The organism is Xanthomonas sp. AC360 (genome assembly GCF_979258225.1).
Map to the genome: position 1 here is coordinate 2752905 of NZ_OZ409846.1, position 115343 is coordinate 2868247.

General features: G+C 64.0%; 81 protein-coding genes, 4 other RNA genes, 3 pseudogenes and 1 riboswitch (2 of these 89 cut by a window edge). Of the genes and pseudogenes, 60 read left to right on the top strand and 28 right to left on the bottom strand.

Annotated features, from left to right (window positions below):
- From ACZZ0O_RS11930 to pbpC, 9 genes are all read left to right on the top strand, one after another.
- A protein-coding gene (locus ACZZ0O_RS11930; protein ID WP_323537949.1) for a TonB-dependent receptor crosses the window boundary here: on the top strand, window positions 1-1382 show its 3' portion. 835 nt of this gene lie to the left of the window's left edge; the window shows 1382 of its 2217 coding nt (coding positions 836-2217); its start codon lies beyond the left edge, outside the window; its stop codon occupies window positions 1380-1382.
- Window positions 1383-1457: 75 nt separating this feature from the next.
- Window positions 1458-2456, top strand: coding sequence for a nucleoside hydrolase (locus ACZZ0O_RS11935; RefSeq protein ID WP_463590847.1), 999 nt, complete (start codon window positions 1458-1460; stop codon window positions 2454-2456).
- A 60-nt stretch (window positions 2457-2516) separates the two neighbouring features.
- Window positions 2517-2593: non-coding RNA, sX9 sRNA (locus ACZZ0O_RS11940), on the top strand.
- 677 nt (window positions 2594-3270) lie between these two features.
- A complete protein-coding gene (locus ACZZ0O_RS11945) occupies window positions 3271-8208 on the top strand; it encodes an alpha-2-macroglobulin family protein (protein ID WP_463590848.1) in 4938 nt (1645 codons plus the stop codon).
- Between the two features lie 152 nt (window positions 8209-8360).
- Complete coding sequence (locus ACZZ0O_RS11950) at window positions 8361-8828, top strand: REP-associated tyrosine transposase (RefSeq protein WP_055846305.1); 468 nt, start codon at window positions 8361-8363, stop codon at window positions 8826-8828.
- A gap of 301 nt (window positions 8829-9129) precedes the next feature.
- A complete protein-coding gene (locus tag ACZZ0O_RS11955; RefSeq protein ID WP_463590849.1) occupies window positions 9130-12093 on the top strand; it encodes a TonB-dependent receptor in 2964 nt (987 codons plus the stop codon).
- Window positions 12094-12244: 151 nt separating this feature from the next.
- Window positions 12245-13192 (top strand): glycerophosphodiester phosphodiesterase family protein, encoded by a 948-nt coding sequence (locus tag ACZZ0O_RS11960; protein WP_311240591.1) that lies wholly within the window; start codon window positions 12245-12247, stop codon window positions 13190-13192.
- A gap of 278 nt (window positions 13193-13470) precedes the next feature.
- The gene (locus ACZZ0O_RS11965; protein ID WP_463590850.1) at window positions 13471-14268 is read left to right on the top strand and encodes a CPBP family glutamic-type intramembrane protease; all 798 of its coding nucleotides are present in this window, start codon (window positions 13471-13473) and stop codon (window positions 14266-14268) included.
- 89 nt (window positions 14269-14357) lie between these two features.
- Window positions 14358-16778 (top strand): penicillin-binding protein 1C, encoded by a 2421-nt coding sequence (gene pbpC, locus ACZZ0O_RS11970; RefSeq protein WP_463590851.1) that lies wholly within the window; start codon window positions 14358-14360, stop codon window positions 16776-16778.
- A 478-nt stretch (window positions 16779-17256) separates the two neighbouring features.
- Here the strand turns inward: pbpC and ACZZ0O_RS11975 are convergent, their stop codons facing one another.
- Both ACZZ0O_RS11975 and ACZZ0O_RS11980 read right to left on the bottom strand, forming a co-directional pair.
- Window positions 17257-17817 (bottom strand): ferritin-like domain-containing protein, encoded by a 561-nt coding sequence (locus tag ACZZ0O_RS11975; RefSeq protein WP_055845761.1) that lies wholly within the window; start codon window positions 17815-17817, stop codon window positions 17257-17259.
- A gap of 42 nt (window positions 17818-17859) precedes the next feature.
- Window positions 17860-18342: a peroxiredoxin gene (locus tag ACZZ0O_RS11980; protein ID WP_115527263.1), complete on the bottom strand. Its 483-nt coding sequence runs from the start codon at window positions 18340-18342 to the stop codon at window positions 17860-17862.
- Between the two features lie 163 nt (window positions 18343-18505).
- Between ACZZ0O_RS11980 and ACZZ0O_RS11985 the strand changes: the two genes are divergently transcribed.
- The 5 genes from ACZZ0O_RS11985 to hflC all read left to right on the top strand — a co-directional run bounded on the left by ACZZ0O_RS11985 (window position 18506) and on the right by hflC (window position 24084).
- Entirely contained in the window at window positions 18506-18982 is a 477-nt protein-coding gene (locus ACZZ0O_RS11985; RefSeq protein ID WP_323515338.1) for an Hsp20/alpha crystallin family protein, read from the top strand.
- A 405-nt stretch (window positions 18983-19387) separates the two neighbouring features.
- On the top strand, window positions 19388-20284 hold the full coding sequence (locus ACZZ0O_RS11990) for a DnaJ C-terminal domain-containing protein (RefSeq protein WP_115512318.1): 897 nt from the start codon (window positions 19388-19390) through the stop codon (window positions 20282-20284).
- A gap of 446 nt (window positions 20285-20730) precedes the next feature.
- Window positions 20731-21117 carry a twitching motility response regulator PilH gene (gene pilH, locus ACZZ0O_RS11995; RefSeq protein ID WP_008578169.1) on the top strand — a complete coding sequence of 129 codons (387 nt, stop codon included), beginning with the start codon at window positions 20731-20733 and terminating at the stop codon, window positions 21115-21117.
- Between the two features lie 970 nt (window positions 21118-22087).
- Window positions 22088-23224, top strand: coding sequence for an FtsH protease activity modulator HflK (hflK, locus tag ACZZ0O_RS12000; RefSeq protein ID WP_055845750.1), 1137 nt, complete (start codon window positions 22088-22090; stop codon window positions 23222-23224).
- Window positions 23221-24084, top strand: coding sequence for a protease modulator HflC (gene hflC, locus ACZZ0O_RS12005; RefSeq protein WP_055845747.1), 864 nt, complete (start codon window positions 23221-23223; stop codon window positions 24082-24084). Before hflK ends, hflC begins: the two co-directional genes overlap by 4 nt.
- A 126-nt stretch (window positions 24085-24210) precedes the next feature.
- Here hflC and ACZZ0O_RS12010 read toward each other — a convergent pair whose 3' ends face one another.
- Window positions 24211-25317: an acyltransferase family protein gene (locus ACZZ0O_RS12010; RefSeq protein ID WP_463590852.1), complete on the bottom strand. Its 1107-nt coding sequence runs from the start codon at window positions 25315-25317 to the stop codon at window positions 24211-24213.
- Between the two features lie 166 nt (window positions 25318-25483).
- Here ACZZ0O_RS12010 and ACZZ0O_RS12015 point away from each other — a divergent pair, with 166 nt between their 5' ends.
- From ACZZ0O_RS12015 to ACZZ0O_RS12025, 3 genes are all read left to right on the top strand, one after another.
- Entirely contained in the window at window positions 25484-25669 is a 186-nt protein-coding gene (locus tag ACZZ0O_RS12015) for a DUF2065 domain-containing protein (RefSeq protein ID WP_115561552.1), read from the top strand.
- A 465-nt stretch (window positions 25670-26134) separates the two neighbouring features.
- Window positions 26135-27427 carry an adenylosuccinate synthase gene (locus ACZZ0O_RS12020; RefSeq protein ID WP_055845741.1) on the top strand — a complete coding sequence of 431 codons (1293 nt, stop codon included), beginning with the start codon at window positions 26135-26137 and terminating at the stop codon, window positions 27425-27427.
- A gap of 489 nt (window positions 27428-27916) precedes the next feature.
- Window positions 27917-30583 carry a M1 family metallopeptidase gene (locus ACZZ0O_RS12025; RefSeq protein WP_463590853.1) on the top strand — a complete coding sequence of 889 codons (2667 nt, stop codon included), beginning with the start codon at window positions 27917-27919 and terminating at the stop codon, window positions 30581-30583.
- Between the two features lie 295 nt (window positions 30584-30878).
- On the opposite strand, the gene ACZZ0O_RS12030 is transcribed toward ACZZ0O_RS12025, so the two are convergent.
- Window positions 30879-32204 (bottom strand): Smlt3024 family type IV secretion system effector, encoded by a 1326-nt coding sequence (locus ACZZ0O_RS12030; RefSeq protein WP_463590854.1) that lies wholly within the window; start codon window positions 32202-32204, stop codon window positions 30879-30881.
- Window positions 32205-32229: 25 nt separating this feature from the next.
- Window positions 32230-33093, bottom strand: a complete 864-nt coding sequence (locus tag ACZZ0O_RS12035; protein ID WP_463590855.1) for a Smlt3025 familytype IV secretion system inhibitor — start codon at window positions 33091-33093, stop codon at window positions 32230-32232.
- Between the two features lie 473 nt (window positions 33094-33566).
- Here ACZZ0O_RS12035 and ACZZ0O_RS12040 point away from each other — a divergent pair, with 473 nt between their 5' ends.
- From ACZZ0O_RS12040 to ACZZ0O_RS12105, 14 genes and pseudogenes are all read left to right on the top strand, one after another.
- Window positions 33567-34484, top strand: coding sequence for a hypothetical protein (locus ACZZ0O_RS12040; protein ID WP_463590856.1), 918 nt, complete (start codon window positions 33567-33569; stop codon window positions 34482-34484).
- 156 nt (window positions 34485-34640) lie between these two features.
- Window positions 34641-35558 carry a hypothetical protein gene (locus ACZZ0O_RS12045; RefSeq protein WP_463590857.1) on the top strand — a complete coding sequence of 306 codons (918 nt, stop codon included), beginning with the start codon at window positions 34641-34643 and terminating at the stop codon, window positions 35556-35558.
- A 20-nt stretch (window positions 35559-35578) separates the two neighbouring features.
- Complete coding sequence (locus tag ACZZ0O_RS12050) at window positions 35579-37243, top strand: XVIPCD domain-containing protein (RefSeq protein WP_463590858.1); 1665 nt, start codon at window positions 35579-35581, stop codon at window positions 37241-37243.
- 129 nt (window positions 37244-37372) lie between these two features.
- On the top strand, window positions 37373-37903 hold the full coding sequence (locus ACZZ0O_RS12055) for a MarR family transcriptional regulator (protein ID WP_463602948.1): 531 nt from the start codon (window positions 37373-37375) through the stop codon (window positions 37901-37903).
- Between the two features lie 147 nt (window positions 37904-38050).
- Window positions 38051-38458, top strand: a pseudogene (locus ACZZ0O_RS12060) (hypothetical protein); the annotation flags it as partial.
- Between the two features lie 215 nt (window positions 38459-38673).
- The gene (locus tag ACZZ0O_RS12065) at window positions 38674-38937 is read left to right on the top strand and encodes a YlcI/YnfO family protein (protein ID WP_463590859.1); all 264 of its coding nucleotides are present in this window, start codon (window positions 38674-38676) and stop codon (window positions 38935-38937) included.
- Window positions 38938-38943: 6 nt separating this feature from the next.
- Window positions 38944-39252 carry a type II toxin-antitoxin system RelE/ParE family toxin gene (locus ACZZ0O_RS12070; RefSeq protein WP_463590860.1) on the top strand — a complete coding sequence of 103 codons (309 nt, stop codon included), beginning with the start codon at window positions 38944-38946 and terminating at the stop codon, window positions 39250-39252.
- A 40-nt stretch (window positions 39253-39292) separates the two neighbouring features.
- Window positions 39293-40187: pseudogene (locus tag ACZZ0O_RS12075) on the top strand (restriction endonuclease).
- A 144-nt stretch (window positions 40188-40331) separates the two neighbouring features.
- The gene (locus ACZZ0O_RS12080) at window positions 40332-42827 is read left to right on the top strand and encodes a type I restriction-modification system subunit M (protein ID WP_463590861.1); all 2496 of its coding nucleotides are present in this window, start codon (window positions 40332-40334) and stop codon (window positions 42825-42827) included.
- Complete coding sequence (locus ACZZ0O_RS12085) at window positions 42820-44118, top strand: restriction endonuclease subunit S (protein WP_463590862.1); 1299 nt, start codon at window positions 42820-42822, stop codon at window positions 44116-44118. The genes ACZZ0O_RS12080 and ACZZ0O_RS12085 overlap by 8 nt, the downstream gene beginning before the upstream one ends.
- Window positions 44115-45776 carry an ATP-binding protein gene (locus tag ACZZ0O_RS12090; RefSeq protein WP_463590863.1) on the top strand — a complete coding sequence of 554 codons (1662 nt, stop codon included), beginning with the start codon at window positions 44115-44117 and terminating at the stop codon, window positions 45774-45776. The genes ACZZ0O_RS12085 and ACZZ0O_RS12090 overlap by 4 nt, the downstream gene beginning before the upstream one ends.
- Before the next feature lie 121 nt (window positions 45777-45897).
- Entirely contained in the window at window positions 45898-49239 is a 3342-nt protein-coding gene (locus ACZZ0O_RS12095) for a type I restriction endonuclease subunit R (protein WP_463590864.1), read from the top strand.
- 16 nt (window positions 49240-49255) lie between these two features.
- Window positions 49256-49957 carry a M48 family metallopeptidase gene (locus ACZZ0O_RS12100; protein WP_323523216.1) on the top strand — a complete coding sequence of 234 codons (702 nt, stop codon included), beginning with the start codon at window positions 49256-49258 and terminating at the stop codon, window positions 49955-49957.
- Window positions 49958-50348: 391 nt separating this feature from the next.
- Window positions 50349-50603, top strand: a complete 255-nt coding sequence (locus ACZZ0O_RS12105; RefSeq protein ID WP_323515313.1) for an XAC0095 family protein — start codon at window positions 50349-50351, stop codon at window positions 50601-50603.
- Between the two features lie 270 nt (window positions 50604-50873).
- On the opposite strand, the gene ACZZ0O_RS12110 is transcribed toward ACZZ0O_RS12105, so the two are convergent.
- The 3 genes from ACZZ0O_RS12110 to ACZZ0O_RS12120 form a co-directional block, all read right to left on the bottom strand.
- The gene (locus tag ACZZ0O_RS12110; protein ID WP_323515311.1) at window positions 50874-51272 is read right to left on the bottom strand and encodes a hypothetical protein; all 399 of its coding nucleotides are present in this window, start codon (window positions 51270-51272) and stop codon (window positions 50874-50876) included.
- Window positions 51269-51721, bottom strand: a complete 453-nt coding sequence (locus tag ACZZ0O_RS12115) for a hypothetical protein (RefSeq protein WP_323523218.1) — start codon at window positions 51719-51721, stop codon at window positions 51269-51271. The genes ACZZ0O_RS12110 and ACZZ0O_RS12115 overlap by 4 nt, the downstream gene beginning before the upstream one ends.
- Before the next feature lie 99 nt (window positions 51722-51820).
- The gene (locus ACZZ0O_RS12120; RefSeq protein WP_055845724.1) at window positions 51821-52450 is read right to left on the bottom strand and encodes a TetR/AcrR family transcriptional regulator; all 630 of its coding nucleotides are present in this window, start codon (window positions 52448-52450) and stop codon (window positions 51821-51823) included.
- A gap of 179 nt (window positions 52451-52629) precedes the next feature.
- Between ACZZ0O_RS12120 and ACZZ0O_RS12125 the strand changes: the two genes are divergently transcribed.
- The 4 genes from ACZZ0O_RS12125 (at window position 52630) to ACZZ0O_RS12140 (ending at window position 57232) form a co-directional block, all read left to right on the top strand.
- Complete coding sequence (locus tag ACZZ0O_RS12125; RefSeq protein WP_055846294.1) at window positions 52630-53409, top strand: histidine phosphatase family protein; 780 nt, start codon at window positions 52630-52632, stop codon at window positions 53407-53409.
- Window position 53410: 1 nt separating this feature from the next.
- Window positions 53411-54286: an NAD(P)H-hydrate dehydratase gene (locus ACZZ0O_RS12130; protein ID WP_463590865.1), complete on the top strand. Its 876-nt coding sequence runs from the start codon at window positions 53411-53413 to the stop codon at window positions 54284-54286.
- Between the two features lie 537 nt (window positions 54287-54823).
- Window positions 54824-56284, top strand: a complete 1461-nt coding sequence (locus ACZZ0O_RS12135; RefSeq protein ID WP_463590866.1) for a glycoside hydrolase family 30 protein — start codon at window positions 54824-54826, stop codon at window positions 56282-56284.
- Window positions 56285-56515: 231 nt separating this feature from the next.
- Window positions 56516-57232, top strand: coding sequence for a DUF429 domain-containing protein (locus ACZZ0O_RS12140; protein ID WP_463590867.1), 717 nt, complete (start codon window positions 56516-56518; stop codon window positions 57230-57232).
- Here the strand turns inward: ACZZ0O_RS12140 and ACZZ0O_RS12145 are convergent.
- Entirely contained in the window at window positions 57226-59586 is a 2361-nt protein-coding gene (locus ACZZ0O_RS12145; protein WP_463590868.1) for a GH92 family glycosyl hydrolase, read from the bottom strand. The genes ACZZ0O_RS12140 and ACZZ0O_RS12145 overlap by 7 nt on opposite strands.
- A gap of 322 nt (window positions 59587-59908) precedes the next feature.
- Window positions 59909-60211, bottom strand: a complete 303-nt coding sequence (locus ACZZ0O_RS12150; protein ID WP_463590869.1) for a hypothetical protein — start codon at window positions 60209-60211, stop codon at window positions 59909-59911.
- Between the two features lie 130 nt (window positions 60212-60341).
- On the opposite strand from ACZZ0O_RS12150, the gene ACZZ0O_RS12155 reads away from it, so the two are divergent.
- The 3 genes from ACZZ0O_RS12155 to ACZZ0O_RS12165 all read left to right on the top strand — a co-directional run bounded on the left by ACZZ0O_RS12155 (window position 60342) and on the right by ACZZ0O_RS12165 (window position 63198).
- Window positions 60342-60971 (top strand): alpha-ketoglutarate-dependent dioxygenase AlkB, encoded by a 630-nt coding sequence (locus tag ACZZ0O_RS12155; RefSeq protein ID WP_463592444.1) that lies wholly within the window; start codon window positions 60342-60344, stop codon window positions 60969-60971.
- Between the two features lie 215 nt (window positions 60972-61186).
- Window positions 61187-62896 carry an FAD-dependent oxidoreductase gene (locus ACZZ0O_RS12160; protein ID WP_463590870.1) on the top strand — a complete coding sequence of 570 codons (1710 nt, stop codon included), beginning with the start codon at window positions 61187-61189 and terminating at the stop codon, window positions 62894-62896.
- Window positions 62893-63198, top strand: coding sequence for a UBP-type zinc finger domain-containing protein (locus ACZZ0O_RS12165; protein ID WP_463590871.1), 306 nt, complete (start codon window positions 62893-62895; stop codon window positions 63196-63198). The genes ACZZ0O_RS12160 and ACZZ0O_RS12165 overlap by 4 nt, the downstream gene beginning before the upstream one ends.
- A 196-nt stretch (window positions 63199-63394) precedes the next feature.
- Here ACZZ0O_RS12165 and ACZZ0O_RS12170 read toward each other — a convergent pair whose 3' ends face one another.
- Window positions 63395-64141: an EAL domain-containing protein gene (locus ACZZ0O_RS12170; RefSeq protein ID WP_463590872.1), complete on the bottom strand. Its 747-nt coding sequence runs from the start codon at window positions 64139-64141 to the stop codon at window positions 63395-63397.
- 40 nt (window positions 64142-64181) lie between these two features.
- Window positions 64182-64257, bottom strand: a non-coding RNA gene (locus tag ACZZ0O_RS12175) — sX9 sRNA.
- A gap of 170 nt (window positions 64258-64427) precedes the next feature.
- On the opposite strand from ACZZ0O_RS12175, the gene ACZZ0O_RS12180 reads away from it, so the two are divergent.
- Both ACZZ0O_RS12180 and ACZZ0O_RS12185 read left to right on the top strand, forming a co-directional pair.
- Entirely contained in the window at window positions 64428-65066 is a 639-nt protein-coding gene (locus ACZZ0O_RS12180; RefSeq protein WP_463590873.1) for an HD domain-containing protein, read from the top strand.
- A 633-nt stretch (window positions 65067-65699) separates the two neighbouring features.
- A complete protein-coding gene (locus ACZZ0O_RS12185; RefSeq protein ID WP_463590874.1) occupies window positions 65700-68234 on the top strand; it encodes an excinuclease ABC subunit UvrA in 2535 nt (844 codons plus the stop codon).
- 224 nt (window positions 68235-68458) lie between these two features.
- On the opposite strand, the gene ACZZ0O_RS12190 is transcribed toward ACZZ0O_RS12185, so the two are convergent.
- Both ACZZ0O_RS12190 and ACZZ0O_RS12195 read right to left on the bottom strand, forming a co-directional pair.
- Complete coding sequence (locus ACZZ0O_RS12190) at window positions 68459-69103, bottom strand: fibronectin type III-like domain-contianing protein (RefSeq protein ID WP_463590875.1); 645 nt, start codon at window positions 69101-69103, stop codon at window positions 68459-68461.
- Window positions 69104-69635: 532 nt separating this feature from the next.
- The gene (locus ACZZ0O_RS12195) at window positions 69636-70709 is read right to left on the bottom strand and encodes an NAD(P)-dependent alcohol dehydrogenase (RefSeq protein WP_463590876.1); all 1074 of its coding nucleotides are present in this window, start codon (window positions 70707-70709) and stop codon (window positions 69636-69638) included.
- Between the two features lie 132 nt (window positions 70710-70841).
- Between ACZZ0O_RS12195 and ACZZ0O_RS12200 the strand changes: the two genes are divergently transcribed.
- Window positions 70842-71417, top strand: a complete 576-nt coding sequence (locus ACZZ0O_RS12200; protein WP_463590877.1) for a TetR/AcrR family transcriptional regulator — start codon at window positions 70842-70844, stop codon at window positions 71415-71417.
- Between the two features lie 303 nt (window positions 71418-71720).
- Here the strand turns inward: ACZZ0O_RS12200 and ACZZ0O_RS12205 are convergent, their stop codons facing one another.
- From ACZZ0O_RS12205 to ACZZ0O_RS12215, 3 genes are read right to left on the bottom strand one after another with little or no spacing between them, the layout of a single operon-like run.
- Window positions 71721-74018 carry a xanthine dehydrogenase family protein molybdopterin-binding subunit gene (locus tag ACZZ0O_RS12205; protein WP_463590878.1) on the bottom strand — a complete coding sequence of 766 codons (2298 nt, stop codon included), beginning with the start codon at window positions 74016-74018 and terminating at the stop codon, window positions 71721-71723.
- On the bottom strand, window positions 74015-75103 hold the full coding sequence (locus ACZZ0O_RS12210) for an FAD binding domain-containing protein (RefSeq protein WP_463590879.1): 1089 nt from the start codon (window positions 75101-75103) through the stop codon (window positions 74015-74017). Before ACZZ0O_RS12210 ends, ACZZ0O_RS12205 begins: the two co-directional genes overlap by 4 nt.
- On the bottom strand, window positions 75076-75651 hold the full coding sequence (locus ACZZ0O_RS12215; RefSeq protein WP_311240569.1) for a (2Fe-2S)-binding protein: 576 nt from the start codon (window positions 75649-75651) through the stop codon (window positions 75076-75078). Before ACZZ0O_RS12215 ends, ACZZ0O_RS12210 begins: the two co-directional genes overlap by 28 nt.
- A 280-nt stretch (window positions 75652-75931) precedes the next feature.
- Here ACZZ0O_RS12215 and ACZZ0O_RS12220 point away from each other — a divergent pair, with 280 nt between their 5' ends.
- The 5 genes from ACZZ0O_RS12220 (at window position 75932) to ACZZ0O_RS12240 (ending at window position 83801) form a co-directional block, all read left to right on the top strand.
- Window positions 75932-76456: an RNA polymerase sigma factor gene (locus tag ACZZ0O_RS12220; protein WP_463590880.1), complete on the top strand. Its 525-nt coding sequence runs from the start codon at window positions 75932-75934 to the stop codon at window positions 76454-76456.
- Complete coding sequence (locus ACZZ0O_RS12225) at window positions 76453-77556, top strand: FecR family protein (protein ID WP_463590881.1); 1104 nt, start codon at window positions 76453-76455, stop codon at window positions 77554-77556. Before ACZZ0O_RS12220 ends, ACZZ0O_RS12225 begins: the two co-directional genes overlap by 4 nt.
- Before the next feature lie 330 nt (window positions 77557-77886).
- A complete protein-coding gene (locus ACZZ0O_RS12230; protein WP_463590882.1) occupies window positions 77887-80787 on the top strand; it encodes a TonB-dependent receptor in 2901 nt (966 codons plus the stop codon).
- Between the two features lie 275 nt (window positions 80788-81062).
- Window positions 81063-82388, top strand: a complete 1326-nt coding sequence (locus ACZZ0O_RS12235) for a histidine-type phosphatase (RefSeq protein WP_463590883.1) — start codon at window positions 81063-81065, stop codon at window positions 82386-82388.
- A 108-nt stretch (window positions 82389-82496) separates the two neighbouring features.
- Window positions 82497-83801, top strand: coding sequence for a jacalin-like lectin (locus ACZZ0O_RS12240; RefSeq protein ID WP_463590884.1), 1305 nt, complete (start codon window positions 82497-82499; stop codon window positions 83799-83801).
- A gap of 107 nt (window positions 83802-83908) precedes the next feature.
- On the opposite strand, the gene ACZZ0O_RS12245 is transcribed toward ACZZ0O_RS12240, so the two are convergent.
- Both ACZZ0O_RS12245 and ACZZ0O_RS12250 read right to left on the bottom strand, forming a co-directional pair.
- Window positions 83909-84334 carry a type II toxin-antitoxin system death-on-curing family toxin gene (locus tag ACZZ0O_RS12245; RefSeq protein ID WP_463590885.1) on the bottom strand — a complete coding sequence of 142 codons (426 nt, stop codon included), beginning with the start codon at window positions 84332-84334 and terminating at the stop codon, window positions 83909-83911.
- A gap of 9 nt (window positions 84335-84343) precedes the next feature.
- The gene (locus tag ACZZ0O_RS12250) at window positions 84344-84565 is read right to left on the bottom strand and encodes an AbrB/MazE/SpoVT family DNA-binding domain-containing protein (protein ID WP_463590886.1); all 222 of its coding nucleotides are present in this window, start codon (window positions 84563-84565) and stop codon (window positions 84344-84346) included.
- 158 nt (window positions 84566-84723) lie between these two features.
- On the opposite strand from ACZZ0O_RS12250, the gene lexA reads away from it, so the two are divergent.
- From lexA to ACZZ0O_RS12275, 5 genes are all read left to right on the top strand, one after another.
- Window positions 84724-85329 (top strand): transcriptional repressor LexA, encoded by a 606-nt coding sequence (gene lexA, locus ACZZ0O_RS12255; protein WP_115527288.1) that lies wholly within the window; start codon window positions 84724-84726, stop codon window positions 85327-85329.
- A gap of 1 nt (window position 85330) precedes the next feature.
- Entirely contained in the window at window positions 85331-85981 is a 651-nt protein-coding gene (gene imuA, locus ACZZ0O_RS12260) for a translesion DNA synthesis-associated protein ImuA (protein ID WP_161964637.1), read from the top strand.
- A 9-nt stretch (window positions 85982-85990) separates the two neighbouring features.
- The gene (locus ACZZ0O_RS12265) at window positions 85991-87409 is read left to right on the top strand and encodes a Y-family DNA polymerase (RefSeq protein WP_463590887.1); all 1419 of its coding nucleotides are present in this window, start codon (window positions 85991-85993) and stop codon (window positions 87407-87409) included.
- Window positions 87410-87577: 168 nt separating this feature from the next.
- Window positions 87578-90829 (top strand): error-prone DNA polymerase, encoded by a 3252-nt coding sequence (locus ACZZ0O_RS12270; RefSeq protein WP_463590888.1) that lies wholly within the window; start codon window positions 87578-87580, stop codon window positions 90827-90829.
- Window positions 90830-91176: 347 nt separating this feature from the next.
- Window positions 91177-91995 carry an HDOD domain-containing protein gene (locus ACZZ0O_RS12275; RefSeq protein ID WP_055846276.1) on the top strand — a complete coding sequence of 273 codons (819 nt, stop codon included), beginning with the start codon at window positions 91177-91179 and terminating at the stop codon, window positions 91993-91995.
- Between the two features lie 24 nt (window positions 91996-92019).
- Here the strand turns inward: ACZZ0O_RS12275 and ACZZ0O_RS12280 are convergent, their stop codons facing one another.
- On the bottom strand, window positions 92020-92520 hold the full coding sequence (locus ACZZ0O_RS12280; protein WP_463590889.1) for a DUF3757 domain-containing protein: 501 nt from the start codon (window positions 92518-92520) through the stop codon (window positions 92020-92022).
- A gap of 91 nt (window positions 92521-92611) precedes the next feature.
- On the opposite strand from ACZZ0O_RS12280, the gene ACZZ0O_RS12285 reads away from it, so the two are divergent.
- The 7 genes from ACZZ0O_RS12285 (at window position 92612) to ACZZ0O_RS12315 (ending at window position 101248) form a co-directional block, all read left to right on the top strand.
- A non-coding RNA gene (locus tag ACZZ0O_RS12285) (sX9 sRNA) lies at window positions 92612-92687 on the top strand.
- Between the two features lie 298 nt (window positions 92688-92985).
- Window positions 92986-94956: an OPT family oligopeptide transporter gene (locus ACZZ0O_RS12290; protein WP_055845653.1), complete on the top strand. Its 1971-nt coding sequence runs from the start codon at window positions 92986-92988 to the stop codon at window positions 94954-94956.
- Between the two features lie 598 nt (window positions 94957-95554).
- Window positions 95555-96337 carry a transporter gene (locus ACZZ0O_RS12295; RefSeq protein WP_238155952.1) on the top strand — a complete coding sequence of 261 codons (783 nt, stop codon included), beginning with the start codon at window positions 95555-95557 and terminating at the stop codon, window positions 96335-96337.
- A gap of 481 nt (window positions 96338-96818) precedes the next feature.
- Window positions 96819-98939: a dipeptidyl-peptidase 5 gene (locus ACZZ0O_RS12300; RefSeq protein ID WP_463590890.1), complete on the top strand. Its 2121-nt coding sequence runs from the start codon at window positions 96819-96821 to the stop codon at window positions 98937-98939.
- Window positions 98940-99302: 363 nt separating this feature from the next.
- Window positions 99303-99788, top strand: coding sequence for a hypothetical protein (locus ACZZ0O_RS12305; protein ID WP_115527293.1), 486 nt, complete (start codon window positions 99303-99305; stop codon window positions 99786-99788).
- Window positions 99789-99922: 134 nt separating this feature from the next.
- Complete coding sequence (locus ACZZ0O_RS12310) at window positions 99923-100654, top strand: AraC family transcriptional regulator (protein WP_115512290.1); 732 nt, start codon at window positions 99923-99925, stop codon at window positions 100652-100654.
- Between the two features lie 60 nt (window positions 100655-100714).
- Window positions 100715-101248 carry an Imm21 family immunity protein gene (locus tag ACZZ0O_RS12315; protein ID WP_115512289.1) on the top strand — a complete coding sequence of 178 codons (534 nt, stop codon included), beginning with the start codon at window positions 100715-100717 and terminating at the stop codon, window positions 101246-101248.
- Between the two features lie 283 nt (window positions 101249-101531).
- On the opposite strand, the gene ACZZ0O_RS12320 is transcribed toward ACZZ0O_RS12315, so the two are convergent.
- The 4 genes and pseudogenes from ACZZ0O_RS12320 to gcvP all read right to left on the bottom strand — a co-directional run bounded on the left by ACZZ0O_RS12320 (window position 101532) and on the right by gcvP (window position 109754).
- A complete protein-coding gene (locus tag ACZZ0O_RS12320) occupies window positions 101532-103637 on the bottom strand; it encodes a catalase (RefSeq protein ID WP_463590891.1) in 2106 nt (701 codons plus the stop codon).
- Between the two features lie 221 nt (window positions 103638-103858).
- Window positions 103859-104713, bottom strand: coding sequence for an aldo/keto reductase (locus tag ACZZ0O_RS12325; protein WP_463590892.1), 855 nt, complete (start codon window positions 104711-104713; stop codon window positions 103859-103861).
- A 115-nt stretch (window positions 104714-104828) separates the two neighbouring features.
- Window positions 104829-106499, bottom strand: a complete 1671-nt coding sequence (locus ACZZ0O_RS12330) for a carboxylesterase/lipase family protein (protein WP_463590893.1) — start codon at window positions 106497-106499, stop codon at window positions 104829-104831.
- Window positions 106500-106872: 373 nt separating this feature from the next.
- A pseudogene (gene gcvP, locus ACZZ0O_RS12335) lies at window positions 106873-109754 on the bottom strand (aminomethyl-transferring glycine dehydrogenase).
- A gap of 99 nt (window positions 109755-109853) precedes the next feature.
- Window positions 109854-109968, bottom strand: a riboswitch (glycine riboswitch).
- A gap of 269 nt (window positions 109969-110237) precedes the next feature.
- On the opposite strand from gcvP, the gene ACZZ0O_RS12340 reads away from it, so the two are divergent.
- Together ACZZ0O_RS12340 and ACZZ0O_RS12345 are read left to right on the top strand one after the other, a co-directional pair.
- Entirely contained in the window at window positions 110238-111491 is a 1254-nt protein-coding gene (locus ACZZ0O_RS12340) for a multidrug effflux MFS transporter (protein WP_463590894.1), read from the top strand.
- Window positions 111492-111507: 16 nt separating this feature from the next.
- On the top strand, window positions 111508-111912 hold the full coding sequence (locus ACZZ0O_RS12345; RefSeq protein ID WP_055845632.1) for a hypothetical protein: 405 nt from the start codon (window positions 111508-111510) through the stop codon (window positions 111910-111912).
- 112 nt (window positions 111913-112024) lie between these two features.
- Here ACZZ0O_RS12345 and ACZZ0O_RS12350 read toward each other — a convergent pair.
- The 4 genes from ACZZ0O_RS12350 to ACZZ0O_RS12365 all read right to left on the bottom strand — a co-directional run.
- A non-coding RNA gene (locus ACZZ0O_RS12350) (sX9 sRNA) lies at window positions 112025-112101 on the bottom strand.
- 42 nt (window positions 112102-112143) lie between these two features.
- Entirely contained in the window at window positions 112144-112449 is a 306-nt protein-coding gene (locus ACZZ0O_RS12355; protein ID WP_463590895.1) for a hypothetical protein, read from the bottom strand.
- 158 nt (window positions 112450-112607) lie between these two features.
- On the bottom strand, window positions 112608-114566 hold the full coding sequence (locus tag ACZZ0O_RS12360; protein WP_463590896.1) for an XVIPCD domain-containing protein: 1959 nt from the start codon (window positions 114564-114566) through the stop codon (window positions 112608-112610).
- 132 nt (window positions 114567-114698) lie between these two features.
- On the bottom strand, window positions 114699-115343 hold the 3' end of the coding sequence (locus ACZZ0O_RS12365; RefSeq protein ID WP_463590897.1) for a M2 family metallopeptidase. It continues 1374 nt past the right edge of the window; only the last 645 of its 2019 coding nucleotides appear in the window; its start codon lies off the right edge, out of view; it ends in the stop codon at window positions 114699-114701.

The window sequence follows — 115343 nt, forward strand, 5'->3', positions numbered from 1 at the left end:
GCTTCGACGCAGAAAAATCCTTCATCGACGGCGCCAACACTCAGGAACTGCAGACCTACGGCGGCAGCGCCAATCTGACCTGGGACCTGGGCGACATTGCGCTGCACTCGATCACCGCCTATGAAGGCATCGGCAAGTACTACAGCCGTGGCGACATCGACGGCGGCTTCGGCGCGGTGTTCGCACCGCCGTCCGGCCCGGGCGCGATTCCGTTCCCGGTGGAAACCGCCGGCGGCATCAAGAGCCTGGACCAGTACAGCCAGGAGCTGCGTGCCGAATCGCAGTACGAAGGCCCGCTCAACTGGCAGGCCGGCCTGTACTACTTCCACGACGATGTGGAAGGCGAAAACTACACCTACAACACCTTCAGCGGCGGCGATCTGGCCAGCTACCAGCTGACCCGCCAGCGCAATACCTCGTGGGCAGCGTTCGGCTCGTTGAACTACGCGGCCACCGACCGTTTGAACCTGCGCGCCGGTATCCGCTACACCTACGACAAGAAGACCTTCGACGTGCTGGCGCTGGACCGCGTCACGCTGGTCGAACCGTCCAGCGGCGAAACCGACAACTCCAAGGTCACCGGCGATCTGGCCGCGACGTTCTCCATCAACGACGACGTCAACGTGTATGCACGTGCCGCACGCGGCTTCCGCGGCGCCAGCTTCGGTGTGCCCTCGGGCACCGCGCCGCTGACCGTGGCCGAGCCGGAGACGGTGGATTCGTTCGAGATCGGCATCAAGTCGGATCTGTTCGACAACCGCGCGCGCCTGAGCTTTGACATCTACGATTTCCGGGTCAAGAACCAGCAGCTCACCGCAGTAGGCGGCGCCTCCAACGATGTGCGTCTGCTCAACGCCGACAAGACCAAGGCACGCGGCGCCGAGTTCGATTTCGAAGCGTTGATCACCCAGAACCTGCGCGTCACCGCCGGTGGCGCCTACAACTGGACCCGCATCGATGACCCGAACCTGTCGGTGGGCGTGTGCCGCACCTGCACCGTGACCGACCCGCTCAATGCGGCCGGCCGCGCGCTGATCGACGGTAATGACCTGCCGCAGGCGTCCAAGTGGATGGCCAACGCCACGCTGCGTTACGGCATCCCGATGGGCAACGACGGCGAGCTGTTCTTCTACACCGACTGGTCCTACCGCAGCGAAGTGAATTTCTTCCTGTACGACTCCAAGGAATTCACCGGCCAGCCGCTGGTCGAAGGCGGCGCCAAGATCGGTTACAACTGGGGCGCCGGTGCGTACGAGGTGTCGGTGTTCTGCCGCAACTGCACCAACCAGATCCGCGTGACCGGTGCGATCGATTTCAACAACCTCACCGGCTTCATCAACGACCCGCGCATCGTTGGCGCGCAGTTCCGCGCCAACTTCTGATCGGCATCGTTGTACGGTAGAACGCGAACCGCCGGCCAGCATGCCGGCGGTTTTTTTTTGCAGCAGGAGAAACAGATGCAACACAGATGGCAACGCACCTGGAGCATGCTGGCGATGTGGTGCCTCTGCGCCGCCGCGTGGGCGCAGGCGCCCGCCGCGGCGGTGCAGGGCACAGCTGTGCCTGCGCCTGCCGACATGGTGGTGGTCTCCACCGATATCGGCGACGACATCGACGATGCGTTCGCACTGGCACTGCTGTTGCGTGGCCCAAAGGTGCAGGTGCTGGGCATTGCATCGGCGTGGGGGGATACCACGCTGCGTGTACAGCTGTTGCAGCGTTTGTTGCAGCAGGCCGGGCGCAGCGACATCCCGCTGGCGGTGGGCAAGCGCACCACCAGCACGATTGCCTTCAGCCAGGCGAACTGGGCCGCGAAAGGGCAGCTGCCGAGCGGCTTGCCCGATGCAGCGACGATGATCCTGCAGCAGGCGCAGCGCCATCCGGGTGAGGTGACCTTGCTGGTGCTGGGCCCGATGACCGATGCCGCACTGGCGCAGCAACGCGACCCGGCGGGCTTTGCCAAGCTCAAGCGCATCGTGGCGATGGGCGGGTCGGTGCGGGTGGGCTACGGTAAGTCCGCGTATCGCCCGGCCAGCGCGCCGGCCGCCGAGTACAACATCGTGTCCGATGTGGCGGCCGCGCAGCGCGTGTTCGCGGCCGGTGTGCCAATCGTCCTGCTGCCGCTGGATGCCACTCAGATCACCCTGGAAGAACCCGAGCGTATCGCGCTGTTTGCGCACGGCGACGGCCTGACCGACGCGCTCACCCAGCTCTACTACCAATGGCGCAACACCGACCAGCCCTGGGCCAGCGCAACGCCGACCTTGTTCGATGCCGTGCCGGTGGCCTGGTTGCTGCGCCCCGAACTGTGCCCGACCACGCCGCTGCGTTTGGACGTCGATGCGCAAGGCTATACGCGTGAAGGGCGGGGCACGCCGAACGTGCAGGCCTGCCTGCGCGCGGACAAGCCGGCGTTGATCGACCTGTACATGCGCACGATGTTGCAGTTGCACTAGGAGCAGCCAACAAAAGGACTGTGCAGCCGCCAGGCGGGCGCGGCGGGTGCTCGGTGCGGTATGTATCACTTGTGCATTCCGGTGCTGAGTGCGCCGTCCACACCTGCCTGACGACTGGTCGTTACGTTTTGCTCGCTGCTCTTAAGAGCAGCGAGCAAACGGAGTTAGCGCCTGCCTGGCGGTGAGCGCAGTGGTTTTGTTGGCTGCACTTTTGGGATGCAGTCAAACGCCTGGTTGGTCGAAGGCGCGATGCCCTCACCGCTTGCGGGACACGCCGTGAATCCGTCCGTGGGGCTCGGTGGCGGCATCCATGCCGCTACACGGTCCCGCAAGCGGCGAGGACACCGCACCCGGAAGTTGGTCGGTAGTTGAGTAAAAAGCTGGTGGTCTTGTGAATTGCGGCTTGCTGGTGAGGGGCGCAGAACTGCAGGTGAGCTAGCGAGTCAGAAGCACATCATGCATTGCCTGCAACCCTGCACAACGACCATCTCGACTGGTCCTTGGCCGCCCCACCGTCGTGGGACCTTACGCGGCATGGATGCCGCATAAGAGCTCACATCGAAGTGCTTGCTGCGTGTCCCGCGACGGTGGGCGGCCAAGGACTCTGCAGCCACAGCGCAGCTCAGCGGCCCTGCAATAGACCGGCGTCAAACCACTGGGCTCACCTCAGCTCCGGCGCGCCGGTGCCATCGCGGCATGCACACAGCCGCACACGATCACCGCCCATCGGCAAGTCCACGGCCGGCCACACATCCGACATCGGTGGCGTGAAGCACGTCGCTATACTGGCCGCCTCAGTCATGGGGTAGCGCGAATGGACAGGCAGCAATCAGGGATGAAGTGGTTTGGCGCGCGGCGCATGCTGCTATGGGTGGTGCTGCTGACCGTGGCGATCGGCGGGGTGGCGTGCAAACGCAACGAAAGCGGGCAGCTGCCCACCGCCAGCGGCGAGGCGATCAAGGCCGACAAGCAGGCGATTACCGGGTTTGCGCTCGCGCGCGCCTATCCCGACCAGACCGGCGACGGCCTGTCGCTGGCGCTGGAATTCTCGCGTCCGCTGGTGGGCACGCAGGATTTCGATGCGCTGGTGCGCTTCGAAGAAAAGGTCGGCACCGGCGACAGCAGCTGGTCGCTGTCCGACGACGGCAAGACGCTGCGCTACCCGTACGTGGAAGCCGCCAAGGACTACACGGTGCTGGTCGACGCCAATCTGCTGGCCGCCGATGGCAGCCGTCTGGGCAAGCCGCTCAAGCAGAAGGTCTATACCGGCGAACTCAAGCCGGTGGTCGGGTTCGCTTCGCAAGGCAGTGTGTTGCCAGCGCGCGAAAGCCGCGGCCTGCCGGTGGTGTCGGTCAACGTGCCGGAAGTGGACGTGGAATTTCTGCGCGTGCGCGAGAAGTCGCTGCCGGCGTTCTTCCAGCAGTTTCAGCGCGGCGGCCGTCGTGGCAGCTGGGAGCTTGAGAGCGAATACAACGACAAACAACCGCTGTCCAAGCTGGCCGACCCGGTGTACGTCAACCGGTTCATCCTGGGCGGCAAGCAGAACGAGCGCGTGCTGACCTACCTGCCGACGCAGGACATCAAGGAGCTGCAGGAGCCTGGCCTGTACTTTGCGGTGATGAAGCGCGCCGGTAGCTTCGAGAACGAACAAGAGACCGCGTTCTTCACCGTCAGCGACATCGGCCTACACACGCGCGCCTACAAGGACAAGTTGTTCGTGCACACCGCCTCGTTGCAGAGCGGCGAGCCGCTCAAGAATGTGGAAGTGCGCATCCTCGATGCCAAGGGCGAGCTGTTCCTCAAGGGCGCCACCGACGGTAACGGCAATGCGCTGCTCAACTACACGCTCGATGCCGGCCACGTGCTGGTGGCGCGCAGCAAGACCGATGTCTCGTTGCTGCCGTTCAACCAGCCGGCGCTGGATCTGAGCGAATTTGCCGTGGCTGGGCGCCAGAGTGCCTGGTTTGACGTGTTCGCCTGGGCCGGCCGCGATCTGTATCGCCCCGGCGAAACCATGCGTGTGTCGGCGATCCTGCGCGACAACGATGGCAAGCCCACGAACGGGCCTTCCAAGGGCGGGCAACCAGTTTTCCTGCGCCTCAAGCAGCCGGACGGCAAGACCTTCCGCGAAACCAAACTGCAGCCAGGCGAGCAGGGCTACTTCGAATTCACCCAGCAGATTCCTGCCGATGCCGCGACCGGCCGCTGGCAGGTGGAGTTCCGCACCGACCCGGCCAGCAAGGATGCCGTGCAGGGCATGACCGTGCGCGTGGAAGAGTTCCTGCCCGAGCGCATGAAGCTGGACCTGGATGCCGCGCAAAAGACCTTGAGTGCCGGTCAGCCGTTCAAGCTGGTCGCCACTGCCGCGTATCTGTATGGCGCGCCGGCCGATGGCAACCGTTTCACCGCCAAACTTGCGGTCAGCGTCGAGCAGCATCCGCTGGAGTCGTTGCCGGGCTGGTTCTTCGGCGACCCCACCCTGGAGCTGCCGCACGAAGCCAAGGACGTGATCGATACCGAGTTCGGTAGCGACGGCATCCTGCGCGAAGACATCGCGCTGCCCAGCGAAGCCAAGCCGGTCAGCACGATTGCTGCAGTGGTCTCCGGTAGCGTGTACGAAACCGGCGGACGCACGGTGACCCGCACGGTCAAGCGCGTGCTGTGGCCGGCCAAAGCGCTGGTTGGCGTGCGCCCGTTGTTCGACGACGAAGACGGCGCCGATGCCAACGGCAGCGCGCGCTTCGAACTCACCCGCGTGGATGCCGACGGCAAACCGCAGCCGGCCAAGGGCCTGAAAGCCACGCTGGTGCGCGAGCTGCGCGACTACCACTGGAACTACAACGACAACCACTGGGATTACGACTTCACCCGCCGCTTCGAGAACAAGGACACGCGCACGCTTGATGTGGGCAGCGCCAACGCCAAGCTCGATTTCCCGGTGGAGTGGGGCGAGTACCGCCTGGACGTGTTCGACCCGGCCACCGGGCTGACCACGCGTTACCCGTTCCGCGCCGGTTGGAGCTGGAACGACGAAAACCGCGGCCTGGATGCGCGTCCGGACAAGGTCAAGCTGGCGCTGGACAAGACCGGCTACCGCGCCGGCGACACTCTCAAGGTCACGCTGACCCCGCCGCACGCCGGCAAGGGCGTGCTGCTGGTGGAAAGCGACAAGCTGCTGTACGTGCAGGACATCGACGTCAAACCGGGCAGCACGTTCGAAATTCCGGTCACAGAAGCCTGGGAGCGCCACGACGTCTACGTAACCGCGCTGGTGTTCCGTGGCGGTACCGCGCCTAGCAAGATCACCCCCGCGCGTGCGGTGGGCGTGGCGCATGTGCCGATGGATCGCAAGGCGCGGCGAGTGGCGGTGGGATTGTCCGCGCCCAAGCAGATGCGTCCCGAACAATCGTTGCCGGTGACGGTGAGCGTGCCGGAACTGGCGGGCAAGGCGGCGCACGTCACCATCTCGGCGGTGGACGTGGGCATCCTCAACATCACCCGCTTCCCGGTGCCCGATGCCAACGCGCAGTTCTTCGCGCAACGTCGCCTGGGCACCGATGCATATGACATTTATGGCCGCGTGATCGAAAGTTTCGAAGGCGCCAGCGGCAAGCTCAAGTTCGGTGGCGACATGGCGTTGGAAGCGCTGCCGCAGGCCAAGCGCCCGACCGCCCGCGTGCAGACCGTGGACCTGTTTTCCGGGTCGGTGACGCTCGATGCCAAGGGCAATGCGCGCGTGCAGCTGCCGGTGCCGGATTTCAATGGCACCTTGCGGGTGTCGGCGCTGGTGTATTCGGACACGCGTTACGGCAATCGCGATATGGAAACGGTGGTGCGTGCGCCCATCCTGGCCGAAGCCAGCATGCCGCGCGTGATGGCACCGGGCGACCGCAGCACGGTGACGCTGGACGTGCAGAACTTCACCGGCAAGCCGGGCGAATTCAACGTGCGTGTGGACGGCATCGGCCCGCTGGCCATTGCCGAGGCGTCGCGCAGCATCAAGCTGGGTGTGGATGCCAAGCAGACCTTGAGCTTTCCGCTCACCGCCATCGAAGGCTATAGCGTGGCCAAGGTGCGCGTGCGCGTGGACGGCAATGGCTTCAAGGCCGACCGCAACTACGAGCTGCCGGTGCGTGCCGGGTGGCCGCAGGTGTTGCGCACGCAGACGCGCGTGCTCGACCCGCTGGCGCCGATCACCCTGGACAGCAGCTTTGCCGAGGGCCTGATGGCCGGCTCGGTGACTGCGCGCATGGTGGTCAGCCCGCTGCCGCCGATTCCGTTCGCCAGCGCCATGCAGGGCGCGCTGGATTACCCTTATGGCTGCGCCGAGCAGACCACCAGCAAGGGCTACGCAGCGCTGTTGCTCGACGAGGCCACCGCCAAGGCGCTGGGCACCAAGGGGCTGGATGCGGCCACGCGCCGCGAGCGCATGGAAGGCGCGTTCGGCCGCCTGGCGTCGATGCAGATCGCCAGCGGGCATTTTTCGATGTGGGGCGACGACGGCTACGTCAATCCGGGCCTGACCCCCTACATCGCCGAGTTCCTGCTCGACGCCAAGGACGCCGGCTTTGCGGTGCCCGATAACGTGCTGCAGAAGGCACTCAATCGCCTGAGCGAAGATCTGCTCTCCGGCGGCAACGAGTTCTATGGGCAGGACCGTCGCGACAACCTGAAGTTCGCCAACCAGGCGTGGTCGGGTTACGTGTTGGCACGCGTCAACCGCGCCCCGCTGGGCACGCTGCGCGCGCTGTACGACAACCAGCGCGACAAGGCGTTGACTGGCCTGTCGCTGGTGCATCTGGGCGCGGCGTTGTCGCTGCAGGGCGACACCAAGCGCGGTGACGCGGCGATCAAGGCCGGGTTTGCCAAGGACAGCGCCGAGCGTCCGCGCTATCTGAGCGATTACGGCAGTGTGGTGCGCGACGATGCCTTGATGATGGCGTTGCTGCACGAACGTGGCTTGTCCAAGCCCGAGTACGACACCCGTGTGGTGGCCCTGGGGCAGGCACTGGATGCACGCCGCGCTGGCGGAGTGTTGTGGCTCAGCACCCAGGAGCAGATTGCGCTGGCGCGGCTGGGCAAGGCGTTGATGGTGGGGCAGGGCAAGCAGGTCTCGGGCAGTTTGACCGTCGGCGATGAGGTGCAGCAGATCGCACCGGCCCGCGTGTTTGGACGCAGCTTCGACAGTGCGGCGCTGGCCCGCGGCGTGCAGTTCGCACCGCAGGGCGAAGCGCCGATGTATGCCAGTCTGGAAGTGGCCGGCATCCCGCGCACTGCACCGGAAGCAGACACGCGCCACCTCAGCGTGGAGCGCAGCTGGTACACCACCGACGGCAAGCCGTGGACGCCGCGTGCACTGAAGGAGGGCGAGGCGCTGATCGTGCGCGTCACCATCACCGCCAACGAATCGATGCCCGATGCGTTGCTCACCGATCTGTTGCCGGCCGGCCTGGAAATCGAGAATTTCAATCTCGGCGATGCCAAGCAATGGGCCGACGTGGTGGTGGACGGTATCGGCGTCAGCGAGCGTTCCAGCGCCGCCGACGTCAAGCACGAAGAGTTCCGCGACGACCGTTATGTGGCCGCGCTGGCGCTGTCGTCGGGCAGCAAGGCGCAGGTGTATTACCTGGTGCGTGCGGTGACGCCGGGCACCTACACCGTGCCGCCGTCGCTGGTGGAAGACATGTATCGCCCCGAGCTGCGTGGCGTGGGCCGCACCACCCCGGCGACGATCACGGTGGTGCAGCCCTAAAGGCAACAAGGTAGGAGCGCGCTTGCGCGCGATGGAGCTTTCCCGGCAATCCCCCATCGCGCGCAAGCGCGCTCCTACGGTCGGGGTTTCCTCACCGAAGCGAGCGCCCGACCCCGATGCAAGGATTTGCGTGGGCGGGCCAGCATGCATCGATGATCAGCCCCATCTCCGCAGGACATCGTGCACTACGTCGTGGCCGGTGCTCGCTCGCAAAGTGCTGCTATCTACTCACCGTGACAACTGTCCAGCGGCGACGTGTGTTCGACGATTTTCAGCTGGCCGCGTCAGCGTGCCGCGCGTTCATCGCCGCGCAGCCAGAAGATGCCACCTTACTTGCCTGGGTGCTGATGCCGGACCATGTTCACTGGCTGGTGCAGCTGGGGGACGTCACTCCGCTGGCGCGGACGGTGTCATGCATGAAGGCAGCAAGCACGCGTGCGGTCAATCAGCAGCGCGGGGTGCCCGCCGCGGTTTGGGCGCGGGCCTACCACGACCGCGGCTTGCGCAATGAAGACGATCTGCGCAGCGTGGCTCGCTACCTGATCGCCAATCCGCTACGCGCCGGATTGGTGGAGCGGGTCGGTGACTATCCATTCTGGGATGCAATCTGGCTGCCGTAGGAGCGCGCTTGTGCGCGATTGGACGTCAGCGGGAGAGCCACATCGCGCGCAAGCGCGCTCCTACGCGCGGTTGGACGTCAGCGGGAGAGCCACATCGCGCGCAAGCGCGCTCCTACGCGCGGTTGAACGTCAGCGGGAGAGCCCAATCCCGCGCAATGGCACCGCGGCTTCGCATGCGGCGACATCGCTGCGCATTGTCTTCTCGATGCGACGCAGGCGACACGCAAGGGTCATTTTTACTGGATAGGGTGGCGTGCTTTCTCACCGGCGCGGCGCCTTTGCTGCGCGATCTCGGGATTCCATGCAGCGCTCCGATTCGTACCGTTTGCACTTGTCCGTTCTCGCCGTCGCCATCGCGGCATATTCCCCAGCGTTGCAGGCGCAGACCAACGCGGCTTCTGTTAGTGCAGAGCGCACTGTTCCATCGTCGCCTGCAGTCTCTGCAAATCCCGCAGGCGCTATGGCGGCACCGGGCCACGCAGAAGGTGCCGAATCCGTCGCGTCCTCAGGTGAAATAGCCAACACCGACGCACCGCGCGCCGCCAACACCGGCGTGCAAACTCTCGATGCCATGCAGGTCACCGGCGTGCGTCGCGCCAATGCGGCAGCGGTGGAGAGCAAGCGCGCAGCGACCAACATCACCGATGTCATCAGTGCCACCGATGTGCGCGCGCTGCCGGACAGCACCATCGTCGAAGCGCTGCGTCGCGTGCCGGGTCTATCCGTGTTGCCGGCCACCGACAACGAACATCCGCGCGACGAAGCGGCTACGCCTGTGTTGCGCGGCTTGGGGCCGTCGTACAACAACGTCACCATCGATGGCTTGACCATCGCCTCGCCCGGCACGCCCAACGGTACGCTCGGCTCGATCACCCGCGGCGTGCGGTTGGATCTGTTGCCGGCCTCGATGGTCAGCGAGTTGCAGGTGATCAAGACGTTTACGCCGGATCTGGATCCCAATGCCACCGGGGGCGCGATCAATCTCAAGACGCGCAGTGCGTTCGAAAACGGCGGCAAGCCGTTCTTCAGTGCCGAAGCAGCGCTGGGCCACGCCAACGATGTCGGCAAGCCGCGCGATCAGGACGACCCGGGCTATCGCTTGAATGCCACCGGCAGCCGCACCTTCGGCAGCGAACAGCAATACGGCTTCACGCTGTCGGCCAACTACCAAACGCTGAGCAGCTACACCGAAACCCATATGACCACCGACACGGTGCATTACGGGTTCTACGACAATAACGGCGTACTGCAGACCGGCGCCAATCTCGGCAATGGCTGGGCGGTGCCGCAGCAGGATAAGTATTGGTACGTGCAGAATCAGCGCGACCGCTATGGCGTCACCGGCAAGTTCGAAGTGCATCCCAGTGCGGCGCTCGAAGCGTATGCCATGGCCGGTTACTACTATTTCAAGGACAACATGGAGCGCAACGAGGTCATCATCGACCCGCGCAACCGTAACCAGGTGTTCAACCAGACCGCCACCTCCGGCAGGTATCCCGGCGGCGATATCGAAGTGGGATATTCCAACCAGATCGTCACCACGCGCACCAAGGTTGCGCAGTTGGGCAGCATCTGGCGGCCGACCGATCGGCAGCAGTTTTCCGCGCGTGGGGCGTGGTCGGATGCGACCTACGACGAGCCGATCCGCATGATCAAATACGCCACCGGCATTACTCGGGCCGCGCCGGTGCCGGTGGGCCAGACCGGCAGTGGCGTGACCCTTAATGCCACGCCCAGCTATGCGTTCAACTACGACACCTCCGGGTTCGATCAGCGCTTCGGTGTGTCGCCGCAGGCTTATAACAACCTGGATAACTACAGCCTGTCGTACTGGCGTCCGGACTACAAACGTACCGCGGCCGACCGCATTCTCACCGGTCGGCTCGATTACGGCTTCAATCAGGGCGAAAGCGATCAGGGCATTGGCTTTGCGGCGGGCGTGTCGTACACCACCGACAAGCCGTCCTACGACATCTATCGTGTCGAGTATCAGCCCAACACCAGCGCGCCGGCCTTCGGCCTGGCCGACGTGGCCGGCACCGGAAGGGCGCCGATGCGTTACGCCGGCTTGAACCTGATCACCATCGATCCGGGCAAGGCCAACCGCGTGCTGGCGGCAACGCCGTTGAGCGCATTCAACAGCACCGACCAGCAGGCCTTCAGCAACCAGGACAACTTCACCCATACCGAAAAGACCTTCGGCAGCTATGGGCTGGTGAGCTATCGCAGCGATCGGCTCAACGTGCAGGCCGGTGTGCATTTGGATAGCACCAAGCTGGACACGGTGGGCCGCCAGCGTCAGCTGGATACCGCGACCAATCGCTACGTCTACGTCGACAATCCGACCAGTGCCGATTACGACTATCTGCTGCCGTCGGCCATCATGACCTACCATCTGACCGACGCGCTGGACCTGCGCGCTGGCGCCAGCCGCACGCTCGGCCGCCCGCCATACGATGCGTACGCGGCGCGTACCTCGATCGGCTTCGTCAACACGACCGACGCCGGCAACCCGAATGCGCAGGGCGTCACCGTCACCATCGGCAACCCGGACATCAAACCGCGCGTGTCCAATAACCTGGACCTGTCGCTGGAATGGCGCCTGCCCGGCGACTTCGATGCGTTCGCCTCCGCTGCCGTGTTCGACAAGCGCATCCAGGACGAGATCTTTACGCTCTCGCGCACCGACAGCTTCAGCTTCGACGGCACCACCTACGCCAATGCCTTGATCAGCACCCCGGCCAATGCCGCCAAGGCGCGCATTCGCGGCGTGGAATTCAACGGCATCGTCAACACCTTGGCGCCGATTGCGCCGTGGCTCAGCGGTGTGGGCTTCAGCGCAAACCTCGCCGTGCTCGATGGCAGCCTGGACGTGCCGTACAGCGTCGGCAGCGGCAGCAACGTGAGCCAGCGTGAGCGCAGCCTCGACAACCTGGTCGGCCAGCCCGACTACACCGCCAACGCCACGCTGTTCTACAACACCGGCGGCCTGGAGCTGCGCGCTGCCTACAACCGGCAAGGCAAGGCCTTGCGTGCCATCGTCAGCAATATCGATTGGCAGGATCTGTACTGGTCGCCGCGCTCGCAACTGGATTTCACTGCCACCTATGCCATCAGCAAGCAACTCAGCTTGATCAGCCAGGTCAGCAACATCACCCACAGCCGCATCACCAGCGTGACGGGCCCAGGGCAGAACCTGCTCAAGGACAGTTATTCGGTGCCCACCACCTACTGGTTTGGTCTGCGCTTTACGCCGACGTTTTGAGCGTGGCGCTTGGAATAAAGCCGTCATGGGCCGGATACCCATGGCGCTCTGGATCGGACGTGCGAGCAGTTGCTAACTGCATCCAGCTTGCATGTGCTTCGCCTGGCGCAGACGCCGTCGGGCGATCAGTCACCCACTTGAGAGTTGTTCGATGACACTACGTTCTGTTGCCACTGTCGCCGCCATGCTGTGCGCGACGCTCGCCAGCCCTGTGAATGCAGCGCCCACCGGCGTCGCGGCGATCCAGGCGCGCTTGACCAACCCGCAAGGCGGCATCGTGGTGGTGGCCCATCGCGGTTGCCACGCGGCCGCGCCGCAACATGGCTTCACCGACACCGCGCCGGAGAACTCGCTTGCGGCGCTGCAGCGGTGCATCGCCATCGGTGCCGATGTGATGGAAACCGACGTGCGCCGCGCTGCTGATGGCACGCTGGTGATGCTGCACGACGCCACCGTGGATCGCACCACCGATGGCACCGGCAAGCTGTCCGAGCTCACGCTGGCCGATCTGCAAAAGTTGCGTTTGCGCAGCGACGAAGGCGGCGCGCAGGCAGCGCTGACCGACCAACGCGTGGTCACGCTGGAGCAGATGCTGGCCGCCGCCAAGGGCCACATCCTGCTCAATCTGGACGTCAAGGATGCGATCTACGTGCAGGTAGTCGATGCGGTCACGCGTGCCGGCATGCAGCACCAGGTGATCGTCAAGGCCGAAGCCGGCATTGCGACCCCGCCGCTGGCGGCGATGCAGCCATTCGACCGCGTGTATTTCTTCCCGATCCTGATCAACGCACACGGCACGGCCGATCTGGCCGCGATCGCCACAGCACAAACCCGCAATGCGCGCCCGATGGCCTTTGAACTGCCCAAGATGGCCGCCTCGCAATTGCCGGCCTTGGCGGCAGTGAGCAAGGCCCACAACGTGCGGCTGATGGTCAACTCGCTGTGGGAAGGGTTTATCGCAGGCTACGGCGGCGACGCCGATGCCGAACGCGACCCGGACAAGGTGTGGGGGCGTCTGTACCGTGATGGTGTGTCGATCATCCAGACTGATGCGCCGGAAGCGTTATTGCGGTATCGCGCCACACTCGAAAAACGCTGAGCGCACTGCATCAGTGGTTGCAGGCAAGTGTGCTGGATCACGATTAGCACTGCTACGTTGGATCGCGCTCGCGATTGGCGAGAGAAGCGACTACTTGCCAGTTGGTGGGGAGGGTGAGTACGCGCCATCGCCTTGCTTGATACCTGCCGCTGTCAGCGATCGCGAGCAGCTGCCAGACGACAAGCGCGATAGCCCGCTGTCGTGCCCTCAAACCGTTGTGGGTGTTGGTGTGTAACGGGTACAGTGAATCTCTGACAGATGCGCTCAAGGATGTCGGCATGTCGCGCAGGTTTCGCCCTCAGCAGGTTGGCAGGCATTTCACGTGGCTGGCAGTGCTGCTGGTTGCTCTACAGATCCGCGATATCGCCAAGGCCATCGGGTGGCCGATTCCGAGGATCCCTGTGCCCTATGGCGGCGCAATCCTCGACAATTTGCTCAGCGTCATCCTTGTCGTGATCGCAGCCGCGCTGCTCTACCGCAGCACGCCTGGCGATCTGCGCGCGCGCCTGGGGCTGCGCTGGAATGGGGTACGTGGGCCGTTGTTGACGTTGCTCGCCACGTTACCGTGTTGGGTTGGGTTATGGACGCAGGCCAGCGCGATCCGTATCGACGATCTGCTCAGCCTGCTATGGCTGGCGTTATTGTTTCCGCTGGCCGAAGAGATCGTGTTTCGCGGGTTCGGCTTCGTGTTCGCCTGTCGCGCGCTGGCTTGGCGTCCCGCACTGGCCGCGCTGGTGCAGGCGCTGATCTTCGGTGGCGTGCATTGGCTCGGAGCCGGCGGCGGCAGCGGGGGCGAGGCACTGCTGATCTTTGCCATCACCGGGATCGGTGCACTGCTGTTTGCCATCGTCGATGCGCAGGACGGCTACACGATCTGGAGCGGCTGGGTGCTACATGCGTCGCTCAACGCGGCTTGGACTGTGTTCGCGGTGTCCGACTCTGCGGCCAGTGGTTGGCTTGGCATGGTCTTGCGCCTGTCTGCCGTGTTTCTGACGATGGCCTTGTTGCGGGTCTTCGTGACGCCGCGTGGCCCGGCCCCTCCCGCGGTCGCGGCGAGCGCGCGTCGAACTTCCTAGAGCACCGATGCGCAGGAACGTCGGGCGGTATCAGGTGATTCGATCTGTGCCAGTGGCCGAAACGCGTTTTGCCCTGCATGCTTGGCACGATGGATGAGCAATCGCAGGCGCAGACAGGGACAGAGCGGACGCAGCAGCGCCCGCAAGTGCCGAACCCACAGGTCCGAAACGGACGGCGCTGGCTGAGCTGGCTACGCTGGAGCGTGGCGGCGGTGCTGGCCACCTTGCTGGTGCTGGACCTGGCCTTCCCGCTGCCGCTGCCCAAATCGCGCGACACCTCCACCCTGGTGGTGGCGCGCGACGGCACGCCGTTGCGTGCGTTCGCCGATCGCAATGGCGTGTGGCGCTATCCGGCCAGCCCGGACACGGTATCGCCGCTGTATCTGCAGGCCTTGCTGAACTACGAAGACCGCTGGTTCTGGCGGCATCCCGGCGTCAACCCGTGGGGTTTGTTGCGTGCGGGCGGGCAGTGGCTGGGGCAGGGACGCATCGTCTCCGGCGGTTCGACCTTGACCATGCAGGTGGCGCGCATTCTGGACCCGCATACACGCACGCCATGGGGCAAGGCCAAGCAGTTGCTGCGCGCGCTGCAGCTGGAAGCGCATCTGAGCAAGCGCGAGATTCTCACCCTGTATCTGGAGCGCGCGCCCTACGGCGGCACCATCGAAGGCGTGGAAGCGGCCAGTTGGGCGTACCTGGGCAAGCCGGCCACCGCGTTGTCGCAGGCCGAAGCGGCGTTGCTGGCGGTGTTACCGCAATCGCCCAGCCGGCTGCGCCCGGACCGCCACCCGGAAGCGGCGCAGCGTGCACGCGACAAGGTGCTCGATCGCATGGTGGAGCTGGGCGTGTGGTCGCGCGCGCAGGTCGACGATGCCCGCATCGAACCGGTGGTGACGCGTGCGCTCAAGCCGCCCTTGCATGCCGCGCTGCTGGCGCAGCGGTTGCATAGCGCGCAACCGCGCGCTGCACGCATCGTCACCACGCTGGATGCGGAATTGCAGCGCACCCTGGAAGAGCGCGTGGCCACGTATTTTTCGCAATTGCCCGAGCGCACTTCGGCCGCCTTACTGGTGATCGACAACGCCACCATGGAAGCGCGTGCCTATGTCGGCTCGGCCAGCTTCGGCGATCGCAAACGGCTCGGCCATGTGGACATGGTGCAGGCCTGGCGCTCGCCCGGGTCTACGCTCAAACCGTTCTTGTACGGTATGGCGTTGGACGATGGCTTGATCCATTCGGAAAGTCTGCTGGTGGATGCGCCGCAGAGCTTCGGCGACTACCGGCCCGGCAACTTCGATGCCGCCTTCAACGGGCCGGTGAGTGCCGCCACTGCGTTGCGCTTGTCATTGAATGTGCCGGCGGTGGACCTGCTTGATCGCATCGGCCCGGCACGTTTTGCCGCACGGCTGTCCAATGCCGGCATTGCGCTGCACTTCCCGCGTGGCAGCACGCCATCGCTGGCGTTGATCCTGGGCGGCACCGGTGCGCAATTGCAGGAATTGGTCGGCGCGTTCGCAGCGCTCAATCGTGGCGGTATCGCCGGGCGCGTGCGCTACACGCCGGACGATGCGCGGATCGATCGACGGTTGATGTCGCCGGGCGCGGCCTGGATCGTGCGCGAGATTTTGCAGAGCAATCCGCGCCCCGGCTATGGCAGTGGCACCTTCGATACCGCCGCCCGCCCGGGGGTGGCCTGGAAGACCGGCACCAGTTACGGCTACCGCGATGCCTGGGCCATTGGCGGCACGCGGCGCTATACCGTGGGTGTGTGGGTTGGCCGCCCGGATGGCACGCCGTTGCCCGGCCAGTACGGAGCGGTGACCGCATTGCCGCTGATGTTCGAAGTCATCGATGCATTGCCGCGCAATGCTGGCGACAGTGCGCCGCTGCCGATGCCGGCCACGGTGCAGGCCAGGGAGATTTGCTGGCCGCTCGGCGGCGCGCTGGAGCAGACGCCGCCGGCACTGTGCGCGCGCCGTGCCGAGGCCTACGCACTGGATGGCGCGCTGCCGCCCACCTTTGGCGAACGCGACGCGCGGTTGTGGCAAAGCGGACGGTTGCAGTTCGAGGTGGACGCGCACAGCGGCCAGCGCCTGTCGCAGGAGTGCACACAGCCACATGCGCGCACGCCACGCGCATTGGCACGCTGGCCGGCACTGGTGTCGCCCTGGCTCAGCGCGGCAGAACGCACCGCCGCGCAGCTGCCGCCGTTGGCACCGGACTGCCTACCGGACGGGCGCATGACCGGCGGCGGCGTGCTGCGCATCGATGGATTGAGTGACCGCGCCACGTTGGCCCGCGCAAACGACACCGCACGCCCGGTACGCCTGCAGTTGCGCGCGCTGGGCAGCGAGGCGCGCATCGACTGGCTGCTGGACGGTCGTTGGATTGCACAGACCAACGGACGCCAGGGATTTCAGCGCGACTTTGCGGACGTGGGAGAGCACACGCTCACCGCCATGGCCAGCGATGGCGCCTGGACGCAAGTGCGGTTTCGCGTCTTGCGTTGAGTGGGCATCGACGTGCACGTAGGAGCGCACCTGGGCGCGATGAGGCGTTACCGGTAAGGCTTCATCGCGCCCAGGTGCGCTCCTACGCGGACCATGGTTTCTGCCACCGTTTGCACCAAGTCACAAACACAAACAAGGCGCCCAACGGCGCCCTGTTTGTGTTGCGTCTTCGATGCCGCAGTCGGATCGGCGTAATCAGCAAGGCCGGGCAAGCCAGCACCCGCTCATCGCAATGGCCGGCGACAATGCCTGGGCGAAGGTGTAGGCATGCCGACTTACCCGTAGGAGCGCACCCGGGCGCGATGGGGCGTTACCGGTAAGGCTTCATCGCGCCCAGGTGCGCTCCTACGCGGACCATGGTTTCTGCCAGCGTTTGCACCAGACCACACGCACAAACAAGGCGCCCAGCGGCGCCCTGTTTGTGTTGCGTTTTCGATGCTGCAGTCGCATCGGCGCCGTCAGCACCGACGTAACACAGTCACTCGCCGATCCAGCCTTCCAGCATGTCGGCAAACTCATCGGCGTGCTCTTCTTCCTGGGCCAGAATGCTTTCCAGGATGCGCTTGGTGGTGGTGTCCTTGTCGCCGATGAAATCGATCATCTCGCGATAGCTGTCGATGGCGATGCGCTCGGCGATCAGGTTCTCCTTGACCATGTCGCGCAGATCGGTGCCTTCCTTGTATTCGGCATGCGAGCGCTTGGTCAGCGTGTCCGGGTTGAGGTCCGGTTCGCCGCCCAGCTGCACGATACGCTCGGCCAGCTTGTGCGCGTGCGCCTGTTCCTGCTGCGCATGCTCCAGAAACTCGCCCTTGACCGCGTCGGCCAGCATGCCCTTGGCCATGAAGTAGTGGCGGTAGTAGCGCAGGGTGCACACGTACTCGGTCGCCAACGCGGTGTTGAGCAGCGCGATCACTGCCTCGCGGTCGGCGTGGTAACTCTCGGTAATGGCGCCGTCTTCGATGCTCTGGCGTGCGCGTGCGCGCAAGGTGGCGGTATCAGTGATACCGGCGGGGATGTTGGTGGCTGGCTGATCAGACATGGCTGGCCGTTTTCCTTCTGAGTGGACGGGGGAATCGCTTTTTCAATCGGGCAGATGCTGCAGCACGTAATCGGCCGCAGACACCTTGAACTCGCCGGGTTCTTCGACGAACAAGGCCTTGACCACGCCGTCGTCGGCATACAACGCATAGCGGCGCGAACGCAGGCCCATGCCCGAACCGCTCGCATCGATTTCAAGGCCTAGTGCGCGAACCAGTTCGGCGTTGCCGTCGGGCAACAAGTGCAGACCATCGGGAACCAACTGGGCGCGGCCCCAGGCCTGCATCACGAACGGGTCGTTGACGGCGGTGCACAACACGTCGATGCCGCGTTTGCGGAACTCTTCGAAGTGCTCCACATACCCCGGCAAGTGTTTGGCCGAGCAGGTCGGCGTGAATGCGCCCGGCACTGCAAACAGCAGCACCTTGCGGCCGGCGAACAAGCGATGCGTGTCGACCGCTTCGATGCCTTCGCGCATGCGCTTGAGCACTACTTCGGGAATGCTGTCACCAACGGCGATGGTCATGGGGCTGGGCTCTGTGTGGCTGAACGAAGTCTAGAAAAGGGCAGGGAAAAAGCGCGTCAACGCGCTTGAAATCCGCACGGCCACGCCTATCTGACGCACATGGCCGGCGCGGTGGTGCATGCCGCAACCGTCGGCCCTTCACCCAACCTTTTGGAGGCTTGCAATGAACATCGTTCGTTATCCCCAGTGGCCCACCCACGCCCTGCAAAACGAGATCAAGCACGTGTTCGATCGTTTCTTCGAACAGAACAGCGATACCGACGAATCGGCCGTGGTCACCGCCCAATGGGTGCCGCGTGTGGACATCACGGAAGAGCCCAACCACTTCGTGCTGTATGCCGATCTGCCGGGCATCGACCCCAGCCAGATCGAGGTGCAGATGGACAAGGGCATCCTGTCAATCAAGGGCGAGCGCAAGAGCGAGTCCAGCACCGACACCGAGCGCTTCTCGCGCATCGAGCGCCGCTACGGCAGTTTCCATCGGCGTTTCGCGCTGCCCGACAGTGCCGATGCCGATGGCATCACCGCCGCCGGTCACAACGGCGTGCTGGAAATCCGCATTCCCAAGCGGCCGGCAGCCACCCCGCGTCGCATTCAGGTGGGCAACGCGCAGGCCACCGGCGGTAGCACGGTGCAGTAAGCGCGATCGCAGCGTCTGCATGCGCGGCGGCGGCTGGTCAGGGCTGTGGCCGGGGTGTGCATGACACCCCGGCCCAGCTCGCCAGTTGCCGCCGACCGGCATCACGGCATGCTGCGAGGCACGTGCTGACAAGTCATGGACCTGGAGCGAAGTCACCGACTTCGCTCCCCGGCGACGGCCGCGCCGTAGAATAGGCACGGTCGCCCGCCCGGCTGCGAAGAGATCGGCCAGCAACCCTGTTGCGTGACCGCCACGTGGGCGCGGTTGGTGTCTGGAATCGGCAGGGACGGCATGTACCCACGATTCCCACCGCCCGCGCCATGCATGGCCGTCCCACCTGGTGTCTGCCTCTCGAACTGGCTCGTGGCCCTGGCTGCGGGCCGTTTTTTTTCCAGAGGTGAATAGATGGAATTCAAGGATTACTACGCAACGCTGGGCGTGGAGCCCAGCGCAGGCGATGCGGAGATCAAGACCGCGTATCGCCGATTGGCGCGCAAGTACCACCCCGACGTCAGCAAGGAAGCCGGCGCCGAAGACAAATTCAAGGCGATTAATGAAGCCTACGAAGCGCTGCGCGATCCGCAAAAGCGCAAGGCCTACGACCAGTTGAAGGCGCAGGGCTATCGCCCGGGCGACGAGTTCCAGGCGCCGCCCAGCCACGGGGGCGGGCAGGGCTTCGACTATGAAGAGGTGTTCGGCAACGGCGGTGCCGGTGGCGGCTTCAGCGACTTCTTCGAAAGCCTGTTCGCCGGCCAGCGCGGCGGCCGCCCGCGCGGCCCGGGTGCCGGTCCTGGCGCAGGGCCGGGGCCGCAGGCGCGTGGTGACACCCGCGCCAAGCTGGCGGTGCCGCTGGAAGCGGTGCATTCGGGCGACAGCGTCCGCATCACCATCAACGGCAAGCAGCTGGACGTGCGCGTGCCCAAGGGCGTGCAGCCCGGCCAGGTGATTCGCCTGAGCGGGCAGGGCAACGGCGGCGGCAATCTGCTGCTGGAGATCGAATACGCCGCGCACCCGCAGTTCGAGGTGGACGGGCGCAACATTCTCTATTTCCTGCAGGTCATGCCCTGGCAGGCGGCGCTGGGCACCACCATCAGCGTGCCGACCCTGGGCGGCTCGGTGGAATTGAAGGTGCCCGCCGACTCGGATGCCGGCCGCAAACTGCGCCTGCGCGGCCGCGGCCTGCCGGGTACGCCCCCAGGCGATCAAATCGTGGAGCTGGAAATCCTGGCCCCGGCCCCCACCGATGACGCGCAGAAAAAGGCCTACCGCAACCTGGCCAAGGCGTTCGGCGAGACGGTGTGAGGTCCACAGGCGCCTCTCTTCGGTAGAGGGGCGCTGAGGTCCAGACGTCTCGCCCGTCGCAACGCGCAAGCCTCCCAATATGAGGCGCGAAAGCCCCTCTCCTGCGGGAGAGGGGTTGGGGTGAGGGTACGGCCGCCCGGTGCGGCTGCCGGCGTCAGTCAACTTCGGCCGGGCGCCACTTCAATGATGGAGGTTGCGCGCAGCGAGCGAAGCTGGATCCAAGCACTCCTCTCGCAGTCCGCGCCAGCAGCTCCCGTCGCCGAAGCGCGGCCTCTTGCCTGCACCTCGCTTCCAACCCCTCACCGCCCACCAAGGTGCACAGGAGTGCGAAGGCGAGCGCCGCGTGCACCGCAGCGCAGCACAGCCTTCGACCATCGCGCTATTGCCCCCAGCTACCGAAAGCGCAGCTGGCGCACTACACTCGCCGCGCACACTAGGGGAAACACATGGCACGCATTTTGATCGTCGACGACTCGCCGTCGCAGCTGCTGGGGATTCAGCGCATCGTCGAGAAGTTGGGACACGAAACCATCACCGCCACCGATGGCGCCGCCGGCGTGGAAGCGGCCAAGGAGTCGCTGCCGGATCTGGTGTTGATGGACGTGGTCATGCCCAACCTCAACGGCTTCCAGGCCACGCGCACGCTCAAGCGCGAGCCCACCACCCAGCACATCCCGGTGATCCTGGTGACCACCAAGGATCAGGACACCGACCGCATGTGGGGTATGCGCCAAGGCGCGCGCGCCTACATCACCAAGCCGTTCTCCGAAGACGAACTGCTGGAAGTAATGGAGCGGGTGTTCAACCAGAAGGACGAGCCGCCGAAGGCGTGATCGCTGAGATCCACGGCAACTGCGCCGGGAGTCGCGCGCGAGCAGGCGATGACTTCCAGCGTCATCGCCGTAGCGAATGGCAAGCGCCTCACTGCGAACCGGCAATTGCCAACGGTCTGTGCGCATGCGCGCTTGCCATCGGGCGCGTCTGGTGCGGCAACGCCCGATGGGGCGGCTTCGTTGTCTCGCCGCTCCGCTGCATGGCAGCACCCAGTTCTCCGCCGCTGCCCACGATGTCGATGGCATCGCGCGACAGACCGCAGCTAATCATCGCTGCCGTGCCATCGCAGCATCGAGCCCGAAGCGCGCCTGCGCGATGGCACTCGCGACGCCTGGCTGCCGCGCGGGTCAGCGCGCCGGTTTAGTAGGCGCCGCCTGATCAGTCAGGTGGTCGATCGTCGGTCACATGCCTGCAAGCGTGACATTGCATGCGCTGTCAAAGCGCAGCGCAATGCGAGCGATGCGCCACGGCAGTGCTGTCCTCGATCAACAGCCGTCCATTCCAGCACCAGCCGTCCCTCCTGCCCGATGTGCCAGTGCGCGTGAGTGCACCAACCCCGTCCTCCTACCATTGATTGGCGCGGTACAGCCGCTGTCGTCATGGCGCGTGCTGGTGCCGGTCACGGTCTCGAAGTGCCCATGTCGAGCGCAGGAGCGCCGGGGCGCGTTGACCAGCTGGGTCGGCTCGGCCAAGCCTCCCGGTAGCGGAGCGGTCGGCTCCGCGCCTTCGTTCTCGGCACCCGTTTCGCGCATTGAGGGCTCCCGCCGACCTATAACCTGGCGCCGCTACCTCGTCTCCACGCCGCCAAGAACTGCCAACCCCTTGATTCATCCCGCCGGCTAAACCGCCGATGCACCAATCAGGGCCTTTCAAAACGGCGGGTCTGCCCCATCTAGTAGAATCGGCGAATCAAACAACACGGCGGCACTGCGGGACTGGCCCGCACAGCCCCTCGATCATGGAGCGTGCATGGCCTGGAACACACCCGGCAACAAGGGCGGAGACGGCCCGGATCCCAACCGTCGCAGGTCCTGGGGCCCGCGCGGTGGTGGCAACGGTGGTGGCTGGGGCAATCTGCCCGCCCCGTTGAAGGAGCTGTTCGACGGCGGCGTGGGGCGCTGGATTCTGGTCGCGGTGGTGCTGATGGTGCTGTTCTCCAGCTTCCAGCTCATCGGCGAACAGCAGCGTGGCGTGGTGCTGCGCTTCGGCCAGTTCTCGCGCATCCTGCAGCCCGGCCCGAGCTTCAAGCTGCCCTGGCCTATCGAGTCGGTACGCAAGGTCAATGCAACCGAGATCAAGACCTTCAGCAATCAGGTGCCGGTGCTGACGCGCGACGAGAACATCGTCAACGTCTCGCTCAACGTGCAGTACCAGATCAGCGACCCGCGCAAATACCTGTTCGGCTCGCGTAATGCCGATCTGGTGCTGGAGCAGGCCGCGCAGAGCGCGGTGCGTGAGCAGGTGGGGCGGTCCGACCTCAATACCGTGCTCAACAATCGCGGCCCGCTGGCGATCGCCTCCAAGGATCGTCTGCAGATGGCGCTGGATGCCTACAACACCGGCTTGGCCGTGACCGGCGTGACCCTGCCGGACGCGCGTCCGCCGGAAGAAGTGAAGCCTGCCTTCGACGAGGTCAACGGTGCCCAGCAGGTGCGCGAGCGCTTGATCAACGAAGCCCAGGCCTACGCCGCCAAGGTGGTGCCCGAGGCACGCGGCCAGGGCGCACGCACCCGTACCGGTGCCGAAGGTTACAAGGAAGCGGTGATCTCCAAGGCCGAGGGCGACGCCGACCGCTTCACCCTGCTGCAGGAGCAGTACGCCAATGCCCCGGAGGTCACGCGTAAGCGGCTGTGGCTGGAAACCGTGCAAAAGGTGTTGTCGGAGAACCGTAAGGTGATCGGCAGCGATGGTCGCCAGGTCATCTATGTGCCGCTGCCAGATGCTGGCAAGGCTGCCAACGCCGGCGGCAACGCGGGCAATGGCGGCATGCCGTCGATGGTGCCGCAAGACGTGCTGCTGAATCCGCCGCAAAGCGCCAGCAGCGAGGCCATCCGCAACCCGGAACGCGGCCCGCGCCCGACCGGCCGTGAGGGAACCGAACAATGAAGAATTCGCTAGTCATCGGCCTGATCGTCGCCGTGTTGCTGACCCTGATGGGCTCGGTGTTCGTGGTGCGCGAAGACCAGACCGCCATGGTGCTCAACCTGGGCCGCGTGGTGCGAGCCGACCTCAAGCCCGGCCTGCACTTCAAGATCCCCGTCGTTGAATCGGTGCGTGTGTTCGATCGCCGCTTCCAGGTGCTGGACACCGCCCCGGCGCGGTATTTCACTGCCGAGCAGAAAGACGTGAGCGTGGACTTCTTCGCCATCGGCTACATCTCCGATGTGCGTGCGTTCTATCGCGCCACCGGTGGTGAAGAGTCGGTGGCCAATTCGCGCCTGGCACCGATCATCACCGACTCGCTGCGCAACCAGATCAACTCGCGCACCTTGCAGCAGCTGGTCTCCGGCGACCGCAGCGAATTGATTGCCAGCCAGCTCAAGGGCATCAACGGCGCCATCAAGGGCTTAGGGATGCAGATCACCGACTTGCGCATCAAGCAGATCGACCTGCCGACCGACAGCCAGGTGATCACCGACGTCTACGAGCGCATGCGCGCCCAGCGCAAGCAGGAAGCCAGCAAGCTGCGTGCAGAAGGCGAAGAGCAGGCGCTGACCATCCGGGCGCAAGCCGACCGCGAAAGCACGGTCATCAGGGCCGACGCCGAGCGTGATGCGCAGAAGCTGCGTGGCGAAGGCGATGCCGACGCGGCCCGCATCTACGGCCAGGCCGGCGCAAAGGATCCTTCGTTTTACGCCTTCTACCGCAGTCTGGAGGCCTATCGCGAATCGATGGCCGACGGCAACGGCGTGATCGTGCTCGACAAGAACGACCCGTTCCTGCAGTACCTCAAGAGCGATCGTTGATTGCGGTAAAAACCTGAACGTAAAAACGCCCGCAGATGCGGGCGTTTTTACTTATGGCGATCAGCCTGATCTCTGTATCTGGCAGCAGGGCGTTTCTGCGGTCATTACGCGCTGATGGCGCCGATGTCAGGACGCGGCCGGTGGATTAGACCGCTGGATCTTTGGTCCTAGGCGTTTGCCCCAGCTAATTGCAGGTGCTTCGATAAAGCGATAAGTCAGCACCGCCAGCGGCAAAGTAACCAGCAGGGTGATCGAGGCACAGAGCAGATACGATACGGTCTGGTCGTGGCTCTTATGGCGAATAAAACCGAACACCGGTCCCATCAGTGCGATGACCACCGGATGCCCTAAGTAGATCGAGTAGCTGATCTTGCCAAGGTAGGCGGTGAATCGGTTGACGATCACGGTTGGCGGGACTTGGGACATGCCAACCAAGAGCATTGCGTAGATCAGGCCGCTGGAGATCCAGAACGCAACCGGACCGATCATGCTGTTTGCACTTGCTGCGATGCATGCGACCAGACTGGTCGCGCCGATTCCGATTAAAGATTTTCCCCAGCGGGTTGCCGTTGCGCTTGGACTTTTTTTCAGCTCGGTATAGGCAAAGAAGGTGCACAGCCCGATGGCGAACACCGGGAGGTGCCGAAGCAAGCCGTAATCACGTGTGGCCGCCATTGCGGCCTCACCGAGTAGCCCAGAGGCTGCCAGCCCCGATGCCAAGATGGTACATAGCGCGAACACTGCCGCGCTGGTCAAGTTCCTGATCAATAGAAACAGCAACGGAAACAAGGCGTAGAACAACATTTCCACGCCGATGGCCCAACTGGCCCACACGATGCCTGCTTCCCAGCCTGGCACTAGGTTGAACGTAAACGACAGGTTTGTGGCGATTTCGACCCAAGGATGGCCTGGGTGTGCACCACGGCCATCGCGGTACGCCGAAAAAGCCAACCAGACATAAAACAACGGCGCAATGCGAAAGAAACGATGCAGGTAGAAGCTGCGTAATGGCTGCCCCGTCGCCGCGTGACGCGGCATGGTGTAGCACAGCGAGAATGCGCTGATGACAAAGAACAGCGCGACCCCGGTCGCTCCGGCGGCCAGTACAGGTACTAGTAAGGGGCTGGGCCTCAGCGCCGGCGTGGGCATCGCCATGACGTGGAACAGCACCACATAAAGTGCTGCCAACCCACGTAGTGCATCGAGAAATACCAGGCGATCAGTCTTGATCATGCATCCCTGCCACAAATGATAAAGGCGCAACCATAGACGGTGCCGGTGTGCAGCTCAATGCGTGGAGGCAGGTGATGTCTGCCAAGAACTGTGCATCGCATCCTGTGCACTAGCGGCGTCAAGACAGGCACACTGCATGTCCTCCACCCGGACATGCTGTTCTCCCATGCAAGAGTTCTTGTCCGCGTTGTGCTTGATCGCCGTCATTGAAGGCTTGCTGCTATTTGCCGCGCCCACCGCCTGGAAGCGCATGGTCGAGCAACTGTTCAGCCTGCCCACCGCCCAACTGCGCGGTATCGGCGGCGTCACCCTGGTAATGGGGGCGATCGCGCTGTGGATCGTGCGGCACTGAGCGGGCCGTCCGTTCCGGCAGCGTAGGAGCGCACCTGGGCGCGACAGGCATCACACGCAGAGCGATTCGCACCCAGGAGCGCTCTTACGACCCGCGGTAGCGTGTGTGATTGCGTGTAACTAGGCACAGTGCAGCTTCCGGATTGCCGTGGTGCCACTGATACGACCAGGCTAGAGACCGGCAGCATTCGGCCGCACCCACCAACCGGCGGCCAGCCGCAATCTGACCAGCCCCCGATCCGGCGCCTCGCCAGGGGTAGTGCACGTCACCCGAAACCCGGATAATGCACAAAAGCCGGCCGGGCACGCTCCAACCAGAGCACTCCGTTCGGCTTTTTCCGTGTCCGGGTTGGTCGCTGCTGCAACGCTCCCCGATGGAGCTGCGCGCAAGGTGGCGCCGCCAGCCCCGAACCGGTCCCATCCCGCGGCCCCGATGGCCGCAGCAAAACTCAGGAGTCCACCCGTCATGGGTCAGTCAGTTGTCGTGCTCGGTGCCCAGTGGGGCGATGAAGGCAAAGGCAAGATCGTCGATCTGCTTACCGAAGAGATCGGTGCGGTCGTCCGCTTCCAGGGCGGCCACAACGCCGGCCATACCCTGGTCATCAACGGCAAGAAAACCGTCTTGCATCTGATTCCGTCCGGCATCCTGCGCGACGACGCGCTGTGCCTGATCGGCAATGGTGTGGTGATCTCCCCGGCCGCGCTGATCAAGGAAATCAGCGAGCTGGAAGGCGCCGGTGTGGAGGTGCGTTCGCGCCTGAAGATTTCCCCGGCTGCCCCGCTGATCATGCCGTACCACATCGCCCTGGATCAGGCGCGCGAGAAGGCCGCCGGCGGCAAGGCCATCGGCACCACCGGTCGCGGTATCGGCCCGGCGTATGAAGACAAGGTGGCGCGTCGCGGTATCCGCATCGCCGACCTGCATTACCCGCCGCAGCTGGAAGAACTGCTGCGCACCGCGCTGGATTACCACAACTTCGTGCTGACCAAGTACCTGGGCGTGGAAGCGGTCGATTTCCAGAAGACTTACGACGAAGCGCTGGCGTTCGGCGACTACGTGCAGCCGATGAAGTACGACGTGGCCGGCATCCTGCACGACCTGCGCAAGCAGGGTAAGCGGGTGCTGTTCGAAGGCGCGCAGGGCGCGTTGCTGGACATCGACCACGGCACCTATCCGTACGTCACCAGCTCCAACACCACGGTGGGCGGCGCACTGGCCGGCACCGGTGTTGGCGCCGATGCGATCGACTACGTGCTGGGCATTGCCAAGGCCTACGCCACGCGCGTGGGTGGCGGCCCGTTCCCGACCGAACTGGACGACGAAGTGGGCCAGGGCATCCGCGACCGCGGTGCCGAGTACGGTGCCTCCACCGGCCGCCCGCGTCGTTGCGGCTGGATGGACATCGTTGCGCTCAAGCGCGCGGTGGCCATCAACGGGATCTCCGGCCTGTGCATCACCAAGCTCGACGTGCTGGACGGCATGGAAAAGCTCAAGGTCTGCATCGCGTACGAATACCGCGGCAAGCGCACCGAATACGCGCCGCTGGATGCACAGGGCTGGGAAGAGTGCACGCCGGTGTACCTGGAGTTCCCGGGTTGGAGCGAGAACACCCACGGCATCACCGTGTGGGACGAGTTGCCGCCTGCTGCACGCGCCTACCTGCGCGCGCTGGAAGAACTGGCCGGCTGCCCGATCAGCATCGTCTCCACCGGCCCGGACCGCGACCACACCATGGTGCTGCAGGACCCGTTCGCCTGATCGGCTGATGCAGTATTGAAACAAGAGAGCCCTGCGAAAGCGGGGCTTTTCTTTGTCACGCTATCGCGCGTCGCCTTGGGTAGCGGAGTAATGGTGTACGTGCCCGCGGCCTGATTGCAGCCCAAGGCCCGCTTGCGCACGCGGCGCAGCCGATCAGGCAGGCCGACTGCGACTACGGCGGATGTGTAGCGTCGGCATCATGCCGAGTGGTGCCGGAGGTATTGGGCGCGCGACGCATCACCGTCATTGCCAACCGCGCGTCAGCCTCCTTGATATGAGTCGTGTTCACCGCTGGCCTGTAGCATCGCCCCCGCCATCCGGTGTCCGTTCGCGCCGGCTTGCTTTGATTATCATCGGCAGCACCAACGCTTCTTTTCCACGTCTACGTTTTCGTGCTCGCAAGGCGTGGACGTGACTTTCGGCTGTGTTGGGATATCTGCGTTGACGCGATGATTCTGCACGGACAACTTCCATCACGTTAGGAACCACATGCGCCATATTTTGGTGACTGCAATTGCACTGGCGCTGGCCAGCACGTCCGCCGCTACCGTGGCCCATGCTGCCGCTGATCCCGACACGGGGGCTCCATCGGCCTCGCAGGTCACTACCCAGCTGCCGCGAACCGCCAGGCCGACGCATTACGCGGTGGAGATCACCCCGCATGCCGACAAGATGACCTTCGATGGCAAGGTGCGCATCGATGTCCAGGTGCTCACCGCCACCGATGCCATCGTGTTGCAGGCGGCCAATCTGCGCTTTTCCAAGGCCACGCTCGCAGCAACGGGCGGCAAGCCGGTAGCGACCAAGATCGCCACCGACGCCGATGCGCAGACCGCGCGCTTCGATACCGGCACACCGCTGGCACCGGGCAACTACGTGTTATCCATCGACTACAGTGGCGTCATCAACACGCAGGCCAATGGCTTGTTTGCGCTGGATTACACCACGCCGCAGGGCCAGCGCCGCGCGCTGTTCACCCAGTTCGAAAATTCCGATGCGCGTCGCTTCATTCCGTCCTGGGATGAGCCTAATTTCAAGGCTACGTTCGACCTGGCGGTGAATGCGCCGGCCAAGCAGATGGCGGTGAGCAACATGCCGGTGGCGCGTTCCAGCGCAGCGGCGGGCGGGATGAAGAAGGTCGTTTTCCAGACCACGCCCAAGATGTCCACCTACCTGCTGTTCATGAGCCTGGGCGACTTCGAGCGCGCCACGGTCAAGACGGATAACGGCACCGAGATCGGTGTGATCGCGCAGGCCGGCAAGGTCGATCAAGCCAAGTTCGCACTGGAATCCAGCCGCGATGTGCTGCACGCGTACAACGATTATTTTGGCGTGCCGTATCCGCTGCCCAAGCTGGACAACATCGCTGCGCCTGGGCAGAGCCAGTTTTTCGGCGCCATGGAAAACTGGGGCGCGATCTTTAGTTTCGAATTCGTGTTGCTGCTCGACCCGGTGGTGGCCGACATCAAGAGCAAGCAGGCCGTGTTCACGACCGCTGCGCATGAAATTGCCCACCAGTGGTTCGGCAATCTGGTCACCATGGCGTGGTGGGACGACCTGTGGCTCAACGAAGGTTTTGCCAACTGGATGGAATCGCGGACGACCACGATGCTTCACCCGGAATGGGATATCGACAAGACCAAGGCAGCCTTCAAGAGCCGCGCGGCGATGCGGCGCGATGCCTACGTCACCACCCATCCTGTGGTACAGCACGTGGACACCGTGGAGCAGGCCAGCCAGGCATTCGATGTGATCACCTACGACAAGGGCGAAGCGGTCATCGGCATGCTCGAAGACTACGTCGGCGCCGAGCAATGGCGCGCCGGCGTGCGCAATTACATCAAGCAACATCAGTACGGCAACGCGGTGACCGATGCGCTGTGGCAACAGGTCGATGCGATGGCACCGGGCAAGCAATTCACCCAGGTCGCACACGACTTCACCAACCAGCCCGGCGTGCCGTTGATCAATGTCGCCTCCACGTGTGTGGACGGGCAGACCAACCTCACCCTGCAGCAGGGCGAATACACGCTCGATCGCCCCGACAAGCAGCCGCTGCGCTGGCATGTGCCGGTCGCCGTGCGTGCCGGCAACGGCGCGCCGGTACGCGTGCTGGTGGATGGCAGCGCACAGCTGCAATTGCCCGGCTGCGATGCACCGGTGCTGGTCAACGCCGGGCAGAAAGGCTACTTCCGCACCCGCTATGCACCTGCGCAGTTCAAGGCGCTCAGCACTACATTTTCCAGCCTGCCGGTGGTGGACCAGCTTGGCTTGATGATGGATACCAGTGCGCTTGCCATGGTTGGCCTGCAACCGCAGGCAGATGCGCTGGAGTTGACCACCAAGGTGGCGGTGGGCGCTTCGCCGGACCTGTGGGGAACGGTGGCCGGCACTGTGGACAGCGTCGACGACATGCTCAAGCAATACCCGGCCACCCGTGCCGCATGGCGGTCGTATGCCACCTCGCGGCTGGCACCGCAGTTTGCCACCCTGGGCTGGGACGACCGCGCTGGCGATTCGGCGCAGATCAAGCAACTGCGCACGCGGCTGATTGGCAGCCTCAGCGACATGGGCGACGCGCAGCTCATTGCCGAAGCGCGCCGCCGTTTTGCCGCCTTCCAGGCCGACCCGGCGTCGCTGTCGCCGGAGCTGCGCACCAGTGTGCTGAGCATCGTCGCGCGCAATGCCGATGCCGCCACCTGGGACACGCTGCATGCGATGGCGAAGAAGGAAACCTCTTCGATGATCCGCGACCAGTACTACGGCCTGCTGGCGGCACCAGCAGACCAGGCCTTGGCCAAGCGTGCACTGGAGCTGGCCTTGACCGCCGAGCCAGGCGCCACCACCGGTGCCAGCATGATCGACATGGTGGCGAGCGAACATCCGGACCTGGGCTTCGACTTCGCCGTGGCGCATCGGCAGCAGGTGGATGGCCTGATCGACTCCACCTCGCGTGCCCGCTATTACCCGAGTCTGGGTTCCGGCTCGGTCGACCCGAAGATGGCCGACAAGATCAAGGCCTACGCAGACCAGTACCTGGCTCCCACCTCACGCCGCGATGCAGAAACCGCCATCACCGGCATCCAGACCCGGATCAAGCTGCGCGCGGCATTGGTGCCGCAGATCGAGGCGTGGTTGAAGGCGCGTAAGGGCTGAGCTTTGCCGGATGTGAGTTAACGAAAAAGTCCGGCAACCGCCGGGCTTTTTTGTGTCGCGTACTGGAGGTGAGTGCCTGTTTGCAGTCTGCCGATTCGCGCAAGGGCGTACTGCACTGGATGGGCAAGCAGTTGTGCGTTTGAGCTTAGTACGACTTCTGGGGTTGTGCGGCATGCAGCGTTTTTTGAGCGTTTCAACATGGCCACTTGCATCACGAAGCGGCGCTGGTCGTCTACGCGCAATCCGTATTACACGGCGGAGATGCCTCGCAACTCTGCGTTATGCAAGATTGCACTCAAGCCATCCGCATTGCCGGAGCCTCGCGTGAGCGGTTGTCCATCTCCTGCTGTTGGCTCTGCAGCGCTGCCTGCTGACGATCCACCGTCGCAATTTCCAGCTGCTGCAGCGATTGTCCCACCGGTGTGCGCACCGCCTCATCGGTGGGCATCGATGCACGCAGGTGTGCAGGGTCGTTCAATGCACCTTGCACCACAAACACCGTGTATCCGGCCGGGTGTTGCGCGGTCTGCGTGCTCAGCGCCACATGATCTACACGGTCCAGATTGTTCTGGCGGGCCAGGTTCATGGCACTGGCCACCAGGCGTTCGCTGCTTTCGTCCGGTGTGCGCCCGGCTTGCGCATCGATCGCGCTCACGCCAGCGCTCACCTGTTGCAGCAACGCGTAGTCGCGGTGGCCCGGGCCGATATCGGCTAGCTTGGTAGGTGCCTGCGTCCGATCTGGCAGGCCATCGACCGATGCCGTGAACGGGCTGCGGGTGATGGAGCGGTGCTGATCGTCCTCATGAAATTGCGTCGCTTTCTGCTGGCGCTCCATGCGCACTTGGCGTGTATCGTTGAGTTCCGCCAGGCGCGCAGGATTGGTTTCTTCGCGCATGGAAGGATGCCCGCCACCGACGCTGACATTCATCCACTTCTGTTCTTTTTCGAAGTACATCGCATAGAAACTGTTGCTGCCGATGACGTTCGGATCGATCGCAGAACGGCCCTCCAGCATCTGGATCGCTTCGGTCGCCCCCAACTTGGCCAGGTACTGGCTACCGTCCACCAAGCCCATCTGCGCAAAGGTCTCGTAGCCGGTATTGCTGATGCGAGCGGCGCCGACGTACTCGTTGTCGAGCATGTTGGTCCAGATCTGTTCCAGCTTCTGGGGGCCGCTTTTTTCTAGGGCCGCTTGCAGGAGCACGCGTGGTGTCCAGCAGTTGGGGTCGAGCTCATGGTCCAGGAAGGCTTGATCGTGTGCACGCATGACGTCCTTGCCGGGAAGGTTCAGCGCCATATCCGGACGCTCTTTGTCGAACCAAGATTGCCGAAGCTCAAGATCTTTCTTGAGCAGCGTTTGTCCAAACTCTTCCCACTCGCGTTCGCTCAATTCAGCATTGGCAAAGCGCGAGCCATTATCGTGCTGCGTTTTGGCGTAATTTTGTGCGTAACTGTTAGCCACTTGCCCTGGCAAGCTGTCGTTGCGCACTACGCCTAACGCCAATGTCCCATAGCCGTCTGCGCCATCAAGCTGCGAAAGATAGTTCCAATACAGCGCTCGGTTGCCTTTATTTGCGTAGTCGGAAAGGATTTCCAGGTCTTGCTCAGTCAGTCCGCTCATCGGTTACTCCCTGTAAAAACACTAATCACTGGACTTTAGTGCGGGCTAATACCTTCCTCACCGCATCTTCCATGCGCTTCCAGTCCTTTAAAAAAGCACGCTTGTAATTGAGACTGATGGAAAGCTTGTTTTCGATGTCAGAGAAATAGTGGACGCAACTTGCTGCAGTAGCTCCTTTTTCATGAATCACTTCAGATCCTTCCAGACGAACACCATCTCCTCGAAATTTGGTGCTGTCGCATTTGATAAAAGTAGTTAAGTTGCCGCCCGAGTCGCGCGCGACATACCAATCGTCCTCAAACGCAGGGTTGCGTGTCGGAGGCTCGCCGTGGTGGGCTTGATACGCTTTGACGTATGCCGCCATCTTCTCCTCACCAATGGCATAGGGCGTTAATCCTAGTGTTTCAGGCTGTGCAATGCGAAGGTCGAGCCTGTCGACAGGATTGCCCCGTTCAACCGAGCCGGTCTCGGTACGCCTATCGTTTGACGAGAAACGCCCCAGCAATGTCTCGACGGGGACACGGTCGACATAGTCGATCGACATAGAAATTTCCTTCCGAAAATCGTTAGTTCGCGGGTTCGCGCGCGCACCGGGCGGGGTGGGGGTCATGTCCGGCCACTCGATGACAAGCGTCACACCTTCGCCCGGCCACGGCGCGATCTGGCTGTCCAGGTAATTGGCGGGAATGCGGAACGTGTTTGGCCCTAGCTTCACATCCACAGGAGCATCCGAATAGGTATGCCCGTTGATGGTGCGGCCTGTTGTGACGGTGTCAGACATGGGGGAAGTCCTTTTTTGTTCGGTTGATGGCGTCCGTGCACAGGCACTACCGGTCACAGCGACGGCAAGTGCAAGAGCCAGGCACCGGCCGGTTGACATCATGTGCATTGGTCAATCCATTGCAGGGTTTGTCGCGAACTATAGGCAAATAAGTGCCGGCGGGACAGGTTGACCACATTGATGACCGGCGTTCGACTCTCTTTAGGTATCAACAAGATCGATGCCAATTTCGGCTGGCGCTCGCAGTCACTTCTGGATCGAGGCACAAGCACTGATCAGCTGTGCGTATCAAGAAAATGCAATGAGCGCAGAAGGGTGGCGGTGACTTTCGCGAGTGGATATGCAGACCTGCAGCATTGGGCGCGCCTTGATGTACGACCGGGAGGAACTGACCTCCGGTACTCAATAGAGCCGCGAGATGTCGCACTGCCCCCATATGCTGCACAGGTTGTTACAGGCCTTCTGTTACAGGCGTTGCCAATCTATGGGCCAGATCAATCAATGCCATGCCGATGCTTGACCTCACCCCCGTTACGCGGCCACAGTCCGGAGCGTCTGTTTTCTCTGCTCAGGGGATGCTCGTGAAGAAGCTGATGCGTTGCCTGGTAGTCACGGCGCTAATGCCCATCATGACGCTTGGGTGTGCACGACTTTCGACAGAAGATGCTGCAGCAAAGCCCTTGCGCGATGCCCAGGAAGTGTCCTCCTTTCCTCAGGCACCCGCTGCTTCGCCCGCACCCTGGATTCCCTTCAAGCTGGAGCGGCAGATGGGGGCCACCTGCGTGGATCGTATGCAATCGCAGGGCACTGCGCCTGCACCGCTGTTGAGGGACGCGTTTTGCCGAGGCCCGGCACCCGCGCACATGGCGCGCGCACTGCTGGCTCTGCGTACAGACGCCGTCGATACTTCGCAGCAGGCGCGCGAAGCCAGTCTGCGCAATGCGGTCTACGTGGCCGCACCTGGGTTGGGACGACGTGCGGATTTCACTGTGGCCGCGGGTGAGCTCACGATTCGTTCGTTCGAAAGTGCCGATCCCGACAAGACGGTGTATCTGGTCTGGCCAGTGAAATGCAGTGCGGGTGACGCAGGCCTTGCATGCCAATCAGGCCAAGGTCGCAAAGCCTATCGCCTCGATAAGGACGGCAATGCATCCGACGTCAGCGTATCGATCTTCCCGCCAGCGCCCAGCCTGACTGCTGAAGATATTGCCAGGCAGAACGAACACGGCGGCTCGGAGCTTTTTCTGTTCGACGACAAGTTACCTATGGCGCCAACCATGCGATGGCTAATGGAGTTTGACCCCGACCAGCCGCTTGCCGCCGATGACCCAAGGCGGGTCGGCGCTTATGCGCATTTTGGCTTTCTCCGATGGACGGGCGAACGCTTCGAGCGCGTCGAACGGGTTACAAGAGCGCATTGGCCGTGTCGTCAACAACGCACGGGCGAACCAGTATGTTCTGATTATCCAGATGGTGAGGACCGATTCGTTTCCCATTAATTCAAAGGTTGCCAACCCATGGCGTGCGGCATAGGGTGAGCGCAAGCGCACAGGTGAAACCAGGCCAAAGCAGTAACCAGCATGACAAGGCGTGATTGATGTCGTCCTGATACAACAAGCCGATCTTAAGCTTAGGCAACCCACACGGAGCAGAGCATGCATCATCGCCGTTTGATCGGATTGCTTGTGGGTGTCGTGCTCATCGCTGCAGCTGGATGCGCCCAAGACAGCGCTCGCTCGGCAACCAGCCCTTCAGCGACGATAGCTGCCGCCAAGAACGTCTATCCGGAAGTGCCCTTGTCCTCTCCAAAGCCATGGAAGCGGTTCGCGCTGGAGCAAGACATGGGGGCCACCTGTACAACCCGATTACAGCGAAGCGCTTCTGGCCGCATTGTTCTTCTACCTGCCGACGAATGCATCGGCCCTGCGCCGCGCCCTTTAGCTCAAGTTATCTTGGCGCTTTCGTCATCTGATCTGGCAATTACTCCCGACGCGCGCGCAGATGCCTTGAAAAATTCTGTTTACGTTGCATCTGCTGGTTTGGGTAAGCGTGCCGATTTCATGCTGGCGACCGATGCATTCTGGGTGCGCTCTTTCGAATCACCCGATCCTCTTGACGTCGTATACCTGGTTGGTGGGGTGCGGTGTACCGATCAGGCAGTGGACTGCAAGGATTCGGGTGGCGTACGCGCGTTCCGTTTCGATGCGAAAGGACAGCTGGCCGATGTCAGTAGAGAGGTATTGCCGCCTGCACCCGCATTGACCGAGGACGAGATCCGTCGTTACCAGCCTTACGCGGAACCTGTCCCGTTTCTTGATGTGTCGCGTCTGTGGGCGGTTCCCGTGCTGCGCTGGGTGATCGAGTTCGACCCGGACGCACCGCTTGCCAGTGATCCGCGCTACTACAACGATTGGGCGTACCTGCATTTCGGATTTCTGGTCTGGAACGGGGAGCGCTTTGACTTGATGAACACGGTTGATCGCTCGCGATGGCCGTGCAGGCCCGGCGCTGAAGGAAAGGCTGCCTGTTCTGGTCCGCTGGACAACAAGGGCGACCGTTTCGTCACTCATTAATCGATGCAGGGAGAGCAAAGATGGCGCGTGTCATAGAGCTCAATATCAAAGAGCGTGCAGACGAGGTTGTGGTGTTGTTCAATGCCAACCGTCCCGCAGATGCAGTGGCATTGCTGGAACGGCATCGGCAAGGACAGCCAGAAATCTTGCAAGAAAGCATGGATCGCTACGTCGGCATCCAGGCAGAGCGTGATATCGCTGCCAATGCAGGCCGCGCGCAGATGCCAGGCGTTACCGCAGCGCTACAACGCCTGCAAAGCATTCACACGACTGCACCGCGATTTCCAGCCGACAATGAGATGGCGACTCTCTCCGACGGTCAAAAATACGACGTTTACGCAAGCATCGCCCAAGCGCGTGGCAATACGGCAGCAGATCAGGCGCTTGCAACGCCAGGGCAACGGGTCATCCTTGGCCTGCGGCAAGAGAATTCCACGCTCGACGCCATGGAAGATTCGGCACATCCAACCCAAAGGCGGTCAGATAACCCGGCAACTCCTCGCGATGAGTCACGTGGTGGCAGCGGTGTCTACAACGATCGCCTGGTCGTTCTGTGGAAGGACGCAGACGGAACCGCTCATGTGGTTGAGGCGAACCGCTCTAACACCGAGCCCACTGCGCAATACGATCACCACGCGGGCAATACCGGAGCCAGGCCGCTGGGCGAGGGCGGTCGTGAAAACCGCCGATTCGATCCCTCCCCCGGGTTTGAGAGCATTACGCGGCCGCGCAAGATCGAGGGTGACGATGTCAATGGGGATGGTGTCCGTGACCTCGGACGTTTGGGCGAAGGCACGATCGAAATGCAGAGGGCGCAGCATCCCAATCCATTGCTGACTGGATCCATTGACGATGCGCTGCGGCCTAGCCAGGCTGCAGTGACTGCAGGGCGCGGCATGGTGCAGCGGGACAGCAATGCCGACGGCTGGTTTGATCACGCCGACGTCAACGGCACACAGGATCTCAACGACACATTCAAAATCCACCGCGGATCACGCGGCAGCACAGACTCGGCCGGCTGCCAGACTATCCACGCGGACGACTACGAGCCGTTCATGGATGCTGTTCAAGGCAACCCTGCGCAAACACGCTGGCAATACGTGCTGACCAGCACGACCCCCGGCCCCGTGCGAGAGCAGCAGCTAGACCAAGGGCTTCAGCAGGAGGGAGCACGGCCCGGCCCTCAGCCGCGTGGCAATCAGCCGCCTCATCCCCAACGGCAAGAAGGTGGGCCGGCAGAGCCGGTGCACGGCAGGCAGCGACAGGCATACCTAGAACCCACGCCGCAGGCACCTCACCCCCTGCATGCACAGGCAACGACTCTGGTTGGCAAGTTGGATGCCAGCATGGGACGGAGCAGTGATGCGCACAGCGAGCGGATGAGTGCCAGCTTGGCGCATCTGGCAAAGGAGCATGGGCTTGAGCGGATTGACCATGTGTCGCTGAGCAACCAGACACCGCGTGCGGCGGCCGGCGCTACCGTGTTCGTGGTGCAGGGCGAGCTCAGTGATCCGGCCCATCTGCGTGCCAGCATGCCCACTGACGTGGCCGTCAGTACGCCGGTGGAGCAATCGCTGGCAAAGCTGCAAGAGCTCGACGCGCGCGCCTTGGCGCAGACGCAGAGCCAAGCGCAGGAGAGATCGTTGTCGCAGGAGGAGGCGGTTAAGCCGCGGAGCATTGGGTGAGAGTGTCTGGCTTCCGCCTTTGAGCGGTAGATCCTCGTTTAGGTCGGCGTGTAGCAAAGACTGCTTGCAGAAACAGTTTGTTCGCCGAATATTCCATATTCTGGAATATGGAATAAGGCTGACTTGGTTGTGGAACTGAAGCCGCAGGATCTGGTCGTGCTGTACAAGCAGGTCGCCCAGGCGGGCCAGGCCTGGACCTATGCCTCTCTTGGAGAAGCGCTAGGCATGAGCGCCTCTCAGGTGCATCGCAGCGTCAAGCGCGCGGTGGCATCCGGCCTGGCGCTGGAAAAAAGCCGCGGCGAGTGGGAGACGGTGCGCACGGCCTTGCACGAGTTTGCGGTCCACGGCGTGCGTTATGCCTTTCCTGCCGTCATCGGGCCGCTAAGGCGTGGCATTCCTACGGCCTTTGGCGTGCCCCCACTGTCCACCGCGATTGCCAGTTCCCCAGGGGAGGCACCGGTGTGGCCAAGCGCGCAGGGCACGGCCAAAGGCCCCGGCTTGTCGCCATTGTCGGCTGGTGCGCCCAACGCTGCGCTTGCCGACCCTGCCTTGCACCAGCTGCTGGCGCTGCAGGACGCCCTGCGTAGCGGGCGCGCCCGCGAGCGCACGCTGGCGGCGCGCTATCTCAAGCAGTTGCTGAGGCTTGGCGATGCGGTCTGATGATCCCAACTACCGCATCTGCTTGTGATTGCGGATGCACTGGGCGAACTTTGCGACCACGTAGTCTTCCTCGGCGGGGCGGTCGTTGGTCTGCTGTTATCCGATCCATTGGCTGAAAACGTCCGCGCCACCTATGACGTCGATGCGGTGGTCAATCTTGATTTGTCCCGATTCCGCGGCATCGAGGCGCGTGTGGAATCGCAGGGCTTTGCGCGCGAGATGCAGAGCGGCGTCGTCTGCCGCTGGGTACAAGAAGCGTCGGGCGTCCTCTTCGACCTGATGCCGGGGGATGCCGGCGTGCTTGGCTTCTCCAACCGCTGTTACGCCCATGCTGTAGGGACGGCCCAAGTGGTGGCCTTGAGCGATCGCCTGTCCATCCGCTTGGTGACAGCGACAGCATTCATCGCGACCAAGCTCGAAGCCTTCGTTACCCGAGGCAACAGCGACTTCCTTTCCAGTCACGACCTGGAGGACGTACTCAATGTCGTCGATGGCCGGGCTGAGCTGGTGGAAGAGTTTGCCGTGGAGCATGCAGACCTTCGGCAGTGGGTCGCCGATGTGTTCGTGGGGCTAATAGACAACCCGGCTTTTGTGAACGCGTTGCAGGGATTGGTCGCCGAACCGAAACGCGCAAGCGTCGTGCTTCAGCGTCTACGGGCCATCGCATCAGCGTAGCTGCGACATCGCCGGCTTAGGTCTGCAAAGAAAACCTTGAAGCGCCGGCGCTCGCTTGCGATGATGCATCGCAATTGCAACGCACTGGGCCGGCCATGAAATCCGCATCTCTTCCATCGCTCCGGGTAGACCCGGCGCTGCGCGAAGCGGCCGAAGCCGTGTTGCAGGAGGGTGAGACGCTGTCCAGCTTCGTCGAGCACTCCGTGCGCGCCCAGGTTCAGCAGCGCCAGCAGCAGGAAGCCTTCATTGCCCGCGGGTTGGCCTCGCGCGACAGCGCCAAGTCGTCTGACCGGTACATCGACGCGAAGGATGTGCTGACCGGGCTGCAGTCCCAACTGGACAAGGCGCGCAAGGGCTAAGCCAAGGTGGGATTTTCTGTCCGCTTCACTCAGCAAGCGCGCGAAGATCTCGCGCGTCTTTACGACTGGCTGCTACAGCGTGCTGAAGGCGACTTCACCGTGGCCGAGCGCACGCTGCAGGCCATCGGCGATGGCGTCACCGTGCTTGAACTGGCCCCATTGAGTTGCCGCAAGGCGGGGGTGGCAGATCCGTTCTTGCGGGAGCTGGTGATCGGCTTCGGTGCTAGTGGCTACGTGCTGCTGTTTGAGGTTGAAAGCGATCAGGTCGTCACCGTTTTGGCCGTCAGGCATCAGCGTGAAGACGACTATCATTAAGCACGGCGTTAGCGCCGACGTCGCGCCACAGGGGAAGTAGATGGCCAATATCAGCAGGCGCCGCACGGGGGAACTGACCCGAGCGCTGTTCCATATCCTCAAGACTCAGCCGGAAGGCATGCGTGCGTCCGATGCACTGCTCTCGCTGGAAAAGCAGGTCGTGCTCACCGAGTACGAAGCGGGCGACTACGAAACCGGCGGCCGTCGCTTCGAGAAGATCGTTCGCTTCAGCACCGTGGCGCCGGTCAAGGCTGGCTGGCTGGCTGGTCAAGGACAAAGGCATCTGGACCCTCACGCCAGAGGGGGAAGCGGCGCTGGACGCATATCCGGACCCAGAGCAGTTCATCCGCGCGGTCGGGCAGCTGTACAAGAAGTGGAAGAGCGCCCAGCCCGTCGCCGACGAGGTCGACGATCCCGAGGGAGAGCTCACCGAGGAATCGGCCAGCATCACGCTGGAAGAAGCCGAAGAAATGGCATGGGCCGAGATCGAGGCTTATCTCGCTGCGATGCCGCCTTACGACTTCCAGGAACTCGTGGCCTCGCTGCTGCGGGCGATGGGGTATCACGTTGCCTGGGTGGCACCGCCCGGCAAGGACGGTGGCACCGACATCATTGCCTACAACGACCCGCTCGGCACCCGCCCGCCGCGCATCAAGGTGCAGGTCAAGCGTAATGCCAACTCGCCGCGGATCGATGTGACAGGCCTGCGCAGCTTTATGGCGGTTCTGGGGGAGGGCGATGTCGGTTTGTTCGTTGCGCTTTCTGGTTTCACCAAAGACGCTGATTACGAAGCGAGGCAGTCGCATCGGCGGATCAATCTGATCGATGCGAGGAAATTGGTAGAGCTATGGACGACGCACTACGCACAGCTCGGTGACACTGCTCGTACACAACTGCCGTTGAAGCCAGTCTGGTTCCTTGCTTCAGAAACCTGACGAAAGCCCTGCTAGGAAAGCTGATGGTCGCAGTGAGATGCCCGCACAAAACGCATCATCTAGCGCCGTCATTCCGTGCTGAGAGGCGAAACTGATGCCGATCTTTCACTCGAATTTAAGCATTACTAAAGAGAAGTTTGATTCATGCCATTGACCCTCCCCCAACTGGAACGCCATCTGTTCAAGGCTGCCGACATCCTGCGCGGCAAGATGGATGCCTCCGAATTCAAGGAATACATCTTCGGGATGTTGTTCCTCAAGCGCTGCTCTGACGTGTTTGAGCAGCGCCGCGAGCAGGTCATCGCCGAGCGCAAGCGCACCGGTGAAAGCGAGGCGCAAGCCAACGCTTCTGCCGAAAATCCGCGCTGGTACAAGGTCGAAGGTGCGTTTTGGGTTCCGCGGATCTCGCGCTACCAGACGTTGGTCAACGATGCCCACCAGAACGTGGGTGACGCGCTGAACAAGGCGCTGTCCGGGATCGAAGACACCAATAACAGCCTTGACGGCGTGCTGGAGCACATCGACTTCACCCGCAAAGTCGGACAGAGCAAGCTCCCCGACATCAAACTGCGCCAGCTGATCACCCACTTCGCTCTGCATCGCCTGCGCAATGAGGATTTCGAGTTCCCCGACCTGCTGGGTGCGGCTTACGAATACCTGATTGGCGAATTCGCCGATTCTGCCGGCAAGAAAGGCGGCGAGTTCTATACGCCGCGCTCGGTGGTACGGATGATGGTGCAGCTGCTCAAGCCCGAGCAGCATCACGACATCTATGATCCCTGCAGCGGGTCGGGCGGTATGTTGATCCTGTCCAAGGACTACATCGACGAACATGGCGGCGACGGCCGCAAGGCCAACCTATTTGGGCAGGAGTTCAACGGCACGGTCTGGTCGATCTCCCAAATGAACATGCTGCTGCATGGCATCAGCACCGCCGACCTGCGCAACGAGGACACGCTGGCCGAGCCGCAGCATGTCGCCGGTGGCGAGCTGCAGCGCTTCGATCGCGTGCTGACCAATCCGCCGTTCTCGATCAACTGGGGCACCGCCGACAAGAACACCGATGGTACGCTGGCCTGGGCACCGAAATTCCCCGAACGCTTCCGCTACGGCCAGGTGCCGCTGGGCGCGAAGAAGGCCGACCTGATGTTCCTGCAGCACATGGTGGCCGTGACCCGCGATGGCGGCATGATCGCCACGGTCATGCCGCATGGCGTGCTGTTCCGCGGCGGCGACGAGGCGCGCATCCGCGCTGGGTTGATTGCCGATGACCTGCTGGAAGCGGTAATCGGCGTCGCGCCCAACCTGTTCTACGGCACCGGCATCCCGGCCTGCGTCCTGGTATTGCGTCAACAGGTGCAGCATGGCGGCAACCGCGTCAGCGGCAAGCCGGCACAGCGCCGGGGCAAGGTGCTCTTCATCAATGCCGACCGAGAGTATTTCGAGGGGCGCGCACAGAACTACCTGCTGCCTGAGCACATCGAGAAGATCGTCACCACGTTCGATGAATTCCGCGCCATCGACGGCTTTTCCGCCATCGTCGATAACGCCACGCTGCTGGAGAACGGCTGCAACCTAAACATTCGCCGGTATGCCGACAACGCTCCAGCGCCGGAACCGCACGACGTGCGCGCGCATCTGGTCGGGGGCGTGCCGAGGGCCGAGGTGCAGGCCAAGGCCGCGCTGTTCGCCGCGCATGGCCTGGACCCGCAGGACCTGTTCGTCGCGCGTGACGCGGCGTATCTCGATTTCGCACCGACGCTGACCGCCCGCGCCGAGCTCAAGCCTGCCGTCGAAGGCAATCCCGGCCTGCAGGCGAAGGAGGCTGCGTTGCGCGACGCGTTCGAGGCCTGGTGGCAGGCGCACGGTACCCGCATCACCGCGCTGGCCGGGCGCCAGAATGACGCCGCTGCGCTGGTCGCGCTGCGCCACGAATTGCTGGCCAGCTTCAGCGAAGCGCTGGAAGCAATCGGCCTGCTCAATCCGTTTCAGGTGCGCGGCATCATCGCCGGCTTCTGGGTGCAGACCCGCTATGAGTTTCAGACCCTGATGGTGCGCGGCGCCCGTGGCGTCATCGACGCCTGGCGCACCAGCATCGTCACCGCACTGGAGGACAAGGCCAGCAAGGACAACCCGCTGGACCATAAGCTGGTGCGCTTTCTGCTGGTCGAGTTCGTCGAAGCCATCACCGAACTGGAAGGAAAGAAGGCCGAACTGGATAGCCAGATCAAGGCGGCCGACCCCAAGGCATCGAAAGACGCCGATGGCGAGGACGGCGATGCAGAGCCGGCCGATGAGGATGAGGAGGCCGTGGATGAGGACCAGCTCAGAGGCTGGAAGAAAGACCTTGCTGCAATCAAGAGGCAACTCAAAGCCCAGAAGGACAGCTTCTCCAATGAGCTTGATCGCAAGGTCGATGCATTGAGCGACGCAGCGGCCGCGGCGTTGCTGCTGACCATCCTGCACGACGACATGCGCGCCATCGTCGAGCGCTACGTCGCTGCGCAGCGCAAGGATGTCGTGGCCGCGTTCGAGACGTGGTGGGATAAGTACCGGGTGACGCTGGCGGATATCGAAGGCAAGCGCGATGAGGCGGCGCTGGCGCTGCGAGGGTTCTTGAAGGGATTGGGATATGTCTGAACGTTGGAAAAGAACCACTATCGCAGAGTGCCTTGCCGCATCCTTTGCAGGAGAGTGGGGAACCGATCCGGTTCCCGGAAATACGGTGGTTTACCGTGCGACCGATATCGACGATGAAGGTCGGATCGTTGGCGCTGGCGCTGCAAGGCGCCTTCCAATTGGGAAACTGACGTCTAAGATGCTCAAGACGGGTGACATTTTGCTTGAAGGCTCGGGTGGAGGACCGGGGAAGCCCGTTGGTCGGGTCGCCTATTTCGACAGCGAAGCGCATGGTAGTCCTGCGACCTGCTCGAATTTCTTCAAGACGCTCCGTCCATCACGCGATCAGGTCGATCCGCGCTTTCTTCTGCAGAAACTTTTCTGGTTCTACAAACAGCCACCAATCCTGGCTCTTCAGCAGCAGACAACAGGCATCATCAATCTCAAGTTCCAGGAGTACCTCGCTTCACAGGTTGAGATTCCCGAACTCGTGTCGGAGCAGGCGAAGATCGCGGAGATCCTCGACACTCTCGACACCGCTATCCACGAAACCGAGGCGCTAATCGCCAAGCTCAAGGCCGTCAAGCAGGGCCTGCTGCACGGCCTGCTGACGCGCGGCATCGACTCCAATGGTGAACTGCGCCCGCCACAGTCCGAAGCGCCGCATCTCTACGGGCCGTCGTCTTTGGGGTGGATTCCGAAAGAGTGGGAAGTTCGGTTGCTGGATGAGGTTGCAGTTCGAGGAAGTGGTCATACGCCAAGTAAAAGTGTGTCCTCGTACTGGAATGGCGACATTAAATGGGTGTCGTTGGCCGATACGCATCGGTTGGACGACATCTATATTTCTGAGACAGATAAGACGATTACTGCCTTGGGGATTGCAAACTCTTCGGCGGTTCTTCATCCGGCTGGAACTGTCATCTTGTCTCGTGATGCAGGGGTTGGGAAAAGTGCACTTCTCGCTTTGGATATGGCAGTTAGTCAGCACTTCATGGCTTGGCGATGCGGTGATCAGCTGAAAGACCTGTTCCTTTATTTCTACTTGCAACGTGAGAAGCCGAAATTTGAAGCGATTGCGGTGGGGAGTACGATCAAGACGATCGGGTTGCCATTCTTCAGGAGTTACAAGATTGCGCTTCCGTCGCGGCGGGAGCAGGATCAGATGGTCGAATATCTAATGTCTATGGAGATGAAGCAGGCGGATTCTCTTACAGAGTTTGCCAAGCTTAAGAAGCTCAAGTCCGGCCTCATGGACGACCTCCTCACCGGCCGCGTTCGCGTCACTCCACTGCTGGATGCCGCCACCGCATGACCCACCCCCTGCCAGCCGCCGAATCGCTGACGGTCGAGTTCAAGAGCGACCGCAGAAAGCTGTCAGACACCGAGCTGGCCGAGGCCGTGGTGTGTCTGGCCAACGCGGACGGTGGCGAGCTGTGGCTGGGCGTGGAAGACGATGGCAGGCCGACCGGCCTACATGCGGATCACCGTCAGTTGGTCGGCTTGCCCGGCCTGATTGCCGCACGCACCTCGCCGGCTATCGCGGTGCAGGTGGAGGCGGTGGAGATTGACGGGGTATCCACCGCGCGGATCGTGGTGCCCAAGGCCGCCACGGTGGTGTCCACCGCCGCTGGCGTCTATCTGCGCCGCCGGCTGAAGCACGACGGCACGCCCGAATGCGTGCCGATGCTGCCGCATGAACGCGATAGCCGCCTCGGCCAGCTTGGCCTGGTCGATGCCTCGGCGCAGCCGGTGGCCGGCGCGCAACTGTCGGATTTCGATCCGCTGGAGCGTGAGCGTCTACGCCAGGCCGTTCAACAGTATGGCGGCGACCGCGTGCTGCTTGAGCTGGACGACGAGGCGCTGGACGGCGCGCTGGGCTTCACGACGCGCCAGCCCGACGGCCGCCGCGTGCCGACGTTGTGCGGTCTGCTGGTAATCGGGCGCGTCGAGGCGCTGCGCCAGCATGTGGCCACACATGAGTTTGCGTTTCAGGTGCTGGCCGAGCAGGCCGTACGCTTCAACGAGTTCCGCCGCGTGCCGCTGCTGCAGGCCATCGATTGGCTGGAGACCAACTTCCGCCCTTATAACCCGGAGGAAGAACTGCAGGTGGGCCTGTTTCGCGTGCCGGTTCCCAAGGTCGATATGGGCGCCTACCGCGAGGCAGTGGCCAATGCGCTGATCCACCGCGATTACCACCGCCTGGGCGCGGTGCATGTGCGGCTGGAGAACGATGCGCTGGTGGTCAGCAACCCTGGCGGCCTGGTCGACGGGGTGACGCTGGACAACCTGCTGACCACCGAGCCGCGTCCACGCAACCGCGCACTTGCCGATGCGATGAAGCGCATCGGTGTGGTGGAACGCTCGGGGCGCGGGGTCGACACGATCTATCGCGGCCTACTGCGCTTCGGCCGGCCGGCGCCGGACTATTCCCGCACGGATAGCCACAGTGTGGTGGTGCGGCTGGATACCGGTGCGGCGGATCTCGACTTCGGCCGGATGGTGGTGGAGCAGGAGCGGCGCAGCAATGGCGAACTGCCGATCGACAGCCTGATCGCGCTGGCCGCGTTGCGCGAGCTCAAGCGTGTGACCGCCGACGAGTTGGCCGCGCGCATCCAGCGCGACCCGGCCAGCGCCAAGCGCACGCTGGAGGCGCTGACCGAGGCCGGCCTGATCGAGGCGCACGGCCAGACCCGTGGGCGGAGCTACACCTTGTCGGCGGCCGTGTATCAGCGCCAGGGCGAGAAGGCCGCCTATACCCGGCAAGCCGGCTTCACCAGCCTGCAGAACGCGCAGTTGGTGCTGAACTACGTGCAGCAGCACGGGCAGATCCGCCGTGCCGAGGTGATGGAGTTGTGCCGGTTGGGCGCCGATCAGGCCAAAGCCCTGTTGGGGCAGCTAAGGGAGCAAGGGCGGCTGTCCCAACATGGGACACGCCGTTCGGCTTACTACACCATCGAACCTGACGACTGACCGGTGGTCGGCAGGCGAACTGGGCGCTTTGGGAAGCTTTGGGGCTCTTTAGGAGTTTTTGGGAGTTTTTGGGAAATATTGGGATGTTCATGGATGCCTGCATCCAGCCAGGGAGACGTTGATGGGTTGGGAGTTGGAAGACGTTGAGAAGCCTTTCGTGGCGCAGCTGCAGGCGGTGGGCTGGACGCATCTGGCCGGCAGCCTGGACGACCCCGCCGTCACGGGACGGAGCGGCTTCGCCGAGGTCGTTCAGGAAGCCCTGTTGCGCGAGTACCTGCTGGCGCTGAATCCGGGGCCGGACGGCAAGCCCTGGCTGGACGACGCCCGCCTCACTGACGCAGTGGTTGCGATCACGCGCCTGGGCGCGCACAAGTTGATGGAGGCCAACCAGCAAGCCACCGAGCTGCTGATCAAGGGCCTGACGGTCGAAGGGCTGGCCGGCTGGGATGGTGGGCGCGGGCAGACGATCCGCTATATCGACTGGGACACACCGGCCAACAACCGTTTCACTGTGGTCAGCCAGTACCGCGTGGACTGCCCGCTCGGCTTCAACAGCGCCAAGGCCTTCATCGTGCCGGACCTGGTGTTGCTGGTGAATGGCCTCCCGCTGGTGGTGGTGGAGTGCAAGAGTCCGTCCGTCCCCGAGCCGTTGAGCGAGGCCGTGGACCAGTTGCGCCGCTACAGCAACCAGCGCAAAGCCGCGCTGGAAGTGGACGAGAACGAGGGCAACGAGGCACTGTTTGCCACCAACCAGTTGCTGGTGGCCAGTTGCGTGGACGAGGCGCGGGTTGGAAGTATCGGTGCGGGCTTCGAGCACTTCGCGCAGTGGAAGACGGTAGTGGGGCCGGACGGCGCAGGATCGGAGGCGGAGGCGGCGCAATGCTTCGGCAAGCAGAAGCTCAACGCGCAGGAGCGTTTGATTGCCGGCCTGCTGGCGCCAGCGAATCTGCTGGATGTGGTGAAGCATTTCCTGCTGTTCATGCAGGTGGGCGGGCAGACCATCAAATCGGTGTGTCGCTATCAGCAATACCGTGCGGTGAACCGTGCGATCGCAAAGCTCAAGCGCGGCCAGACCCGGTTGCAGCATGGCGAAAGCGATCAGCGTGGCGGCATCATCTGGCATACCCAGGGCTCGGGAAAGTCGCTGACCATGGTGTTTTTGGTGCGCAAGATGCGCGCCGAGCCGGCGCTGCGACGCTTCAAGGTGGTGGTGGTCACCGACCGTAAGGACCTGCAAGGCCAGCTGTCCGTGACCGCCACGCTCACCGGCGAGACGGTGGAGGTGGCCAACAGCACGTCAGATCTGAAAGCCCTGGCGCGGCGCAAGGGGCCGGGGTTGGTATTCGTCACCATCCAGAAGTATCGCGATGGCGACACCGCCAACGATGCGCCGCTGAAGGCCGAGGATCTGCCGGGTGCTGGGCACGCGGTCAAGGAGGCGCCGGCTTTGTACGGCAAGGCCGAAGCGTCTGCGGAGCACTTCGAGGTGCTCAACGATGACGACGCCATCCTGGTGCTGGTGGACGAGGCGCATCGTACCCAGGCCGGCGACCTGCATGCCAACCTGCTGGCCGGATTGCCCAACTGCGCGCGCATCGGCTTTACCGGCACGCCGATCATCATGGGCGAGAAGAAGCGCACACACGAGATCTTCGGTGAGTTCATCGACCGCTACACCATCAAGGAGGCCGAGGCCGATGGAGCGACGGTGCCGGTGCTCTACGAAGGACGTACTGCCAACGGCGCTATCAAGGATGGCGCGGACCTGGACGAACTGTTCGAGGATCTGTTCCGCCAGCACACGCCGGAAGAGCTGGAAGCGATCAAGCAAAAGTATGCCACCAAGGGTCATATCTTCGATGCGCCGGCGCTGATTGCCGACAAGGCGCGCGACATCCTGCGCCATTACGTCGCCAACATCCTGCCCAATGGCTACAAGGCCCAGGTGGTGGCCTACAGCCGGCTGGCTGCCACTCGCTATTTCGTCGCCTTGAAAGCTGCACGCGACGAGCTGCTGCAGGAGGCGGATGCGCTGAGCCCGCAGGACAAGGCGATGGATGATGAGGCCCTGTGCCTGCGGCTGCCGAAGGTGCGGGCAGTGGTGCAGGCCTGGCGCTATCGTGAGGTGCTGGCGCGTATCGAGTTTGCGCCGATCATCTCCGGCAGCAACAACGACGATCCCGCCTGGAAGCATTGGACCGACAATGCAGGCCACGAGTCCCTGATCAAACGCTTCAAGAAGCCGCTGCTGCATCCGGATATGACCAAGGCGGATCCGCTGGCGTTCCTGGTGGTCAAGTCGATGCTGCTGACGGGATTCGATGCGCCGATCGCCGGTGTGATGTACCTGGACCGGCCGATTCGCGAGGCCGAGTTGCTGCAGGCCATTGCGCGCGTCAATCGCACCGGCTTTGGCAAGCGCCGCGGCATCGTGGTGGACTATTACGGTGTGGCCCAGCACCTGAAGGAAGCGCTGGCTGCCTACGCCGACGAAGATGTGGTTGGCGCATTGGCAAGCTTGAAGGACGAGGTGCCGGTGCTACGCGACCGGCATGGACGGGTGGTTGATCTGTTCCGCGAACGGGGCATCGCATCACTAGCCGACACCGAGGCCTGTGTGGATGCACTAGGTAACGAGAAGCTCAGAGCGGAGTTCGTGGTCAAGCTCAAAGCCTTTCTTGGATCGCTGGACACGGTGTTGCCACGTCCGGAAGGCCTACCGTTCTCTGCCGATGCCAAGCGCCTGGCCTATATCCATGCGCGCGCCCGTAATCGCTACAAGGACACGCCGGTGCTTGGGAAGGACGTGGGCGCCAAGGTGCGCAAGCTGATTGATGACCATGTGATCTCTCTGGGCATCGATCCGAAGATTGCGCCGATCCAGCTGACAGATGCCCAGTTCGATGCACATGTGAGCCGGGCCGCGAATGACCGCGCCAAGGCTTCGGAAATGGAACACGCGGTGCGCTCGCATATCCGCAAGCACGCCGACGAGGACCCGGTGCTGTACCGCAAGCTTTCCGAGCGATTGAACGAGATCTTGCGGGCGTTGGGTGAGCAATGGAGCGAGCAGGTTGCTCAGCTGCAGGCACTGGTGGACGATGTGCGCAACGGCAGCGCCGGTGTTGCCGATGCGCCAGCGGGTGTGCCGGAGCACTGCGCGCCGTTTCTTCGCACGGTGATGGACGTGGTCTGTGCCGGACGCGAGCCGCCCCCGACGGAACTGCTCCGGTTGATGGACGTGACCGTGGAGCTGGTCGAGCTGTTGGTGCAGGAGCTGCAGAGCAACCGCAATATCTGGAGCTTGCACAAGCGCGCGGCACAGGAACAGCTCAATGGTTTGCTGTTCGACCGTCTGATGCGGCTGCGTCCCCCGCTGATGGACGAAGCTGCGGCGGGGCTGCTCACCGACAAGCTGATGGAACAGGCACGTGCCAGCCATGAGCGGTTGATGCAGGTGTGATGCCATGCGAGCAGCCATGACAGCCTCCAGTCTGCAGGTGGACGATCTGCTGTTCACGGTGCGACACAGTGCGCGCCGCCGGACGATGGAGATTACCGTCGAGCGTGATGGCGCGTTGGTGTTGTCTGCACCGCCGGACGTGGCAGAGTCCAGGTTGCGTGCCTTTGTGCAGGAAAAGCGCTTCTGGATCTACACCCGGTTGGCGGAGAAGGATCGTCTGCAACGCCATGCGCCGCGTAAGGAGTTCGTGGGCGGCGAGGGCTTTCTTTATCTAGGGCGGAGCTACCGGCTGAAGATGATGTCCGACCAGACCGTGCCGCTGAAACTGGCCGCCGGGCGTTTCTGCCTGGCGTCGCAGGCCTTGCCCGAGGCCAGGGAGCATTTCATCCGATGGTATGGGGTACGTGCCAAAGCCTGGCTCTCCACGCGCATGGTGGAGCATGCGGCCCGGATGGAAGTCGCACCGGCGGGCGTAAAGGTCCAGGACCTGGGCTACCGCTGGGGTTCGTGTGGCAAGGGCGACTGGTTGTACTTCCATTGGAAGACCATCCTTCTGCCGGCTCGCATCGCTGAGTATGTGCTGGTGCATGAGATGACGCATCTGCATGAGGCGCATCACACCCCGGCGTTCTGGCTACGGTTGGAGCGTGCGATGCCGGACTATGCGCAGCGCAAGGCATGGCTTGCCGAGCACGGGATGGACGTAGAAGGGATTTGAAAGATCTGATTGGTTGCGCCAATTGCGCGATTTGGCTGGTCTTGTGGCGGTGCCGCCGAGCTGGTGGATGACACGCGCTCTGGTCGGCTCGCAGGTAAGTTCACTGACGCGATTCCCGGCTAGCCTTGACGCCAAGCCTTGCCAGTAGCACGATCTCCTCACGGAGCCTCGAAACTCCACGTATAGCGGTACCCACCTCCGACAAACCGGTGGGTTTTTTGTGCCTGCTTGTTTAGGGGCGCAACCGATGCGATGCCTGCGTCGGGAGGGCGGCTAATACAACACCCGCAAGGGGAATACGCCCGCCGGCTATACGCGGTTTCGAGCCTCCCGACTTCCCGTCCGTCGCATTGCGGCGGGCAGGCTGATTCCATGGAATGAGGAGCAGGCCATGTCGGACGTTTTACGAGATGCGCAGTCACACCCGGGCTACTACTTGCCAGAAGGCGCGCAATACCGCTTGCAGCAATTGCGTGACCATATGCGCTTCTTGGCGCGCCTGGCGCAGCCACGCACGCAGGCCGAAGAGCAGGAGAGACAGCCGGCCATTTGTATGGACGAGTTGGCGGTCTGTCTGGAGCTACTGGCGACGCAGGTGACACAGGTGCTGGACGAGGTGCAATGGCCTGCGGCGGTGGAGTGCTAGGTGTGATGGCTGGCAGACAAAGACGGCAGGCTGATTGCGCAACCTGCCGTTTGATTTTTTATCGATGTCTAGTCGCCTGGAAGCAGAATCTGCCGCCCAGGCTGATGGTGTCCACGTATACGTTGATGCCGTTGAACTCGCCCTAGTGGCAGGTTTTCCTGACGCTCGGTTCCTAGCTGCTGATGACGTCGTAGCCGAGGTTGACGCTGTAGGGGCAGTAGAACGCGCGTGGACTGTGGAAGCAGCCTTCAAGTCACCAAAAACATTGCGTCAGTAGTCTCTCATCGGTCCGGACATCCAGGTCACATTGCCAGGCAGGACACGCTTGCCGTAAGTGAGCGTGCCGCGCTTGCCCACGATATTCAGAATGAAAGAGGGTGGCAGATCCTTGCGGCCGGGATTGGTGAATGTCACACGTAATTCGCTTGATTCGGGCTTGAAGCGCCACTTGGTACTTCCCGGCGGCAGGCTACGCGCAGCGATATTGGGCCAGTAAACCACCAGGCCGCCAATGCCGTCCTCGCCGCCTCCGCTGTAGACGAGGAAGCTATACGGACCATGGTTCACCTCGAATGCCACGATGTCCCCGGTGGCGAGGGCTGGCGCGCCCGTGAGTAGCATCAATAGGAGAAAGGGGGCGAGCCATGCGCTGCGTAAAGGGCGCTTCATTGTCCGTTCTTGCGCTTGTGCCGTGGTTCCCACGTGCTCTCAGGAGCATAGGGACCGACAATCCATGATGCGGTTCCTGGTATGACGCGCTTGCCCACGATGAGGCGGCCCTTGTTCCCTTCAATCTCAAGAGTGAAAGATGGAGGAACCTTCGAGTCACCGGAATTGACGTACTTGGCGCCGGCGCGGGTCAAGGCCTTATCCATGTGGTACTTCACCCCATTGAAGGGCAGGCCCATGTGCTCATAGCCGGGCCAGCTGATCATTGCGCCAGCGATGCCGCCACTTTCTTCGGAACCGCCGCCAACGTAAAGCTCCACTTCGTAATGGTTGTCCGGTGTCCTGAATGTGACAACCGTGCTTGTCGCATTAACTGACCAACTGCAGATAGCAAGCGCTGCGAATAGCGCCAAGCATACAACTCCCTTTTTGACGGCCATATCGCGCATGGCATCCCTCCTTGGTATGAGGCGTGATCTTATCCGATCGGCTTCGGGTGCCAAGTCACTGGCGCCGTGCGGTCGGCCACACTGGCCAGTTGGTGGTTGCTACACCGGCGCAGACTTCAAAATCCCAGACAAACTCTCACGCAAAATCAGCTGCAAATGCATGCGGTTGAGTTCCATGCCGCTGGTCATCACGCTGTGCAGGCCGCCGCACATGGCGGCGACGGCGAAGACGCGGGCCTGGAACTCCTGTTCGCTACTGGCCGGGTCGGCGTGGCCGCGCAGTAGCCGCTTGAGCAGGGCGCTGAGGTGTTCGATCAGCGATGCGCTCTGGCGGCGCATGAAGGCGGCCAGCACTGGGTCGCGCAGGGTGGCCAGGTGCAGCTCCAGGTCGATGCGGGTGCGCTTGATGTTGATTTCCTGCAGCAGCCATTCTTCGAGCAGGCCTGCAATGAAATCCACCACGTGCACGTTGGCCGGGCGGTCCACCAGCCACATCTGGCGGATGGCGCGCATATAGTTGCGCTCCAGCAGTGCGCGCACCAATGCGTCTTTGTCTTCGAAGCGTTGCAGCAGGCTGCCACAGGAGACCTTGGCGCGTTCGGCAATCAGTTCGAAGCTGGTGGCATTGAGGCCGATCTCGTCGATGCACTGTTCGGTGGCGTCGAGCACCTCTTCCAGCAGCAGTTCTTCGCGCTCTTTCGCCGTGCGTAGCAGCAGAACGTTGGACATGGGGAGCAGGCAGGCGGGGGGCTGCAGTATAGCGGCGTTGCGTTAGCCATCCGTTGCGTTCGCTAGGCTGTAGGCCATTGGTCATGGGTGCTGCGTGCGCTGCGTTGCAGTTCGTGCAGATGCGCCGATCGACCGTTTTTTCACGGCCGCTGTGCGACATGTGGGGCTCGTTGCAGGAGATGCATGTGAGTGAGAACAGTGCGGTTGCAGGGGTGTCGGCGCAGTGGCCGGCGCGGTTGTGGGTGGTACGTCATGGGCAGAGCGCAGGCAATGTGGCGCGCGATGTGGCCGAGGCCAAGGGAGCGGCGCTGATCGAACTGGAGCATCGCGATGCGGATATTCCGCTTTCGCCGCTGGGTGAGCGCCAGGCGGAGGCCCTGGGTGCGTGGATGGCAGGCCTACCCGAGCACGAAAGGCCGACCTTGATCCTGAGTTCCACTTATGTGCGTGCACGGCAGACCGCCGCGGCGGTGGCGCGGGCGCTGGGCCAACCCGCCGGTGCAGTGAGCTTGGACGAGCGGCTGCGCGAAAAGGAATTCGGCGTGCTCGACCGCTACACCACCTCCGGTATTCGAGATGCGTTTCCCGCGTTGTTTGAGCAACGTAACTTGGTGGGCAAGTTCTACTTCCGCCCGCCAGGTGGTGAAAGCTGGTGCGATGTGATCTTTCGCCTGCGCAGCATCGTGGGCGATTTGCAGCGGAATCATGTGGGTGCGCGCGTGTTGATTGTGGGGCATCAGGTGATCGTCAATTGCTTTCGCTATCTGATCGAGCGGATGGACGAGGCCACCATTCTGGGCATCGACCGCGAGGGCGATGTGCCCAATTGCGGAGTGACTGAGTACGTTGCTGCGGCCGATGGGCAGTCGCTGGAGCTGGTGCGCACCAAGTTTGTGTCGCCAGAGCTGGCGCAGGAGCCGGTGACCACCGAGTCCGATCGGCCGGCAGGAGCGCGCTGACATGGCTGCGGCACGCGTGCGGATGCTCACCGCAGCGGCATTGCGTGCTATGCCGCTGCCATCGCCCGGTGGCGACAAGGAGCAGCGTGGGCGCGTGCTGATTGTGGGTGGATCGATGCGTGTGCCAGGCGCCGCGTTGTTGGCTGGCGAGGCGGCATTGCGTGCGGGTGCGGGCAAATTGCAGATCGCCACCGCGGCGAGCGTTGCACCGGGGATGGCGTTGGTAGTGCCGGAAGCCTTGGTGCTGGGGCTGGGGCAGAACGCGCAAGGAGAAATTGTGCGCGGGCATCGCGCGCTCGATGCGGCCATGGCGTCTTGCGATGCGGCGGTGATCGGGCCGGGCATGGAGTCGACCAACACCACTGCAGCGTTGGTCAAACGTGCGATTGCGCAGGCGGTGTGCACGCTGGTGCTGGATGCGGGCGCGTTGTCGCCACGTTTGCGTGCGCCGGTGGGCCGCCCGTTCGTGCTGACGCCGCATGCCGGCGAGATGGCCACGCTGGCCGGCGACGACAAGGCGGCGGTGGAGGCGGCGCCTGGCGACTACGCGTTGGCGTTTGCGAAGACGATGCGCAGCGTGGTGATCGTCAAGGGCGCGGACAGTGTTATTGCCGGCCCGGATGGTGTGCTGTGGGTGCATCGCGGCGGTGCGTCCGGGTTGGGCACCTCGGGCTCTGGCGATGTCTTGGCGGGATTGATTGCCGGTTTTGCCGCGCGCGGCTGCGACGCGTTGACTGCTGCGTTATGGGGCGTGTTCGTGCATGCGGCCGCAGGCAGGCAGTTGGCCAAGAGAATCGGGCCGGTGGGGTTTCTGGCGCGGGAGCTTGGGGTGGAAGTGCCTGGGATTCTGGATCGGTTGGCACGGTCTGCGCTGTAGTGGACTTGCAGATGACTTGCGTCCTGCATCGGTCCGGGCGAAAGACAGCTTGCACACGACTGGCGGACGTGTTTTGGAGCGCTCGCGCCGCAAGATGGGGCTGGGGCACGAGTAAGGGTGCTGCGAATAATGGACGTGCTGTCCTGGTTGGCATCTGTGTTGTTGCGTTGATTGATGGAATGGGCACCAGTCCGTGCAGACGTACCCTCATCCGGCCCCTCGGGCCACCTTCTCCCGACGGGAGAAGGCTGAGACTGCGTCGTTGATTGAACTGGCTTGGCACTAAGCTCAGCAGACATAGCCTCATGCGCTCCCCGGGCACTTGTTCAACGGGGAGAAGCAATTCGCGCTTGTGCTCGTTTGTCGGGGCATTTGCGGCGCGTCGGTCGGTTAGGCTGTGCGACCAACCTGGGAGGGTGCACGGTGAAGCGAGCGATTGCGTGGTCGGTGATGGGAGTGCTTGGCGTTTGGAGCGCTGCGACTGAAACAGTGTTGGCATCTGCAGCGTCCGCAGCAACAACAACAACGCCGAGTCCGATGCCGGCATCAACTGCATCATCTGCCTCTACTCCTGCGGCGAATACGCTAGAAGCTGCCGTTGTAGATGCCGCTACTCCGCCGGCAGCACCTGCCGGCGCACTACGCGTCTACACGTCCGCCCAAGGCGCACCGCAGCAGATGCGTGTCAGCACCGCCGATGCGCCCAGGGCAGGGCATGCGCTGACCGAAAAAGAGAACTCCATCTTCGTCAATCCGCAGCGCCAGTTTCAGGAGCTGCTGGGCATTGGCGGGGCGATTACCGACTCCAGTGCGGAGACCTTTGCCAAGCTGCCCAAGCGGGCGCAACGCGCGCTGCTCACCGCCTACTACGACCCACAAAAGGGCATCGGGTATACGTTGGCGCGCACCACCATCCACAGCTCGGATTTTAGTAGCGGCAGCTACACCTACATCAAGGAAGGCGATGCAGCGCTGAAGAGTTTTTCGGTCAAGCACGATGCGAGATACCGCATTCCAATGCTGCGCCAGGCCATCGCTGCGGCCGGCGGAACCCTCACCACATTTGCCAGCCCGTGGAGCGCGCCGGCCTTCATGAAAGACAGCAACAACATGCTCAAGGGCGGCAAGCTGTTACCGGAGTATGCGCAGGCCTGGGCCAGCTACTACACCCGTTTTATCGCGGCTTACGAAAAGGCCGGCATTCCGATCTGGGGCATCAGCCTGCAGAACGAGCCGATGGCGGTGCAGACCTGGGAGTCGATGCTGTTTTCGGCCGAAGAAGAGCGTGACTTCCTGAAGAACCATCTTGGCCCGACCATGGCCAGCGCCGGCTATGGCGACCGCAAGATCATCGTGTGGGACCACAACCGCGACATGATGGTGCACCGCGCGCACGTGATCTTCGACGACCCGGATGCAGCGAAGTATGCGTGGGGCATGGGCTTTCATTGGTACGAAACCTGGGCCGGATTCGAACCGATGGTGGAGAACGTTGCAGCGGTCGCGCAGGCATACCCGGACAAGCATCTGCTGCTCACCGAAGCGGCGGTGGAAAAGTTCGACCCAGCCAAGTTGCAGTACTGGTCCAATGGCGAGCGCTATGGCACCGCCATCATCAACGACCTCAATCATGGCGCGGTGGGTTGGACCGACTGGAACATCCTGCTCGACCAGAACGGTGGGCCCAATCATGTGGGCAATTACTGCTTTGCACCGGTGCACGCCGACACGCGCACGGGTGAGGTGACTTATACGCCGAGCTATTGGTATATCGGCCACTTTTCCAAGTTCATCCGGCCAGGTGCGCGGCGGGTGAGTGCGGCCAGTAGCCGTAGCAATCTGATGACGACTGCATTTACGAACCGCGATGGCTCACTGGCGACGGTGGTGATGAATGCCAGCGACGTGGCAATCCGCTACAACCTGTATGTGGGTGAGGCGTCGAGTGCGTTGGAGATTCCGGCGCATGCGATCCAGACGGTGGTGATAGCGCGGTAAGCGTGATGGTACTCGGAGTGTTGACGGAGATTGCGTACCCTCATCCGCCCTTCAGGCACCTTCTCCCGGCGGGAGAAGGAGAGGCTTTGGTGTGTCGAAGCCGGCAGTGAGTCACCACGGGTGGATTAACGCTGCTCAAATGTTGTGCGCCATGTAAACGTGTAACCCAGGACAGGCGCTGTTGCATCACATGGCAGTCAACCGATGCATTTCTTTAGCGAGAACAGGTGCGTGAAACGACACCATTGTGTAGGCGTGGACGGTGCACGCAGCGGCTGGATTGCGGTGTGGGAGGCCGGTGATGCACTGGCGTACGCGTATTACGCAACGGTGGCCGAGCTGACGGTGGCGTTGCGCGACGTGGAGGTGCTGGGTGTCGATATTCCGCTGGGCTTGAGCGAGCACGCCTCACGCGCGGCAGAGGTGCAAGCGCGCCGCTTTGTGGGTGGGCGCCGTGCGTGCAGCATCTTTGCGGCGCCGTTGCGCGGCATCTTGCAGGCTGAAACACAAGCAGAAGCATCGGCGTTGCATCGCGTGCTGGATCATGAAAAGCAACGCGGCTTTGGTGTACAGTCGTTTGCGTTGCTGCCCAAGATTCGCGACTGGGACAGCGCGTTGCGTGCAGACCCCGCATGGGCGGAGCACGTATTTGAGGTGCATCCGGAAGTGTCGTTTGCAGCGCTTGCCGGCGGGCAAGGCCTGGCGGCACCCAAGAAAAGCAGCGAAGGACACCGACAACGGCGCACCTTGTTAGGCGATTACTGCGGTGCGGAGCGCGTTGCGTCGCTGCTGGAGCGCGTGCCGCGCGCATGTGCCCAGCCAGACGATGTGCTCGATGCCCTGGCGGCCCACTGGAGCGCGCAGCGCATTGCCGCAGGAACCGCTGGCAGTCTGCCAGCGGTGGTGGAGCGCGATGCCTGCGGGTTGCGGATGGGCATCTATTACTGAGCCGACGCCGGTGCCGACATCGAATACGGCCGCTGCCTGGGGTCGGTGGCCCATTGTGTGTTCGGTGTTGCCTGCATGCGCACGCGAAGTTCGCCGCCGGCCTGAATCTCCTGATGGGTCAGGTAGGCGCGAGTCAAAGGCGTGCCGTTGAGCGAGACGCTGCCGATATACGGGCGCGCTTTGCTCACGCCATCTGCGATGACGCTGAAATGCTTGCCGTTGGGTAGGTTGAGCGTGGCGCGGGGTAGGAACGGGCGGCCGATGATGTATTGGTTGCTGCCCGGCGCGACCGGATAGAACCCCAGTGTGGTGAATACGTACCAGGCCGACATCTGGCCGAGGTCGTCGTTGCCGGCCAGGCCTTCCGGGCCGGCATGGTATTGGCTGTCCATGATTTGGGTGAGGCGCGCCTGCGTGCGCCACGGCTGGCCGGCGTAGGCGTACAGATAGGCGACGTGGTGGCTGGGTTCGTTGCCGTGTGCGTACCAGCCGATCAAGCCAGTGATGTCTTCCATATGCTCGAACACCTTGGGGTCGACCTTGGCGTCGAACACCGCATCCAGCCGCGCAAGCAGCTTGTCTTCGCCGCCATGCGCGGCGGCGAGCCCGGCGACATCCTGCGGCACGTACCACGAGTATTGCCATGCGTTGCCTTCGGTGTAGTCGCTGCCATAGCCGCTGGCCGAGGGATCGAACGGTTCGCGGAATGCGCCGGCGCGGGTGCGGGCACGCAGGTAGCCGGTGGCCGGGTCGAACGCATGCTTCCAGTTGCCGGCGCGTTTGGTGAATTCGGCTGCAATCTCCCGCTTGCCGAGCGCACCGGCCATGCGCGCGATGGTCCAGTCGTCGAAGGCGTATTCCAGCGTCTTCGATGCGGCTTCGCCTTCTTCGTCGATGGGCACGTAACCCAGCTCGCGGTATTGCGCGATGCCGTCGTAGGGGCCGTAGTTGGCGCTGGCGACCATGGCATCGAGCGCTTCGTTGGCATCGAAGCCGCCGATGCCTTTCATGTAGGCATCGGCAATCACCGGCACCGCGTGGTAGCCGATCATGCACCAGGTTTCCAGGCCGTGGAATGCCCAAACGGGAAGGATGCCGTAGGCACTTTCGCGGCGCGACGCGAGCAGGGAATTGACCACGTCGCTGCTGCGTTGCGCTGGCTGCACCAGGGTGAGCAGCGGGTGCAGTGCGCGATAGGTGTCCCACAGCGAGAAGGTGGAATAATTGGTCCAGCCGTTGGCTTGATGCACGGCGTTGTCCGGCCCGCGATAGCGGCCATCGCTGTCCATGAACAGCGTGGGCCCGAGCAGGGTGTGATACAGCGCGGTGTAGAGCTGGGTGCGCTGTTGCGGTGTGCCTTGCGCATCGATCGCCGACAGCGCCTGGGTCCATTGCGCGCGCGCATCGGTGCGGACGCGGTTGAAATCGAAGTCCGGCACTTCGGCCTGCAGATTGGCGATGGCGCCGTCTTCGCTGACCGGCGACAGCGCCACGGTGACCACCAGCGGTGTGCCGTCGTTGGCCACATCGAATACGCCGACCAGTTGCCGGCCTTCGATCTGCGCGCGTTGCGCGGGGTGCTTGTCGCCCGGCGGCGGGAAGCCCTTGTACGGGATGTCCTGCTCGGTGTCGTGCAGCTGCGTGGCGGTGAGCGGGCGCGAAAAACGCATGGCGAAATACAACTGCCGCCCCGGTGCCCAGCCGCGTGTTTCGCGAAAGCCGGTGACGGTGCCATCGCTGCGCACGCGCAACCGCGACCACTGCACCTTGCCGGGGTAGTCGTACAGGCTGGTACGCAGATCCACCAGTACATGTGCCGGCTTGCCCTTGGGGAAGGTGTAGCGATGCACGCCCACGCGCGCGCTGGCGGTGAGTTCGGCGCGGATAGTGCGGTCTTTCAGCGTCACTGCGTAATAGCCGGGCTGCGCCTGTTCGCTGGCGTGATCGAACTGCGCGGTGTAGCCGCTGCCGGGTTTGCTGGCATCGCCGCGCTCCAGCTTGACCTCGCCAACTTGCGGCATCAGCAGAATGTCGCCCAGATCCGAATGGCCGGAGCCGGAAAAATGCGTGTGCGAGAACCCGACGATGGTGCTGTCGCTATGCCGATACCCCGCAGCCCATCCGTAGGCCTCCTTGCGCGGTTTGATCTGCGTATCCGGGCTCAACTGCACCATGCCGAACGGCACCGTGGCACCGGGATAGGTGTGTCCTTCGCCGCCGGTGCCGATGAACGGGTCCACCGCGTTGAAGGCAGACTCGGCCGCGCGTGGCGCTGCGCTGCCGGCAGTGACAGCAAGGCTGGCAAGCAGCATCAGCCAACGCAGAGGCGAGGATGCGATCGATCGGTGCGGCATGCGAAACGTCTCCGGCGGATGCAGCGCCGGACCGTAGCACAGCGACGTTGCCTGCCACAGGCGTCGCACCGTGCACGATGGGGTGATTGTTGTTGGGGTCGCTAGGTGGATATGGGGTGGCGATGCGCCGTTAAGCGAGCACGCAGGCAGCGGCGCAGCATCTATACCGTGCGAGGTGGACACTCGGCATGCGGCTCCCTCGTAGACGACTACGCGTTGCGATGGTTCAACGTGTGCGTCTGCGTCAATCAGCATCTGATATTCAACGACGTCGCACACCGCGCACCGCGCACCGCCATCGTCAATCGTCAATCGTCAATCGTCAATCGATGTGCGCGATGAAATGTTGCGCGCTGCCCGCCTGTGCCTTGACCTGCCCGGCTTGCTTGCCACTGATATGTACGAGAAGGACTTTTATGATGCGTACGCGAGCTGCGTCGCTGCACGCGGTAGTTGCATGCAACACCGCATCGCTGCCTGCGGCCAACACGATGTGCGCCACTTGCTCGGCAACGATAACGGGTTTGGCAGTAGCGTCGTCAACGCAGCTGGACACGCCGCAAACCACGGCCTCGGCAGGAGAGCTGCAATACACAGAACGACGCTGCAACTTCCAGACACCCACGCGTAGTCCGTGGCGTGAACGACACGCGGCATGCATCTATCGCAGCATGAAACTGAACTGGTCGGGTTGGCGCACTGCGTAACGACAGCGTGCAGCTGAAATCCTGGGCATTCGCCCGCATATGACGCAGATGGATTTGTTCGGCACCCCCGTCGCGCCCTTGCAGGTGCTGGACGATGCCGAAGGCGGCGTGCGCTATTGGCCGCAACTGCTGACGCCTGCACTGGCGCTGGAGTGCTTTGCGGAATTGCGCGAGCGCGCCGACTGGCACAGCCAGCGGCGTGAGATGTACGACCGCGTGGTGGCGGTGCCGCGCTTGCTGGCCTCTTACCGGTTGGACGCCGCCTTGCCGCCCGGCCTGCCGTTGCAGCGCCTACTTGATACAGTGCAGGCGGTGTTGCCCGCCCCGTACAACGCAGTGGGGTTGAATCTGTACCGCGATGGGCGTGACAGCGTGGCGATGCATCACGACGCGCTACACACGCTGCTCGCGCCGCATCCCATCGCGCTGCTGTCGCTGGGGGTTGCAAGGCGCATGCATCTGCGTGCGAACGATGGCCGCAGCCGCACCATCGGTGTGGAGTTGGCATCGGGCAGTCTGTTGGCGATGAGCCATGCCTCGCAGCTCACGCACACGCATGGCATTCCCAAGACCAGCCGGGCGGTGGGCGAGCGCATGAGTGTGGTGTTTCGTGTGCGTCCGGCCGAGCGCATGGCGGCGGGGCAGCACGGCCCGCATTGGCAGCCGGCGCAGCGCTGATGCACATGCGGGCAGTCGATTGGCCGGTGGTGCTTGGCTGAGCGCGGGTAGTTTTGCAGCGACCCGCACGCGCGTCTCTGGCAGCTGCCTGCGCTCGCGTGCGCTTGCCACTGCGTGTCGTCTGGTATGCCTGACATTGCCTATTTCGGGTGATTGCCATTGCCGTCACCACTGGCCATGCTTGCATGCAATCCCCCCTCAAATGCTGCCGATCCATGCCTCTGGACGATACCCGTCACCATCAGATGTTTCCCGAGCTGGACGCGGGCCAGTTGGCGATCACGCGGCGCTTTGCCAGCGGGTCGGCGCAGCGGTTCGACGCCGGCGAGATCGTGTTCGAGGTCGGCGACGCGCACGCACCGGTCTGGGTGGTGCTGGAGGGCGCCATCGAGGTGGTGCGCCGCGACGGGCTGGGCAACGAAAAGCCGATCACCCGGCACACGCCAGGCCAGTTCACCGGTGAGGTGAGTCAGCTGGCCGGTCGCGCATCGCTGGCGGCCGGACGTGCCGGGACCGATGGCTGCCTGGCGCTGCCCTTCGACACCGCGCATCTGCGCGCGCTGATGATCAGTTCGGCCGAAGTGGGCGAGGTGGTGATGCGTGCATTGATCCTGCGCCGCGTGGGCCTGATCGAAGGCGATGCGTCGGGTTCGGTATTGATCGGCGCGCCTGACGATCCGCACCTGACCCGTTTGCAGGGGTTCTTGACCCGTAACGGCTATCCCAACACGGTGATGGATGTGTCCGATGCCGAGGGCCGCGCCCTGGTCGAACGGCTGGGCATCCAGAAGCACGATCTGCCGGTGATGGTCTGCCCCAGCGGCCGCGTGCTGCGCCAGCCCAGCGATGCCGAAGCTGCGCATTGCCTGGGCATGACGCCTGATATCGACCCGGACAAGCGCTACGACGTGGCGATTGTGGGCGCCGGCCCTGCGGGTCTGGCGACGGCGGTCTACGCCGCGTCCGAAGGCTTGTCGGTGCTGGTGATGGACCAGCGCGCCATCGGCGGGCAGGCCGGCGCATCGGCACGCATCGAAAATTATCTAGGCTTTCCGACCGGTATTTCCGGGCAGGCGCTGGCCGGCCGCGCCTATAACCAGGCACTGAAATTCGGTGCGGAGTTGGCCATCCCGATCGAAGCGGCAACGCTGGAGTGCAGTCGCGACGATGGCGCGCTGCGTCTGGATCTGGCCGACGGCAAGCAGCTGCAGGCCAGCACCGTGGTGATCGCCTCCGGCGCGCGCTATCGACGCCCGCAGATCGATGGGCTGGATCGCTTCGAAGGCCACGGCGTGTCGTACTGGGCCTCGCCGGTGGAAGCGCGCCTGTGCGAGGGCGGCGTGGTGGCGCTGGTGGGCGGTGGCAATTCTGCAGGGCAGGCGGTGGCGTTTTTGGCGCCGCGCGTCAAGGAGCTGCACCTGATCATTCGCGGCACCGGGCTGGAAGCCTCGATGTCGCAATACCTGATCGAGCGCATTGCCGCGTTGCCCAACGTGCACCTGCATACCAGCACCGAAGTGACCGCGCTGGAAGGCGACCACGATCGCGGCCTGCAGGCCGCTGTGCTGCGGACGCGCGGCGACGGTGCAACCACGCGCGTGGAGTTGCGGCATTTGTTTCTGTTTGTCGGCGCCGACCCCAATACCGCGTGGGTGCAGCAATGCGTGGACACCGACGCGCGTGGCTTCGTCATTACCGGTACTGCGCGCGGCGACGGCGTGCCGGCGTGTCTGCCGCTGGAAACCAATCGCCCTGGCGTGTTCGCCATCGGCGATGTGCGTGCCGGCTCGGTCAAGCGCGTGGCGGCTGCGGTGGGCGAGGGTGCCGCCGTGGTCGCACAGATCCATCAATATCTCGCCCATCAGGCCAATCCGGTGCCGGCCTCCGAACTTGCCAGCGCCAATCAGGAGTCGACCACCGCATGAGCCACCAGTGCACCCATACCGCGCAGATTGAAGAGGTCACGCCGAGTGCGCGCGGCTGCGAGGAGTGTCTTGCCATCGACAGCGCCTGGGTGCATCTGCGCCTGTGCCGCATCTGCGGCCACGTGGGCTGCTGCGACGATTCCCCGCATCGCCATGCCACCGCGCACTATCACGCCACCGGCCATCCCATCATCGAAGGCTACGACCCACCCGAAGGCTGGGGCTGGTGCTATGTGGACGAAGTGGAAGTGGAACTGCCGGATCAGACGCCGCAGCTGGGGCCGATTCCGCGGTATGTGTGAGCGGCGCGTCGGGTTGGTGGGGTGCTGATGGTTGGCTGGCGAGCCGCTGGGAATCGGGAATCGGGAGTGGGGAATCGTTGGAGCGGTTTTTGTACTGCTGACGTCTTATGTGTTTGGGTGGTGTGTGGCTGATCGTTGATGAGGCGGGATGATGAGCGTTCTGTTTCGTTTCACTCATGCGCACGCCTGCACACACTCACTCCGGCCACTGCACCTGCGGTAGCAGGCCGATCTGCGGCCTGGCGAACAGGTAGCCTTGCTGCAGGTGGATGCCCATGTCGCGCAGGGTGCGGTATTCGTCGGGTTGTTCGATCCCTTCGGCGATCACGGCGATGCCGAGTTCTTCGCACATGCGGGTGACGTGGCGCACGATCGCCTGGCGGCTGCGGTCGGTGTCGATGCCGCGGATCAGGGCGATGTCCAGCTTGAGCAGGTCCGGCTGGAAGTCGGCCAGCAGGCCGAGCCCGGCATAGCCGGCGCCGAAGTCGTCGATGGCAGTCTTCAAGCCGCGCGCTTGATAGGTGCGCAGGATGTCCAGCAGATGCGCGGGGTCGGTGAGATGTTCCTGCTCGCTGACCTCGAAGATGATCGCATCCAGCGGCCAACCATGTTGCGCAGTGGCCGAGAGCGTGGCGCGTAGGCAGTGCTCGGGGTTGTAGACCGCATTGGGCATGAAGTTGATCGACAGCAGCGCCGGTAGCGCGATCTGCGCGGCGCATTCGATCGCCTTGATACGGCAGGCCTGGTCGAAGGCATACCGGTTACGCTCATCCACGGCGGCCAGGATGCTGCCGGCCGACTCGCCGTTGACGCCGCGCACCAGTGCCTCGCCGGCATAGATGCTGCGCGTGGAGACGTCCACGATCGGCTGGAAAGCCATGGTGATGGCGGTGGGAAAGTCGTGGCCGTCGCGGCAGGCGTTGCAAACAGGAAGTTGGGTCATGGCGTAGAGAAAATCGTACGGCGTGGATCGAGCTTAGAGTGGCTAACACAACATAGCGAGCAGTCGTCAGGTGGATGTGGACCGCGCGCTCAGAACCGGAGTGTACGAGTGGTACTCCGAGCACCGGCCGCGCCCGCCTGGCGGTTGCACAATCCTTTTTTTTGCTGCTCTTGATCCTATCGGCCGCAATGGCGCGTCATTGAGCCTAAATTGCGCATCGCAGCATCCTCACCCTGCGCGTGGTCGGGCTCGGCGATAATGTGCCATCGCTCGCATCGGACGCCCAATGACCGCTCTCACCGAACGTTACGCCCAGGCCGTGGATTACGCGCGCATCGCCCATGCCGGACAGGTGCGCAAGGGAACGCAGATTCCATATCTGAGCCATTTACTCGGCGTGTCTACGCTGGTGCTGGAATGCGGTGGCGATGAAGAGCAGGCCATTGCCGGTTTGCTGCACGATGTGGTGGAAGACTGCGGCGGCGGGCACGAGGCCTCGATCCGCGCGCAGTTCGGCGACACCGTCGCCGACATCGTGATGGCGTGCACCGATGCCACTGCCGAAGACAAGGCGGAGGTGGACAACACCGAGCGTGCGCGCAAACGCGATTGGCGCGAGCGCAAGCAGGCCTACCTGGAGCACCTGCGCAAGACACCCGAGCGTGCGCTGCTGGTGTCCGGCTGCGACAAGCTCTATAACGCGCGCACCATTGTGCAGGACCTGGAAAACCCGGCGGTGGGCCAGGACATTTTCAACGTGTTCACTGCCGGGCGCGAAGGCACGTTGTGGTACTACGGTGAACTGGAAGCCATCTTTCGCACCCGCAATGCCGCCACCGCGCGGCTGTTTAGTGGCGTTGTCATGCGCATGCAGGCGTTGGCCGATACCGGCGAGCAGCCGGTGCCGGCGCATGAGCTGGGATGAGCGCGTTGTAGAGCAGCCGGCAACACGACTGCGCTCACCGCGAGGTGCGCGCGGCCGGGGTGCGGTTCCCATCGATAAACGGCCAGATTGCCAGGTGCGATTTACGGTGTGGATGCGTCGATTGCAGAGCGGCTGAGTTGCGGTCTGGCTGCAGGGCCCTTGCCCGCCCACCATCGCGGGACACGCTGCAAGTACGTCCTTGTAAGCTCTTACGCGGCATCCATGCCGCGTAAGGTCCCGCGACGGTGGGCGGGCGAGGACCAGTCGAGACGGTCGTTGTGCAGGGTTGCAAGCAATGCATGGCGTGCTTCTGACTCGCTCGCTCACTTGCAGTTCTGCGACCCTCATCAGCAAATCGCAATTCACAAGACCACCAGCTTTTTACTCAACTACCGACCAACGTCCTGGTGCGGTGCCCTCGCCGCTTGCGGGACCGTGTGGCGGCATGGATGCCGCCACCGAGCCTCCAAGGACGGATTCACGGCGTGTCCCGTGAGCGGTGAGGGCACCGCGCCTTCGACCGACCAGGCTTTTGGTCCAAACATTCGACTGCATCTAAACGATGCTACGACGACATCGGCTGCATGCATGCCGCGCTAGGCTATGACGCTGTCGAATGTCGGTTCGCTAGTCATGTCTAACGCAACGTCGTCTTCCTCCGGCCTGGTGCGCGTGCGCGGTGCGCGCGAGCACAACCTCAAGAATGTAGACGTGGACATCCCACGCGATGCGCTGGTGGTGTTCACCGGTGTCTCTGGTTCGGGCAAGTCGTCGCTGGCGTTCGGCACTATTTTTGCCGAGGCGCAGCGTCGCTATCTGGATTCGATTTCGCCGTATGCGCGTCGCCTGATCGACCAGGTGGGCGTGCCGGAAGTGGATGCCATCGATGGGCTGCCGCCAGCAGTGGCCCTGCAGCAGGCACGCGGCGCGCCAAGTGCGCGCTCGTCGGTGGGCAGCGTCACTACCATCTCCAACTCGCTGCGCATGCTGTACTCGCGTGCGGGCAGTTATCCGCCAGGGCAGGAGATCATCTACGCGGACGGGTTTTCGCCCAATACGCCGGCCGGCGCCTGTCCCACCTGTCACGGCCTGGGGCGCATTTACGACGCCACCGAAGCCACCATGGTGCTCGACCGCAGCCTGAGCATCCGCGAGCGCGCGGTGGCCGCCTGGCCGGGCGCCTGGCATGGGCAGAACCAGCGCGACATCCTCACCACGCTGGGCCACAATGTAGATGTGCCGTGGCACACGCTGCCGAAGAAAACCCGCGACTGGATTCTGTACACCGATGAGCAACCGGTGGTGCCGGTGTATGCCGGTTACACCCTGGACGAGGTCAAGCGCGCACTCAAACGCAAGGAAGAGCCCAGCTACATGGGCACATTTACCAGTGCGCGGCGCTATGTGTTGCACACCTTTGCCAGCACGCAGAGCGCGCAGATGAAAAAGCGCGTGGCGCAGTATCTGGTCAGTACGCTGTGCCCGCAATGCGATGGCAAGCGGCTGCGGCGCGAGGCGTTGTCGGTGACCTTTGCAGGGCTGGATATCGGCGAGTTGTCGCGCAGGCCGCTGGATGAGGTGGCCGAGCTGTTGCGCCCGGCCGCCGATGCCGATGTGCGCACGCAGGCAAAGAAGAAGGGCGTCGCGCAGCACCCGGAACAGGTGATCGCCGCGCAACGCATTGCCGAGGATTTGCGCGCGCGGATCGCCGTGGTGCAGGCGCTGGGCCTGGGTTATCTCAGCCTGGAGCGCAGCACGCCCACGCTGTCGCCGGGCGAGCTGCAACGCCTGCGGCTTGCCACGCAGATCCGCTCGCAGTTGTTCGGCGTGGTGTATGTGATGGACGAGCCATCGGCGGGCTTGCACCCGGCCGATGCGCAGGCGCTGCTGGGCGCGCTGGACCAGTTGAAGGCCGCGGGTAACTCGGTGTTCGTGGTCGAGCACGAGGTGGATGTGATCCGCCATGCCGACTGGATCGTGGACGTGGGCCCTGCGGCCGGCGTCCATGGCGGGCAGGTGCTTTACAGCGGGCCGCCAGCGGGTCTGGACGCGGTGGCGGCATCGTCCACGCGGCGTTATCTGTTCGGCACGCCACCGGCGGTGCTAAGTCATGCGCGCGCCGCGACCGGCTGGCTGCAGCTGCGCGGCATCACCCGCAACAACGTACGCGCGCTGGATGTGGATCTGCCGTTGGGCGTGTTTACCACGGTGACCGGTGTGTCCGGCTCGGGCAAATCGTCGCTGGTGAGCCAGGCGCTGGTGGAATTGCTGGCCGCGCATCTTGGTCATGCAGCGTCTGAAGAGGACGACGCGCTGGACCCCTTGGAGCGCGGCACGCAGGTGCCGTTGGGTGGTGCGATCGTCGGCGGGCTCGATCGCGTGCGCCGGCTGGTGCGCGTGGATCAGAAACCGATCGGTCGCACGCCGCGGTCCAACCTGGCCACCTACACCGGCTTGTTCGATCCGGTGCGCAAGTTGTTTGCGGCCACGCCCACTGCGCGCCGCCGTCGCTACGACCCCGGGCAATTCTCCTTCAACGTCGCCAAGGGCCGCTGCGCCACGTGCGAAGGCGAAGGCTCGGTGTCGGTGGAACTGCTGTTCATGCCCAGCGTTTACGCACCGTGCCCCACCTGCCATGGCGCGCGCTACAACGCCAAGACGCTGGAGATCGAACTGCGCGGGCACACCATCGCGCAGGTGTTGGCGATGACGGTGGATCAGGCGGCGGCATTTTTTGCCGACGACGCCAGCGTGTTGCGGCCGTTGCAAGTGTTGCGCGAAGTGGGGCTGGGGTATCTGCGTCTGGGCCAGCCGGCCACCGAGTTGTCCGGTGGCGAAGCGCAGCGCATCAAGCTGGCTACCGAACTGCAGCGCGCCCAGCGGCGCGACACCGTGTACGTGCTGGACGAGCCCACCACCGGGCTGCATCCGTCCGACGTGGATACTTTGATGACCCAGCTGCAAGGACTGGTGGATGCCGGCAATACGGTGATCGTGGTCGAGCACGACATGCGCGTGGCCGCCAGCAGCGATTGGGTGCTGGACATGGGGCCGGGCGCAGGCGGTGCCGGCGGCAACGTGGTGGTTGCAGGCACGCCGGATGCGGTTGCGCGGCACCGTGCCAGCCGCACCGCGCCGTTCCTGGCACAGGTGCTGGCCGGAGCGTAAAGCGCAGCGACATCCGGTGCGCCGCGGTTGTCCAGCACTCGCAATATCAGCCGGCGCAGCGGCGGTCTCCGCAGCGGCGCGCTTGGAGCAACCGTCGAAGCGACTGCGCCGGCAGCGAACGCGCGCTGCCTGTGCTCGACGGTGCCATGCACCTCGGCTGCCCCGCGGCGCCTGTGCGCCATCCATGCTCGATTGGCAGCGGCCCGCTGCGCTTTGTTGGTGACTCAGCCCAATAACTTGAATTGCGCATGTACGCCATCGGTTTCGGCAGATGGCGCAAGCCATACATCGAACAGGCCTGGCTCCACGATCGGGGTCATTGCCTGCCCGACAGACACCAGATGCGCACGACGCAGCTCGAACTGCACGCTGACGTTGCCGCCGGCAGGCACCCTGATCCTGCGGAAGTCCTTGAGCTCGCGCACTGGGCGGGCAACGCTGGCAGTGCGGTCGCGCAGATAGAGCTGCACCACTTCGTCGGCGTCGCGGCTGCCATGGTTGCTGATGCGTGCGGTGATTTGCAGGCTGCCGGTAGCCGTCATCTGCGGCGCACTTAGCTGAAGATCGGTGTAGGCGATGCGCCCGTAGGTCAGCCCGTGGCCAAACGGGAACAGCGCCGTGTTGGGCACGTCGCGGTCATGCGTGGTGTACCGCTGCAAGCCGTGCAGATCCAGGTTGGGGCGGCCGCTGGGCGGGTGCGCATAGGTGTAGGGCGCCTGCACACCGAACACGATATCGGCAATTGCATTACCGGCTTCCGAGCCCAAAAACCAGGTGACCAGGATCGCCGCGCTTTGCAGCGCCGGGCCTTGCAGCGCGAGCGCAGGGCCGGTGCTCAGCAGCAGCACGACCGGCGTGCCGGTGGCCATCACTGCGGCCAGTCAGCGCAGCCTCTTGTAGCTGCCGATGCCAGTGCACGTTGGCGCCGTTGAACACGCCGGTTAGCTGCCCGGCCCGCGCCGCGGCCAACTGGTTGCGCCCGGCGCCGTCCTTGCTCGCCGGGTTGGCGTTAATCGCCTTGTCGACCTGTTCTGCAGAACTGAAAAGACTGAGCTGGCCGGCCTTTTCTTCCACGCTCATGCGCGCGATCAACGCCTCGATAAAGGCCGGCCCACGCGATGGCCCCGGTGGCAGCGCCCAGCCGCTGGGAATGCGCGAAAGCACCGCGAGCGTGGCCGCACCACGGAGCAACTCACGACGTGTAGTGCGCGCAGGCATGCGGGAACCTTGCTGGGCGGAAGATGCGCTCACGCTACCTCAGCGTGATGCTCTGCGGCCGGTGGGGTTCGCATCGCATGTTGGGCTTGGGGAAGGCGGGTTTGCGCATCGGGCGTACGTTGCAACGCAGCGATGCAATGCCGGCAAGCGCACCGGCCGCGCCGGCATTGCGCGGCTGTCCGCTTACAAGGCCGATGCTTGCAGATCGATCACAAAGCGGTAGTGCACGTCGTTGTTGTGGACGCGCTCGAATGCAGCGTTGATGTCCTGCAGCTTGATCAATTCGATATCGGCCACGATGCCGTGCTGCTGGCAGAACGCGAGCATGCTGTGGGTGTCGGCGGTACCGCCGGTGCCGGAGCTGGTGACCTTGCGGCGGCCCATGGCCAGCAACACCGGGCGGAAATCCAGTTGGTCGGGCAGGCCCAGCGTGCACAGCGTGCCGTCGAGATTGAGCGCCTTCAGCATGTCGTTCATGGGATAGCTGCGCGAGACGGTGTCGAGGATGAAATCGAAGCGGTAGGCCTGCGCCTGCATCTGCGCGGCATCGGTGGAGACCACCACCTCGTGCGCGCCCAGGCGGTGCGCTTCGGCGGCTTTCTTGGGCGAGGTGGTGAAGGCGACGACGTGCGCGCCCATGGCACGGGCGAACTTGATGCCGAGATGGCCAAGCCCGCCGATGCCAACCACGCCGACGGTGTGGCCGGGGCCGATGCCGTAGCGGTGTAGCGGCGCAAAGCAGGTGATGCCGGCGCACAGCAATGGCGCGGCCGCCGCCGGGTCCAGGCCGTCGGGCAATGGGTAGACGAAGCGGGCGTCGGACACGTAGTACTCCGAATAGCCGCCGCGCGTGCGGCTGCCGTCCACGCGATCCACGCCATCGAAGGTCAGGGTGGGGAAGGCATGGCAATACACTTCGTCATGCGCCTGACACGGCGCGCAGTGCCGGCAGGAGTCGACGATGGTGCCGATCATCACGCGCTGGCCCAACGTAAAGCCTTCGACCTCCGCGCCCAGCTCGATCACTTCGCCAACGATTTCATGGCCCGGCACCAGCGGGTATTCGCTGGCCCACTTGTTCACCGAGTGCAGGTCCGAATGGCAGACGCCGCAGAACAGCACCTTGATTGAGACATCGGTGGCGCGTACTGCGCGGCGTTCGAACTGCCACGGCACCATGGCGCCTTCTTTCTCGAGCGCTGCATAGGCGCGGGTAGTGCGGCTTGCGCCGCTGGTGTGCGGATTGGCAGAGGTCATGGCGGTCGCTGTGCTTTACAATTGGCGGAACGTGTAAGATTTACGTATTTACAAATAATGTCAAGTGTAAAGTCAACGAAGAGGGCGGCTATCCCCGCCACAGCGCCTGCCGAAAGCAAGGAGGCGCGTGTCATGGAGACCGCGCTGCAGCTGTTTTTACGGCATGGCTACCGCAAGGTGAGCATGAGCGACATCGCCCAGGCTGCGCAGATGTCGCGGCCGTCGCTGTATGCCGCGTTCCCCAACAAGGAGGCGATCTTTGCCGCGCAGGTCGTGCGTCAGCGCGACATTTGCGCGGCCGCAACGGCGCAGCGCGTACGCGATACGCAGGACCTGCAGACCCAGTTACGGCAGTTGTTCGATATCTGGGTGCTGGAGCCGGTGGCTGCGGTGATCGATTCCGAAAACGGGCTGGATCTGGTTGCCAACTGCGGTGTGTATGCGCCCGATGCGCTGGATGCGCTGTACCAGCAGATGGAAGACACGCTGGTGCAGCTGCTGCGCCCGCATGTGCGCGACAACAGCGCGATGTCGGCAGCCGATCTTGCCTACATCCTGCGGCTTGCCACCACCAGCCTCAAAGCATCGGCGGATAACGAAGCGGTGTTGCGCCGCTTGATCGCCGGTCTGATCACCATGGCCTTGTCCACGGTGCAGGCGGGCAGTGCGCAGACGCCGGGCAAGAAGAAGGCCGTGCGCGGACGGTGATGCTGGTGGCGTGCAGGTGAGAGGGTTGGCGCGGCGTGTTGATCTGGAGTGGTCATCGCGTTTTGACGTCAGTCGTCAGGCGGTACTGTGTCGTGTGCTCAACGGCGATCGATGTGTGATGGAGCGTGCCGGATGTCGGCGAGCTATGCGGTGTGCATCTGTTTGAGTGATTGAGCCTGGTTAGCTTGTGCTTGCAAGGCGCGTTCGCAATCACGCAGCGGGCCCGACATCGTGCAATGTCGAGCCCGTGGGGAGACGCCATCAGCCCTGACTGCGAGATCCTGAGATCCCGCAGCATGTCGCTCAGTCTGCCATCACCTTGTCCGGCGTCATTGGCGTGCTGCGGATGCGTTTGCCGGTGGCGTGGAAGATGGCATTGCAGATGGCTGCCGACACACCCACCTGACCGATCTCGCCGACGCCTTTCGCCCCCAGGCTGCTGACCACGCGGTCGTCTTCGTCGGCAAAGATCACCTCGATGTCGTGGATGTCGGCATTGGCGGAGACGTGATACTGCGCCAGATCGTGATTCATGAAGCGGCCGAAGCGGTGATCTGCCTGGGTATGTTCGTGCAAGGCCTGGCCGATGCCCCACACCACACCGCCGATGATCTGGCTGCGCGCGGTGGTCGGGTTGAGAATGCGCCCCGCAGCAATCGCGCTGACCACGCGCGTCACCCGCACGCTGCCCAGCTCCTCGTCCACGCGCACTTCCACAAACACCGCAGCATGCGTGGCACGGGTGTATTTGCGCTGTTTGAGCACGTTGGGCAGCAGCAGGAACTTGTCTTCGATCTGCTCCAGTTCGGCGGCACGCAATAAGGCCGGCAACGCAATCGCGCTGCTGGCATCGGCACGCAATGCAATCGTGCCATCGGCAAACACCACATCGTCTAGCTTGACCCGCGCAAAGCGCGAGTTGGGCAATGCCTGGGCCAGGCGCAGCAGGCGCGTGCGCAACTTGCCGCATACACCGTCCACCGCCGAGCCGATCGTGGTGACATGCGAGGAGCCGCCTTCAATCGGTGCGACAGGCAACGTCGAGTCGCCAAGCTGGAAGGTCACCTGTTCCAGCGGAAGGCCCAGCGCTTCGGCAGCGATCATCGCCATCACCGTGTAGGTGCCGGTGCCGATATCGCTGGCGGCACTGCTCACCACCAGTCGGCCATCGGCGTGCAGCACGGCATGGGCGCGCGCAAACATCTGCATCGCATCCCATTGCCCGGTGGCCATGCCCCAGCCGACCCACTCGCGGCCTTCCTTGCGTGCGCGCGGCAGCGGCGGACGCTGTGCCCAGCCAAAGCGCTCGGCACCTTGCTGGTAGCATTCGCGCAACGCCTTGCTGGAAAACGGCTTGTCATCGGCGGGATTGACCTCGGCGTAATTCTTCAGCCGCAGCGCCAGCGGATCGATGCCGACCTCGTAGGCCAGCTCGTCCATCGCCACTTCCAGCGCATGCATGCCATGGGTGGCACCGGGCGCGCGCATGTCCATCGGGCTGTACTGATCCAGGCTGACCAGGTTGTAGCCAAGATGCACGTTGTCGCAGGCGTAGAGCTGTCCGCTCCAGTTGACCACCACCTCGACGTAATCTTCGATGCGCGAGGTCTCGGCGATGGCCTCGTGCCAGATGGCACGCAAGCTGCCATCGCGGTCGGCACCGAGCTTGAGCCGCTGCACGGTTTCCGGGCGATGGCCGAAGGTAAACATCTGTTGCCGCGTCATCACTACACGCACCGAGCGATCCAGCTTGATCGAGGCCATCACCGCCAGCGCCAGCTGGTATTGCGGCCGCAGGCCGGAGCCGAACGCGCCTCCCACATACGGGTTGCGCACCGTGACCTTGCGCTTGCTCAGGCCGAACACATGCGACACATACCAACGGCTGTTCTGCGAGCCCTGGGTCTTGTCGTAGATGGTGAAGTGGCCGTCTTCCTCGCGGATCACGGTGGAGGCGAACAACTCCATCGGGTTGTGGTGCTCCACGCCGCTGTAGTAATCGGCCTGCACCTGACAGGCGGCATTGACGAAGGCGGTGTCCGGTTCGCCCCTGTCCTTGGGCGGTGGCGAAAATCCTGCCTTCAATGCCTTGGGTTTGTGCGCACGCTCCAGATTGGTCATCAAGTTGGTTTCGTGCGGCTCCTGGGCGTACTCCACCTGCACCAGATGCGCCGCATGGCGCGCCGCCTCGAACGTGTCTGCCACCACCAGCGCCACCGGCTGCCCGCTGTAGCGCACGGTGTTGTCGTACAGGGGGCGAAACGGCGAACCGGCCGGCGCGGTCATGTCCTTGTAGAACAGATCCATGCCACGCATGTGCGGGCGATTGTCGTAGGTGACGATCTCCAGCACACCCGGCACTGCGCGTGCGGCAGCCAGATCGAAGCCGACAATCGTGCCCTTGGCGATCGTGCTGCTGACCACCACGCCATAGGCCAGATCCGGCACCGGCCATTCGGCGGCATAGCGCGCCTGGCCGGTGACTTTTGCACGCCCATCGATGCGCGGTACACCCGTGCCGGTGGGGCGGAAGCCGGTGCCTTGATCGGCGACCGGCGGCGTCAATTCGCTGTTGGACAGATCAGTGCTGCGTGTGTTCATGGCGCTTGCTCCAGCGCACTGGTGCGCCCGCGGTTGTCGGTGGTGCCCTCGCGTGCGACCTCGAGTGCGCGCACGATGGCGCGGCGCGCCATTGGCAGCTTGAAGGCGTTTTCGCCCTGCGCTTGTGCACCTTGCAGCAAGACATCGGCCAGAGCTGCGAAGGTATCTGCGGTTGCTGGCAATCCCACCAGGTGCGCTTCTGCATCGGGATTACGCCACGGCTTATGTGCCACCCCGCCTAGTGCGACACGCACCTCGCCAATGCTGCCGTCGTCGTTCAAATCCAGCGCAGCAGCTACCGACACCAATGCAAATGCATACGACAGGCGCTCGCGGATTTTCAGATAGGCGCTATGCGCGACAAAGCGCTGCGCGTCGGGCAGATCGATATGCACGATCAACTCGTCCGGCGCCAGCGTGCTGTCCAGTTCCGGATGATCGCCAGGCAACCGATGAAAATCGGCAAAGGCAATGTCGCGTTCACCTTGCGGGCCTTGCACATGGACGACTGCATTCAGCGCGGCCAATGCCACGCACATATCCGACGGATGCGTGGCGATGCAGTGCGCGCTGGTGCCGAGAATCGCGTTGTACTTGGTCAGCCCGCCAATGGCCGAACACCCGCTGCCCGGTGCACGCTTGTTGCAAGGTGTGGCGTGATCGTAGAAATACAGGCAGCGCGTACGTTGCAACAGGTTGCCGCCGTTGCTGGCCATGTTGCGGATCTGCGGCGACGCGCCCGCCAGAATTGCCGCGCTCAGCAACGGGTAACGCGTCTCGACTTCTGGGTGATAGGCAGTGTCGGCATTGCGTGCGAGTGCGCCCAGGCGCAGGCCGCCCTCCGGCAGCGTGGTAATGCTGTCCAGCGGCAAGCGATTGATGTCGACCAGGCTGCTGGGGCGCATCAGCTGCAGCTTCATCAAATCGGTGAGGTTGGTGCCGCCGGCGATCAGGCGCACGGGCGCATCCGACGGCACCGGCTGCGGGTCGTTGCCGCGCGATGCAATAGCAGCGAGTGCGGCATCCACGCTGTCTGGGCGCGCGTAGCTGAGCGGGATCATGCCGGCACCGTCCCGGGCGTCCACGGCGTGGCAGCGCTGTCGCTGCTGTCGCTGGGCTTGCCCATCACTTCCATCACCGCATCGGTGATCTGCGGATACGCACCGCACCGGCACAGATTGCCGCTCATCAGCTCGCGCACCTGATCGCGGTCGTGCGCTTTTCCTTCATTGAGCAGGCCAACCGCAGAACACAATTGCCCCGGCGTGCAATACCCGCACTGAAACGCATCGTGCGCGATGAAGGCGCGCTGCAGCGGATGCAGCTGGTCGCCATCGGCCAGACCCTCGACGGTGGTGATGTCGGCACCGTCCTGCATCACCGCTAACGTCAGGCAGCTGTTGATGCGACGGCCGTCGACCAGCACCGTGCATGCACCGCATTGGCCGTGATCGCAGCCCTTTTTGGTGCCGGTGAGATCAAGCCGGTCGCGCAGCAGATCGAGCAGGCTGATCCAGGCTTCCAGTTGCAATTGATAGGGCTGGCCATTGATGCGCAGGTTGACCGGGTAAGTCGGCGCAGCGGTGGCGATTGCCGGCGCCGTGTGATCGGCAGTGGCGGGCGTGGCATTCATGCGAACCCCGTGGCGATGGCTGGGAGGAGGGGCTCACCTTGACCCGCGTAGGGTCAAGGTGCGGTGTAGGGACGGTGTAGATGTAGCGATGCTCGGTCGCGCTTGCGCACGCCAATCGCAATGCTGTGGCGTTCGCTCAGCTGCATTGCGATGGCATGCAATGGGCAATCGGTTGCGTAGCGCAGTGGCCCGCTTTGCAGGTGCGTTGCGCGTTGTGCGTCATCGTGGTGTCACCTGAATTGGCCAGGCTAGCCCACCCAGCGCAAGGGGAGCGCGCACGATGAAAGCCAACGCCAGCCGCGCGTGGACCCAGGTGTTCACGCAGCACGGATCTGTGCTTCGCGGTTTTTTTGTGCGCCGCGGTGCCAAGGAGGACGCCGAGGACCTGGTGCAGGAAACCTATCTACGCCTGTTGCGCGCGCAGCAGGATCAGGGCGAGGCCATCGCCAATCCGGAAGCCTATCTGTACACGGTGGCGCTGAATCTTGCGCGCGAGCAGGCGGTGCGCCGCAAGCAGGCGCCGTTGCAGATTGAAGAAATGGAACAGTTTTCGCAATTGCTGGCCGCAGGCGAGGATGTGGAAGACGCCGCGCACCGTCAGCAGCGCCAGCAACGGTTGCAGGCCTTGCTGGCCACCTTGCCCGAGCGCACCTGCGCGGTGCTGGTGATGCAGTACCGCGATGGGCTCAGCTACAAACAGATCGCCGAGCGCATGGGCGTGTCTGCACATATGGTCAAGAAACATGTGGTACGTGGGTTGTCGGCATGCAGGCAGGCTGTTGCCGATAGCGGGGAGAGCTGGTGAGTACGCGTCTTTGGGCCACCCGCAGGGCTGCGAGCGAGGCCGCGCACTGGCATGCACTGCAACGCATGCAGGCGCTGGATGCACAGCAGCAAGCCAGCTTCATGCAATGGCTGACCGCATCGCCGCTGCATGTGCGCGAGTACATGGCCGTGCTGCGTGTGGCCGGCGAGCTGGGCGATGCCTTGCGTGGCATGCAGCTGGATGTGGATGCCTTGCTCGATGGCGATCGCCGTACGCGTGCGGCTGCAGCCTCGCGCAATGTGATCGTGTTGCCGTTGCCGTCGCGATTACCGCAACCACAACCACCACAGCCTCGACATACGCCGCCGCCGGGCCGCACCGATGGTCAGCGCAGTGCGCGTGTCCGCGGCTGGAGCCTGGGTTTGGCTGCAGCGGTGTGCGGTGTGGCGGTCTTGACCGGCTGGGCGTGGCCGCGCACGCAGACCTATGCCACCGCGCATGGCGAGCAGCGCCGCGTGCAATTGGCCGATCGCAGCGTGGTGCATCTGAACGCGCTCAGCAGCGTGCGCGCGACCATGACACCGTGGAGTCGTCGCCTGCAACTGCTGCAGGGTCAGGCCAGCTTTGAAGTGGCCCAGGACCGCCGTCGGTTGCAGGTGTATGCGGGCCGTTTGCGTGTGGAAGATATCGGCACCACTTTCGATATTGCGTTGTATCGGCAGCAGGCGCGCATCGAAGTCACCGAGGGCCGCGTGCACGTGTGGCGCGATGACCGCAAGCAGCAGCCGATGCTGGCGAACCTGGGCGCCGGGCAGAGCGCACGGATCGACGCTGTGTCCGGCCGGATCGACGTGTCCAACGAGGATGTCGCCGCGATGCATGCGTGGTGGCAGCGGCGCATCGTGTTCCGCGATGCACCGCTGACCACCGTGGCCGAGGATTTCAATCGGCTCAATCGCACCCGCCTGCTCATCGACGATGCCGCTGCCGGCGCGTTGCGGCTCACCGGTAACCTGCGTGGCGACGATGTCGCCTCGCTGCGCACGTTTCTCGACGACCAACCCAACCTGCGCGTGGTCGCTGCACCGGGCGTGTTGCGCGTGAGCAGCCGACCAGCGCAGGGCGACGCTGCGCACTGACGACAGCGGCGGGGAATGGCACCGTCGTTGTCCAGCTGATAGCCCCGAGCCAGGCGCGCCCGGCTGGGCGGCATCGTGTGCATGCCGCGCTTTGACAGCAGCCATGTCCCTTTCAAGACTGGCTAGCGCTGCGCACACGCGCAGATGCACCCGTATCGCTCACTCAGCATCGTGCGCCTGCCTGCGCGTCGCCACCAAGTACGTGTCACAGAAAATTCATCAAAAACCGGTGCCCGATCGTCGCTGTCGTCCCTCGTAGTCCGGGTACAACGCAGCATTCCCGCCTGTGCGGGGCGCTGCGCATTGCTTCCTCCCCTACTGGATTCCACGATGCGTCGTACGTTGGTTCTTTCGATTGCTCTCGCGTTGCATGCCGGTACTGCCGGTGCCCAGACCACGCCGGTGGCCGTGTCGGTCGATGCGATTCCCGCCCAGCCGTTGGCACGTGCACTCAATGCCTTGTCGCGTCAGACCGGCCTGCAATTCGTGTATGCCGCAGGCGTTGCCGGCAACCCGCAGACCCGTGCCACCACTGCCGGCATCGCGCCGGAGCAGGCCTTGCAGCAATTGCTTGCCGGTACCGGCCTGCGCTATCGCTATCTCAATCCGACCACGGTGACCATCGAAACAGCCCAGGACGCGCCTGGCGCGCAGCCGCAGGTGTCCCCGACGTCGGCGGCAGTGGCGAACGCGCCAGTACCACGCGCAGACGCACCGGTGCAGGAGCTGGACAGCATCCAGGTACTCGGCAGTTATGCCGGCAGCCTCAGCGCCGCGTTGCGGCAGAAGCGCTACGCCGACAGCGTGGTGGATGTGATTGCGGCAGAGGACATCGGCAAGTTGCCGGCACAAAACGTGGCCGAAGCATTGCAGCGGGTGCCTGGCGTGTCGATCGTGCGTGACCGCGGCGAAGGCGTGTACGTGCGCGTGCGCGGCCTGGGCCCGAACTTTCAGGTCACCACGCTCAATGGCCAGACCATGGCGGTCAACGAAAACGTGCGCACCTCTGGCCAGACCGGGCGACAGTTTCGCTACGACACGCTGCCGGCCGAACTGGTGTCCGGGTTGGACGTGATCAAGAGCCCCACCGCGGATCTGGATGAAGGCGCCATCGGCGGCATCGTCAATGTGCGCACGTTCCGCCCATTGGAACTGGGCAAGACGCTGGCCAATGTGTCGCTGGAATCGAGCCAGGCGCAACGCACCCATGCCAACGATCCGCGCGTGTCCGGCCTGTTCAACTGGGTCAATGCCGAAGGCACCTTCGGCATGCTGATCTCTGGCGCGTATGCGCAACGCACGCTGCGCCAGGACCGCGTCAACGAGGTGAGCTGGGACTACTACCGCAGCGGTGTGCCGGGCGTGCCTGGTGCCAATTACGTGCCGACCGGTCTGCGCCCGACGCTGGAACTGGAAGAGCGCGAACGCACCGGCGTTGCGGCGTCGCTGCAATGGAAGCCCAGCGCGCAGTGGGAAACCACGCTGGATCTGCTCTACGCCAAGCAGACGGTGCATTACGACGAATACAGCATGGGTGTCGGCTTCGACAACCTGTCCAGGATGAGCAACCTGCGCGTGGAAAACGGCGGCATCACTGGCTTCGACTACCGCAATGGCCAGGTGCAGATCTCGCGCGAAACCTCCGGTATCACCGACGACAACCGCAGTGCGCGCCTGTCCAGCACCTGGAGCGGCGACCAATGGACGCTGGGCGCGGTGGCGTTCCACTCGCAGGCGCATAGCTACGATTCGGACCCGATCCGACGCACACGCCTGCGTAGCGGCACCAACCTGTCGATGCGCGTGGACATGCCGCAAGCCGACGGCGATAACGTGCCGGACTGGAGCTTCACCAACGGCTTTGATCCGACCAACCCGGCCACCGTGGCAGGACGCCGCCTGGAATGGCGGCAGATCGATGCGCGCGACAAGGAAGACGCACTGCAGTTCGATGCCAAGCGTACGCTCGACGGCAGCTTCTTCCGCGACATCAAGGTAGGCGCCAAATATCGGGAGCGCTCGCGCACCTACGACCGTGCCGACCTGCTGCTCAACAGCATCGCCGGGGTGCGCTTCCCAGCCACTAACTTCACCGCATTGCCGGTCAACGACATGCTGGCCGACGCCAACGGCAACCTGCCCCGGCAGTGGCTGGCACCGGTCGAATCCGCATTCTGGGGCAATTGGCCCACCAGCGCCGATCTGCGCAATACGCCCAACAGCGCGGATCTGCAGAATTCCTATGAGGTGCAGGAAAAGATCGCTTCGGCCTACGCGATGACCGATTTCGGCACCGATCTGGCCGGCCGCGAGCTGCGCGGCAACCTCGGTGCGCGCGTGGTGCGCACCGAGCAGGCCACCGATGGTCATGCCGACGTCAACGGCACAGCCCAGCCAGTGCATTTCGAGCGCAGCTATACCAACGTGCTGCCGTCGTTCAATGCGGCCTGGGATGTGCGCGATGACATGGTGTTGCGTACCTCCGCAGCGAAGGTGATCACGCGCCCGGACCTCACCGACCTGTCGTCCAAACTCACTTTCAATTCCAGTGGCGAAATCCTCACCGCCAGTGGCGGCAATCCCGCGCTGCAACCGTTCGAAGCATGGCAGTACGACCTGACCTTCGAGTGGTACATCGATGGGACCTCGGCGCTGACCGGCGGGCTGTTCTACAAGGATATTTCCAGCTTCATCCAGACCCAGATGTCCAACCTGGTCTACGAAGGCCAGACCTATCTGCTGTCGTCCAAGACCAACGGCAGCAAGGCGATGGTGCAGGGCGCGGAAGTGGCGTATCAGCAGGTGTTTACCGGCTTGCCGTCGCCGCTGGATGGCCTGGGCATGCAGCTCAACTACACCTGGACCGACAGCAAGGCGACCTATCACGACGGTAGCAGCAGCTTTACCGACAGCCTGGAAGGCGTGGCCAAGAATACCTACAACGCCGTGCTGTTCTACGAGAAGGGTCCGTTGATGGCACGTGTCAGTTACAGCTGGAGCGACGAGATTCTCAATGCCGTCGGCACCGCCAATGTGGCCACGCTCAACAGCGACAAGTTCGGCAGCCTGGATGCCAACGTGGCTTACAAGGTCAACGATACGCTGTCGGTGTTTGTCAACGCGATCAACCTCACCGGTGATGTGCAGCGCCAGTTTGTCGGCGATCACCTGTTCGGTGGCTATACCGACTACGGCCGCACCTGGTCGTTGGGGCTGCGCGCGCGTTTCTGAGTGTGGTCAAGGCAGGCCGGTGAACTGGAGTTAATGGGCTAAGGAGGCTGCGCTCGATCTGGCACGGGTGCAGCGCGACATGCTGCGGCCGCCGTCTGGTGGCGCAGCCGTTCCGATCGCCGATCCAGCCTTGCCGGCAACGACTGAGGCCACAACCGGGCGTCTTCCAGCAAGGCGTCCCCTGCACCTGCAACGGCGCCCGCTGTGGCGTTGTTGCCACTGCACGCCGCGCCCTATCGCGTCATACGGGGGGCGCCACGATCGAGATCGAATGCATGTCACCACTGCCGCGTCTGTGTTTCGGATTTTTTGCTGCTGTCGTTGCTGCGCTGGTTCCACTGGGAACCGTGCACGCCGCCGCAGTGCCGGACACGCTTGAAAAAGTCGTCATCCTCAAACGCCATGGCGTGCGTGCGGCGATGTCCAGCCCGGAAGCATTGGGCCGGTATTCCGCACGTCCCTGGCCACGCTTCGGCGTGCCGGCCGGTCACCTGACCGAGAACGGTGCACGTCTGGAAGCATTGTTCGGTGTCTACTATCGCGCCCATTACGCACCGCTCGGCCTGTTCGATGGCGATGGCTGCGACAGCGTGTATTACTGGGCAAATCGCACCCAGCGCACCATCGCCTCGGCACAGGCGCTGGCACGTACGCTCACGCCGGGGTGCACGAACACGGTGCACCACGTTGCCGATGGTGCGTCCGATCCGTTGTTCGATGGCGCGCCGGCGGTGCGCCAGCCCGCTGCCGCCGACCTGATGCGCGCGGCCATCGCCGGCCGCGTCGGTGGCGATGTCGCGGGCTGGAATGCGGCCCAGCACGATGCGATCGACACCTTGCAACAACTGCTATTGCAGTGCGCGCAACGGCCTTGCCCGGCGCAGGCCGGTGCCGGCAAGCGACGCCTGGATGCAGTGCCCGCACGCATGGGCGATGCACATGACGGCATTGCCGGAGTCGAAGGCCCGGCACCGGCCGCATCGGGCATCAGCGAGAGTCTGTTGATGGGCTGGGCCGACGGCCAGGACTTTGCCGCACTGGGTTGGCAAGGCCTGGACGAAGCCAGCCTGCTGCGCGCGTTCGCACCGCATCAGGCCGAGTTCGCGTTGCGCCTGCGTGCGCCGACGGTGGCGCGTATGGCCAGTTCGCCATTGGCAGCGCGGCTGCTGGCAACCTTGCAGCAAGGCAGCGAAACCCATCGCAGCGCACACACCCATGCCGCGCACGCCACGCCGATTGGTGGGGATGCACGGCTGGTGGTGCTGTCCGGTCACGACGGCACGCTGACCTTGCTGGCCGGCATGTTCGATCTGCATTGGCAGCTGCCGGGGTATCAGCCCGACCAGACCGTGCCCGGTGGTGCGTTGGTGTTTGAGCGTTGGCGGCGTGCCGACGGGCAACGCGTGATCCGCGTGCGCTACACCGCGCAGACCCTGGCGCAACTGCGCGAACGCCGTGCGCTCACAGCGCAGGCGCCACCGCCGTCTTCGCCGGTCTTCATTCCCGGCTGCAGCAATACCACGCCGGAGTACGACTGCCCGCTCCCGACCTTGGCGACATTGATCGACGCGGCGATCGACCCGCAGTACCTGAGCGAATGACGCTACGTGCGCCGGCCAATAGCCGTCGCACGTGGTCGCATCGGCGTCGTTGACGCCGCTTTTCTGGCCGCCGTGCCAGCCGTTTTTCCTTTCTGCAAGAGGTGATCCATGCTCCAGCATTTAGGCACACTCGTCAGTCTCGGAATCGCTCTAAGCCTTGCCTGCGCCAGCACTGCCCAGGCACAAACAACCGTCGGCGTGCTCGACGTACTGACCTACAACGTCGCCGGTCTGCCCGAGGGGCTGTCCAGCGGAACGCCGGCCACCAACACCGCATTGCTGGCACCAAAACTGGCGCCTTACGGCCTGGTCCATGTGCAGGAAGACTTCAACTACCATGCTGCGCTGTACGCAGGCGATGCGCATCCGTATCGCACCGCCACCAGTGGTGGCGCCGCCTTGGGCGACGGGCTCAACACGCTCAGCAACTATCCCTTCAGCGACTTCACGCGGGTCAAGTGGAAGCAGTGCAACGGCACCGACTGCCTGACCCCGAAAGGTTTCAGCTACATGCGCGTCCGCCTGGCCGATGGCGTGTTGCTGGACGTCTACAACGCGCACCCCAATGCCGGTGTCGAAGCGGGCGATCTGTCCGCACGTCGCGCCAATATCGGCCAGCTCTCGCAGTTCATCCAGACCTGGTCGGCCGGTAACGCGGTGTTGGTGATGATGGATTCCAACACGCGCTACACCCGCAGCGACGACAACATCCGCGAACTGATCGCCTCCAACGGGCTCACCGATGCGTGGGTGGAATTGATCAAGGGCAGCGCACCGGCAGCCGGTGCCACGCCGCTGCTCTGCGGTACGCCGCCCACCAATAGCTGCGAGGTGGTCGACAAGATGTTGTACCGCGATGCACCGCAATTGACCCTGGTGGCCAATCGCTATCAGCTCGATGCTGGCGGCTTCTACGACAGCGCCGGCAAGCCCTTGTCCGATCATTACCCGGTGTATACGCAGTTCGGTTGGGCGGTGGGCGATCAACTGCGCACCAGCGATCAGTTCGGTGGCCCGCACGGCATTCCGTTCAACGACCTGGCCGGCAATCCCGGCGCTCGCCGACTCAGTGGCGTGACCTTGCGCGGCGGTGAGCGCCTGGATGGCGTGGGTGTGATCCTGGACAGCGGCAAACTGCTGGCGCATGGCGGCAGTGGCGGGCAGGCAACGACCTTGTCGCTGGGTGCCAACGAAACGCTGTCTTCGGCCACCTTCAGCATGGGCAAGTACAACGACAGCACCCGCGTGTTTTCGCTGAGCCTGCGCACCAACACCGGCCGCAGCGTACAGGTGGGCACCCCGAGCAACGAGCGCTATACGCTGACTGCTCCCAGCGGCTGGCACATCGCCGGTTTCACTGGCCGTGCCGGCGACGAGATCGATCAGTTGGGTGTGGTGTATGCGAAGGATTAGGCGCTGGAGCTAAACCTCATGCAGCTTCATCGTCGGTTCGGTGATAGCTGCAGCGCAGCCATGTTGGCCAAGGATGGCCATTGCGCACATTTTTTCTAGCGTACGCATCACCCATATGTGGCAGCCGATTCGTGCACGCGATCTGGATGCCGCACTTGCAGGCGTGAGCGCAACCACGTGGCGCAGGCTGATTCATCGAGTGAGCCATCGGCCAGACCGATGTAAAAGCCGTAGAGTTCCAGATCATCGGCGACCAAGGTCGCACCATTGAGCACGATGAAGGTTTCGCAGGCAACCGCCGCAGTGCGCTTGTTACCGTCGACAAACGGATGGTTGCGGCCCAATCCGTAGGCAAGACTGGCCGCAAGCGCAGCCAGATCCGGTGGTGGATCGCCGTAGGACTGCAGTTGTCTCGGCCTGGCAAGTGCCGAGTCGAGCAAGGCGTCGTCGCGCACACCGCTTCTGCCGCCGTGTTCGGCCAGTTGACGATCGTGGATGGCCAGGACAAGCGGCCGCTCGATCCAGATGATCATGGGCGAGCCTTATTGCGCTAGTTTGTGCAGTAACGTGCGGCGGTTGCGCATCACTTGCTCGGCCACTTCCATTTGCGCGGCCAGGGTGGGGTCGAAAGCGGTCAGCTTGATGCCGTCGGGCGTTTCCAGCGCATACAGCTCGTCGCCTTTGCCCAGACGCAAACGCGCAAGCAGATCCTTGGGCAGGATGACGCCGGCGGAGTTGCCGATGGCAGTGATCTTGAGTTTCATGGCAGTCCTTTCGCGTTATTACGTAAGTTATAACTCTTTGATCGTACGTTCGCAAGCAGCCGTGCTGAGCGGCTCAGCAACCTGCACCAGCCAATCTCGCCTGCTGCGACCGATAAGTGTACAAATGTACACCTTGTCCCGCACAGTCCTTGTTCTCCATGACGCCCTTGTCCCCCAAACGTGCTGCGGTGCTGGCCTTCCTGCAGCAGCAGGCCCAGGCCGGCGTGTCGCCCAGCCTGGCCGAGATTGCGCAGGCGTTCGGCTTTGCCTCGCGCAATGCCGCGCAAAAGCACGTGCAGGCACTGGCCGAGGCCGGGTTGATCGAATTGCTGCCCAACCAGAAGCGCGGCATCCGCGTGCCAGGCGGGGCCGGGCGCGATGCCTTGCTGGCCTTGCCGGTGCTGGGTCGGGTGGCGGCCGGTGTGCCGATCGGGGCGGATATCGGGCTGGAGCGGCAGCTGTGGCTGGACCGCACGCTGTTTTCGCTGCGTCCGGATTACCTGCTGAAAGTGCAGGGCGACTCGATGATCGACGACGGCATCCTGGATGGCGACCTGGTCGGCGTGCATCGCAGCAACGACGCGCGCGATGGGCAGATCGTGGTGGCGCGGGTGGATGGCGAAATCACCATCAAACGCCTGGAACGCGGCGCCGAGCGCATCCGGCTGCTGCCGCGCAACCGCGCGCATGCGCCGATCGTGGTGGCGGCCGACGCCGACTTCGCGATCGAAGGACTGTACTGCGGCCTGATTCGGCAGGGTTGAGATGAGCGAGCCCGTGCAGCTGCGACACCACGGCAATGCCGCGCTGGCCATGCCGCTGGACGCCTTGCTGGCCGCGCGCACGGTATGGCGTGCCGGCCAGGGCACCGCCACGGCCAATGGCGGCGAATCCACCGGGCATGCTGCATTGGATGCGCTGCTGCCCGATGGCGGCTGGCCGCGGCGGGCGCTCACCGAGTTGCTGTTGCCCGCACATGGCATCGGCGAGATCGCCTTGTTGTTGCCCACGCTGGCGCGGATGACCGGCGCCAGCAGCCGGGTGGTGCTGGTGGCGCCGCCCTTCATCCCGTATGCGCCGGCCTGGCAGGCGGGCGGGGTGGTGCTGGAGCATCTGGAAGTGGTGCAGGCCGAGCCGCGTGAGGCCTTGTGGGCGTTCGAACAATGCCTGCGCAGCGGCGCCTGCGCGGCGGTGTTGGGCTGGCCACAGACCGGCGATGCGCGCGCCTTGCGGCGGCTGCAGGTCGCGGCCGACAGCGGCAATTGCTGCGCGTTCGCGTTGCGCGATCGTCGCCACGCGATCAATGCATCGCCGGCGGCCTTGCGGCTGGAATTTCTGCCCGAGCGCGATGCCTGGCAGGTGCGCAAGTGCCGCGGCGGCCAAGTGCCCTCGCAGCCGTTGCGGCTGGCGCATTGAGGCGCGCGCATGTTGTGGGCCTGCATCTTATTGCCGCAGCTGGCACTGGACGCCGTTCTCCGGCGGCTTGAAGCGCCGCAGGCGCCGCTGGTACTGGTGCAGGGGCCGGCGCAGCTGCGCAGCCTGCATTCGGTCAATGCCGCCGCTGCCGCTGCGGGATTGAAACCGGGCATGCGCCTGTCTGCGGCACACGCCTTGATGGCGCAGGTACGCACGATCGATTACGACGCGCAGAACGAAGCGCGCACGCAACGCTTTCTTGCGGCCTGGGCGTACCGGCACAGTTCGTTGGTGAGCCAGCAATGGTCGCGCGCCATCGTGCTGGAGGCGGGCGCGAGTTTTCGCTTGTTCGGCCCGTGGCCGCGTTTCGAGCGCCGCCTGCGCGATGAGTTGCAGGCATTGGGATTCCAGCACCGGCTTGCGCTGGCACCCACGCCACGCGCGGCGCGCGTGCTGGCCGGGTTGCGCGATGGCATGGTGGTGACCCAATTGCCGGCCTTGCACAGCACCCTCGACAAGGTGCCGGTGCGCCGTGCCGCCTTGCCCGGCGATGCCGGCGAGCGCCTGCAGCATATGGGCGTGCGCACGCTCGCCGCATTACGTGCCTTGCCGCGCGACGGGCTGCAGCGGCGTTTCGGTGCCGGCCTGCTCGATCATCTGGACCGGCTCTACGGCAACGCCGATGACACGCTGGAGTACTACGCCCCTCCGGACCACTTCGACCAACGCGTGGAGCTGGGCTACGAGGTGGAAACCCATCCGGCGTTGCTGTTTCCGCTGCGCAGGTTGATCGGCGATCTGTGCACCTATCTGTCCATTCGCGATGGCGGCGTGCAACGCTTTTTGCTGCGTCTGGAACACGAACAAGGCGCCACCGATGTCGAGATCGGTCTGCTGACACCGGAGCGTGCACCCACGTTGTTGTTCGAGCTGGCCCGCAACCGGCTGGAGCGGGTGGAAATTCCACGGCCGGTGGTGGCGATGCGGCTGTTGGCGCGCCAGCTGCCGCCGTTCGTGCCGGCGATGCGCGACTTGTTCGACCAGCGTGCGCAGCAGTCGGTGGACTGGCCGCAACTGCGCGAACGGCTGCGTGCGCGCCTGGGCGATGAGGCGGTGTATCGCGTGCTGCCGGCCGATGACCCGCGTCCGGAACGCGCCTGGCGCCGCGCCATCGGCGATGCGGTGCGCGAAGCCGCCGCGCCGCCACGTCCGCCGCGGCCCACCTGGTTGCTGCCGCAGCCGGTGCCTTTGCACGATCCGCACCTGCGCATCGTCTCCGGCCCCGAGCGGCTGGAAAGCGGCTGGTGGGACGACGACGAGGCGCGTCGCGATTACTACGTGGTGGAGACCGCACGCGGCCGACGCGGCTGGGTCTTTGCCGCGCCTGGCCATGTCCAAGGCTGGATGCTGCATGGGTGGTTTGCATGATCCGATGCATGTCACTGCCAGAGCGCAGTGTGGGGTGCCCGGCGGGTCATCGCAGCGCTGCCGCAAGCGTCCGATGCAGCATGACGCGAAGGGCTGCTGTAACCCAACGATCTGCCGCGCATTGCAAAGACGCTGCGCTGGCAGCGCGATGGTTGAAGGGATGCGCGCATGAGCTGGGATGACGCTGTCGATGGCGTGGACCGCGACACGCCGGGCGGGCGCATGCCGCGCGCCTGGAATGTCGCAGCACGGCTGCGCGCGGCCAACGACGACATTACCCATGCGCAGCTCGCTGATGGCCTGCCTGCCTATGCCGAGCTGCATTGTCTGTCGGACTTTTCGTTTTTGCGTGGCGCCTCCAGTGCCGAGCAGTTGTTCGTGCGCGCGCAACACTGCGGGTACAGCGCACTGGCCATCACCGACGAATGTTCGCTGGCCGGCATCGTGCGTGGCCTGGAAGCGGCGCGCGCCACCGGCGTGCGGCTGATCGTCGGCAGTGAATTCACCCTCGTCGATGGCACCCGCTTTGTGCTGTTGGTGGAGCATGCGCAGGGCTATCCGCAGTTGTGCAGCTTGATCACCACCGCACGACGCGCGGCGGGCAAGGGCGACTATCGTTTGGGGCGTGCGGAGGTGCAGGCGCAGTTCCGCGATGTTGTGCCTGGTGTCTTTGCGCTGTGGTTGCCTGGCGCGCAGCCGCAGGCAGAGCAGGGCGCCTGGTTGCAGCAGGTGTTCGGCGAGCGCGCGTTTCTGGCGGTGGAACTGCATCGCGAGCAGGACGACGCGGCGCGTCTGCACGCCTTGCAACAGTTGGCGCAGCAACTGGGCATGACCGCGTTGGCCAGCGGCGATGTGCACATGGCGCAGCGCCGCGAGCGCATCGTGCAGGACACCTTGACCGCCATCCGCCACACCACTCCGCTGGCCGAGTGCGGCGCGCATCTGTTCCGCAATGGCGAGCGCCATCTGCGCACGCGGCGCGCCTTGGGCAACATCTATCCGGATGCGTTGTTGCAAGCCACGGTGGAGTTGGCCGCACGCTGCAGCTTCGATATTTCCACCCTCAACTACGCTTATCCGCGCGAACTGGTGCCCGAAGGCCATACGCCCGCCAGTTATCTGCGCCAGCTCACCGAAGCCGGCATGCGTGAGCGGTGGCCGGAGGGAGTGTCGGCCAAGGTGCGCGAAGACATCGAAAAAGAATTGGCGTTGATTGCCAAGAAAAACTACGAAGCGTTTTTTCTTACCGTGCAGGATGTAGTGCGGTTTGCGCGGTCAGAGCACATTCTTTGCCAGGGGCGTGGCTCCTCGGCCAATTCGGCGGTGTGCTATGCGCTGGGGATCACCGCAGTCAATCCCGACGAAACCCGTCTGCTGATGGCGCGCTTCCTTTCCGAAAAACGCGACGAGCCACCGGACATCGATGTCGACTTCGAGCACGAGCGCCGCGAAGAAGTGCTGCAATACGTCTACAGCAAATACGGTCGCGAGCGTGCCGCGCTTGCCGCTACGGTGATCTGCTACCGCGGCAAGAGCGCGGTGCGCGATGTAGCCAAGGCATTCGGCCTGCCACCGGATCAGATCGCCTTGCTGGCCAATTGCTATGGCTGGGGCAATGGCGACACGCCGATGGAACAACGCATCGAAGAGGCCGGTTTCGATCTGGCCAACCCGCTGATCAACAAGATTCTTGCGGTCACCGAGCACCTGCGCGATCACCCGCGTCATCTGTCGCAGCATGTCGGCGGCTTCGTGATTTCCGATGAGCCTTTATCGATGCTGGTGCCTGTGGAAAACGCCGCAATGGCCGACCGCACCATCATCCAGTGGGACAAGGACGATCTGGAAACCATGAAGCTGCTCAAGGTCGATTGCCTGGCGCTGGGCATGCTGACCTGCATCCGCAAGACGCTGGACCTGGTGCGCGGGCAGCGCGGGCGCGATTACAGCATCGCCACGCTACCGGGCGAGGATGCGCCCACCTACAAGATGATCCAGCGCGCCGATACCGTGGGCGTGTTCCAGATCGAATCGCGCGCGCAGATGGCGATGTTGCCGCGGCTCAAGCCTGCGGTGTTCTACGACCTGGTGATCGAAGTGGCGATCGTGCGGCCCGGGCCGATTCAGGGCGATATGGTGCATCCGTATCTGCGTCGGCGACAGGGCCGCGAAGAGGTCAACTATCCCTCGCCGGAAGTGCAAGACATTCTCAAGCCGACCCTCGGCGTGCCGCTGTTCCAGGAGCAGGTGATGGAGCTGCTGATGCATGCGGCCGATTACACCGAAAGCGAAGCCGATAATCTGCGCAGATCGATGGCCGCCTGGCGACGCGGTGGCGACATGGAACAGCATCGCGCGCGGGTGCGCGAGCGCATGCAGGGCAAAGGCTACGCCTCGACCTTCATCGACCAGATCTTCGAACAGATCAAAGGCTTCGGCTCCTACGGGTTTCCGCAAAGTCATGCCGCCTCGTTCGCCAAACTTGTCTATGCCAGTTGTTGGCTCAAACGCCACGAACCGGCTGCATTTGCCTGCGGGCTGCTCAATGCGCAGCCGATGGGGTTTTATTCGGCCAGCCAGATCGTGCAGGACGCACGCCGCGGCAGCCCCGAGCGCGCGCGCGCGGAGGTGTTACCGGTGGATGTGCTGCACAGCGACTGGGACAACACCTTGGTGGGCGGCCGCGCGTGGTGCAGCGATGCCGACCCTGGCGAACAACCGGCGATCCGGCTGGGCATGCGACAGGTCGCTGGCTTATCGGAAGTGGTGGCCAATCGGATTGTCGCCGCACGCACGCAACGCGCCTTCACCGACATCGGCGACCTGTGCCTGCGCGCGACACTCGACGAAAAGGCGCGCCTGGCCTTGGCCGAAGCCGGTGCCTTGCAGAGCCTGGTCGGCAATCGCAATGCCGCGCGCTGGGCGATGGCTGGCGTGGAAGCACGCCGGCCCTTGCTGCCCGGCAGTCCGGAAGAACGCGCGGTGGAGTTCGCAGCGCCACGGATGGGCGAAGAGATCCTGGCCGACTACCGCTCGGTCGGCCTGAGCCTGCGCCTGCATCCGATGGCGCTGCTGCGCCCGCAGATGCAGCAACGGCGCATCCTGGGTCTGCGCGACCTGCAGGGCCGTCGCCACGGCAGCGGCGTGCATGTGGCCGGGCTGGTCACCCAGCGGCAGCGCCCGGCCACTGCCAAGGGCACCATCTTCGTCACCCTCGAAGACGAACACGGCATGATCAACGTCATCGTCTGGTCGCACCTGGCGCTGCGCCGACGCCGTGCATTGCTCGAATCGCGCCTGCTCGCCGTGCGTGGCCGCTGGGAGCGCGTGGACGACGTGGAGCATCTGATTGCCGGCGACGTGTACGACCTCAGCGATCTGCTCGGCGAGATGCAGCTGCCATCGCGCGACTTTCATTAGCGGCGCCGAAGCAAGCACGCAGCGACAACGCAACGATGCGTCATGTCCATGCGCCTGATGCGGCTGCGCGCAGTACAACCGTGCAGCGCCGCGCGCCCGTCACCCCCACTGATTCACAGCCAAACCGCATCCCGACTGGCATCCGCGCAATCGCCTGCGCATCACTGTCGAGTTCGCTGGCGGCGGTGATCACCGCCCGGCGGCGTGCGGGATGCCGCCTCAAGCGCAAAAATCCACACGCATGCATAAATAAGCCCGGCCTCGGTCACCGACAGCCAACCGGTCTGTGCTACACCATGCAGGTCTGCGCAACCGCGCTGGCTTATCCGTTCACCCACGAGGCGATCATGAAGTTGGAGGCGTTGTTCGACCAGTTGCACACCTTGCCCACCGTGCCCAAGGTGGCGCAGGACCTGATCCGTCAATTCGACGATCCGCAAACCGATATCGATGCACTGGCGCACACCATCGAGCGCGATCCGGTGATCGCTGCCAAGGTGTTGCGCCTGGCCAATTCGGCGCGATTCCACGGCTTGCGCGATTCCACCAGCGTGGAAGACGCCGCGATGCGCCTGGGCTTCAACACGCTGCGCACCCTGGTGCTGGCCTCGGCGATGACCGGTGCCTTCCGCGCCGGCCCGGGCTTCGATCTCAAGGCCTTCTGGCGGCACAGTTTCGAGGTGGCCGGCATCTGCCGCCTGCTGGCGCGCCAGCACGGCCTGGACCCGGAAACCGCCTTCACCTGCGGGATGATGCACAACATCGGCGAACTGCTGATCCAGTCCGGCGCACCGGATTACGCCAGTCGCATCAATCACGACACCTCATCGGCCGGCCATGCCGCCGAAGAAACCCTGCAACTGGGCTTCGGCTACCCGGAAGTGGGCGCCGAGCTGGTGCGTCGCTGGCAATTGCCGGTGGTGATCCAGGAAGCCATCGCCTACCAGGTTCGCCCGGCCGCCGCGCCCGAAGGCGCACGGATGCCGTTGCTGGTGGCCCAGGCGGTGCAGGTTTCCGACGCGCTGCACGCGCACGGCGGTGCCACTCCGCAGGCATTGGACGCGCTGCGCGCACCACTGATGGACGGCGTCGACCTGGAGGGCTTGTTCGCCACCTTGCCGGACGTCATCGAAGCCGATCGCGCATTCGCCGAACTGCTGCACTGACGCTAGACAGTGCGTGCCGCTGCGTCATTCCTCCAGACGCAGCGGTTCGAACGCGCAGTCCTCTGCACTCCGAGTGCATGTGTAGAACTGGACCGTTCCTGCTACCGGCGGCTGATCGAGTTGCCAGTGCGTAGGGTGTCTGGGGGTGACGAACAGGTTCCGTTGCATCTGTGGCGTGCGACTGTCGAAATACGCCAGGTCCACTTCCTTGCCGCCGCGCATGGAGTAAGTGCAGTTGACCAGCACGCCCATGCTGGACGCTGTCTCGGGTGACTCGCCGTAATAGAGCACCGAGGCCAAGTGCCGCGGCTTGCCATTGTTGGCTTGTAGTGTGCTGGACCAGGCCCCGCTTCCTGACGCCACCCCGAGTCGTACGTTGGCGCGATAGCGGCCCGCCTCGTAATGCACCTCTGCCGGGTCAGGGCATTGCGCGCCGTGCTCGGCGGGTGGTGTGGCGAATGTGGCGGCTGACGATAACGACAGCAGCATGCCGGCCATCAGGGCGGCGGTCAGTGGATGTTGCATGGTCTGCACCTCTGGTTACATGGCGGTCTTAGAGCAGCTAACAAAACGACTGTGCGGCTGCCAGGCGGGCGTGGCGGGTGCTCGGTGCGGCATGGTCCCCTCGTACACGCCGGTTCCTCCGCGCCGTCCACACCCACCTGACGCCTGCTCGCTACGCGTTGTTAGCCGCTCTTGTGTGTGTATGACGCTTGCCCACGGGCTTTACCCAGCACAGACAAAAAGACTGAACACGGGAACGCGTTCCCCGCAGTGCGCGGCGATGTGACAAGCATGCGTGGTCGTCACGGTCTTGGTGAGGTTTAAAGCGCATTGATGCTGACGTAAACGCACCGATGGAGCCGCACCGGGGTCAACCCGTCGTACCACACGCCATGGCAGTCGCACTGTCACGCCGCGCCGCAGCTGGACTCGCATCGGCGCAGGCGCTAGCGTGGTACGGATTTTTTGCCCACAGGGGAATGCCCAATGAGCCAAGACGCGCAACCGCGCCAGCTCACCTTCCGCGCCATCGTGCTGGCCATCGTGCTGGCGGTGGTGCTTTCGGCCGCCAACGCCTACCTCGGCCTGTTTGCCGGTTTGACCATCGCCACGGCCATCCCGGCAGCGGTGGTGTCGATGGGCGTGCTGCGCTTGTTGGGCGGCGGCACCATTCTGGAGAACAACATCGTCCAGACCGGCGCCTCGGCCGGTTCGTCGATCGCCGCCGGGGTGATCTTCACCATCCCCGCGCTGGTGATCATGGGCTACTGGCCGGACTTCAAATACTGGTGGGTGCTGGGCATCGCCGGCATGGGCGGGCTGCTGGGCGTGCTGTTCTCGGTGCCGCTGCGGCGCTCGATGATCGTCGAAGACCCGCTGCCGTTCCCCGAAGGCAAGGCCGCCGCCGAAGTGCTCAAGGCCGGTGAAAACCCCGGCCCGGGCCTGAAGATCCTGGCCGCCTCCGGTGCCATCGGCGCGCTGGTCAAACTCGCTGCCGCCAGCGGCTTGCGGGTGATCCCGGACACCTGGGCACAGGCCACCTACCTGGGCAGCAGCCGCCTGGTGGGGTATCTGGGCACCAACCTGTCGCCGGCATTGCTGGGCGTGGGCTACATCGTCGGCTTGAACGTCGGCATCGTGGTGTTGTCCGGTTCGATCCTGTCCTGGCACATCGCCATCCCGCTGTATCAGCAGTTCTTCATGGGCTCGGACCCGGCCCTGGCGCAGAGCCTGGTCGGTGCGCCAGCGGCCGATGCGGCCTTCGGCATCTGGGGCGCGAAGATCCGCTACCTCGGCGTCGGTGCGATGCTGATCGGCGGCGTGTGGACCTTGTTCTCGCTGCGCAAATCGCTGTTTTCCGGCGTCAAGAGCGGCTTTGCCGCCGCGCGCAAGAGCGGGGGCGGCGTGGTCGCCGAAACCGAGCGCGATCTGCCGATGAAGTGGATGCTGGTGGCGCTGGTGCTGTGCACCTTGCCGCTGCTTGGCCTGTATCAGGCCATCGTGCAGCAGTGGCATGTGTCGATCCCGATGACCATCATCATGATCGTGGCCGGCTTTTTGTTCGTCTCGGTGTCAGGGTATCTGGCCGGCTTGATCGGCTCGTCCAACAACCCGGTGTCGGGCATCACCATCTCCACCATCCTGTTCGCCTCGGCGGTGCTGGTGCTGTTGCTGGGTAAGGACGGGCTGGTGCCGGTGGGCATCGGCGCCGCACCGCTGGGCGCGGTGGCGGCCATCATGATCGGTGCGGTGGTGTGCTGCGCGGCGGCGGTGGGCGGCGACAACCTGCAGGATCTCAAGGCCGGTTATCTGGTCGGCGCCACGCCGTGGAAGCAGCAGCTGATGCTCGGCATCGGTGCGTTCTCGTGTGCGTTGATCATGGCGCCGGTACTGAACTTGCTGGCGCAGGCGTATGGCATCGGCCCGGCCACTCCGCAGCACCCCAACTCGCTGGGCGCGCCGCAGGCCACCTTGATGGCCTCGGTCGCCAAGGGCCTGTTCGGCGGCCAGTTGCCGTGGACCATGATCGCCATCGGAGCGGTGGTGGGCGCGGCGATCATCGCATTGGACGAATGGTTGAAGGCCACCGGCAAGCGCTTCCGCGTGCCGGTGCTGGCCGCGGCGATCGGTATCTACCTGCCGCTGGAGCTGATGGTGCCGATCTTCATCGGTGGCCTGATCGCGCATCTGGTCGAGCGCTTCCACAACATCCGCGCCGATGACGAAGACGGCCGCGACCGGGTGCATCGTCCGGGCGTGCTGTTTGCCGCCGGCCTGATCACCGGCGAAGCGCTGATGGGCATCGCCATCGCGGTGCCGATCGTGCTGTCCAGCCGCGCCGATGTGCTGGCACTGCCAGCTGCCTTGCAGCTCAATCAGTGGGTTGGCCTGGCCATCCTCGCTGTGGTCGGCTGGCTGCTGTATCGCGTCGGCAAGCGCGGCGAACAGGCGGCCTGAGCCTGGCGACAGACACGGCGCATGCGATGCATGCGCCGTTCTGGCAGGCGCGCAAGGCGACCTGCCCGCAGCGCACGCCGCTGCCATCTGCACCATCCCCACGCATCGCCGCTGCAGACCCCGTCGACCGTCCGTGACGGTACTTCTTTGTCTGCAGCCCGTCTTTGCGCCGGCTTTATGCCCGGTCCAGCGCTCATGCATAGCGTCTTTATGCCGCCGCTCCGTATCGTTCCGTCTCCCGCACGGATGATGCGTTACGGCTGCCGCATGCCTCGATCGACCCCGCTGATCTCCGCGCCCTAGGCCATCGCGCCGCCGCTGCTGCCGACAAAAACGTTAGCCCAATCACACTGCGCCGCTTCCAAAGTGCGGTTGCGGTCGCTTTTTGTCTGGCGAGCTCGACAGTTCGATAGGATCGAGCAGACGCCGATGTTTCAGCGTCATGCAGTCGATCCACCTCTCCACGCGCATTCCCCCTCCCTCACTGCTGGCCTGTCGTGTCATCGGCCCAGCGCTCTGCCATGGAGTTACTGCAATGCTGACTGTTATTCCCCGTTTCCCGTCCCGTGTACGGCGCATCTCTTTTCTGACCATCGCCATGGCCGGCGTGCTGTGCGGCCTGGCGACGCAAGCGCAGGCACAAGACGCCACCGAAGCGGCGCTGTGCACCGATCGGCCGACCAAGGCCAATTCCACCTGTACCGTGCCGACCGGCGCCTGGCAGCTGGAAACCGACATCGGTAGCTACACCCGCGACAGCCAGCCCGGCACACGCATCGAAACTTCGGTGTTCACCAATCCCACGCTCAAATACGGCGTCAGCGACCGCATCGATCTGCAGCTCAACTGGGCGCCGCAGCTGCAGGTCAAAACCACCGATCGCGCTACCGGCGCACGCAGCAGCCTGAGCGGCGGTGGCGACATCTATCTGCGCATGAAGGCGCGTTTCTACGAAAGCGACACCGCCACCGTCGCGGTGCTGCCGTTCGTCAAGGCGCCGACCGCGCGCACCGGTCTGGGCAATGACGAGTGGGAAGGCGGCGTCGCGTTGCCGATCAATTTCGTATTGCCTAATAGTTTCTCGCTGACCTTCGGCCCGGAGGTGGATTGGCTGGCCGACAGCGATGGCAGCGGCAAGCATGTCGCCATCGTCAATGCGATCAACCTGGCCCGCCCGCTGACGCCGAAGTTGTCGATGGCAGTGGAAGTATGGTCTTCGATCAATCGCGACCCGGCCGAGACCATCGAACAGTATTCGGCCGATATCGCGGCTGCGTATCTGATCAATCCGCTATTGCAACTGGACGTGGGTGCCAACTTCGGGCTCAACGACCGTACCCCGGACGCGCAGGTGTATGTGGGCATGGCACACCGCTTCTGAGTCGTGTGGTGAGCCAAGGGCAGGGTGTGCATGCCGTACATGCACACCCCGCTTTGTAGAGAATGGTCAAGGTTGCGAGGCGCCAGGTCGACTGGTGCCTCGCAACGTCCGTCCGCGACACACCAAGCGTGGCGGATACGTGAGCAACGCTGAGCTGCTGTCGCCGCATGGGAAGCTTGCCTCGGCGTAGCGACGACCGGTGGGCACACTGTTGCAATCATCTGTCCAACACAGCGCGCGTTCCTCAAGCGGACCTGGGCGGTGTGATCGGCCTTGCTGGCCGCATGAGCCATGCCGCCACACGCGCCGGCCATCCGCGTTCGACAGTGCGTACCTCAGGTTCTGGTCGCCGCATTTAGGCGCGCCATTCCATCCACGAGGCGACGCCCACGCAACTGCGCAGGCAGGCGCAAGCGCAAGCCTTTGCGCGTGCGCTGCAGCAACGCCTACCATCGACGTTTTGCCGTTGCAGGAACTCTCGATGAAGCTGCGTCACGCCGTGCTGCCCCTGTGTCTGTTGGCCGCCTTGCCAACCCTTGCCGCCGCGCGCGGTTTCGATGTGCGCGACATGGTCGCGCTGGATCGGGTGTCCTCGCCCACGCTCAGCCCCGATGGCGGCGTGGTGATCTTCGCCAAGCGCCAGGCCAAGACCGCCAATGGCAAGCCGGCCACCGGCCTGTGGGTGCGCAACCTGCGTACCCGCGATTTGTCGCCGCCCAAGCGGCTCACCCCGGAAGGCTGGAACGTCAACAGCCCGGCGCTGTCGCCCGATGGCAAAACGGTGTACTTCCTCAGCAGCAAATCCGGTATCCAGCAGCTGTACGCGCAGCCGCTGGCCGGCGGCACTCCGCAGCAGCTCACTGCGTTCGCGGTGGACCTGGACAGCTACAAGCTCTCGCCAGACGGCAAGCGCATCGCCTTCAGTGCGGGCGTGTTTCAGGACTGCGGGTCGGACCTGGACTGCACCAAGAAAAAGCTCGCCAGCGTGAAGAATGCCAAGGCCAGCGGCGTGGTGTACGACCAGCTGTTCGTGCGCCATTGGGACACCTGGAACGATGGCCGTCGCAACACCTTGTTCGTCTCCGAGCTGCCCGCAACCGGCGCCAAACCGGTAGTCGGCGCCTCGGCGATCAGTGCCACGCTGGCCGGCGATGCGCCGTCCAAGCCGTTCGGTGGCAACGACGATTACACCTGGTCGCCAGACGGTGCCAGCGTGGTCGCCAGTGTGCGTATCCCGCAACCGCATGGCCCAGAGGCCGGTAAGAACGCCAAGGCCGCCACCAAGCCGACCGGCAACGACGAGCCGTGGCAGACCAACTTCGACCTGTATCGCCTGGATGCGGCCGGCAAAACCGCGCCGGTCAATCTGACCGCCGCCAACCCGGCCTGGGATGCCGGCCCGGTGTTCAGTGCCGATGGCAAGACGCTGTACTACCGCGCGATGAAACGCCCCGGCTTTGAGGCCGACCGCTTCGGCCTGATGGCGATGGACGTGGCCAGCGGCAAGACGCGCGAGATTGCGCCGAAGTGGGATCGCTCGGCCGGCGAAATCGTGCTGGGCGATAACGGCAGCAGCATCTACACCAGTGCCGACGACCTGGGCGAACACCCGCTGTTCAAGATCGACATCGCCAGCGGCGACGCGACCAAGCTGGTGGGCGAGGGCAGCGTGCATGCACCGACGCTGGCTGGCAGCACGCTGGCATTTACCCGCAACTCGCTCAAGAGCGGCGATCAGATCTTCGTCAGCGATGTGCAGGGCCAGAACCTGCGTGCCATCACCCAGACCGCTGGCGAGCAACTGCCCGACGTGCAGTTTGGCGATTACGAGCAGTTCCAGTTCAAGGGCTGGAACAACGACACCGTGCACGGCTATGTGGTCAAGCCGTACAACTATCAGGAAGGCAAGACCTACCCGGTGGCGTTCCTGATCCACGGCGGCCCGCAGGGTAGCTTCGGCAATGGCTGGAGCAACCGCTGGAACCCGCAGACCTACGCCGGCCAGGGCTATGCGGTGGTGATGATCGACTTCCACGGCTCCACCGGTTACGGCCAGGAATTTACCGATGCGATCAGCCAGCATTGGGGCGACCGACCGCTGGAAGATCTGCAAAAAGGCTGGACTGCCGCGCAGAAGCAGTACGGCTTCCTCAACGGCGACAAGGCCTGTGCGCTAGGTGCCAGCTATGGCGGCTACATGGTCTATTGGATGGCAGGCAACTGGAATCAGCCGTGGAAATGCCTGGTCGATCACGACGGCGTATTCGACAACCGCACCATGGGCTACGCCACCGAAGAGTTGTGGTTTTCCGAGTGGGAAAACGGCGGCACGCCATGGCAGAACCCGGCCGGCTACGAGAAGTTCAATCCGGTGCTGCACGTGGACAAGTGGAAGGTGCCGATGCTGGTAATCCATGGCCAGCAGGACTTCCGCATCCCGGTCGAACAAGGCCTGGCTGCCTTCACCGCGCTACAGCGCAAGGGTATCGATTCCAAGTTCCTGTACTTCCCGGACGAGAACCACTGGGTGCTCAAGCCGGACAACAGCATCCTGTGGCACGACACCGTCAACGGCTGGTTGAAGCAGCATATCGGGCAGTGATGCATTAGAAAAAACGGCACGCCGCCTTGCAGCGGCGTGCCGTTTTTTTGTGTGGCGTTCTTCGGTCGGCAGCAGGCGCGTGCTGAGGGCGATCGAAGATTCGGCAACTGCACATCGCGCGGAGACGCATGGTGTTGCGCAAGCCAGCTGGAAATACGCGTTGTTGTCGCGCTCGCTCAAGTAACCGGGGTGTGCCGCCGATAACCACGTAGTCGAGTGCGCTTGCGGTGTGCCGTTGGATAACCGGCGATGAAATGGCGGCTGATCGGGCGCCGACATCATCGCCCGGGCGTCATGTCGACGTGTCAAAATAGCGCTTCTTTAACTTTCCCAATCCCTGCCAGGATCGCAAGGATCTTTCGCATGCGCACGTTCGTCCGCCCGGCCTTGCTAGGGCTTGCCCTCATTTTCAGCCCTGCCTGGAGCGCCGCACCGCGGCCCACGGCGGCTGTGCCTGCACGTGCGCCGGTGGCCACTGCGCCTGTGACTGCCAGCGCGACAGACGCCGCCAATAGCGAGCTGTTGGTGCCGTTGCCGGCGACCCTCAAGCCGGGCATGAGCTATCGCGCGTTTTCGCAGGCGATTGCCGAGCAGGGCTGGCAGCCGGTCGACCCGCTGGCAGCGGACAGCTGCATGGCCGCAGGCGATTGCGAAATCGAATTCGTGGCGCCCACAGCCGGTGCGCGTCTGCGCGTACAGGTGGGGTCGCAATCGGGTGCGGCAGTGGTGCAGACCTGGGCAGCGCGGCGCACGCCGGCCGATCGCATGGGCGCCACCAGTGCTTCCATCGACGCTCCCAAGGACGGCCGGGCTGCAGTCACCGCTACCGTGGCCGAACAGCCGCGCTGAGCGCTTGCAAGCCGAGCGACAGGCGCGGCGTATCATGACGTTGCGCACCGGTGGTGTGTGCAGACGCTGATGCGTCACTGCACCGCTGCGCCTCTCTTGGCCCCGAGTCCCTCGCACTGCATGAATCCTCTCGCATGAAGAGCATCGATCCTGCCGATCTGGAAGCGTTGTTCGATGCCGTGCCGGACGTGCTGTTTTTCGTCAAGGACCGCGAGGGTCGCTACACCCACGTCAACCAGACCATGCTGCGGCGCCTGGGCCTGAAATCGCGCAAGGAACTGATCGGCAAGCGTGTCGCCGAGGTCTACCCGAGCGGTCTTGGCGCCAACTACGCCAATCAGGACGAACAGGTGCTGGCCGGTGAGGTGATCGACAACCTGCTGGAACTGCATCTGTTCGCCAACCGCGAGCCGGGCTGGTGCCTCACCTGCAAACGTCCGCTGCTGGTCGACGGCAAGGTACAGGGCATCATCGGTATCTCGCGCGATCTCGGCCCGCAGGACGGGCACGAATCTCAGTACGAAAAACTCAGGCTTGCGCTGGCGTACCTCAACGCCAATTACGCGCAAAACGTGCGCATGCAGGCATTGGTGGAGATCACCGGGTTTTCGATGTCCAAGCTGCAACGCTCGTTTCGCAAGGTGTTCCAGCTCACGCCGCAGCAGGTGCTGGCCAAGTTGCGTTTGCAGATGGCCATGCATTTGCTGCACGGGAAAAAGAGCCTGACCGAAATCGGCCATGCCTGCGGCTTCAGCGATCAGAGCGCGTTTGCGCGACAGTTCAAGCAAGCGGTGGGTATGACGCCTCGCGAGTACCGCGCGCTGGCGACTGCGCAGCAACACGTGCCGCTGCCTGCGATCGACTGACGGCCCCCCCCCGCCGTCGCGCGCCGGTGTGCCTGTTTTCATGTGCTATCGAGACAAGAGATGACACAGCTACGATGGATTGAATCAGGTGGTGGGCCGCTTGTTCTGCTGCATGCGGTGGATTTGCCAGACTGGTCGGGAATTGAGCCCTCCCTGTGCGATAGCGGCACAACCGACTACGCGCGTGCGTGTGCGATCGATGACGAACTTGGTCTGGTGACAGCCGGTCCCGGGTGCGCGCTGGTGTTGGGCGATGAGCCTGATCGGACGTCGCTGATCGAACGCGATGAGGCGGTGTTCATTGTCCGATGGCGCTGGGCGCCGTCGGAAGATGCCTTGCTGTCGGCGTTGCGCAATGCTTTGCATACGCTTGAATTCGCTGCGGCAGGTATTTTTTCGACGCGTCCTGGCATGCACCTTCTGTTCGATTCGGCGGCACCTGGTGCGCACGTGGATGCGCACAGGTCTGAATCAATGGTGGTCACGCTGGCGACGCCGCGGCTTTCACTTGCAAGCGCGTTCTTTCAGCCATCTTCGAAGATCTGCGCTTTGATTCATCGCCTCGCGCCTGATAGCTCTGGTACATCTGGCTGAGGTCGATCGGGATGCTTGCTGCAACTGAGGATTACTGATCGTTCTCAGGTTGTAGATCCCACGTTGACCCACTCAAAAAACGAACTTCCAGCAGTCCTAGTGGTTGCTTGACGGTCGGGTGCCGCATCGAAATGCATCGCACTTTCTAGCGGCCGTCATCGTTGTTCGAACACTCTCTACCGACTAACGAAACAGCGATAGACGTTTCTCTGCATGACGCCCTGGGCGCGAACGATGTCGGTAACGTCGCTCGCGTCCAGGGTCTCTGTTTGCGCTTGCGCGCTTACGCCAACATGCGCACCTTCGGCTCGCGTGCCCACTGGCGGGTTTTTGCTGCGGCGATGAAGGCCTTGGTATCGGCTGCGTGGACAATGCCTGCATCCTTGCCGACATTGCCTGCCTTGAGCAGCAGTTGCGCGCCGTCGTCGAAGGCAATTGCTTTCAGATGCGCCCAGGCATTGCTGACGAAGTCCAGTGCTGCAGATTCGTTGGTCAGCAATTTTGCCGCTTCCGACGACAGCAGCACGGCCACGGCATCGAACACGATCGATGGCGTGCCGGCCAGCTGGCCATCGGCGGCCAATTGCTTGCCATCGCTGAGCTTGGCGCCACCGCGTTTGGGTGCGACGATTTTTACTGTGGCGCCGGCTGCTTCGGCAGCCTTGCGCACGGCCTTGATCGCTGCTGCATCCGAGCCGTCATGGATCAGAATGCCCACCGTGCGCCCCTGCAAGGTGTCCTTCATCTTGCCGATCAATTGCAGTGCTGGCGACAACGGCATGTCGGTGGGCGCAACCGCTGCCGGAGGTGCGGGCGGCAGTTTGCTCATGCCCATGCCGTCAGCCACGCGCTGCGCCAGTGCCGGGTCGACATGACGCAGATGACCCACGATGGCCTCGCGCACGTGCGCGGTGTCGACCTTGGACAGTTCAAACACCAGCGCCGATGCCAGATGCGCCTGTTCCGGTGCGCTCTGGCTGCGGTAGAACAAGCGTGCCTGGCTGTAATGATCGGCAAAACTCTCTGCGCGCACGCGGCCCTTTGCGCCATCTTCGGCAGGCGTTGCATGGCTGGGGAATCCACGCGGCGCTTCGCGCGGTGCATCGGCCTGCAGCGAACTGGGTTCGTAGGCGACGCGGCCCTTCGGCACACCCATCTGCATATGCCCATCGCGCTGATTGTTGGCGAACGGACACTTGGGTGCGTTGATCGGGATCTGATGGAAATTCGGCCCGCCCAGACGGCTCAGCTGCGTATCCAGGTACGAGAACAGACGTCCTTGCAGTAGCGGGTCGTTGCTGAAATCGATGCCCGGAACGACGTTGGCTGGGCAATACGCCACTTGTTCGGTTTCGGCAAAGAAATTGTCCGGCCAGCGGTCCAGCACCATGCGGCCGACGATCTGCAGCGGCACCAGTTCTTCCGGAATGACCTTGGTCGAATCCAGATGGTCGAACGGAAACGCTTCGGCCTCCGCTTCGGTAAACAGCTGCACGCCAAGCTCCCACTCGGGGAAGTCGCCGTTTTGAATCGACTCGAACAGATCGCGCCGTTGAAAATCCGGGTCGGCACCGGCCAGCTTCACGGCCTCGTCCCAGATGGTCGATTGCAGGCCCAGCTTCGGGCGCCAGTGAAATTTGACGAAGGTGCTGTCGCCGGACGCGTTGAGGAAGCGGAAGCTGTGAATGCCGAAGCCTTCGATCATGCGCAGCGAGCGTGGGATGGTGCGGTCGCTCATCGCCCACATGATCATGTGCATCGATTCGGGGGTGAGCGAAATGAAATCCCAGAACGTGTCATGTGCGCTGGCAGCCTGCGGAAAGCCGCGGTCCGGCTCCATCTTCACCGCATGGATCAGGTCCGGGAACTTCATCGCGTCCTGGATGAAGAACACCGGGATGTTGTTGCCCACAAGATCCCAGTTGCCTTCCTTGGTGTAGAATTTCACCGCAAACCCACGCACATCGCGCGGCGTGTCCACCGAGCCGGCACCGCCTGCAACGGTGGAAAAGCGCGTAAACAACGGCGTCTTTTCGCCCACTTCGGTGAAGATCTTGGCGGTGGTGTACTGACTCAGCGATTTGGTCAACTCGAAGTAGCCATGCGCGGCGCTGCCGCGTGCATGCACGATGCGCTCGGGGATGCGCTCGTGATCGAAGTGGGTGATCTTCTCGCGCAGGATGAAGTCTTCCAGCAACGTCGGTCCGCGCGGCGTGGCGCGTAGCGAGTTCTGGTTGTCGCCAACTGGGATGCCCTGGTTGGTAGTCAATTGCGGATGCGAGCCGCCGGCTTTCTGATGCAGTTCGTCGCCAGTGCCGCGCAGTTCCTGCGCGCTGGCGGAACTGCCGACAGAAGGAACCTGTGCGGCTTTACTTGGGGACTTTGCCATGGGGGACTCCACGTTGGCGGGCTGGGATGCTAGCGATCCAACCGAGCCTGGGAGTGGCGCTGTTAAACGAGTGTGTCTACATGCGAACGAACACTCACACACACACGGCGCACAACGCAAAGCGTGCGCTACCGCGCGCTGTGTAATGCCAAACACACCACGCGCATGCTGCGAACATCGCCACATCCGCGATGTGTATTAGGCCGCGTGTGGTGTTTGATCTACAACAGATCCAGCGGCTGTTTGCGCGTGGGCGGCGGGAACGCGCCATCCAGTGCGGCAAGATCTTGCGCATCCAGTTGCAAAGTGCACGCCGCCGCGTTCGCGCTCACATGTGCGGGTGTACCCGATTCGGGAATGGCGATGACCTGGCCGCTGCGGATCGCCCACGCCAAAGCCACCGCGGTGGCGGCCACGCCACGTCGTGCACCGATGGCATGCAACACCGGGTGATCGAGCAATGCGCGGCTACCCAGTGGCGAGTACGCCATCACCGTGACCTCATGCTCGGCGCACCACGGCAGCAGATCGAATTCGATCCCGCGGCTGCCGGCGTGATACAGCACTTGATTGACCAGGCAGCGCTGCCCGCCATCGATGCGCCACAGATCCTGCATGTCGTCCACATCGAAATTCGACACGCCCCAATCGCGGATCTTGCCGGCGTCGCGCAAAGCTTCGAACGCAGCGACCACTTCGGCAAGATCGCTCCCGCCGCGCCAGTGCAGCAGATACAGATCCAGGGTGCGCACGCCAAGCCGCTGCAGGCTGGCTTCGCAGGCGCGTGCAATGCCACGCGCGCTTGCATTGCTCGGCAACACCTTCGACACCAGATACGGCGGTTGTGCGCTGTCGATGGCCTGGCCGATCAACTGCTCGGAACGGCCGTTGCCGTACATTTCGGCGGTGTCGATCAGCCGCATGCCCAGTTGCTGGCCGGTCAGCAGTGCTTCGATCTCTTGCTGCGGCGGATGCCGGCCCTGGCCCAGGTTCCAGGAGCCCAGGCCAAGCGCTGCGACGCGACGCCCGGTGCGCAGCAGCACCTCGGGGCAGGGGGATGACGTGGATGTGGACATGGAGCACTCCCGTAACGGTGATTGCATGTAACTGAGCGAAGGCCGGCACGTGGGGCCAGCGGCATCTGCGTCATCGGCGTGTCTGGATGCAGCTGCGGCCTCGTCTAGGACACGCTCATCGTTGACCATCGCGTGTGAGGTCTTGCTGATGCTGTTGCGAACGCGCAGGTGGCGGAGCTGCAGCGGCCTGCGCCTGTGCATCCCAGAACGTGCAGCGATGGCGCTGTACGAAGTCGGGCGTGACGCCGATCCTGTGTGGCGACACCGTCAACGGTGTGTCGCCATCGAAGCGCGGCCACGGCGGTCGCCCGCCACCATTGGGGTCGCCAGTACGAGCAAACGCGCCCCAATAGTCCTGCAGGGTGTCGGAAAACGCCTGTTGCGCGGCACTGAACTGCGGGTCGCCACTGAGCACCCAGGCGCGCTGAAACAGATGCGCCAGTTCGGAGGCGTGAAACGCGCCCAATGGCCGCGAGAACGGCAAGCGCCACAGGCCGTACGGCGCCTGCGGGTCGTCGAACTCATAGGCATACACCGCGGCATGCGTGCGCAACGCTTGCCCAAGCCGGCGCGTGGGGCAGGCGAAGCCGCCGTCGGTGACGATGTCGGCAAACGCTTCCCAGCGCGACTGCGTCGCGACATCTGCGTAGTGCGCCATGATCGGTGCCGGCGCCGCATACATGCGCTGGATGCGCGCTTCATAACCGCTGCGCAGCGTGAGCTTGCCGATGTAGGACAGCAGTTGGGCGAACAGGCGTCCCTCATCGCGGTTGTTGCCGATCAGGACCGGGACTTGCGCATGCTGCGCGTTGGCAATCGCTTCGGCGGGCACTACCGGCAGCACATCGCCGCCGGCCATCGGCGCCCAGGCATCGCTGCCGGTCAAGCCGCGGCGCTGCGGTGTTGCATCGGCCAGTGCCTCTGCAGGAAGGTCACGCAGACACGCGGCCACATCGCTTGCCCGCTCGCAGCCAAGCGTCTGTGCCATGCGCGTACCGCCGCGCTCGGCCTCGGCGCGCGTCAAGCTCGAATCGGATGCAAGACAGCTGCCGCTCTGCAGAATCGCACGCTGAAACAGGCCACGCGCGCCTGGCGACGCGAGCTGGTAACAGATGCTCCACGCGCCGGCGGATTCACCGAACACGGTGACGTTGTGCGCATCGCCGCCGAATGCAGCGATATTGCGTTGTACCCAGTGCAATGCGGCCTGTTGGTCCAGTAGCGCATACGCGCCTTTGCCTTCGCCACGCAGACTCGGGTGCGCGAAGAATCCGAAGACCCCCAGCCGATAGTTGGGTGCCACCACGATGACATTCTGCCGCGCTGCCAACGCACTCAGGTCGTAGTCGGCATTGCTGCCCAGCTCCAATGCTCCACCGTAGATCCACACCATGACCGCGCGCGGGTGTGCCGGCGCAGGGCCGGGCGGTGCGTAGATGTTCAGCGTAAGGCAGTCTTCGGAGACCTGCTTTTGCCCGAAGCGATACCGCGGCAGGCAGGCGGGCCCGGCCTGCGTTGCATCGCGAACATCCTTCCACGCCGCTACCGGTTGCGGTGCATGGAAGCGCAGCGCGCCCACCGGCGGCGCTGCGAACGGCACGCCCAAAAACGCCTTGCCGTGTGCGCTGGCCACACCGCGCACCACGCCCGCATCGGTCTGTACCAGCTCGGCACGCGCGTCGGGCGCATGCACCAGCGCTGGTACCTCGCCGGGGCGACGTGGCGCGCAGCCGAGTAGCAGGGTGGCTGCCAACAGCAAGGTGCCGAGATGTTTCAGTGCAAGCATGCGCAAGGTTCTGCCATAAGGGGAGGCGTTCGCCATCATCCCCAGCGCATGTGTAGGCGAGGCAAACGCGCGCGCAGTGCGCGCGTGGCATCCGTTGGTAGCTGCGATCGGCGATGGCTCTGAAGCAAAACAATGTAGACGCACCTCTACGAGGGCAGTTTCAATAAAGGGCGGTAGCTCCCGCAGCGGCTCTGGTAGCGAGCGTGTCGCTGTCAGCATGTGGATACCGCGCGGTCATTAGTCGTGCTGCAACTGGCGCGCAGTCGCCATGAATGTTGCCCCTCTCGCGCATCTGGCTCGCATCGCATGACGCAACAAAAAACCCGGCTGTTTCACCAGCCGGGTGTGATGGTTGCCGCGTCTGTCATGCCACTCAGACCTCGGCGTCTTCCTTGTACGCATCCACCGGGATGCAGGCGCACATCACGTTCTTGTCGCCATAGACGTTGTCCACGCGTGCCACCGGCGGCCAGTACTTCTGCTGCTTGAGGCTCGGCAGCGGGAAAGCGGCCAGCTCGCGCGGGTAGGCATGGGTCCATTCGCTGGCCGACACCTGCGTGGCGGTGTGCGGGGCGTGCTTGAGCGGGTTGTCGTCGCGGTCCAGGCGGCCGTCTTCGATGGCGCTGATCTCTTCGCGGATCTGGATCATCGCGTCGATGAAACGGTCCAGCTCATGCTGCGATTCGCTTTCGGTCGGCTCCACCATCAAGGTGCCGGCGACCGGGAAGCTCAGCGTCGGCGCGTGGAAGCCGAAGTCGATCAAACGCTTGGCGATGTCTTCGGCACCGATGCCGCTGGTCTTTTCCAGCGGCCGCACATCCAGGATGCACTCGTGCGCCACCAGACCATTACGGCCGGTGTACAGCGTCTTGTAATGCGGTGCGAGCCGCTTGGCGATGTAGTTGGCGTTGAGCAATGCCACCTGCGTGGCCTTGCGCAACCCGCCACTGCCCATCATGGTCACGTACATCCAGCTGATCGGCAGGATGGAGGCCGAGCCATAGCTGGCCGCGCTGACCATGCCCACATCGCCTTCGCCGCCCAGCGTGCGCGGCAAGAACGGCGCCAGATGCGATTTGACCGCACACGGGCCTACGCCCGGGCCGCCGCCGCCGTGCGGGATGCAGAAGGTCTTGTGCAGGTTGAGGTGCGACACATCCGAGCCCCACTTGCCGGGCTTGGCGCAGCGCCGACCAGGGCATTCATGTTGGCGCCGTCGGTGTAGACCTGGCCGCCATGCGCATGCACCGCTTCACAGATCGCCACCACGTCTTCTTCGAACACGCCATGCGTGGACGGGTAGGTGATCATCAGCGCGGCCAGACGATCGGAATACTTCTCCGCCTTGGCGCGGATGTCTTCGACATCGACATTGCCGTTGGCATCGCACTTGGTGACCACCACCGTCATGCCGCACATCTGTGCGGAGGCCGGGTTGGTGCCATGCGCCGATTCGGGAATCAGGCAGATGTCGCGATGCGCCTCGCCACGCGAACGGTGATAGGCGCGGATCGCCAGCAGGCCGGCGTATTCGCCCTGCGCGCCGGAATTAGGCTGCAGGCTCACCGCGTCGTAGCCGGTGCACTCGACCAGCATCGCTTCGAGTTCCTCGATCAGCTGCGCATAGCCGGCCGATTGTTCTGCCGGCGCCAGCGGATGGATCGCGCCGAATTCCGGCCAGGTCACCGGGATCATTTCGGCGGTGGCGTTGAGCTTCATGGTGCAACTGCCCAGCGGGATCATGGTGCGATCCATCGCCAGATCCTTGTCGGCTAGCGAGCGCATGTAGCGCAGCAGTTCGTGTTCGCTGTGGTGGGTATTGAATACCGGGTGTGTCATGAACGGGCTGGTGCGTAGCAGGCCTTGCGGCAATGCATCGGCGGTGGCCGCATCCAGCGCATCGATGTCCGCCTGGGCACCGAACAACTGCGCCAGCGCCACCACATCGGCGCGCGTGCTGGTTTCGTCCAGGCTGATGCCCACCGCTTCGCTGTCGATGGCACGCAGGTTGATGCCGGCCGCACGCGCACGTGCATGGATGGCATCGGCATCGATCGCCTTGACGTGCAGCGTGTCGAAGAAATGCTCGCCGACGCTCACGCCAGCGCTACGCAGCGCGGCAGCCAGGATCGCGGCCAGGCGATGGGTGCGACGGGCAATGCGGGTCAGACCATCGGGGCCGTGGTAGACGGCGTACATCGAGGCCATCACTGCCAGCAGCACCTGCGCGGTGCAGATGTTGGAAGTGGCCTTTTCGCGGCGGATATGTTGCTCGCGCGTCTGCAGGGTCAAGCGATATGCGGGGTTGCCGGCGGCATCGATCGATACGCCGATCAAGCGGCCCGGCATGGAGCGCTTGTACGCGTCGCGGCAGGCCATGAAGGCCGCATGCGGGCCGCCAAATCCGAACGGCACGCCAAAACGCTGCGAGTTGCCGACCACGATATCTGCGCCCCATTCGCCGGGCGCGGCGATCAGGGTCAGGGCAAGCAGATCGGTGGCCACCGCCACCAGGCCGCCCTGCGCATGCACCGCATCGGCCAGCGCGGCGTGGCCGCCGATGGTGTCGAAGTGAAGCCGGCCGAAGCTGTCCGGATACTGCAGCAGCACGCCGAAGCACTCGGCCTGCAAGGCTTCGTCCGGGGTGCCGACGCGCAACACGATGCCCAGCGGCTCGGCGCGCGTGCGCAACAGTTCCAGCGTCTGCGGATGCACCGCGTCGTGCACGAAGAAGATGTCGGATTTGGATTTGGCCGAACGCTTGGCCAGCGTCATCGCTTCGGCCGCAGCAGTGGCTTCGTCCAGCAACGAGGCGTTGGCGATCTCCATGCCGGTCAGATCCGCGCACAGGGTCTGGAAGTTGATCAACGCTTCCATGCGGCCCTGCGAAATCTCTGCCTGGTACGGCGTGTACGCGGTGTACCAGGCGGGGTTTTCCAGGATGTTGCGCAGAATGACCTTGGGCGTGTGCGTGCCGTAATAGCCCTGGCCGATAAAGGTGCGCTGCACCTGATTCTTGCTGGCGATGGCGCGGATCTTGGCCAGCGCTTCTTCTTCGGTGATCGACTCGGGCAGCGCCAGCGCGGCCGGCGACTTGATGTTGCCCGGCACGATGGCGTCGGTCAGCGCATCCAGCGAGGCGTGGCCGACCACGTCCAGCATCTGCGCGATTTCTGCGTCGTTAGGGCCGATGTGGCGTTCGACGAACGCGCTGTGGTGTTCGAGGTCGCGCAGGGAAGACGAGGTCTGGGACATGGCGGGCATCCGGGTCAGGGGGCAGACGAATGGTCGACACGTCTCCTGGCCGGCCCGGCGCGCACAGCGCACCGCGACCCGCCGCAGCGACGGTCTTCCTCGCGCCCCTCTGTCCTTTTGCCTGAGAGTTTAAAAACGCGGCCTGGCCATTGGCCTGCCTGCGTTCCGTGCCCCTTCGGCGCCGGCATCGGCCGGTCTCTCCAGAGTTGTACTGCGGATGGTATCGGGCCTGAGCGATTACGGGCTGTTGCGCCTTCGGCAGCGGCAGTGCCGCTTCTCCCACCGTGTTGCCGGGCCGATTATAGCGTGGGCCTGCGCCACCTGGCGCAACCCCCGGGCCGATCGCACCTTGGTTGCCGCACTTGCGTCTGCTTAACCTTGCAACGGCGAGCGCCTATCATCTTCTCCCTTGTGCTCATCCCGGCGCCGCAACTCGCGGATGCCGGCGTGCGTCCCCCGATGCACCACGTTTCGGATTCCTGCATGACCCCCACCACGCCTTCCACCCGTCGCATGGCGCTGCTGCTCGCCGGGCTGGCGATGTTCGGCCCGTTCTCCATCGACACCATCTTCCCGGCGTTCTCGCGGCTCAGCCGCAGCCTGGCGGTGGACCAGGTGGCGATCCAGCAGACCATCAGCGTCTACCTGCTGGCTTACGGGGTGATGAGCATCGCGCATGGGCCGCTCTCCGACGCCTGGGGCCGCAAGCGGGTGATCCTGGGCGGGCTGGTGCTGTTCATCGCGGGCTCGATCGGCTGCGCGCTGTCGCAGGATCTGCCCACGCTGCTGGCTTTTCGCGCGTTGCAGGGCCTGTCGGCCGGCGTCGGCATGATCGTCGGCCGTGCGGTGATCCGCGACCTGTTCCATGGCCCGGACGCGCAACGGCTGATGAGCCAGGTGTCGATGATCTTCGGCATCGCGCCGGCCATCGCGCCGATCATCGGCGGCTGGATCCTGCTCAGCGGCGCCGGCTGGCCGCTGATCTTCTGGTTTCTGATGGTGTTCGGGCTGGTGCTACTGATCGCGACGATGCTCTGGCTGCCGGAAACCCACCCGGTGGAAGCGCGCACGCCGCTGCAGCTCAAGCGCTTGCTGCACGACTACGTGCGGATCGGCTTCAACCCGCGCTTCCAGCGCCTGGCGGCGGCCGGTGCGTTCAACTTCGCCGGCATTTTTTTGTACATCGCTTCGGCGCCGGTGCTGATCATGCAGCACCTGCATCTGGGCGAAGGCGACTTTGCCTGGTTGTTCATTCCCACCATCGGCGGCATGACGCTGGGCTCGTTTTTGTCCGGGCGCATGGCCGGACAGATGAACCCGGTGCGGCAGATCCGCATCGGCTTCATCTGCTGCGGCGTGGCCGCGCTCGCCAACCTGGGCTATACCTTGTCGGTGGCGCAGATCGCGCTGCCATGGGCGGTGCTGCCGATCTTTCTGGCCGGTGTCGGCATGGCGTTGATCTTCCCGATCCTGGCACTGGCGGTGCTAGACATGTACCCGCAGCAGCGCGGCCTGGCGTCGTCGCTGCAGGCCTTCACCCAGTTGATGACCAACACGGTGGTAGCCGGGGTGCTGTCGCCGCTGCTCAGTGAACACCCCCGGCATCTGGCGATCGGCATGACCGGTTTTTTCCTGCTGGGCTGGCTATTCTGGCGCTGGGAGCGCCGCAGCGGCCGCCGTCTGCGGCACCGCCAGGCCACCGAGGCAGTGCCTCTGGAGCCGGCCGACCATCTTTGACCCTACAGGAGCCTGCATGTCCACCGATTCCAAGTTGCGCCGCGATGCCCGCAAGCGTGCAACCGAGCGCCAGCGCAACCAGGCCGCCGCCAAGGCCACGGCCGAATCGCCGATCGAAGCGCATGCCGAACTGCGCGACCAGCAACGCACGCTGCTGGCCGGCATCGTCCGCCGCGACGGCGAATGGGTGCTGGGCATGGATGGCCGCATCGCTGGCGAAAGCACCAGCGCCGCGCAGGTGTTGACGCTGATCATGCGCGCCGCCGAACTGCACGAACGCCAGGGCACCCCCGTGCGCCTGACCTACTCGGACGCGCTGAAAGATGCCGCGCATGCCGAGGCCCAGGCCGATGGTATGGAGTTCGAACAGTTCAAGGCCCGGTTGAGCGAGCGCTTGCAGGGTGGCGCGAAGCTCAACTGAAGTACGTTCGCTGAGCGCCTTCGTTGGCGCGTGGAGTTGCGAACGGATCACTCGCCTGCGCCCACTGCACGGGCGCGAGCGTCACCTCCGTCGCTTGTCTGCTGCTTAGAGTGGCTAACAGAACGTGGCGAGCAGTCGTCAGGTGAGTGTGGACGGCGCGCTCAGAACCGACATGTACGCGTGGTACATCCCGCACCGAGCACTGGCCGCGCGCGCCTGGCGGCTATGGAGTCATTTTGTTAGCTGCTCTTGGGCGCCGCGCCGTAGTAGGCGGCAAAGCATCCAACCGCACGCCAGCAGCACGGTCACCATCGTCATCACCACCAGTGCGGTGTCAGTGGTCAGGCGCCAATGCGCGATGCAGGCAAAAGAACGATGCAAGTAAGTGCTGATGGCCGAGGCGGTCAGCCCAGGCGCGTCCCAGCAAAACGCGATCACCAGGTGCCGCAGGAACAGCAGCAGCGCCGCAGCCGCCGCGATGCATCCGCTCGCACTGGCGCAGATCGCCATCCATCGAAAACGCTGCAGGGCGATCATTGGCGCCACAGATGGCCCATCACGTGGCGCGCAGCATCAGGTGCGCGCGAGCCGGCGGTACCTCCCGATCCAGCACGCTGTGCCGACACGGCGGCTGGCCGCACGTGATCGGAGTTTGTCGACCTGCGCAATCACGTGCGACCGACCAGCGCGCGCGCTCAGCGCGCCTGCGCCTGTCGCTGCGTTTCCTGCTGCAACACCTGCGCCTGCGCAGCGGCATCGCGCTCCGTGCCTGGTTCCAGTGCCTGCAGGCGTTGCAGGCTGGCGGCCACGGGCTCTTCCTGCGCGGCCTTGGCATCGAAGCTGCCCCGTAGATGCGCTGGCGAGTCGAGTGCTCCCTGCACCACGAAACCACGCGCCGGATCGTTGCCGAGCACCACGTGATCGACCCGCTGCAAGCCATGCTCGCGTGCGGCCACCACCGACCCCATGGCCAGGCGTTCGCTGTCCATGCCGGCCGCGGGGCCGGGTGTCGCTTGCAGGCGCTCCACTGCTGCCGTGCATTGCTGCAGCAGGGCATGATCCGCATGCGCTGGATCGCGCGGGTCCGGCAGTGCCTGGGCGGCGTCCGCCGGCCGCGGCAGCACGGTGGCATCCACACGCTGCAGCTGGCCGTCGTATTTCCCGTCGGCGCCGTCGGCGATACGCTGCAGCCGCTCGGCGAACCCATAAGGCGATCCACCTACATTGCGGGCCATCGCGATCGCAAACTGCTCTGGCGACTGCGACTGCGACTGCGACTGCGACTGCGCCGGGGCGTTGCGGTCGCCGACCAGTGAGGTCAGCGCGCTGCCGCCGATCTTGCTGGCGTCGGCGCTGGTGCGCGTCTGTTCCAGCAGCGCCTGCATCTGTGCCTCGCTGAATTCCAGCGTGGTCTTCTGTCCTGGCGCGATCGCGCCGGTGCCTGTCATCTCGCCGCTCAACGCGCTGTTAAGCGTCTGCGCGATCGCCTTTTCCTCACTGGCCTCGTTGCGCCCGCCCAGGCGCTGCAACAAGCCCGGCGCCGCCACATCGCCATCGATCTCGAAACGGTAGCTGCGCTGCTCCACGCGTTCGGCAGCGTTGCCGTCGTACTGGCGCACGATCGTCAGCGGCACGTTGTCGCCGTATTGCAGCTGCTGCACCACGGCGTAGCCGTCCTGGCCCGGCGTGCTGATGCGCACCTGGCTGCCTTGGTTGCGGTTGCCGGCAACATCGGCGCTGAGCGGGCCCAGTTCCAGCTGCAGACGCTGCTGCGAGCTGAAATTGATGCGCTCCAGCGTCTGCATCTCATCGACGCCGGGCACGCCCGGTGCAAGCTTGCCTTCGCGGACGAACTCGCCCATGGCCGCGCGCGCACGCGGATCAGCCAGATCGAACTGCGCGCTGTGCACTTGCGACTGGCCCAGGGAGTCGGCGCGCCCGAGCAGGGCCTGCGCCGGTCCGGCCTTGACGCCAAGCGCATTCACCGCCTCGATGGCCGCGTTCGGCCCGGTCACCACACGCACGTGGCGCTCGTCGACGCGTTCGATCATGTAGCTGCGGCCGCTGGCTTCGGTGATCTTGCTCTGCGTGGTGAGCCCTCGCAGACTCGCCGAAGATTCGCTCTGCACAAAGGTTTGGGTGTCCATCACCGCGCGCGCGCCGATCGGAAGGCTCTCCGGCTGCAGCGGATTCACCTGTCTGGCGGCCTCTAGCGGTTGGTCCACACCGGGCAGCGTCAATGCGTAGCGCATGCGCTGCCCGGCACTGGCGCCGGCCTCGATGCTCAGCTTGCTGTCGCCGAGCGTGGATTGCAGACGTTGCTGCTGGCCGGTCTGCGCGTCGGCCTCAAGGCTGAAAGTGGTGGTCTTTGCGTCGGCATCGCTGAGACTGCCTGCGCTCAGCGAGCCACCGCCACGCAGGCTGGTCTGGCCTAACGGCTGCGTCGGGCTGCCGCTGTTCTGCTCGCTGGTCTGCGCATACTTGGCCGACTGTTCTGCCGGGTTGACCGAGACGGTGCTGCTCCCAACTTTCGCCGCGTATTCGCTGTTGGAGCTGCTATAGGTCGGGTTGAATGCGCGATCGTTCGCGTCGTCGATGACCTGCTTGTTGCGGTCCACATCGCGCGCGTCCGGGCCGGTGGAGGCGTTGCTCATTGGGATGCTTCCTGCATGCTGCGCCTGGGCAGCGGGCGCGCAGTATATCGGCAGCGTTTTAGGCGTTTATCAAAGGAATGTTATGCGGCGGCCTGGGTGATGGCCGCCGCATGCCGCAGGCAAAGTGGCGAGTCAGCGCAATGCGGCAGGCGCAGGCGCGTTGCTCGCGGCAGCAGGCGCGGTTGCCTGCCAGCCGCACAATTGGCCCTGATTCTGCTGCTTGAGCCATTCGCTCATCGGTGCGAAGTACTCCAGCATCGGGCCGGCGTCGAGTTTCTCGCTGCCGGTGAGTTCCTTCAGCGTGGTCTGCCAGGGCTGGCTCGATCCACGTTGCAACATCGACCAGAATTTCTGCCCTGCATCCTTGTTGCCGTAGAAGCTGCACTCGTACAGCGGGCCTTGATGCCCGGCCGCATCGCACAGGCCCTTGTAGAACTGAAACTGCAGGATATGCGCCAGAAAATAGCGCGTGTACGGCGTATTGCCCGGCACGTGATATTTGGCGCCGGCATCGAAGAAGTCTTCGCCGCGCGCGGTCACCGGCGCCACGCCCTGGTACTTGGCCTTGAGTTCCCACCAGGCCTGGTTGTAGCGCTCCGGCGGAATCGAGCCATCGAACACGCCCCAGCGCCAGCGGTCGATCATCAAGCCGAACGGCAGGAAGGCGACCTTGCTCAAGGCCATGCGCATCTGCGAGTTGATCAACGCTTCGCGCCCGGCCTGCTGTTCGCCGACCATGCCGATCGACTGCAGATACTTGGGCGTCATCGCCAGCAC

Coding starts and splice junctions, on each gene's coding strand:
- ACZZ0O_RS11935 (WP_463590847.1), top strand. CDS start 1,458: ATGCAACACAGATGGCAACGCACCTGGAGCATGCTGGCGATGTGGTGC.
- ACZZ0O_RS11945 (WP_463590848.1), top strand. CDS start 3,271: ATGGACAGGCAGCAATCAGGGATGAAGTGGTTTGGCGCGCGGCGCATG.
- ACZZ0O_RS11950 (WP_055846305.1), top strand. CDS start 8,361: ATGATCAGCCCCATCTCCGCAGGACATCGTGCACTACGTCGTGGCCGG.
- ACZZ0O_RS11955 (WP_463590849.1), top strand. CDS start 9,130: ATGCAGCGCTCCGATTCGTACCGTTTGCACTTGTCCGTTCTCGCCGTC.
- ACZZ0O_RS11960 (WP_311240591.1), top strand. CDS start 12,245: ATGACACTACGTTCTGTTGCCACTGTCGCCGCCATGCTGTGCGCGACG.
- ACZZ0O_RS11965 (WP_463590850.1), top strand. CDS start 13,471: ATGTCGCGCAGGTTTCGCCCTCAGCAGGTTGGCAGGCATTTCACGTGG.
- pbpC (WP_463590851.1), top strand. CDS start 14,358: ATGGATGAGCAATCGCAGGCGCAGACAGGGACAGAGCGGACGCAGCAG.
- ACZZ0O_RS11975 (WP_055845761.1), bottom strand. CDS start 17,817: ATGTCTGATCAGCCAGCCACCAACATCCCCGCCGGTATCACTGATACC.
- ACZZ0O_RS11980 (WP_115527263.1), bottom strand. CDS start 18,342: ATGACCATCGCCGTTGGTGACAGCATTCCCGAAGTAGTGCTCAAGCGC.
- ACZZ0O_RS11985 (WP_323515338.1), top strand. CDS start 18,506: ATGAACATCGTTCGTTATCCCCAGTGGCCCACCCACGCCCTGCAAAAC.
- ACZZ0O_RS11990 (WP_115512318.1), top strand. CDS start 19,388: ATGGAATTCAAGGATTACTACGCAACGCTGGGCGTGGAGCCCAGCGCA.
- pilH (WP_008578169.1), top strand. CDS start 20,731: ATGGCACGCATTTTGATCGTCGACGACTCGCCGTCGCAGCTGCTGGGG.
- hflK (WP_055845750.1), top strand. CDS start 22,088: ATGGCCTGGAACACACCCGGCAACAAGGGCGGAGACGGCCCGGATCCC.
- hflC (WP_055845747.1), top strand. CDS start 23,221: ATGAAGAATTCGCTAGTCATCGGCCTGATCGTCGCCGTGTTGCTGACC.
- ACZZ0O_RS12010 (WP_463590852.1), bottom strand. CDS start 25,317: ATGATCAAGACTGATCGCCTGGTATTTCTCGATGCACTACGTGGGTTG.
- ACZZ0O_RS12015 (WP_115561552.1), top strand. CDS start 25,484: ATGCAAGAGTTCTTGTCCGCGTTGTGCTTGATCGCCGTCATTGAAGGC.
- ACZZ0O_RS12020 (WP_055845741.1), top strand. CDS start 26,135: ATGGGTCAGTCAGTTGTCGTGCTCGGTGCCCAGTGGGGCGATGAAGGC.
- ACZZ0O_RS12025 (WP_463590853.1), top strand. CDS start 27,917: ATGCGCCATATTTTGGTGACTGCAATTGCACTGGCGCTGGCCAGCACG.
- ACZZ0O_RS12030 (WP_463590854.1), bottom strand. CDS start 32,204: ATGAGCGGACTGACTGAGCAAGACCTGGAAATCCTTTCCGACTACGCA.
- ACZZ0O_RS12035 (WP_463590855.1), bottom strand. CDS start 33,093: ATGCACATGATGTCAACCGGCCGGTGCCTGGCTCTTGCACTTGCCGTC.
- ACZZ0O_RS12045 (WP_463590857.1), top strand. CDS start 34,641: ATGCATCATCGCCGTTTGATCGGATTGCTTGTGGGTGTCGTGCTCATC.
- ACZZ0O_RS12050 (WP_463590858.1), top strand. CDS start 35,579: ATGGCGCGTGTCATAGAGCTCAATATCAAAGAGCGTGCAGACGAGGTT.
- ACZZ0O_RS12065 (WP_463590859.1), top strand. CDS start 38,674: ATGAAATCCGCATCTCTTCCATCGCTCCGGGTAGACCCGGCGCTGCGC.
- ACZZ0O_RS12080 (WP_463590861.1), top strand. CDS start 40,332: ATGCCATTGACCCTCCCCCAACTGGAACGCCATCTGTTCAAGGCTGCC.
- ACZZ0O_RS12085 (WP_463590862.1), top strand. CDS start 42,820: ATGTCTGAACGTTGGAAAAGAACCACTATCGCAGAGTGCCTTGCCGCA.
- ACZZ0O_RS12090 (WP_463590863.1), top strand. CDS start 44,115: ATGACCCACCCCCTGCCAGCCGCCGAATCGCTGACGGTCGAGTTCAAG.
- ACZZ0O_RS12095 (WP_463590864.1), top strand. CDS start 45,898: ATGGGTTGGGAGTTGGAAGACGTTGAGAAGCCTTTCGTGGCGCAGCTG.
- ACZZ0O_RS12100 (WP_323523216.1), top strand. CDS start 49,256: ATGACAGCCTCCAGTCTGCAGGTGGACGATCTGCTGTTCACGGTGCGA.
- ACZZ0O_RS12105 (WP_323515313.1), top strand. CDS start 50,349: ATGTCGGACGTTTTACGAGATGCGCAGTCACACCCGGGCTACTACTTG.
- ACZZ0O_RS12110 (WP_323515311.1), bottom strand. CDS start 51,272: ATGAAGCGCCCTTTACGCAGCGCATGGCTCGCCCCCTTTCTCCTATTG.
- ACZZ0O_RS12115 (WP_323523218.1), bottom strand. CDS start 51,721: ATGCGCGATATGGCCGTCAAAAAGGGAGTTGTATGCTTGGCGCTATTC.
- ACZZ0O_RS12120 (WP_055845724.1), bottom strand. CDS start 52,450: ATGTCCAACGTTCTGCTGCTACGCACGGCGAAAGAGCGCGAAGAACTG.
- ACZZ0O_RS12125 (WP_055846294.1), top strand. CDS start 52,630: ATGCATGTGAGTGAGAACAGTGCGGTTGCAGGGGTGTCGGCGCAGTGG.
- ACZZ0O_RS12130 (WP_463590865.1), top strand. CDS start 53,411: ATGGCTGCGGCACGCGTGCGGATGCTCACCGCAGCGGCATTGCGTGCT.
- ACZZ0O_RS12135 (WP_463590866.1), top strand. CDS start 54,824: ATGCCGGCATCAACTGCATCATCTGCCTCTACTCCTGCGGCGAATACG.
- ACZZ0O_RS12145 (WP_463590868.1), bottom strand. CDS start 59,586: ATGCCGCACCGATCGATCGCATCCTCGCCTCTGCGTTGGCTGATGCTG.
- ACZZ0O_RS12155 (WP_463592444.1), top strand. CDS start 60,342: ATGGATTTGTTCGGCACCCCCGTCGCGCCCTTGCAGGTGCTGGACGAT.
- ACZZ0O_RS12160 (WP_463590870.1), top strand. CDS start 61,187: ATGCCTCTGGACGATACCCGTCACCATCAGATGTTTCCCGAGCTGGAC.
- ACZZ0O_RS12165 (WP_463590871.1), top strand. CDS start 62,893: ATGAGCCACCAGTGCACCCATACCGCGCAGATTGAAGAGGTCACGCCG.
- ACZZ0O_RS12170 (WP_463590872.1), bottom strand. CDS start 64,141: ATGACCCAACTTCCTGTTTGCAACGCCTGCCGCGACGGCCACGACTTT.
- ACZZ0O_RS12180 (WP_463590873.1), top strand. CDS start 64,428: ATGACCGCTCTCACCGAACGTTACGCCCAGGCCGTGGATTACGCGCGC.
- ACZZ0O_RS12185 (WP_463590874.1), top strand. CDS start 65,700: ATGTCTAACGCAACGTCGTCTTCCTCCGGCCTGGTGCGCGTGCGCGGT.
- ACZZ0O_RS12190 (WP_463590875.1), bottom strand. CDS start 69,103: ATGGCCACCGGCACGCCGGTCGTGCTGCTGCTGAGCACCGGCCCTGCG.
- ACZZ0O_RS12195 (WP_463590876.1), bottom strand. CDS start 70,709: ATGACCTCTGCCAATCCGCACACCAGCGGCGCAAGCCGCACTACCCGC.
- ACZZ0O_RS12200 (WP_463590877.1), top strand. CDS start 70,842: ATGGAGACCGCGCTGCAGCTGTTTTTACGGCATGGCTACCGCAAGGTG.
- ACZZ0O_RS12205 (WP_463590878.1), bottom strand. CDS start 74,018: ATGAACACACGCAGCACTGATCTGTCCAACAGCGAATTGACGCCGCCG.
- ACZZ0O_RS12215 (WP_311240569.1), bottom strand. CDS start 75,651: ATGAATGCCACGCCCGCCACTGCCGATCACACGGCGCCGGCAATCGCC.
- ACZZ0O_RS12220 (WP_463590880.1), top strand. CDS start 75,932: ATGAAAGCCAACGCCAGCCGCGCGTGGACCCAGGTGTTCACGCAGCAC.
- ACZZ0O_RS12230 (WP_463590882.1), top strand. CDS start 77,887: ATGCGTCGTACGTTGGTTCTTTCGATTGCTCTCGCGTTGCATGCCGGT.
- ACZZ0O_RS12235 (WP_463590883.1), top strand. CDS start 81,063: ATGTCACCACTGCCGCGTCTGTGTTTCGGATTTTTTGCTGCTGTCGTT.
- ACZZ0O_RS12240 (WP_463590884.1), top strand. CDS start 82,497: ATGCTCCAGCATTTAGGCACACTCGTCAGTCTCGGAATCGCTCTAAGC.
- ACZZ0O_RS12245 (WP_463590885.1), bottom strand. CDS start 84,334: ATGATCATCTGGATCGAGCGGCCGCTTGTCCTGGCCATCCACGATCGT.
- ACZZ0O_RS12250 (WP_463590886.1), bottom strand. CDS start 84,565: ATGAAACTCAAGATCACTGCCATCGGCAACTCCGCCGGCGTCATCCTG.
- lexA (WP_115527288.1), top strand. CDS start 84,724: ATGACGCCCTTGTCCCCCAAACGTGCTGCGGTGCTGGCCTTCCTGCAG.
- imuA (WP_161964637.1), top strand. CDS start 85,331: ATGAGCGAGCCCGTGCAGCTGCGACACCACGGCAATGCCGCGCTGGCC.
- ACZZ0O_RS12265 (WP_463590887.1), top strand. CDS start 85,991: ATGTTGTGGGCCTGCATCTTATTGCCGCAGCTGGCACTGGACGCCGTT.
- ACZZ0O_RS12270 (WP_463590888.1), top strand. CDS start 87,578: ATGAGCTGGGATGACGCTGTCGATGGCGTGGACCGCGACACGCCGGGC.
- ACZZ0O_RS12275 (WP_055846276.1), top strand. CDS start 91,177: ATGAAGTTGGAGGCGTTGTTCGACCAGTTGCACACCTTGCCCACCGTG.
- ACZZ0O_RS12280 (WP_463590889.1), bottom strand. CDS start 92,520: ATGCAACATCCACTGACCGCCGCCCTGATGGCCGGCATGCTGCTGTCG.
- ACZZ0O_RS12290 (WP_055845653.1), top strand. CDS start 92,986: ATGAGCCAAGACGCGCAACCGCGCCAGCTCACCTTCCGCGCCATCGTG.
- ACZZ0O_RS12295 (WP_238155952.1), top strand. CDS start 95,555: ATGGCCGGCGTGCTGTGCGGCCTGGCGACGCAAGCGCAGGCACAAGAC.
- ACZZ0O_RS12300 (WP_463590890.1), top strand. CDS start 96,819: ATGAAGCTGCGTCACGCCGTGCTGCCCCTGTGTCTGTTGGCCGCCTTG.
- ACZZ0O_RS12305 (WP_115527293.1), top strand. CDS start 99,303: ATGCGCACGTTCGTCCGCCCGGCCTTGCTAGGGCTTGCCCTCATTTTC.
- ACZZ0O_RS12310 (WP_115512290.1), top strand. CDS start 99,923: ATGAAGAGCATCGATCCTGCCGATCTGGAAGCGTTGTTCGATGCCGTG.
- ACZZ0O_RS12315 (WP_115512289.1), top strand. CDS start 100,715: ATGACACAGCTACGATGGATTGAATCAGGTGGTGGGCCGCTTGTTCTG.
- ACZZ0O_RS12320 (WP_463590891.1), bottom strand. CDS start 103,637: ATGGCAAAGTCCCCAAGTAAAGCCGCACAGGTTCCTTCTGTCGGCAGT.
- ACZZ0O_RS12325 (WP_463590892.1), bottom strand. CDS start 104,713: ATGTCCACATCCACGTCATCCCCCTGCCCCGAGGTGCTGCTGCGCACC.
- ACZZ0O_RS12330 (WP_463590893.1), bottom strand. CDS start 106,499: ATGCTTGCACTGAAACATCTCGGCACCTTGCTGTTGGCAGCCACCCTG.
- ACZZ0O_RS12340 (WP_463590894.1), top strand. CDS start 110,238: ATGACCCCCACCACGCCTTCCACCCGTCGCATGGCGCTGCTGCTCGCC.
- ACZZ0O_RS12345 (WP_055845632.1), top strand. CDS start 111,508: ATGTCCACCGATTCCAAGTTGCGCCGCGATGCCCGCAAGCGTGCAACC.
- ACZZ0O_RS12355 (WP_463590895.1), bottom strand. CDS start 112,449: ATGATCGCCCTGCAGCGTTTTCGATGGATGGCGATCTGCGCCAGTGCG.
- ACZZ0O_RS12360 (WP_463590896.1), bottom strand. CDS start 114,566: ATGAGCAACGCCTCCACCGGCCCGGACGCGCGCGATGTGGACCGCAAC.